This window comes from Catellatospora paridis (genome assembly GCF_009720365.1).
In the GTDB taxonomy this organism is placed as follows: Bacteria; Actinomycetota; Actinomycetes; order Mycobacteriales; family Micromonosporaceae; genus Catellatospora; species Catellatospora paridis.
Genome location: NZ_ML769316.1, coordinates 394,844 through 510,186 on the forward strand (window position 1 = coordinate 394,844; position 115,343 = coordinate 510,186).

Genomic DNA, 115,343 nt, shown 5'->3' on the forward strand with positions numbered 1-115,343 from the left:
CGGCGCACAGACTGAGGGAGCCGGCCCGGATTGCTCATCCGGGCCGGCTCCCTCACTTATGCGGGCCGGGTCAGACTGCCGGCTCCACCCAGATGTTGCGGTAGAACAGGTTCGCTCCCGGGTCGCCGTGGTCCTGGAACCGCAGCGGGCCGGGTGCCGACGTCTCGGCCGCACCGTTGCCGGTGGGGCCGTTGATCTCGGCGTTGTTGATGACGGTGACGCCGTTCCAGACGACCGTGACGCGGGCGTTCTCGGTCTTGGTGGTCCCGTTGTACCGGGCCGCGCGGAAGGTCACCTCGTAGGTCTGCCAGGTCTGCGGCGCGGTGGCCGCGTTGACCGACGGGGCGATCTTCTCGTAGATCGCGCCGCACTCGTTGTTGGCCGGGGTGGTGTCCCCGAACGAGTCCAGCACCTGCAGCTCGTAGCGGTCCTGCAGGTAGATGCCGCTGTTCGCGCGGGCCTGGCCGGTGACGTCGCCCGGCAGCAGCGGCAGCCAGAACTCGGCGTGCAGCTTGAAGTCACCGAACGCCTGCTTGGACTTGATGTCGCCGCCGAGGACCTCGACGCCGCCGTTGCCCAGCGGCCAGGTGACCGGGGCCCCGTTGGCGTGCTGGAAGTTGTCCATGTTGGCGCCGTCGAACAGCACGATCCGGGTCGGCTGGGTCGTGGTGCCGTACGCCTCGAACTCGTAGACGCGGGCGGCGCCGTTGCCGTCGCTGGCCGGAGTCGTGACGTTCAGCCTGATGTAGCGGGCCTGGGTCGCGGTGATGTTGTGCGTCGTGACGCTGGCCGTGTTGGCGGTGACGGTCGCGACAGTGGACCAGCTGGTGCCGTTGGTGGACACCTGGAGGTTGAAGTCGCGGGTGTTCCAGGCGGTGTTCTCCCCGCCTGCGCCGGCGTGCCTGACGACCAGCTGGCTGACCGTCTGCGCGGAGCCGAGGTCGACCTGCAGCCACTTGGTCGCGCCTGACGAGCACCACTTGTCGGCGTTGCCGCCCGACACGCTGCCGTTGACCGCCTTGGCGGGGCCTTCGGTCGTGCCGCAGGAGCTGTCCGCGGTCGCCACCTTGTTGAGCGCGAGGTTGCCGGTCGGCGGCGCGGTCGTGCCGTATGCCTCGAACTCGTAGATGCGGGCCGCCAGGTTGCCGGTCGTACCGCCCGCGGTGATGTTCAGCCTGATGTATCTGGCCTGCACCGCCGTGATGTTGTGGGTGGTGGTGCTGGCAGTGTTGGCGGTGACGGTCGCCGCCGTGGTCCAGCTCGTGCCGTTGGTGGACGTCTGGATGTTGAAGTCACGGGTGTTCCAGCCCGTGTCCTCCCCACCGGCGCCCGCGTGCTGGACGACGAACCGGTTGACGGTCTGCGTGGAGCCGAGGTCGACCTGCATCCACTTGCTGGTGCCGAGCGAACACCACTTGTCGGCGTTGCCGCCGTTGACGGTGCCGTTGACGGCCTGCGCCGGGCCTTCGGAGGTGGCGCAGGAGCTGTCCGCGGTGGCCGGCTTGTTCAGCGCCAGGTTGCTGGACGGGGCCTGGCCGGGGATGTTGTTGAGGGTGTACCAGACCTCGGTGTTCCACAGCGACTGGCCGTTGCTGGACCCGAACGGCTTGGGCGAGCGGATGTGCACCACCCGGCCGGCCTTGAGCCCGTTGATCACCAGGGTGACCTTCTTGCCGTCGGCGGACAGGGTCGCCGACGACACCGCCAGCGTCTCCTCGTCGATCTTCGGGCCGCCGTAGGCGGCCGTCGGGACGTAGCGCCACTGCTTGACCCGGTACTTGGTGGCCAGGCTGGTGGCCGTCGCGGCCGACAGCGGCTGGGTGTACTCGATCTCGAAGCCGTTGGACAGGGCCTTCATGTTGAGCATGTCGAAGGCGTTGTTGCCGTTGGGGATCAGCTTCTGCAGGCCGAAGTTCAGCTTGCCGGACTGGCCCCAGTTGCCGCCGCCGCCGATGCCGCCGACATAGATCGCGCCGTCGGGGCCGACGTTGACCTCGGAGATGCCGGCCTCAAGGCCCTGCGTCATGCGGAACAGGGCGCCCTGGTACTCGCCGTTGATCTTCTCCACCGCGGCGCGCTGCAGGCCGCCGTAGGTGACGTCACCGATCACGAACTGACCGGCGTACAGGCCGCTGGTCATGTACTTCGGGGTGCTCGGCGAGTTGCCGATCTCGTTCTGCGGCAACCAGATCACCGGCGGGGTGACCGGGGCGCTGTCGAACGGGCCGGCCGGGTTGAGGTAGTGGTTGAAGAAGCGGCCCTGCTTGATGTGCACCAGCTTGGAGGCCGGCTGCCAGCCGCCCTGGTTGTCGGTGACGAACAGGCCGTTCTCCGGGCCCCAGCCGATGCCGTGCGGGGTCCGCAGGCCGCCGGCGACGTACGTCCACGCACCGGTGTCCTTGTTGATTTTGATGGTGGTGCCGCGGTTGCCGACCACCTGCGGGTTGGTGGTGTTGCCGCCGTAGTCGATGCCGACCGACAGGTTGAGGTAGAAGAACGGGGCCTCGTACATCAGGCCGAACGCGAACTCGTGGAACGTGCCGCCGTAGGGCCAGGTCGCGACCTGCTGGTACTGGTCGGCGACCTCGTCGCCGTTGGTGTCGACCAGCCTGGTCAGCCGCATCTTCTCCGAGACGTAGATGACCCCGTCGACGACCTTCAGGCCCATCGGCTCTTTCAGGGCACTGCCGACCCGCTTGGTCGTGACAGTGCCCGGGGTGGCGTTGCCACCCGTGTTGCCCAGGATCCAGACCTCACCGGCCTGCGAGGTGCCGGAGTCGTTGGTGCCGCCCCAGGTGCAGATGACCAGGCGGCCGTCGGCCAGCCAGTCCATGCCGGTCACCCGCGGCTCGAAGCCGCTCGGGCGCAGGTTGGCGAGGTTGAAGTTCGGGTGCACGGTGGTCAGCGGCAGGCCGTCACCCGGCGAGTCCCCGGTGCCCTCGCACTCCTTCTTGCCGGGCGCGGTGACCCGCACGACGCCGGCATCGGTGCTGAGCACCGAGTTCGGCACGGTCACGAACGTGGTCGAGCCGGGCGTCTGCCACTGCAGGGTCAGCTGTTGGCCGCCGCCGGCCTCGAAGAAGTCGATGCGCAGCGCGTGGTAGCCGGTGGTCAGGGTGACCGCGCCGTCCTTGGCCGTCGCGCCGTGCAGGCCGTCGTGGTTGATGACGACGTTGTCATCGATGAACAGCCGGGAGCCGTCATCGCTGATCAGCCGGAAGGTGTAGCTGCCGGCCGTCGGGATGTTCACGTAGCCCAGGGCCTGGGTGTAGAAGTTGTCCTCTTGCCCGAACTGGGCGGCCGTGGTCCAGTCGATCGTCGACATGAGCTTGTCGACGTTGGGGGTCTGCGCCGGCTTGAGGTTGCACAGGTTGCTCAGCGCGAGCTGCAGGTCGAAGGTCCGCAGCGTGATGCCGGGGGTCTGCGGGGGCGGGGCGGCGGCTGCTGCGGTGGCGGGCAACCACCCAGCCGCGGCGACGACCGCTGTGGTGAGGGCGCCCGCCAAAATCAGGCGCGCCCGTCGGGACGGAGCTAACACTTTTCCTCCAGTGTGAGCGGGACTGCTGCGCACCGTCCGTCGACGTGGCAACCACCGCTCACAACGGCGTGCCGCGACATTGGACGGATGTGTTGTCTGTCCTGAAGCGACCTGGCACGCCGATGCCTGGCATAGACACCTTAGAATTCTTTTTTCTAGATGTACAGATGTACCTGAGGTTTGGGCACAACTTTTGTCGATCGTGGCAAAAGTTGTGGACGCAGCCTGATTAGCCCGCTGAGGCGCGCCGCGTTCACCCGTCGAATCGGGCAGAACACGCCCCCGGACACGGGCCCATTGCGCCACTCGCGACTGACGTTTGTCAATGCCTGGGCCCGTGTCCACCTCGCCGTGACGGCGGAACCTCGGTCAGCCGAGGCGGCCCGTGGCGATCAGCCGCCGGTACCAGTGCGCGCTCTGCTTCCAGGTGCGGACCTGCGTGTCGTAGTCGACCCGGATGATGCCGAACCTGCGGTCGTAGCCGTAGCCCCACTCGAAGTTGTCCAGCAGCGACCACAGGAAGTAGCCGCGCACGTCCGCGCCACCCGCTCGCGCCTGCGCCACCGCCCCGATGTGCCGGTGCAGGTAGTCGATGCGCCGATCGTCGCGGATCGTGCCGTCGGGCGAGACGGCGTCGTCGAACGCGGCGCCGTTCTCGGTGATCATCAGCGGCTGGTCCGGATACTCGTCGCGCAGGCGCAGCAGCAGCTCGGTGAAGGCGTCGGGGTCGATGTTCCAGCCCATCGCCGTGTACGGGCCAGGCTGCGGCAGGAACTCGACCCCGTCGGCGGCCACCCATGCCGAGGCCGCGGACTTGCCGTGTCCGTCGGCGTCCGACCGAGGCGAGACACCGTCCCACGCACGGACCAGCGTGCTCGAGTAGTAGTTGACGCCGAGCACGTCCAGCGGCACCGCGATCGTCGACTCGTCGCCGTCGCGGACGAACGACCAGTCGGTGACCTCGGCGGTGTCGGCCAGCAGGTCGGCCGGGTAGGCCCCCTGCAGCATCGGGCCGAGGAACGCCCGGTTCGCCAGCGCGTCGATCCGCCGCACCGCGTCGAGGTCCGCCGCGGAGTCCGACGCCGGGCGGATGACGTGCAGGTTCAGCGTCACCGACAGCTGCGCCGCCGGGGCCAGCTCGCGCACCACCCGCCCGGCCAGGCCGTGCGCCAGGTTCAGGTGGTGCACGGCGGCCAGCGCCGCGGCCGGTTCCGTGCGCCCCGGCGCGTGCACACCCGAGGCGTAGCCCAGGTATGCCGAGCACCACGGCTCGTTGAACGTGGTCCAGGTGTGCACCCGGTCGCCCAGCGCCTCGACGATGCCGGCCGCGTACTCCTGGAAGCGCAGCGCGGTGTCCCGCACCGCCCAGCCGCCGGCGTCCTCCAGCTCCTGCGGCAGATCCCAGTGGTACATCGTGGCCACCGGCCGTACGCCGCGCTCCAGCAGCCCGTCCACGAGCCGCGAGTAGAAGTCGAGCCCGGCCCGGTTGAACTGCCCGGAGCCGCCAGGCCGCACCCGCGGCCAGGAGATCGAGAACCGGTACGCGTCCAGGCCCAGGTCCGCGATGTGCCCGAGGTCCTCCCGCCACCGGTGGTAGTGATCGGCGGCCACGTCACCGGTGTCGCCGTTGAGCGTGCGCCCGGGGGTGTGGCTGTAGGTGTCCCAGATGGACGGTCCACGGCCGTCCTCCCTGGCCGCGCCCTCGATCTGGTACGCGGCCGTGGCCGACCCCCAGACGAAGTCACCCGGAAAGACGTACTCCGTCACTGCCCCACCTCACACTGGTAGCCCTCGGACGATCCCGCGACCAGCTCCGCGGTGACCTGCCCGCCGTCGAAGCGCACCTCGAACTCGGCGCCGGGCCCGCCACCGGGCGACGGCACCCGCACCCGGGTCCGCTGTCCGTCCGCCGGAGCGTACAGGCACAGCCGCACGCCGTCGGCCCACTCATAGTCCGGCCGGTCGTCGCGCTCGCCGAACGCGATCACCGCGCCGGGCCGCGCGAGCACCGGCACACTGTCGAACTCGTGCTTCTCGGTGACCCACGCCGGTCCGGTGAGCTGCGCGCCGGTCACCAGGTGCGTCCAGGTGCCGGCCGGCACGTAGAACGTCACCTCGCCGTCGGCGCTCATCACCGGCGCGACCAGGACATCCGGGCCGAGCATGTACTGCCGGTCCAGGTATGCCGCGGTCGGGTCGTCCGGGAACTCCAGCACCATCGGGCGCATCATCGGCAGGCCCTCGCGGTGGGCCTGCTCGGCGACCGCGGCCAGGTACGGCATCAGGCTCATCTTGAGCTTGGTGAAGTGCCGCAGCACGTCGACCGCCTCGCTGTCGAACGCCCACGGCACCCGGTACGACCCGGAGCCGTGCAACCGCGAGTGCGACGACAACAGCCCGAAGGCGATCCACCGCTTGAACACCGCCGCGTCCGGGGTGCCCTCGAAGCCGCCGATGTCGTGGCTCCAGTAGCCGAAGCCCGACGCGGCCAGGGACAGCCCGCCGCGCAGCGACTCGGCCATCGCGGTGAACGTCGACTCGCAGTCGCCGCCCCAGTGCACCGGCAACTGCTGGCCCCCGGCGGTGGCGGAGCGGGCGAAGACCACCGCCTCGCCCTCGCCGCGCTCGGCTTCCAGCAGCCCGAAGACCGCCTTGTTGTACAGGTGGGCGTAGTAGTTGTGCATCCGCTGCGGGTCCGAGCCGTCGTGCCAGACCACGTCGGTCGGGATGCGCTCGCCGAAGTCCGTCTTGAAGCTGTCCACGCCCATGTCGAGCAGCGCCTTGAGTTTGCCGGTGTACCAGGCGACGGCGTCGGGGTTGGTGAAGTCGACCAGGGCCATCCCGGCCTGCCACTTGTCCCACTGCCAGACCGAGCCGTCCGGCCGCTGGACCAGGTAGCCGTGGCGGCGGCCCTCCTCGAACAGGTATGAGCGCTGCGCGATGTACGGGTTGATCCAGACGCACACCTTGAGGCCGCGCTCGTGCAGGCGGCGCAGCATGCCCTCCGGGTCGGGGAAGGTCGCCGGGTCCCAGATGAAGTCGACCCAGTGGAACTGCCGCATCCAGAAGCAGTCGAAGTGGAACACCGACAGGGGCAGGTCACGCTCGGCCATACCGTCGATGAACTCGTTGACGGTCTTCTCGTCGTACGACGTGGTGAACGACGTGGACAGCCACAGCCCGTACGACCAGGCGGGCACCTTGGCGGGACGGCCGGTCAGCGCGGTGTAGCGGCGCAGCACGTCCTTGGGCGTGGGGCCGTCGACGAGGTAGTAGGTGAGCGACTGGCCCTCGACGCTGAACTGGGCCTGCGACACCACCTCCGAGCCGATCTCGAACGAGACGTGCTCCGGATGGTCGACGAAGACGCCGTAGCCGCCGCTGCTGAGGTAGAACGGCACGTTCTTGTACGCCTGCTCGCTGGCGGTGCCGCCGTCGGCGTTCCAGATGTCGACGGTCTGGCCGTTCTTGACGAACGCGCCGAACCGCTCCCCCAGCCCGTAGACGGTCTCGCCCACGCCGAGGGCGAGCCGGTCGTGCACGTACGTGCGGCCCTCGGCGTCGGTGGCCAGGCCGATGCTGCGCTCGGTGGACGAGGTGAGCACCCGGTCGCCGTGCAGGAAGTCCACGCGCCACCCGTCGACCAGCGCGACCCGCGCGGTCAGCTCACCCGTGGTGAGCGTGGCGGACAGGCCGGTCACGTCGACGGCGACCGGGTGGTCGTCGCCGTCGGCCAGCGCGAACCGGGGCGTCTTGGGCAGGCCGCCGAGGTGGTGGGCGACGGTGACGCCGATGACGCCTTCGGCGGGCGAGAAGAACCGCACCGTGACCAGTGGCCGGTTGAGGGTGTCGCCGCGCCTGGTGATCTGGCCGGTGGGGGCGAAGACGGTGAAACCGCGCTCGTCGAGCTCGACCGACTCGACCGTGCCGGGGCGCAGCACGCTGACGCCGGGTCGCAGTTGCCAGTACCCGTCGGTGAACTTCACTTCTCGGCTCCTGCTGTGATGCCGCGCGAAAGGGTGCGCTGGAAGATGATGAAGAAGAGGACTGCCGGCACCAGGCTGATCAGCGCGCCCGCGTTGGTGGTCGGGGCGTCCATCAGCCGGTCGCCCTGCAACGAGGCCAGCGCGACCGGGATGGTCTGCGTGCTGTTGTCGATGAGCATGACCAGCGGGATCAGGAACTCGTTCCAGGTCCAGATGAAGAAGAAGATCAGCAGCACCGCGAGGGTCGGCCGCACGTTGGGGAAGACCACCCGCCGCAGCACCGTCCACTTGCCCGCCCCGTCCAGCGCCGCCGCTTCGAGCACGGAGCGGGGGAAGGTGCCGAGCACCGAGGCGAGCAGGTAGGTGCCGAACGCGCTCTGGATGACCGTGAAGATGATGATCACTGAGAGCTGGGTGTTGTAGAGGCCGATCTGCTTGGCCGCGTAGTACAGCGGGTAGATCAGCGCCTCCTGCGGCATCATGTTCGCCAGCAGGAACAGGCCGACGATCCAGAGCCGCCCCTTGACCCGGCCGATGCCCAGCGCGTACGCGTTGAACAGCGACACGGCCACCGCGAGCACCGCCACCGAGCCCGAGATGAGCAGCGAGTTCCAGAACTTCAGCGGGAAGTTGACCTCGGTCCAGTACGTCTTCAGACCCTTGGTGTAGAACTCCGTCGGCCAGCTCAGCGGGCCGGCCGACGAGTAGTCACCGGGCGACTTGAACGCGTTGAGCAGCATGAACAAGAACGGCACCAGCATGATCACCGCGCCGAGGGTGACCAGCGCGAGCACGACCCAGCGGCTCGCGCCGCGGTGGTGCCGGTCGCGGACCTTGCGGCGCGGGGCCCGGTCCGTTACGAGCGTGACGGCCATGTCAGACCTCCCGGTCCTGGCGCTCGCCGCGGTACTGCAGCCAGATGAACAGCCCGGCCACCACGATGATGATCAGGGTGAGCACGGTGGAGATGGCTGAGCCGTAGCCGACCTGGAGCTTCTTGAAGAACGTGTAGTAGGCGAAGTACGAGGGGACGTTGGTCGCGTTCTCCGGCCCGCCGCGGGTCAGCGCGAACACCGGTCCGAACACCTTCAGCGCGGCGATCGTGCAGGTCAGCGCGACCACGAAGGTCTCCGGGCGGATCTGCGGCAGGGTGATGGAGCGGAACCGGTGGAACCAGTTGGCGCCGTCGACCTCGGCGGCCTCGTACAGCTCGGGGTCGACCCGCTGCAGCGCCGCCATGAACACGACCACCGGGTAGCCGATCTGCACCCAGATCATCACCGCCATGACGGTGGGCAGTGCGGTGTCCGGGTCGCCGAGCCAGTCGTGGCGCAGCGCGCCGAGTCCGATCACGTCGAGCAGGCTGTTGAACGCGCCGTCGGGGCGCAGGATCCAGCCCCAGACGATGCCGGCCACCACCACGGGCAGCACCTGCGGCAGGTAGAACGCGGCGCGCAGGGCGGCGGCGGTCCGGGGCTTGAACCGGCGGCCGATGACGTCGAACAGCACGGCGGCCAGCAGCAGCCCGAGCAGCGTCGGCACGACGACCATCGCGACGATCATGGCGATGGTGTTCTTGAACGACGTCCAGAACACCTCGTCCTGGAACAGGCGCGTGTAGTTGTCGAAGCCGATGAACGTGGGGTCGCCGACGCCGGACCACTTGGTCAGCGACAGGTAGAGGGTGCCGCCCAGCGGCACGCCGATGACGAGCACGAACAGAATCGCGCCGGGCAGCAGGTAGAGCCAGTATCCGGCGCCGCCTTCACGGCGCTTGCGCGGCGTCCGGACGGGTTCGGGGCGGGTGGCGGGCCGTTGCGGGCCGGCCGAGGTCTGGGTGAGTGCCATGGGAGATCCTTCCCGGGGAGGTCGGGCGCACCGGGGCGCGCCCGACCCTCGCCGTCTCACTTACCGGTGATCTCCTTGACGCCCTCGCCGTACGGCTTGGCGATCGCGTCGAGCACCTGGTCGGGCGTCTTCGAGCCGTTGATCAGGCTCTGGAACCCGGAGACCAGCACGTCGTAGTAGCCGGGCACCGGCCAGTCGGGGTAGAAGGCCAGGCCGTCCTGCTGGCTGATCGTGTTGAAGTTCTCGATCAGCTTCTGGTTCTTCGGGTCGGTGATCTGCGACGCGTCGGCGGCGACGGGGACACCGCCGTTGTTGCCGATCAGCGCCTGGATCTCCGGGCGCAGGGTGATGTCGATGAAGTCGTACGCCAGTCCCTTGGCCTTGCTGCCGGCGGGCACGACCCAGAGGTTGCCCGACGAGCCGGCGTGGAACTTGTTGCCGGGGAACAGGAACGAGTCCCAGTTGAACTTGATCTCGTTCTTGAACCGGCCGTACCACCAGCTACCGGAGACGATCATCGGGGCCTTGCCGGAGATGAACGCGGTGCCCATGTCCTCGGCCTTGAGGCTCGCCGAGGTCTTGGCGACGTAGCCCTTGGCGACGTAGTCGGCGAAGGCCTGCGCGCCGGACTTCAGCGGGTCGGCCTTGAAGTCGACCGGGTTCTTGTAGAGCTGGTAGTCGTCGACGAACTTGCGGTCGGCCTTGGCCAGCGCCAGCTGGTAGAACAGCTGCCCGGCCGGGTACTCGGCGCCGGCCTCGGCCAGCGGCGTGACGCCCTTGGCCACGAACGCGTCCATCGCCTTGGTGAACTCGTCGTACGTGGTCGGCACCGCGACGTTGTACTTGGTGAACAGGTCCTTGTTGTAATAGACCATGACGTACTCGCCGTAGTTGGGCACGCCGTACCAGTTGCCCTCGCCCATCACGCCCTTGTCGCTGTAGCGGGCGGTGGTCTGCAGGCTGGGGCTGAGCTTCTTGTCCCAGCCGCGCTTCTCGGTCTCCGCGGTCAGGTCCGTCAGCAGGCCCTGGGAGGACAGCAGGCCCGCCGTGGCGTTGCCCTTGTTGTACTCCATGATGTCCGGACCCTCGGACGAGTTGATGATCATGCCGGCGTTCTGCTGGATCTGCTCGAACGCCTTGCGCTCGAACTGGACCTCGACGCCCGGGTGCTCGTCCTTGAAGGTCTGGATCGCCTTGTCCCAGGCGATCCCCATCGCGCTGTTCGCGCTCTCGTAGTGCCAGAGCTTCAGGGTCTTGGCGTCGCCGCCGTCGCCACTGTCCCCGTCGCCACCGCACGCGGCCAGCGTGCCGGCGGCCAGCGCCGCCGTCACGACAGCCACGCCCAGCTTGCGGAATCGCGTCATTGCTATCCTCCTGGTGAGTATCTAGCCGGTACTTACCTAGGCCCGTCGTCGCGTTGCAGCGCGGCGGCGGGCCGTCTGCCTGTCATCGCGTTGCAGCGCGAGGACGGGCCGTTGCCTGTCACGTGTCCGGCGGCCCCGAGCCGGTCAGTCCAACATCGCCGCCGGTGCGCGCAGCCGGGCCGGTCGAACCGCGGACCTCCAGAGCGCACGGCAGCAGCTGCTGGTGGTGCTCTTTGGCCACGCCCTCCAGCTGGCGCAGCAGCGCCTCCATCGCGATCCGGCCCAGCGCCGCGCCCGGCGAGGTCATCGCGGTCAGCGCCGGGTGAGCCAGCTCGGCGACCTGCGGCGAGGTCACCATCGACACGACCGAGACGTCGCCGGGCACCGCGCGATGGCGGATGGCCAGTTCGCCGAGGATGCCGAAGATCGCGCTCTCGTTCATGGCCAGCACGGCGGTCAGGTCGGGGACCTGCGCAACCGCGGCGCTCAGCGCGGCCCTGCCACCGGCGGCGCTGTCCTCGGCCGCGATCATCACGGGCTCCAGCCCGTGCCGCGCCATCGCCGCGCAGAAGGCGTCCCGGGTGCGCAGCGCCGGGCCGTAGCCGGCCGCGATGGCGTCGGCCGAGTGGTTCACGTAGACGATCCGGCGGTGGCCGAGCCCGACCAGGTGGTCGACGGCCTCGTGGACGGTCTGCTCGAAGTCGATGTCGACGTATGACAGCCCCGCGGTGTCGCCGGTGCGGCCGATCAGCACCACCGGCAGGCCGGCCTCCTGGAGTGCGGCGACCCGGTCGTCCTCGACCTGCACCTCCATCAGCACGACCCCGTCGAACATGCCCTGGGTCGCCAGCCGGCGCAGGACGTCGTGGTCGGCGGCCCCGACCGGTGAGAGCACCAGGTGGTAGCCCGCCGCACTGGCGGCGGCCGCCGCCCCGGTCACGAACGCGGTCTCGGTGGCGCCGAGTCCGCGCTCGTCCATCGGCATCAGCAGGCCGACGATCCGGCTGCGCCGGGTGGCCAGGCCGCGAGCCATCGCGTTCGGCTGGTAGTCGAGCTCGGCCATGGCCGCGAGCACCCTGGTCCGGGTGGCCTCGGAGATCGGGCGGGTGCCGGTGAGCACGTATGACACCGTGCTGACCGAGACCCGGGCAAGGCGCGCGACGTCATGCATGGTGGCCATGCGCGCACCTCCTTGACCAGCGGTGGGACTACCTCGGCCCGTCGTCGAAACGCTTCGACTAAGCGGTTCGACGAACGATAGGTCGCGTGTTACGACGCCGTCAACTGTTGATGTTGAAAAGAAGTCCGGACGGTGCCACCGGCGCACCGCTCCGTCGGCCGCTTTCAGTGGTTGACGTCGATACCGACCGCACCCTCGGCCGCCCCATCGGGCGACTACCCGACGATCGGCCCGTCCAACCGGCCACACCCCTGCGGCCGGCACGCAGCCCACACCCGACCTGGGAGGACCGGGGTGCCGGACATCGACACCTCGGGTGCGACATCCGGCCCCGCAAAAGGCGACAGCCTGCCCCTCCACCGCCGAAATCCCACTGCACCGGAAAAGCCCCATGCAGGTTTGACCGCAGCCAACGGCCGATTATCCGAGTTGTGGCCCGGATCACGGCGATCCGGACGGTCAGTTCGGGTCACCGATCCATAAAGCGGCCCTTTCCGACGTTTGGTGCCATCCTGGCCAGATTTGCCATAACGTGGAGAGATCCGGTGATGACAGCTCCCGGATCGATGACCTTCGACATCCGAGGACGCACATGATCACCTTGGCTCAGTCGTCGTTCGGCAACGGCGACTTCCTGCTCTGGATGTTCGAGTTCTTCCTGTTCGTGATCTGGTTCTGGCTGCTGTTCACGGTCTTCACGGACCTCTTCCGCGATCACGAGACCTCAGGTTGGGCGAAGACCCTGTGGATCATCCTGGTCATCGTCCTGCCCTACCTGGGCGTCTTCATCTATCTCATCGCGCGTGGCCGCGGGATGGCCGAGCGCGGCCTGAAACAGCAGCAAGCCATGAAACAGCAGATGGACGCGCAGATCCGCTCCGCCGTCGGCACCGGCATGTCGCCCACCGACCAGATCGCGCAGGCCAAGTCCCTGCTCGACACCGGAGCGATCACCCAGGCCGAGTTCGACGTGCTCAAGGCCAAAGCACTGAAAGCCTGAGCCCCGAGAGATCGCCGTCAAGCAGCACACGGTCAGGCCGGTTATCACCGGCCTGACCTGCGTTCATCGGTGGGTTACGGCAACCGACCGGTCGTCGGCGGATCCCTTGTCTATCAGTTAGGAATGTTGCAAGATGTCTGTCTTCGACAACTCTCGATGCTCTGATGTCGACACCGCTCCCGGAGTCCGTCAGGGAACGGCCCTGGAGGTCGCGTGCTGCTCGTCTACTCCGGCCGCCACAAGGCGGCGTCCAGCTGGTCACGCGCCATCCTGCGGGAGGCCGCCGCCCTGCTCGGCCTGAACATGGTCACCGTCATCGCGCCGGAGCAGTGGGCGCCCTACGGCTCGCTGGCCGAACTCGTCCGCCAGGAGCGGGTCGACCTCCTGTCGCTGACCAACATCGAGCAGCGGCACTACGAGACCCTGCCGCCGCGGCGCACCGTCAACATCATCCGCGACCCGCGCGACATCGTGGTCTCGGGATACTTCAGCCACCGCAACACCCACGGCATACACGCACTGGGGGTGACCTGGCACGAGCTCATCGACCACCGCAAACGCCTGCTGGAGCTGGACGTCCCGGACGGCCTGCTGGAGGAGATCGAGTTCAGCGGCTACTTCCTCGACCACATGAGCACCTGGGACTACCACCAGCCGGAGGTGCTGGAGCTGCGGATGGAGGACCAGATCTGCGACCAGGTCGCCGTGTGGACGCAGATCTTCGAGCACTACGGGCTGCTGGTTCCCCGCCGGACGGTCGGCGAGTGGGTCCGCGCCACCGCGGTGCGGTGGCGCCTGGCCGCACTGCGGGCCGAGCCGGACGCCAGGCTGCGCCGCGCGCTACCCGCGTTCACCCTGGGCCGCCTGCCACGGTCGTATGCGCGGCTCGCGGTGGACCACTACACGTTCACCCGGCTGTCCTCCTCCGACCGCAGGCCCGGTGAGGTGGACGAGATGAACCACTACCGCAACGGCGTCCCCGGCGACTGGCGCAAGCACTTCACGGAACGGCACCGCAAGGCCTTCCGGGCGCGGCACGGCGACCTCGCGGAGCGGCTGGGCTACCCCGCCGACTGACTCACCCGAACTCGCCGACCCGCCACGGGGGATCAGTGGTGGTGGTCGTGCCGGCCGTCGCGGTGGTCATGGTCGGCCGGGAGCCGGGCCAGGGCGTGGGCACGGGCGGCGATCTCGTCGTGGGAGACGGTTCCCTGCTCGTCCAGCACGTCTTCGAGCGCGGCGAGCCAGTGCTCGTAGTAACTCCAGTGCTGGTCCTGGTCGGCGGTGTCCTCCCAGGCGCCGATGCGGGCGATGAGTGCGGCCTGGAACCGGGGCCAGGTGAAGGCGCCTGCCTCGTGGAGGGTGACGGCCATGCCGAAGGCACGGCTCTGCCAGGGTTCGGCGAAGAGCAGTTCCCCGTTGGCGCGCGGCGGGGCGGCGACCCCGTCGACGTCGAGCGGGGCGGTCAAGGCGCGGCCACCTTCGCGACGCCGACCATGGCGTCGCGGGTGATGAGCGGGACGAGTTCCTCCTCGCTCAGGTGCTCGGTGCCGGCGGGCCGCTCGGGCAGCACGAGCCAGCGGACCTCGCTCGTGGAGTCGCGGACCGTGATCTGGACGTCGTCGCCGAGTTCGAGGCCCATCTCGGCGAGGACGGTGCGGGGCTCGCGGACCATGCGGGCGCGGTAGGCGGGGTCCTTGTACCAGCTCGGCGGGAGGCCCAGCACCGGCCACGGGTAGCAGGAGCACAGGGTGCAGACCACGACGTTGTGGGTGGCGGGGGTGTTCTCGACGACGACGATGTGTTCGCCCTGGGAGCCGCCGAAGCCGAGTTCCTTGATGGCCGCGGTGCCCTCCGCCAGCAGCCGCCTGCGGTAGTCGGGGTCGGTCCAGGCCCTGGCGACGACCTTGGCGCCGTTGAGCGGACCCACGTTGGTCTCGTAGTTGGCGATGAACGCGTCCACCATCCTGGGGTCGACCAGGCCCCGTTCGACGAGGAGCTGTTCGAGTGCCGCGGTGCGCAGGGCCGCGGAGGGGGCTCGGTCTGCACCGCCGGCGGCCGTCATGAGCCGGCCTCCAGGTAGTTCTCGAACAGTTCCACGGTGACGGCGAAGGAGTCGCCGTGCTCGCCCCACAGCTCGTGCGAGTCGAAACGTACGGAGTAGACGTACTGGGGGTTCTCGCCCTGGAACTGGGCGTTGGTGTCGGGGAACACGGCGGCGGGCTGGACGACCTCGACGACGCCGACCTGTCCCCGGACGTATCCGGGCAGGCGGGTGGGCCCGGGCGGTGAGCTGTTCTTGGTGCGGACCCACTGGCCGACCGCGAAGGCGGGTGCGGCGTCGACGGTGCGCAGCGAGCCGGGTGCGGCCGGCCAGGCGGGCGCCGACGGGTCGGGTCGGGCGGGTTCGCCGGGCTGCTCGAAGTGTCCGTCGCGCAGGTCGCGGGCCCGTGCGTCGAGTTCGCCGGGGGCGAGCACGGCACCGTCGACGAGCATCAGTTCGGCGGCGTTGAGCCAGCGGCCGAAGTAGCCCTGGTCGAGGTAGGCGGCTCGGTCCAGGCGGTCCTGCGCGTACCGGAACGCGTCGATGTTCCGCCCGGACAGCCGGATGGCCAGGATGGTCAGCGCGGTGGCCCGGCCCTGCCAGGGCTCGGGAAAGACCGGTTCATCGGCCCTCGGCGGAGATACGGGACCCCATCCCGAGGTGCCTCCCAGGTCGGCGATGCCATCCACGACGCGGCTCCTCGAATCGCTGCATAGCGGATCGGATACTCAAAAGGGATTTTATCGGAGTTTTCCGTGTCCGGGCCTGTGGAGCGGGTGACCGATTCTCGGTCGATTCCCGGTCAAGAGGCGGTGAGAGTACAGTTCAGGCAGATCACCTGATCCGTTTCACGCCCATGGCGTTTCTGGCACTCACTTGCAGACCGTGCTGGTCGAACCGCTCGTCGAGCTTGTGAGGGAGCCACCGTGCCTGACAATTCCGCCCCGACCGCCAAAGCAGGGGTCAAGACAGTCGACAAGGCGAGGATCCTGGCCGCGCTGCGTGACAAGGGTCAGGACGGGCGGGCTGATTTCGTCGATCGGCAGCTACCCGAGACCATCGATGTCGCGTCGAACGCCGGCCTGCTGAGGACCCTCGGAATCGACGTCGCCGAGTTCACCTCCTGAGCCAAGGCCTGCGGAGCCGACGGCCCCGTTCCTCCTTCCGTCGGCGGGCGGCTGCCAGAACAGGGCGGCCAGGCCGGGCAGGATCGCGCTCGGCACCGCCAGGAACACCACGTACTGCATCGGCCAGGCCAGGAACATCGTCAGCGGCAGGCCCCCTGGGAGCACCGGGCCGGGGAAATGGTCGTACGCCCAGTGCCAGTGCACGGCGTTGGGCACCTCGAACGCCACCGACACGACGGCCGCCGCCAGCGCGACGGCGGCGAACGGCACCCAGTACAGGCGTGCCGCGGCCGTCACCAGCGCATCACTGAGCAGGGCCACCCCGGTGAAGGCCAGGACGGCGTAGCCGAACGGAGGGGCGGCCGGCGTCGGGCCCGTGACGTCGAACGTGAAGCCGCGCTGGGCGTACCACCGGATGGTCAGCAGGGCGAAGACCGCGAGCGCGGCCGCACCGACCGGCCAGAGCCGCACGGACCTGCGTACGGTCCGGCGGCGCGCGACGGCGTCGAGCACGGCCTTGGCCGCCAGGTAGCTCTCCACGATGAACAGCCAGTACAGCGCGAAGCCCGGCACGAGCACGAGCGCGTAGAACCAGGTCGTCCACCACGGGTAGTACCAGAGCCGGCCCAGCCACTGCGCGACGATCTCCAGCACGAGCCCGGCGACGACGCCGCAGGCGAGCAGCCGCAGCAGCAGCAACGGGTCCCGCACGACGAGGTCCCACAGGGACGTGCTGCCGAAGGCGTCGCAGATCCCTTCGGCGGCGACGATGGCCCCGCTCGCGAACAGCGCCGAGCAGAGACCCAGCACGACCACGGGCCCGGGCGGGAGCCCGAACAGGCGCTCCTGCGGCGGTGCGAACAACCACGCCGGGGCCACCACCTGCAAGCCGGACAACGCCATCAGCACCGAGCCGATGCCGATCTTCAAGGCCGCCGCCCACCGCACCGTTCCATTATCGCGGTGCCGCCGCGCGGCCGGGCAGCGTCACCGCAGGTCAGGGCCGTGTTCGAGACACGGCGTCAGGCTACGCCGAAAGCCCAGCCCGGCCCAACCACGCCTCGCCCTGGGCGACCCAGCCCGCGACGAGCACCAGGCCCGACGATCGGTGCCGGGCCACGAACCCGAACGGCCGGTCCAGCAGCAGCCGGACCTGCAGTGGCCGCCCGGAGGGCGCGCCTCCTGCACGCATGTCGAAGGCGGTGACCACCGCCGCCTCGAACCCGTCCGCGGTGAACGACGCCGTCAGGTCCTGCGCCGCCGCGCCGACGCCCAGCGGGAAGTCGCTCACGCCGGGCAGCCGCTGCGAGCTGAGGTCAGACACGGTACGCAGCCCGAACACGTCCGCGTGGGCGAGCAGATCGTGCGACGACGTCACGGTGAACCGGGGCAGGCTCGCCAGCAGTCGGGGCGTGTCGTCGTGGTCGTAGCCGGTGCCCACGGTGACGCCGGGTGCGGTGTCCGCCTCGGCGAACTGCGAGCCACGCCGCGACGGCACGGCCGACGGGGCGTCCACGCCGGCGGCGAGCACCGCGGCGGCCGGGGCGTCGGGCAGGCCGATGACCAGGTCGACGTCGATGCCGTCGGCGCCCTCGACGGTCAGCACGGTGACGGGACCGGCCGGGGTCTCGTACACGGCGAGCAGGTCCCGGTCGGCGGTGGTCCGGTGCAGGCCGGCCAGCCGCCGCCCGGACCAGGGGCCCGCCTCGGGGCGCAGCATGCCGTCGGCGAACGGTTCGATCCACCGGGTCCGGGCGACCAGCGCCGACGCCAGCACCAGCAGTGTCTCGGGGTCGATGGTCAGCGGCATCCGGTCGAGCAGGCCGTCGGTCTGCTCGCGCACCCATGCGTCCAACACCGCCTGCTCGCCGAGCACACCCACGGCACCGGGCGGCAGGCTGTCGCTCCACTGTGGGCGAAGCTTCAGCTCGGGGTGGACCCAGGCGCCGATCGCGGCACGCAGCCCGGGTGTCGACTGGAGCAGCTCGACCAGGGCAGCGGCCCCTGCGGCAGCCTCGTCGGCGCTCAGCCCGACAGCGGACGTCAGTTCGTCACGGCCGTCGCCGCCGGCGGCCGGGGCCAGATAGGCCAGCAGCGGCCACACTCCCGCCCCGGACACGGCCACCGAGCCATCGGGGTCGATCGAGGCCACCCATCGCCGCGTCAGCGCGTTCGCGCCCGCCACCGCCGTCTTGATCACGGCGCCACCCTATGTCCTGCCGGCAAGGCCCGTGGTCCCTCCACACCCGACTCGATGGGGCGCACGGTGGGCTAAACGGTCGCGGCTTGCGCAGCAGGAAGTGTCCTGGCGGGAGTGTGCTTGCCCGGGGCCGGGTCAGCGGACGCGGACCCGGCCGTCGGTGAAGCCCGCCAGCGCCTGGTCGATCGCCGAGACCGGCTGGCGCAGCACCCGCACTGCGGTCCGCAACCCTCTGACGCCCAGCACCTTGCGGTTCAGCACGCGCTGGACGTCCGGGTGCTCCAGGCCCGTCACTCCGGGCGAGCCGGGTCCGACGCCCGGGGCGAGCTCGACCACCAGGACCTGCTGGCCCAGTCGGCGCACCAGTCGCATGCCCTGCACAGCAGCCCACGGCAGGAAGATCGAGTCGGGTGCCGCGTCGATGCTGAGCCGCAACCCGGCCGCCGACAGGCGCATCGCCACGGGTGCGACGCCCTGGCCGGCCCACAGGGCGCGCAGCTCCCGGACCCTGCGCAGGCTCCGGGCGCCGGACGCGCCCAGGAGCACGGCGGGCACCGCGTTGATCAGGCCTAACGGGCCGGCGATGGCGAGCATGACCGCGGCCAGGCCGGCGATCAGACCCGCTCCTACCAGGCCCACCCACGCCGAGGACGTCAGCGCCCGCAACGTCATGGTCCTGGCGCGCAGCACGGCGTCCTGGTCGACCTCGACCGTGAACTCATCGACAGTCCTGTACTCCACCGGCCCAGTGTCCCGGAAAGGGCGGGCGCGCGGAGACCCGCGAAACGGTCACCGTGCGGCGCACGACCATGCGAAGGAGGGCAGGTCGCGGCGACGGCTGTCACGAACCGGGGCTGACCAGGCCGCTCTCGTACGCGAAGATGACCGCCTGCACCCGGTCGCGCAGCTGGAGCTTGGCCAGGATCCGCGCGACGTGCGTCTTCACCGTCGCCTCACCGAGCTGCAACTGCGCGGCGAGCTCCGCGTTGGACAGTCCGCGGGCCAGCAGCACCAGCACCTCCCGCTCGCGGGCGGTCAGCGTCGGCAGCGCGCCGTGGTCCTCGCGTACGCCGGAGGTCGAGCTGAACCGGTCGACCAGCCGGCGGGTGATCGACGGGGCGAGCAGCGCATCGCCGTCGCGGACCAGCCGCACGGCGTGCACCAGGTGGTCCGGTGTCACGTCCTTGAGCAGGAAGCCGCTGGCCCCGGCACGTAGCGCCGCGTAAACGTACTCGTCGAGGTCGAACGTCGTCAGGATGATCACGCGGGTGGGCTCGCCGGCGGTGGTCGTCGCCCCGGTCGCCAGCAGGCGGCGGGTCGCCTCCAGGCCGTCCATGCCCGGCATGCGGATGTCCATCAGCACCACGTCCGGGCGCAGCCGCCGCACCGCCGCGAGCGCGGCCTCGCCGTCGCCGGCCTCCCCCACCACGTCGAGGCCCGCCGCGGCGAGGATCATCGTGAACCCGCTGCGGACCAGCGCCTGATCGTCGGCGACGACGACTCTGACCTGCTGCTCGCTCATGACAACGCCGGGATGCGGGCGGTCAGCCGGAACCCGCCGCCCGGCGCGGCGCCGGCCTGCAGCGTGCCGTCGTGCAGGCGCAGCCGCTCGCGCAGTCCGAGCAGGCCGCGCCCGGCTCCGGGGCCGCCGGGTTCGGCAGTAGGGACCTCGTTGCTCACCTCGACGAGCAGGTCGACGCCGTCGCGGCGGATGTCCACCGCGGTGCGCGCACCGGGCGCGTGCCGCAGCGCGTTGGTCAGCCCCTCCTGCACCACCCGGTATGCGGTCAGGTCGACGCCCTCGGGCACGTCCGCGCCGTCGCGGTGCAGCGTCACCGGCTGGCCCGCGGCGCGTACCGCGTCGACCAGGGTGTCGAGTTCGCGCAGGCCGGGCTGCGGGTGCAGGCGGTCGTCGACGGGCGCCATCAGGCCCAGCAGGTGGCGCAGTTCGGCCATCGCGGCCCGGCCGCTGTCCTCGATCGCCGACAGGGCGCCCGCCGCCAGGTCGGGCCGCCGGTCGATGACCTTCCCGGCCGCACCGGCCTGCACCACCATGACGCTGACGTGGTGGCTGACCACGTCGTGCAGCTCGCGGGCGATGCGCGCCCGCTCCTCGACGATCGCGGCGCGGGCCGTCGCCGCCTGTTCCAGCTCCAGCGCGGCGGCACGGCGGGCGGCCGCGTCGGCCCGCCCCCGGGCGTTGCGCAGCGCGAACGCGAACAGGCCCGCGGGCACAAGCACCGCGAACGGGCTGGCCCAACCGGGCATCTGCGGGATCGACTGGGCGAACAGGGTCGCGGAGACGATCGCCGAGACGACCAGCAGCGCCGCCGCCCACCGCACGGAGCGGCCGTACGCGACCGCCGAGTACGCGCAGATCAGGATCGCCACGAAGCCCGGCCAGAGCAGGCCGTCCTGGATCACGAACACGGCCCCGGCCGCGACGGCGAGCGCGGTCATCGGCCATTTGCGGCGCACCGCCACCATCGCCCCGGCGATCATGTTGACGGCCAGCATGCCGACCGACGTCCCGTCACCCTCCTCGTGCGGGTGGAATCCTGGCGGCGGCATCGGCACGCGGCCCACGCCGGGCACGTCCGGGACCTCGGGGATCGGCGGGTACTGGGGCCGCAGGCCCATGCCGGGCAGATCGAGCTGCACCGGAGCGGCCGCGTCACCCCTCAGTCCACCGCTCGTCGCCGCCCAGACGATCCCGGCCACCACAAGCACCGCCGCGAGGGCGAAATCGGTCCGGGGCACTCCGAGGCGGTCGGGCAGGCGGCGCAGGTCTATCGGCACGCCGCCCATTGTGCCCAGGTCAGCCGCGGGCTGCGTCCGCCGTGATGACTACCCGCCTCATCATCGTGGTGGACGCCACCCCGCCAGGTTCGCCCCCGCGCCGGACGCGCCCGCGCACCGCCGCTTCCTACGGTCACCGGGTCCGATGTCCGACCCGGAAGGGGCCATTGACCATGACCGAACTGATCCGCCTGCGTGACGTGGCGAAAGCGTACGAAGCGGCCGGGCCGCCCGCCCTGGCGGGCGTCGACCTGACCGTGCACGCCGGGGAGGCCGTGGCGGTCATGGGCCCGTCCGGCAGCGGCAAGTCGACCCTGCTCAACGTCATCGCGGGCCTGGACCGGCCGACCGGCGGCAGCGTCGAGGTCGCCGGGGTGCGCGTGGACAAGCTGTCGGAGACCGCGCTGGCCCGCTTCCGCAGCGCCCACATCGGCATCATCTTCCAGTTCTTCCACCTGCTCGACGAGATGACCGTGCGCGACAACGTGCTGCTGCCGGCCCGGCTGGCCGGAACCCGCCCCGCCCAGGCCCGTACGCGGGCCGACGAGCTGCTCGAACGGCTCGGCATCGCGGGCAAGGCCGACGAGTATCCGGCGCGGCTGTCCGGCGGGCAGCGCCAGCGCGTCGCCATCGCCCGCGCGCTGATGAACCGGCCCCAGCTGCTGCTGGCCGACGAACCCACCGGCGCCGTCGACCAGGAGGCCGCCGCGGGTGTACGCGACCTGTTGCACGAGCTGTCCGCCGACGGCCTGACCCTGCTGCTGGTCACCCACGACCCGCAGCTGGCCACGGCCGCGGGCCGACGGCTGATCACGATGCGCGACGGCCACGCCGCCGAGGCGGTGCCCGCATGAGCGCCGAACTGACCGGCACCCGCCCCGCCCGGCCAGGCCAGGCGAGCGGGCCGGACGAACCCGGCCCCGTGCAGCTCGACGTGCCGCGCCGCGGCCGGGGCGGCCGGGCCGTGTTCGCCGCGGCCCGGTCGGCGGTCGCGCGGCGCAGGCTGCAGACCCTGATCGTCGGTGTCGTCGTGCTGCTGTCGGCGGCCACGGCCGTGCTCGGCGTCGGGCTGCTCGTCGCCTCGCACGGGCCGTTCGACGCCGCGTTCGCCGACGCGTCGGGCTCCCACGTGACCGCCACAGTCAGCGCCGACGTGCCCGCCGACCAGGTCGCCGCCACCGGCCAGGCCGCCGGGGTCGCCGCTGCCGCGGGACCGTACGACGTGGTCACCGCGCCGCTGAGCGGCATGATCGGGCCGCAGGGCATCAAGTCCGTGATCGTCGGCCGCAGCGAGCAGAACGGGCCCGTCGACCGGCTCATCCTCAGCACCGGCACGTGGCTGACCGGCCCCGGGCAGATCGTGCTGACCAAGCGCACGGCCGGACCGCGCACCGCCCCGGGCAGCGAGGTGACGGTCGGCGGGGTGAAACTGCGCGTGGCGGGCATCGCCGCGTCGGTCACCGGCACCGCCGACGCCTGGGTGTGGCCCACCCAGAGCGACGTCCTCACCGGCGACGACACCGCCCGGCAGATGCTCTACCGCTTCACCACCCCCGGCGCCGACGACACGGCGCTGCGCGCCGCCCTGGCCGACGCCACCGCGACCCTGCCCGGCGGGGCGGTCACCGGCGCGACGACGTACCTGACCGTCCGGCAGGCGCTCAACCGGTCCATCTCGGCCATCGCGCCGTTCGTCGTCGCGTTCGCGGTGCTCGGCATCGTGCTGTCCGTGCTGATCACGGTCAACGTCGTCAACGGCGCGGTCGTCTCCGGCTTCCGCACCATCGGCATCCTCAAGACCATCGGCTTCACCCCCGGCCAGGTCGTCGCCGTGTACCTCGCCCAGGTGCTGGTCCCGGCCATCGTGGGCGCTGCGCTCGGGGTCGGGCTGGGCGCGGTGCTGGCGGTGCCGCTGCTCGCCGAGACCGACGACGCGTACGGCCTGCCCGGCGACGGCACCGGCGTCCCGCTGTGGGTCGTCGGGCTCGTGCTGCTCGCCGCGCCGCTGCTGGTCGCGCTCGCCGCGCTCGGTCCGGCGACGCGGGCCGGGCGGCTGGCCGCCAACCAGGCGATCAGCGTCGGCCGCGCGCCGCGTACCGGCCGGGGCTTCCGCGCCCGCCGGGCGCTGACCGCCTCTGCGCTGCCCCGCTCGGTCGCGCTCGGCCTCGGCATGCCTCTCGCACGCCCCTCGCGGGCCGTCGCGACGCTGGTCGCGCTGCTGCTCGGCGCGGTCACCCTGGTCTTCTCCAGCGGGCTGTCCGCGTCGATGACCGAGGTGAACACCGCGTTCACCCGCATCGACGCGGTGACCGTGGAGGCACAGGTCATGATCGCGGGAGCGTTCGGTCCGATGAGGGCCCGGCCGGGCGGCGGCCCGATCGATCCACCCGACCCCGCCGAGGTCGCCGCGGCGGCCGCCGCGCTGCCGGGCAACGCCCACTCGACCCTGCTCCGCGAGGCCGAGATCCGGGTCGCGGGCATCGGCCAGGAGGTCAACCTCCACGGCTACACCGGCGACGCGAGCTGGAACGGCTACCGCATCGTCACCGGGCGCTGGTACTCGGGCACGAACGAGGTCGCGGTCTCGTCGTACTTCCTGCGCCAGACCGGGTACGCGGTCGGCGACCGGCTCACCCTGCCGGGCGGGCACGTGGTCACCATCGTCGGGGAGGTCATCGACGGCAGCGACCGGTACACGGTCATCGGCGACACGTCGCTGGTGACCGACCCGATGATGGCCCGGGTCGAGGTCGCGCTCACGCCCGGCACCGACCCCGGTGAGTACACGAAGGCGCTGCAGGCCAAGTTCCCGGAGGAGAGCTCCGGGGTGTACGTCGAGGACCGCACCGTCGGCGAGGACGGCGAGACGATGCTGATCATCCAGTCGCTGATCGCCACGCTGACGCTGCTGCTCAGTGTCGTCGCCGCGCTCGGCGTGCTCAACACGGTCGTGCTCACCACCCGCGAGCGCATCCACGAGATCGGCGTGCTCAAGGCGCTGGGTATGACACCCCGGCAGACCCGCATCATGATCATCACGTCGATGGTGGGACTGGGACTGCTCGCCGGGGTGATCGCGGTGCCGCTGGGCATCGCCCTGCACCACGCCGTCATCCCGATCATGGGCGAGGCCGCGAGCACCGCACTGCCGCAGTCCGCGATGGAGGTCTACCAGCCCGCCGTGCTGGTCCTGCTCGGCGGCGCGGGCATCGTGCTCGCAGTGCTCGGCGCACTGCTACCCGCCGGCTGGGCCGCCCGCACCCGAGTCGCCACCGCTCTCCGGGCCGAGTAGCCGCCGGAGGCAGGCGCAAGGCAGGAAGGTCGCCGTTTGGCGTCAAGATCTGGTCCAGTCGCAGGTCATGACACCAAACGGCGATCATGCGTGTCGGCTGCGTCACGGTGGAATACCACAGGGCCCCGGCCGGTTTATTTTTATGCAAACGCATGGACCCTGGCCGGTCGCCAACCGGACCGGGACGAGTGGAATGAGGGGTTCTCGTGCAGTTCGGAGTTTTCTCGGTCAGCGACATCACCCGCGATCCGGTGTCGGGGCACACGCCCAGCGAGGCGGAGCGCATCGACGCCGTCGTGCAGATCGCCAAGAAGACCGAGGAGGTCGGGCTCGACGTGTTCGCCATCGGCGAGCACCACAACCCGCCGTTCTTCTCCTCCGCGCCGACGACGCTGCTCGCGTTCATCGCGGCCGCCACCGAGCGCCTGATCCTCACCACGTCCACGACGCTGATCACCACGAACGACCCGGTGCGCATCGCCGAGGAGTACGCGATGCTGCAGCACCTGTCCAAGGGCCGGATGGACCTGATGCTCGGACGCGGCAACACCGCGCCGGTGTACCCGTGGTTCGGCCAGGACATCCGCCAGAGCCTGCCGCTGGCGCTGGAGAACTACAACCTGCTGCACCGGCTGTGGCGCGAGGACGTCATCGACTGGGAGGGCAAGTTCCGCACCCCGCTGCAGGGCTTCACGTCGACCCCGCGGCCGCTGGACGACGTGCCGCCGTTCGTGTGGCACGGCTCCATCCGCACGCCCGAGATCGCCGAGCAGGCCGCCTACTACGGCGACGGCTTCTTCGCCAACCACATCTTCTGGCCGAAGGAGCACTACATGCGGCTGATCAAGTTCTACCGCCAGCGGTACGCGCACTACGGCCACGGCACCGAGCAGCAGGCGATCGTCGGCCTCGGCGGGCAGGCCTACATCGCACGCCGGTCCCAGGACGCCGTCAAGGAGTTCCGCCCCTACTTCAACGAGGCGCCCGTCTACGGCCACGGCCCGAAGATGGAGGACTTCATGCGCTCCACGCCGCTGTCGGTCGGCAGCCCGCAGGAGGTCATCGACAAGACCCTGACCTTCCGCGAGCACTTCGGCGACTACCAGCGCCAACTGTTCCTGATCGACCACGCGGGCCTGCCGCTCAAGACGGTCCTCGACCAGCTGGAGCTGCTCGGCGGCGAGGTCGTGCCGACGCTGCGCAAGGAGCTGGCCGCCAAGCGCGACCCGCAGGTACCCGACGCGCCCACCCACGCCGCCCGGGTCAAGGCCAAGTACGGCGACCTCTTGCCGCGCCAGCCGCGCCCCAACGCCAACCGGGGCGACAACGTGACCGGCGGGTCCCCGTACCAGGACACCGACCAGGTCACCCAGGCCGCGGGCAACTGATGTCCGACCGGGGACGGCTGGCCAACCACGCCTGGGAAGGGCTGCTGACCGCCCACGCCAGGATGATGAAGCAGTTCGCCGACACCGACATCTGGCAGGACCTGTCGATGCGCGAGTACGACGTGCTCTACACCCTGTCCAAGTATCCCGAGCCGCTGCGCATCGGCGAACTGAGCCGCCATGTCCTGCTCAGCCAGCCGGCCCTGTCCAGGATGGTGGACCGGCTGGCCGAGCGGGGGCTGCTGGAACGGTGCCCCGACCCGGCCGACGGGCGAGGGGTGCGCCTGTCGCTGACCGAAACCGGCCGCGACACCCAACGCCAGATCGGACGGCGGCACGCCGCACAGGTCGCCCGTGCCGTGACCGCCGAACTGAGCCGCGACGAACTCCAGCAGCTCGCCACGATCTGCTGGAAGCTGGCCGGAGCCAGCACCCCGAACGACGACACGGAGGCTGACCGCCCATGACCGACCCGTACACCCTCGTGGTCGTCACCGCCGGGATCGGTGACCCGTCCTCGACCCGGATGCTCGCCGACCGGGCCGCCCAGCGAACCCGCGACCTGGTGACCCGGCGCGGCGGCACCGCCGACGTGCAGGTCGTCGACCTGCGGGAGCTGGCCGCCGAGGTCACCACCGCGCTGACCTCAACCCACGTGGGCCCGAAGCTGCAGCTCGCGATCGACGCCCTCGGCCGGGCCGACGGCGTCATCGCCGCCACGCCCGTCTACAAGGCCGCGCCCAGTGGGCTGTTCTCGTCGTTCTTCCAGGTCCTGGACAACGACCTGCTCATCGGCAAACCCGTCGTGCTCGCCGCGACGGCGGGCACGGCCCGGCACTCGCTCGTCGTCGACGAGCAGCTGCGGTCGCTGTTCGGTTTCCTGCGCACGCTCGTGGCGCCGACGTCGCTGTTCGCCGCGCCGGAGGACTGGGGCGACCCGGGGCTGAACAAGCGCATCGACCGGGCGGTGCTGGAACTGGTGCTGCTGATGGAGAGCGGCTTCGCCCGGCAGGTCAGGGACGAGTCCTGGCACAGCTACCAGCACGAATTCGGCAGCGCGGGCGGCACCGAGGTCTCCATCGACCTGGACTCCGACATGATGCGACTGGCCGCGGGCGGCACCGTGCCCGACTGAACCACATCGGCCGGGCCGGGCAACCGCCCGGCCCGGCCACGGCTCAGCCCACGCTCGGTGCCGTCATCGGACCGTCACAGCCGCAGCGGCAAGCTGCGCAGCCGCGGGCCGCCTGCGGCGTGGACGGCGTTGGCCACCGCGGCGGGCACCGGGCCGACCACCGGCTCGCCCATCCCGTGCGGAACGTCTCCGCCACCGGTGAACGTCACCCGCACCGGCGGCGTATCGGCCATGCCCAGGATCGGATAGCTGTCGAAGTTGTCCGACACGACCTGGCCGTCGCGGATCTGCAGGCTCTCCCGCAGCGCCGAGCTCAGTCCCATCACGATCGCCCCCTGTGCCTGCAGCTTCGCTCCGGCCGGGTTGACCACCAGGCCGCAGTCGACCGCGGCGTCGACACCGGTGACGCGAAGCCGCCCGCCGGACAGGTCGACCTCGGCGACCACGGCCACCACCGTGCCGACATCACCGGAGCACGCGATGCCCCGGCCCCGTCCGGGCGGCAGCGGCTCACCCCAGCCCGCCATCTGCGCCGCGGTCCGCAGCACGGTCCGCAGCCGCTCCCCCTGCGCGCCGCCCTTGCGCAGGTGTGCCAGCCGGTAGGTCAGCGGATCGGACCCGGCCGCCTCGGCCAGCTCGTCGAAGAAGCTCTCCAGCGCGAACGTGTTGGGCATCAGGCCCAGCCCGCGCCACGGACCGGTCGGCACCGGCAGCTGCTCGCGGCGGTTCACCAGCCGGTACGCGGGCAGGTCGTACGGCAGGAACAGGCCCAGCAGCCCGCCTGGATCGAACCCGAGCAGGCTGCGCACCGGCTCGGGCAGCCCCGCGACGGCCCAGATGATGTCCCCGGCGGCGCTGTGCTGCTCCACGCCCCGGATCATGCCGTCGGGCCCGATCGAGCCGCGCATGCTGGTGTGCGTCGGCGGCCGGTAGAAGGCCTGTCTCAGGTCGGTGTCGCGGGTCCAGCCGACGTGCACCGGACGGCCGGTGGCCGCGGACAGCCGCGCCGCCTCGACGGCCAGGTGCTGGCCGCCCTTTCGCCCGAACGAGCCGCCGAGCTGGGTGACGTGGACGACGACCGGCCGGTCCTCCCCCAGCGCGGCGTGCAGGTCCTCGATCACACTCTCCGGGCTCTGCGTCGGCACCCAGACCTCGACCTTGCCGCCCGGGCGCGGCTCCACCCGGGCCAGTGCCGCGAGCGGCTCCAGGTGGGCGTGGGCGGCCATCGGCGTACGGTATTCCGCTTCGACGATCCGGCCCTGCGACAGGGCGGCGCGAGTCGAGCCCTCCCGGCGCAGCACCACGCCGTCACCGGCGGTGACCTGCTGTTCGAGCGCCGCCGTGTCGACGCGGGTGCCCTCGCTCCAGCTCACCTTCAGGGCACGCACCGCCGCCCAGGCCCGGGTCCTGGTATCGGCGACCACCCCGGCGAACCCGGCCTCGACGTCGATGACCACCTGTCGCACGCCGGGCATACCCGCGGCGTCGCCCGCTTCGGCGCTCTCCAGCTGCGCCCCGAAGCGCGGCGGCACGGCGAACGCGCCGTAGCCCATGTCCGGCAGCCGGGCGTCGTAGCCGTAGACCGCCTCACCGAGCACCTTCGCCCGGAAGTCGACCCGGGGCACGGACCGGCCGATGCTGGTGAACTCACCGGCCGGGCGCAGCACCGGCTGCTCGGCAGGCTCCTGCCACGGCCCATGATGCGCGGCGATCACATCGCGGTAGGCCAGCCGCCGGTCCGTTCCGGAGACCTGGAACCCGCCGTCGGCCGCGGTCAGCTGCTGCACCTGCACGCCGAGTTGCCCCGCCGCGGCCAGCTCCAGCATCGACCGCACCGCGGCGGCCGCCTCGCGGATCGGGGTGTACAGCGAGGCCACGGAGGTGGAGCCGAACGTGAACAACGTCGCCGCCGGAAACCCGCGTGCCGTGTCGGCCTGCACCACTCGCAGCTGCTCTGGCCGCACCCGCAGTTCCTCGGCGGCCAGCTGCGCCAGCGCCGTGTGGATGCCCTGCCCCATCTCGATCTTCGGTACGTGCAGCGTGATGCCGTCGCGGGTCAGCTCGAACCACACCAGCGACGACTCGGGGATCTCAGTCGGGCCGGTGCCGCGTTCCAGCATCCACTGCACCAGCGACGGCCGGCCGTACTCCAGCGCGACCGGCACACCCACCAGCAATGATCCGAACGTCGCCCCCGCCCCGATCAGCAGGCGGCGGCGCGCGACGCGCCAGCGGCGGGGACGGCCGAGCGGTGCGGGCGGATCGGCGCTCGCGTCGCTCATCTGTCGCGGGCCAGCTCGGCGGCGCGGGCGACCGCCGCCTTGATCGTGTTGTAGCCGCCGCAGCGGCAGAGGTTCGGCTGCGCGGCTTCGGCGATGGCGGCCTCGTCCGGGGCGGGATCGCGGGCCAGCAGCGCGACGGCGCTCAGCACGTGGCCGGGCAGGCACCAGCCACATTGCAGCGGGTTCTCCACGAACGCCTGCTGCACCGGATGCAACGCGACGACCGCACCGTCGGCGTCGCGTTCGGCGAGGCCTTCCAGCGTCACGACGGGACGCTCGCCGACCTCCGCGGCGGTGATCTGGCAACTGCGCGCCGGGCGGCCGGCCAGCAGCACGGTGCAGCAGCCGCACATCCCAATCCCGCAGCCGTAGTGGGTACCGGTCAGGCCCAGCTCGTCACGCAGCACCCACACCAGCGGCTCGTCGCCGTGCTCGATCTCGTGGTGCCGTCCGTTGATCAGCAACTGCATCGCGACCGCTTCGGCAGGACCATGCGACGTAGTCTAGGCAGCCGCATTCGGCACCACCACTGACACATGTCTCCTCTTCGATGCGGCGAGCGCCGTCGGTGGTCACCGCTATGGTGCCGCCCATGACGATCAAAGACGGCTGGATCGCTTTCGATCTGGGCAGGTTCCGCCCCCACGAGGTCGCCTTCGCCACGTACAGCGGCAGCCCGTACGCCGCGCTGCCGGTCCTGCCCCTCGGGCACCCGGGCGGTCTGCACGGGTGGATGCGGGAGCTGGTGCCGCTGGGCGAACTCGCCGCAGGTGAGTACGGCATGGACACGGTCACCGGCGGCGCTCCCGTGTCCGGGCACGAGGCGGTGCTGCCGCAGGAGTTCGTCGCGTTCATGGCCGATCCGGTGCTGCGCGAGTCGGTGCCGACCTGCACGTCGTGTTACTGGGCCGCCGACCTTCGGGTGGCGCCGAGCCCCGTCCACGACGGGGCGCTGCTGGTGCGGTTCCTCAACGACCAGCAGGGCTGCGTGTACTGGTATCTGCACCTGCTGCCCGACGGCGGCCACGAGGTCCTGTGCGGCGGTGAGGCGTACGACGCGCAGCCGGTCCTTCGCGAGGTCGCGGTGGAGGACCTGGTGCGGGTGGCCGACGGCTTCGACCGGTTCATCGCCCGGTTCTGGATCGAGAACCTCGCCTGGTACGAGGTGGCGGGCCAGAAACGATCCGATGAGGAGCTCTCCGCACCGGTCTGGGAGTACGTGCGCCAGTATGCGAACGCGGACCGGCCTGCCGCCGAGTGAGCGGTGCCGTGGCGGCTCGGCCGGGCCGCCACGGCACCGCTCACCGCGAACCGCGCGCGGCGGCGACAATCCCGCCCACCGCCGTCGCGACCAGCGCGACCAGGATCAGCAGCACCATCGACAGGTACGCCAGCCGCCAGCTCAGCATCGTGGGCAGCAACCAGCCGAGCACCGCACCCGCCACCAGCCCGCCGAGCACGGCGAGCCCGAGCCCCAGGCGCGCCTGTGCCCGATGCGCGCCCACCTGGCCGCTCAGACCCGCGGCGGTGCCGAGCACCGCACCCGCGCCGAGACCCGTCACCACGCCCGCGGCCAGCACCATCGCCGGCGTGGCGGACAGTGCCGTCACCACCGTCCCGACGAGCAACAGCAGAAGTCCCGACGCGACCACCGACGTGGGCGCCCGCCGCCCGAGCAGGAAGCCCGGCACGGCACCCAGTGCGGCGGCGACCAGCTGTGCGACGACGGTCACCGCGAGCCACGCGGCCGAGGCACTGAGGTCGCGCTGGAGGGCACTGTGCGGCGGTCCGAAAACGATGGCGACCTGGCATGCCGCGACCATCACGGCGACTCCCGGCCCGATGAGCGTCCACAGCGGACGATCGGCCGACGGGGCGGTGGGGGTCGTCTGCTGCCGGCTGCTCGGCTCGATCATTGCGCCATAGTAGACACCGGTGGCGGGTGCAGGAACCGCGTGATCGCGGCCGATTCCCGGTCGACCTCGACCTGGACGGGTCCGGCCAGGGGCGAGAAGGGGTCCACGGCGATCGCCCGGCCGCCGGGGCCCCGCGACCACGTACCGACCACCTGCCCGTCGACCAGCACCGTAGGCCGGATCACGCCTCCGCCGGGCCACACCCGGGCCTCGAACGCGGCGTCGACCGACTCCTGCCGGGTGCGGTAGCCGGTCAGGTAGTTGTCGTAGGCGGGCAGCAGGCGCACGTCCGGCGAGGCGACCTGGTCACCGGTCTCCTCCGGGCGTCGGGCGAGGACGGTCACGTCGCCGTCGGTGACGATCGCGGCGGCCTGGGCCAGGTCCCGCCATGCCCGTCGAGCCGAGCCGACGGCGAGGCCCGACCAGGACGCGAAGTCGTCCACGGTCGCCGGGGCGTATGCGGCCAGGTACCGGCGGGCCAGTTCCGCCACCGCCGCGTCCTCGGTCGGGCCGCGCTCACCCGCCGCGGGCAGCCAGTCTTCCAGCAGCACATACGTCGGCTCACCGGCGCGTAGCGGGCCGTGGCACAGCAGCCCGCCCAGCGCGGCGTGCCGGATCAGATGGAACGGCGCCTGGCCGGTGAGGTCGACGCCGATGACGGCCAGGCGCTCGGCCAGTTCGGCCCTGGTGAGCGGGCCGTGCACCGCGAGCGCCTGGCCGATCAGCGCGTCGGCGCGGTGCCGCAGCTCGTCGGTGAGGCCGAGGTCCCGGTAGCGGTGGCGGGTCGCGGCGAGCACGCGTGGAGCGAGCAGCCGGGTGACCCAGCCGACGTCGTCCGCCGGGATCGTGTGCAGGGTGCCGCGCATGAACCAGTTGCGCACGACGGTGCGGTCCTGCTCGTACGCGGCGCGGACCGCCTGGGCGGTGAGGTCCTGCCCGCGCGCCCGGATGCCGAGGTCCGCGGCGGTGGTGTCCTGGGCCTGGATCGCGAAGACCCGCCGCACGACGTCCTCGGCGGTCTTCCCGCGCCGTCCGCCGCCCAGCAGTTGCGCGCGGGCACGCGCCCTGCTCAGAGAATCGTCGTCGGCGGGGTGGGACACGGCGTCGAAGTTACGGCACCTCGCCCGGCCGGCCTACGCAAGGATGCTGATTCCGATCATGCGGGCGCCGGTCTCGGTGCGCGGGCGGTGCGTGCTGCCGGGGGCGAAGACCACGTAGCTGCCCGGCCCGAGGCGGTGCCCGCGGTCGATGAACTCCCCGGACACCACGTAGTAGCGCTCCTCCCCCTCGTGCACGTCCACCTCCGGCCACTGCGTGCCGGGCGCGAAGTCGTACATCCAGCCACGCGCCCGGTCGGTGGCCGGCAGCCGCCGCCGCACGATGCCGGGCACGACCTCGACGGGTTCGACCTCGTCGACGTGCACGACCTGCACGTCACCGATGTGTTCTGACATCAGGTTCCCCTCCTTGACTCCCCGCCTCAGGCGGGACGAAACGATGCCCCTGCGCGGCAGGGCGTGGCCCGAAGGCCGGTTCACAGCGAACGCCACACCAGCGCGGGTCCTGGTGCCTCGACGACGCGGTCGACGACGAAATCGATCATCCGTTCCGCGCCGGGATGGTCGGCCACCCGGCCCGGGTCCCAGTCGACGGATGCCCGGCCGGTCAGCCGCAGCGCGGGCTGGGCTCCGGTCCAGTCGACGAAGGTCAGGCCGCAGCGCGGCTGCACGTGGAGGTTGCCGAGCGTCATGTACATGGCGTTGCCGCGGTATTCCGGCCACGACAGGGTCATGCCGTCGTGCGCGAGGACGAACCCCGGCTCGCCGCCGCGGTGCGAGACGTCCACACCGTGGCCCTCGGCGCCCGTCGCGATGAAGAACGTGTCCGCGCCGGCGATCAACCGCAGCTGCTCGACCGAGAGCCGGTCGGCGGCCGCCGCCGGCGAGCCGCTGCCGACCTCGCCGTGGACCTCCCGGCGGGTGATGTGCTTCGGGCAGTTCGCGAAGACCTGGTCGGCCGTGATGACCAGCCTGCCGCCCTGCTCGTGACCGGTGCCGTTGACGCGCATGCGGCGGCGGCCGGCCGGTTCGAGGACGAGGGCTCCGATGGGGTTCGGGGTCGTGAACGCCCCTTCCAGCGGGTCACCGGCGGCAGGCACGGTCTCGGCGAGCACGTCGCGCTCGCCTTCGGCGCGCAGGAATCCCGGTGGTCCGTGCAGCGGGCTCGCCCACAGGGCTCCCCCGGCGTCGGCTCCGCCGATCATCAACATGCGCTGCTCGGTGAGGAACCGACGGGCGACCTCCGGCAGCCGTACGCCCATGCCGGCTGAGCCGAGCCCGGCACGGTCGTGACCGGACCGGCGCTGCACGTATACCTCTCCTGGATGTGTCCGCATGGCGTGCTCAGAAGAAGCCGCACGCCGGGCCGTCGCCGGTGGCGGGCGCCGGCCGGGACGGCCGCTCGAGGGCATGGAACTCCAGGCGGATGCCGTCGGGATCGAAGCAGAAGAACTGCCCGGCGGCGGCCGGTTCGCCGGTCACCCCGCTGTCGTCGCGGATGGCGGCGCCGAGCGCGCGCAGCCGGGCCTCGATACCTGCCAGCGCCGCGACGTCGGGGACCTGGAACGCGAGGTGATGCAGGCCGGCCCGGTCCGTGGCGAACGGCGCGGCGCTCTGCTGCCAGAGGGTGATCATCGGTATGCCGCCGCTGCCCAGGAAGGCGTAGCGCCGGCCGTCGGCGTCGGATCCGCCGACGATCTCGACGCCGAGCGCGTCGCGGTAGAAGTCGATGGACCGGTCGAGATCGGTGACGTTCAGACCGGTGTGGCCGATGGTGATGCCTTGATCGATCATGGCGCTACCTTCTAATGGTTTTCTTCCGCCTACCCGTTAGAAGCTAGCACGGTGATCTAATGCCATCAAGAGGCGATACCATTAGGGCATGCACCTTGCGATCGAGCTCGCCAACACCGTGCACGCCCGCCAGGGCGAACTCCGCGACGAGCTCCAGACGCCCGCCGAGCTCGCCGCCTGGCTCGACCAGGTCGGGCCGCTGCTCGCCGTGCCCACCGCGGGCGGGTCACCGCGTGCCGTCAGCCGCGGTGACCTCGCGTCCGCCCGCGACCTGCGGGACGCCATCCGCGCCGTCGCGCTGGCCGCATCCACCGGGCAGGCCCCGGACCAGGAGAGCATCGAGCGCCTGAACGCGGCCGTCCGCATGGCCCCGCGCTGGCAGGAGCTGGCTCCCGACGCGAAGTCCACGGCGACCCGGCACGGTGCGGCGGCCGTGCCCGGCGCGCTCGCCCAGGTGGCCGCCGACGCGGTCGACCTGCTGTCCGCCGGCCGGGTCGGGGCATGCGCCGCGCCCGGCTGCGTCCTGCTGTTCGTGCGCGACCGGCCCAACCGCGAATGGTGCGGCAACGCCTGCGGGAACCGGGCACGCGTGGCACGTCACCACGACCGGCACAAGCAGCCGGCACCGCGGCGAGACAGGGACTAGGCGGTCAACGCGGAGTCGGCCCGGGAGCCCAGCACCGCCGCGATCGCGGCCTGCGGCCGCTGAGTGTCGTCGCCCGGCCGGTGCAGGCGCTCGACCTCCGTGAAGCCGGCCCGCGCCAGCCGTGCGGAGAACTCGTCGACGGGCCAGCGATAGGCCGTCGCGACCTTGTGGTCGAAGGCGGAGAGCTCCTCGCCGTGGACGAAGCCGACCACCAGCGTCCCGCCCGGGGCCATCATCTTCCGGAATGTGGCGAGCACGACGTCCAGGTCCGGCGGCGGCAGGTGGATCAGCGAGTACCAGGCCAGGATGCCGGCGATGGCACCGTCGCCGACGTCGAGGCTGTTCATCGACCCGAGCCGGTAGCTGCCGTCCGGGTGGGTCGCCTTCGCATGGGCGATGAAATGGGTGACCGGGTCGATCCCCGTGGCGTCGACACCGAGCGACCGGAGGTGGCCGGTGATGTGGCCGGGGCCGCAGCCCAGATCGAGCACGGCGCCGGGCCTGATCGACAGATGTCGCTCGATGAACGCGAGGTCGTCGGCAGGCACCTGCTCGATCGTGCCAAACAGGCTGATGTAGAGGTCTGCGACGGAGGCGTACGCGTCCCGAACCTGCTCCACGTTCACCACGTGACTATAGGAGTCCCCGGCATCCGTGTCGTACACCGCCCACGGCCTGCGGCGCGTGGACCGCAGCCTTCAGGGAGAACAGGCACAGCCGAATCGCGACGGCGTCATTGCTGCTCGACCTCCTTGAGGTAGTCCTCGCGCCGCCGGTCCTCCTGGGTGACCAGCTTCTCTCGGTGCAGTTTGTCGGCCCAATCGTCGGACTCCCAGGTGTCGGTGTCCGACACCGTGGCCACGAACGGCGACATCGACTCGGCTTCGTCCTGGTTGTCGAACTGCTCCCGGGTCGACCGGAGGCCGAGCAGCCACGCCATCGCGGCGGTCACGACCGCGTACGCGACGAACTGCGTGCGCATGACGGTCGGCAACGTCACCGCGGTCGCCGCGAGGATCAGCAGCATCAGGGTCAGCAGGCCTGTGCTCATGCCGAGCCGGCGGTAGGAACGGGCGTGGCCGCGGTCGGTTCTGATCGCGTAGTACACGAGGACCAGCGAGCTGAGAATGCAGATGATCTCCCGCAGCGGCTCCCACAGCAAGACGATGCGCGCGTTCGCGAGCTCGCGACCGTACGCGACGCCGAAGCCCAGGTTGACGAGCACCGCGAGATACGCCACATACTTCACCAGAGTCGTTTTCATGCGCGAGACCATAGTGCCCGAACAGCGGGCCGTGGTGCCCCTTTCCCGCGGTCGCCGCCGCGAAGGTGCCGTCGCCGAATACCCTGACCAGCCTCGACGCGTCCACCACGAACGTCGTGCAGTGCCCGCGACAGCCCCGCCACCGGCCTGGTTACGATCATGCGACCGTCCGAACTGGAGGAACTGCCGATGGCGCGGCGCAACAGCCCCTCCGGGTGCGGGTGTCTCATGCTCATCCTGCTGGGGCCGCTCCTGGTGAGCCTGGCCGTCTCCGTTCCCGGCACCGTGCTCGCCTCGCCTGCGGTCGTGGCGTTCCTGCTGGCACGGGACCCGAAGCAGATCGCGGCCTACCCCTCATGGTGGGCGGGTGTGGCGCTGGCCCCGCTCGTGGCATACCTCGTGGTCCGGTTCGCCGGGCGCGGCAGGGTGCACGCTCGGCATCGGGTCCACCTGGTCCGCGCCGGCGTCCTGACCGCGCTGTGCGCCGGTGCGGCCCTGCTGGCGATGGTGCTTCATCAGCAGCACCTCGGTGGCACGACCGGCGCGACACCGCAGGCCCCGGCCGGGCCGCAGCCTCTGTCGCTGGAGACCTCGCTGCCGCTGGTCGGCCCGGTGGCGGCCGGCACGACGGCGCTGCTCTTCTACTTCGCGCTCCGGCTGCTCGACCGCGGGCTCGCGCGCCGGGCGCAGGGCACGCCGCACACCCAGACCGCACCCGCCCGGCTCGACCCGCGGCCGCAGGAGATCTGGTGGGGGGAGATCGAGTTCCGCGACGGCGACGGCGCCAAGGACCGTCCGTTCGTCGTCCTGCGGGCGCTGCCGCATCACCTGGAAGTCCTGCAGATCACGTCGCAGGACAAGTCGCACCGCGACGACCATCTCCCGTTCTGGACCGGCAGCTCCGACCCGCACGCCGTCGACGACGGCTACCTGGAGCTCAGGGTCCGGCAGGTGAGCAGGCTCGACCTGCGCCGCAGGGATGCCGCCCGCTGCCCGGACCCGATCTGGCAACAGGTGCGGTCGATGAGAGCGACCGACGCGCCGCGAACACGGCCGTGACCACGGCGTTCACGCCGCCACCCGCGCCAGGTCGAGCCGGCGCAGGGGGCCGGATCGGCGAGAATGTCGTGACCGGGCCGGCCGCTGCGGTCAGCGGCCGCGCTTGGCGCGCAACAACGTGAGCCGTTCGTCGAGCAGCTCGTCGAGTTCGGCGATAGAGCGACGCTCCAGCAGCATGTCCCAGTGCGTACGCGGCGGCTTGCCCTTCCGCTGCTCCAGCTCGGTGCCGTCGACCAGCCGCGCCACCACGCCGTCGAACTTGCAGTCCCAGGTCGTGGGGACCTCCACGTCCATCGCGAAGGGCACCGAGAAGCGGTGACCGTTGACGCAGCGAAACTCGCGACTCTGCCGCGCCACGAACTCGGTGTTGCGGACTGATTCGTAGCTGACGGATCCGAGGCGGCTTCCTCGTAGCGTGCGGTCTGCCATGTCTGCTCCTCGCGGTTGGCGCCGGGTCAAGGTGACGCGACGACGCGTACCACCGTGTATGCACGTGAGAGCTGGGCGCCATTCAGCAGATCATGCTTGGGCGTGCCGTCATGTCCAGCCTACCCGCGGAGCACGGAGCTTGGCGGTGAGGCCGTGGAGCTGGGCCGGCCGGCGAGCGGAGTGACCGCCCCGCGCGGCGGCGATTCTCTGGCACAATCGCCGCCGTGAACGGGATCGCATCCACGAGACACCAGGTCGCGGCAGCGCTCAGCGCCGGACCGGCCCAGACCTGTTCGATGCATGCCGTCCTGACCGCCGACGCCGTGCCGTCGATGCTGACGCGGTTGCGGGCAAGGCCCTGATGGCGGAGAGGAAACCGCCGATGGCACTGCAGGCGCCGCTGTGGCGGGCCGTCACCGTCTTCCGGGTGGCGGCGCTGGTGTACGCCACCATCCTGATGCTGGCCGGCTTCCGTGACTTCACCCGGCCCTGGCTGGGCTGGGCGGTGCTCGCGGCGATGGTGGCCTGGACCGCTGTGACCGGCGTGCGCTACCAGGACCCCGCGGGCCGCAACCGCACCTGGCTTGCCGCCGACCTCGCCGTCACCCTGACCTGCCTGCTCGCATCCGCCCTGGTCGTGTCCGCCGACCGGCTGTCCTCCGGCGGGCCGACCTTGCCGATGGCCTGGGTGGCCGGAGCGGTTCTGGTGTGGGCGTTGCGCGGCGGCCGGCGGGCGGGCGGCATCGCGGCGCTGATCATCGGCGCCGCCGACCTGTTCCTGCGCGGCGAGATCACCTCCGCCACCGTGAACGGCACGGTGCTGCTGCTGCTTGCCGGCGGAGTCATGGGATACGTGTCACGGCTGACCGACGACGCCGAGACCCGACTGCAGCGGGCCGTGGAGCTGGAGGCGGCGACCCGCGAGCGCGAGCGGCTCGCCCGCGGCATCCACGACTCCGTCCTGCAGGTCCTCGCCCTGGTGCAGCGGCGCGGCACGGAGCTCGGCGGTGAGGCCGCGGAGCTGGGTCGGCTGGCCGGCGAGCAGGAGGCGGTGCTGCGCTCGCTGGTCGGGGTGCACGACACGGCGGCGGCCGCGGGCAGCACCGACCTTCGGCTGCTGCTGGGACGGTACGGCTCGCCACGGGTCACCGTGGCCACCCCCGCGACGCCGGTGCTGCTGCCGGCGGCGGTCGCGGCGGAGGTCGCCGCGGCCGCGGGCAGCGCGCTGGACAACGTGGCCGTCCACTGCGGTCCCGTGGTGCGGGCCTGGGTGCTGGTCGAACAGGAGCCGGACGCGGTCACCGTGTCGATCCGCGACGACGGGCCAGGCATCGCGCCGGGACGGCTGGCCGAGGCGTCCGCGTCGGGTCGGCTCGGGGTGGCGCAGTCGATCCAGGGCCGGATCCGCGACCTGGGCGGCACAGTCGCGATCACCAGCGCGCCAGGGCAGGGCACCGAGGTCGAGCTGCGGGTGCCGGCGCCCCGGATAGGCTGACCGTCGTGGTGGACGTGATGGTGGTCGACGACCATCCGATGTGGCGGGACGGCGTGGCACGGGACCTCACCGACGCCGGATACACGGTGGTGGCGGCGGTCGGCGAGGGCGCGCAGGCGGTGCGGATCGGCCCGTCGGTGCGCCCCGACGTCGTCGTGCTCGACCTGCAGCTGCCGGACCTGTCCGGGGTGGAGGTGATCCGCGGCCTGGTCGCGGCCCTGCCGCAGGTGCGGGTGCTGGTGCTGTCGGCCAGCGGCGAGCAGCAGGACGTGCTCGACGCGGTCAAAGCCGGTGCGGCGGGTTACCTGTTGAAGTCGGCGGCGCGGGAGGAGTTCCTGGACGCGGTGCGGCGTACGGCCGAGGGTGACGCGGTGTTCACGGCCGGGCTCGCGGGCCTGGTGCTGGGCGAATACCGGCGTCTCGCGGCCGCGCCGGGCGACGGGCCGGACGCGCCGCGGCTGAGCGAGCGGGAGACCGAGGTGCTGCGGCTGGTCGCCAAGGGCCTCACCTACCGGCAGATCGCCGAGCGGCTCACCCTGTCGCACCGCACCGTGCAGAACCATGTGCAGAACACGCTGGGCAAGTTGCAGCTGCACAACCGGGTGGAGCTGGTCCGCTACGCGATCGAGCAGGGCCTGGACGACTGAGCGGCCACTGAGTACGGCGCACATCGCGGTTGAGTGCCTGAGCGGATTCGCGTGCGCCCGGCGGCTGGCTGAATCGGAGGCATGACGGCTTTCCCGAACGTGTACCTGACCGGATTCGGCGCCTACCTGCCCGGCGAGCCGCTGGACGCCGAGCAGATCGCCCTGCGGCTGGGCGCGGGCGCGCGCGGCGCCGGGCTGCGGGCGCGGGTGCTGGCCGCCAACGGCATCCGGACCCGGCACTACGCGCTCGACGAGCACGGCGCGGTCACCATGCTCAACGAGGAGCTGGCCGCCGCGGCGGTGCAGGAGGCGTTGAAGGACCGGGACCTGCCGCTGGAGTCGGTGGGCATGCTGGCCGCCGGGACCACCCAGGGCGACCTGCTGGTGCCGGGCTTCGGTTCGATGGTGCACGGCCGGCTGGGCGGGCCGCCGATGGAGGTGCTGTCCGCGGGCGGGGTGTGCGCGTCGAGCATGGCCGCGCTGTCGGCCGCGGCGCGGGCGGTGCGGCTCGGCGAGCACGACGCGGCCGTGGTGGTCGGGTCGGAGCTGGTCAGCCGCTCGCTGCGGCAGAGCCGGTACGAGGGCGAGCGGTCGGGTTTCGACGCGGAGTTCCTGCGCTGGACGCTGTCGGACGGGGCGGGTGCGGTGGTGCTGGAGCCGCGACCACGCCCGGACGGGCTGAGCCTGCGGCTGGACTGGACGCACCTGGTGTCGTATGCCGGGGAGCGTCCGGTGTGCATGTCGGCGGGCGGCGAACCGGTCGCCGGGAAAACGTGGCTGGACGGCCCGGATGTGGCAAGCGCCGAGCGGGCGGGGCTGGTGCGGCTGCGCCAGGACGTGAAGTCGCTGCCCGCGCTGTTCCGGCTGGGACTGCGTGAGTACATGGGGCTGGTGCGGGCGGGCAGGTTCACGCCCGACAGCATCGATCATGTGCTGTGCCACTACAGCGCCGAGCACTTCCGGGGCGAGATCTTCGGGCTGCTGCGCGAGGCGGACCTGATGATCGACGAGCGGCGCTGGTTCACGAACCTGCACACGCGCGGCAACACCGGGGCCGCCAGCATCTTCGTGATGCTGGAGGAGGCGTGGCGGGCTGGCCGGTTCAGCCCCGGCGAGCGCATCCTGCTGATCGTGCCGGAGTCGGGCCGCTACTCGCTAGCGTTCGCCCAGCTGACCTGCGTGGCCGCCTCGGCGCGGGCGGTCTCGGCGGTCGCGGGCGCGGCGGACCACCCCGCTGGGACGCCGTCGCCGCTGGTGGCCCAGGACGGTGACGGTGAGGTGGTGCGGTGGACGGTGCTGGAGCTGGCCCGGGTGTGGGAGCAGTTCGAGCGGCAGGTGCGGGCGACCCCGCTGGTCCGGCGGATCGACACCGGCACGGCGACGCTCGACGACTACCGGCGGCTACTGGTGCACCTGCGCCAGCAGGTCGTCGAAGGCGGGCGCTGGATCAGCCGCGCGGCGTCGAACTTCTCCGTCGAGATGTTCGCGCTGCGCAGCGCGGCGATCACACACGCGGCCGAGGAGCACCGCGACTACCAGCTGCTCGAACGTGACTTCTGCGCGGTCGGCGGCACCATCGAGGAGATCCGGGGGGCGCGCAAGAACATCGGCTCGGAGGCGCTGTCGGCGTACGTGTTCCACCAGGCGAGCCAGCCTGACCCGGTGGACCTGCTGGGCGCGATGTTCGTCATCGAAGGGCTCGGCGCGGGCCTGGTGCTGGGCTGGGCCCGCGCGCTGCGCGAGCAGCTGAACCTGCGCGAGGACCAGGTGAGCTTCCTCGGCTACCACGGCGAGGCCGACGACGCGCACTTCGCCGAACTCGCGCACCTGCTGCGCGAGGCGGTCCCGGACCGGGCGGCCGCGGCCCGGGTGGTGCGCACGGCCGAGGTCGTCGCCCGGCTGTACGCGATGCAGCTCGCGGAGGTCGACGCGTGAAAGGCCCCACCGTGTGGACGGCGATCATGGCCGACCCGACCGTGCCCATCGACCGGGACGTGCTGGCGATGGTCGTGGCCGACCAGCGGCAGTGGACCCGCCGCTGGCTGTATCCGCCCGCGCGAGTCCTGTCCCGGGTCGCCGTGTGGCTGATCCGGGTGGTCAAGGCACTGCTGCCATGGACGTTCTCGGCGCATACCACGATGGACCGGCTGTGCGTGTGGTTCCTGCGCCGGTTCGTCTCGCCGCGGGCCGGTGAGCTGCTGATCCGGCACTTCCTCATCGAGACGAACCTGCTGGCGTTCATCGCCCGCAACAGCGGCGTGGCCGGGGTGACCGAGCCGACCCTGCGGCCCACCACGCTCGCCGGGCTCGGGGACCGGGCGGTGATCGAGCACGACGTCAGCGTGTACGACGTGCTCATCGCCCTGGGTGCGGGGCGCCGGGGGCCCCGCGGGCCGCTGGACTTCTCGATGCTGGCGCTGCCGCCGGTCGACCCCTCGCGGGGGCTGCGGCGGCTGCTGCGCCTGGACATCCAGACCGCGCTGTGCCTGATGAACATCCCGTTCGCGCTGTGTCTGACCCCGCAGGAGTACCGGCGCGCGGTGCACTCGATGCGGCTGGACGAGTCGCTGCTGACGGTGCTGGCGGAGCTGACCGGGGACGACACGTTCCTGCGCTGGCGGCCGGGCGGGGTGGTGGTGCGGGTGGACAGCGGCCTGGACGTGCCGCGCGCGGTGTACGAGCACGCGGTGATCCATGAGTACGCCCACGCCCGGCTCGTGAAACTGGCGGCAGGCGACCCGGCCGCACACTCCCGTGCCTGATGAACCGAGTCGCCTGCCCCCGTGCCGCGTAGTCTGCCGCGACGGGGTCGAACTCGGTGCGCGTGACGGCAGGGTGCCTGCTTCCGGGCACCCTGCCGCCTTCGTCTCAGCTCGCGTACGCCTCCAGTTCGTAGATCCGGGCGGCGGTGTCGGTGTCACTCGTCGGCGTGATCACGTTGACCCGGATATATCGGGCGGTCACCGGGGTGATCGTGTGGGTGGTGACGTTGGCGGTGTTGCCGCGCGGCGAGGCCACCGTCGTCCAGGTCGTGCCGTTGGTGCTGACCTGGACGTCGAAGTCGCGCGTGTTCCAGACGGCCTTCTCCCCGCCGGCGCCGGAGTGGCGCAGCACGACCCGGCCCACCTGCTGGTTGGACTGCAGGTCGACCCGGATCCACTTACCGCTGCCCAGGGCGCACCATTTGTCGGTGTTGCCACCGGTCCAGCTGCCGTTGACGGCCTTGGCCGGGGCCTCGTTCGCCGCGCACTGCCCGGAGGCGGTGGCGGGCTTGTTGAGGGCCAGGTTCGCCGGCGGCGTCGTGGTCGGCACGTACAGGTTGATGTCGGTCAGGCTGGCACTGCCCTCGTACACGTTGGTGTAGAGGTCGCCGATGACGAAGTAGTCCGGGTACTGCGAGCCGGCCGGCCACTGGTTGGGCCAGCTGGCGCTGCCGTGGTCGTCGTTCTGCGTCAGGGTGCCGTTGAACTGCCCGCCGTACTCGGCCGCCGTGGTGTTGTAGTGCCAGATCGGCGCGTTGTTGACCACGAACGGCCGGTGGAAGCGCAGCGTCTGCTGGCCCGCGCGGGCGAAGTTGCCGCTGGCCTCCAGGGTGTATCCGGTCGCGTCACGCTCGATGGCGAACGAGTAGAACTGGTTGGGCATCAGCTCGGGCTGCAGCTCGGCGGCCGAGGACAGCTGCTGCTCGGCGACGCCGCCGGAGCAGCTGGTCATGAACCACTGGGAGTTGCCGGGCAGGCCGCCCGCGCCGGGATTCCAGTTCGGCATGCCGCTGATCCACATGTTGACGGTGTTGAAGCTGCTGTCGCGGTAGTTGTAGTACTGGTTGGTGGCCGCGTTGCAGACCCGGCCGCCGGTGCCGGTGCCGACCCGGTCGGGGTGCTGGGAGAACGAGTCCATCAGCACCTTGCGGTGGTAGTGCCAGAAGTGGTTGTTGCGCGGCGCGGGGTTGGCGAAGTCGACGATCGACAGGAAGTGGAAGCCGTTGTAGCCGTACGGGCCTTCGCGCACGCTCTGCCACTGGCAGTACGGCACGGACGCGTCGCCGCTCCAGCCGGGCGTGCCCTGCCCCTCCCCCCACGGGTGCTGCGTCTTGCAGCCGGTGGCGCTGTATCCGTTGACGCGCCCGCCGTAGTTGATGGTGCCGTTGCGCTTGCCGCCGAAGTCGAGGGTCTTGAGCTTGTACTCGATGCGGTAGCGGTCGGGCAGCCGGTTCGTCGGCCGGAAGATCGCCCCGCCGGTGCTCTCGGGCACGTTGAGCACGGCCACGTTGCCGCCGCCCTGCGCCTGGGTGGTGATCGACGGCGGCGACTCGATGACGCCGTCGGAGTTGAAGTCACGGGCCGACAGTGACGCGGTCAGCCAGCCGTTCTGCCCGAGCGTGATGTCCTTGCGGTAGGTCGCGAACGAGTTCAGGGCGGTGTCCCACGCCGAGCCGTAGTCGTTGTGGTACCACACGCCCGGATCGTCGGTGATGTTGTCGAACCCGGTGGCGTAGGTGTCGCGTACCCACGCGGAGTTGTTGCTGTTGAACGAGGTGGTGAAGTTCTCCCCGTAGAGCAGCTGCCAGCCGGGCGGAGCGGCCGCGGCGGGCGCCGCGGTCACCGCCGACGCGGTCGCCGCGAACAGGACACCGGCGGTCAGGCCCGTCGCGAGCAGTCTCCTTTTCCTGATCATGGGTGCGCTCCCTGCTACTTCGGGTCGATGTACTGGGCGGCGTTGTCCTTGGTGATCTGCGGCGACGGCACGACGGTGTCCTTCTCCACGCTGGCGCCGCCCAGGATCTCCACGGTGCGGTCGAGGGCGAGGCTGCCGATGACCTTCGGGCTGTTCAGGCCGGTGACGACGTAGTTGCCGCCGGTCAGGATGGCCTGCAGCGCCTCCAGTTGGCCGTCGACGCCGGCGAAGACGATCTGCGCGGACTTGCCCGCGGTCTGCACGGCCCGCTGCGCGCCCAGGCACATGGCGTCGTTCTCGCAGAACACCGCCGACAGGTCGGGGTTGGTCGCGAGCAGGTTCTCCATGATGGTCAGGGCGCCGTCGGAGCTCCAGCCGCCGAAGCCGGGCGCTTCGACGACGGTGATGCCCGGCGCCTTGCTCAGCGACGACTTCAGTCCGTTGGTGCGCGCCAAACCGATGCTGTTGTCGGCGGGACCGCCCTTGATGATCGCGACCTTGCCCTTGCCGCCGAGCCGGGTCGCCAGGAACTCGCCGTCCTGCTTGCCGATGGCCTCATTGTCGGGGCCGATCCAGCTGGTGTACTCGCCGGTGGCGAACTTGCGGTCGACGAGCACGACCGGCTTGCCGGCGGCCTTGATGGCGTTGAGGGCGGCAGGCGCCGACTCCAGCGGTCCGCCGGAGATGATGATCGCGTCGACGTTCTTGCTGAGCAGGTCCTCGACGTCGGCGGCCAGCTTCGCCGCGTCGCCGTTGGCGTCGGTGCTGATCGTCTTGACGGTCAGGTCACCGGTCGACTTCGTCTTGGCCTGCGCGGTGATCGCGGCGTCCATGCCACTGAAGTACGGGCCGCTGAGCAGGAAGTTCGCGACCCCGATCGTGTACGTCTTCCCGCTGCTCGGTTCGTCGGCGGAGCAGGCGGCGCCGCCGGCGAGCAGGACGGTGGCGGCCAGCAGGCCGATCAACCGGTTCTTCGACATGTGGGCATCTCCACTGGTTGAGGGACGGATTTCAGCCGCGGGACCGGTTCACACGCTGCACGAGGATGACGGCGATGATGATCAGTCCCTTGAGCACCTGCTGCCAGAAGCTCTGCACGCCGTACAGGTTCAGCAGGTTGTTGATGAGCACCAGGACTGCGACCCCGCCGAGGGTCGCCCGGACCGAGCCCCGTCCACCGGACAGGCTCGCCCCGCCGATGACGCACGCGGCGATCGCGTCGAGTTCGAACGCGACACCGACGCTGGGTTGGGCGATGCCGACCCGGCTGGCCAGGATGACCCCGGCCAGTCCGGCGCACGCGCCGCTGATCGTGTACGCGGCCACGACATGGCGGCGCACGTTGATGCCCGCCAGCCGGACCGTCTCGGCGTTGCCGCCGATCGCCACGATCGACCGACCGGCGGGCGTACGGGTCAGGAACACCCCGCCGACCGCGAACACGGCCAGCATGATGACGGTGATGAGCGGGACCGGCCCGACCATCGCCGTGCCGAGGTCGAGGAACGCCGGGTCGGCCGGGGCGATCGGCACCTCCGAGTACACGAACGCCAGGCCGCGGATCGTCGTCAGCGACGCCAGCGTCACCACGAACGGCGCCAGCGCGAACCTCGCCACCAGCGTCCCGTTGACCAGACCGAACGCGATGCCGCTCGCGACGCCGACCGCCATCGCCACCGGGATGGGCAGGTCTGCGGCCAGACCGGCGGTGACGATGCCGGCGAACGCCACGATCGAGCCGACCGACAGGTCGATCCCACCGGTGAGGATCACCACCAGCATGCCCAGGGAGAGCAGTCCCACCGTCACCATCTGCTTGAGCAGGCTGGTCAGGTTCACCGGCGTGAGGAAAGAGTCCGACGTCGTCGCCGCGACCGCGACGAAGGCCACGATGAGCAGCGTGAACCCCGCCTCCACGGTGAGGTCCCGGCCGCCGACGACCAGCCGCGGCAGGCGTCGGGGTGCTCGGGCGGACTCGGCACTCATGCGGGCCTTCCCATCGATAGGGCGAGGACCTCGTCCTCGCCGGTGTCGGCGGACCTCAGCTCGCCGGTGATCCGGCCCTGGTGCATGACGAGGACCCGGTCGGTGGCGCCGATGACCTCGGTGAGGTCGGAGGAGATCAGCAGGACGGCCAGGCCCTGCCGGGCGAGCTCGTCGACCATGCGGTAGATCTCCACCCGGGTCGCCATGTCGACGCCGCGGGTCGGCTCGTCGAGCAGCAGCACGCGGGGGTCACGCAGCAGCCATTTGGCCAGCACGACCTTCTGCTGGTTGCCGCCGCTGAGGTGGACCGCGGGCATCGGCGCGCAGCCCGCCGGCCGGATCTGGAGCCGGTCGACCATCGCGGCGACGTCGCGGCGCTGCCGGGCGACGTCCAGCAGCGGCCCGCGGGACGTCGAGTGCCAGGTCGTCAGCGACATGTTGTCGCGCACGGTCATGCCCAGGACCAGGCCGGTGCGGGCGCGGTCCTCGGTGACCAGGGCCATTCCGGCCTCGATCGCCTCGGCCGGTGACCTGTGCGCGCCCTTGCCTGCCACGGCGGGCGCAGCGCCGAACACGCACCGGGCGAGTTCACTGCGGCCCGAGCCGACCAACCCGAACAGGCCGGTGATCTCACCTGCCCGCAGCTCGAACCCGATGTCGGCGAACTCGCCGGGGCGGGTCAGCCCGTCCACGCGGTGCAGCACCTGCCCGTGGCCGTCGCGGCGCGCGGGATAGATCTGCTCCAGGCGGCGGCCCGCCATCAGGCCGATCAGTTCGTCCTCGCCGGTGTCGCCGGGCGTGAGGGTCTCGATGACCCGGCCGTCCTTCATCACCACGATGGACGTCGCGAGCTGGAGCACCTCAGGCAGCCGGTGCGACACGTAGATGACCAGTACCCCGCGTTCGCGCAGCTGTCGTATCAGCGCGAACAGTGCTTCCAGGTCGGCTCCGGCGAGCACGGCCGACGGCTCGTCCAGGACCAGCACCCGCGGTTCGCTGATGAGGGCCTTGGCGATCTCGACCATCTGCTGGCGGGCCACCGACAGCCGCCCGGCGCGCTCGCGGGGGTCGATCGCGCCGAAGCCCACCCGGACGAGCAGTTCCCGGGCACGGGCGTCGGCGGCCTTCCAGTCGATCAGGCCCAGCCGCCGGGGAAAGGCGCCCAGCAGCAGGTTCTCGGTCACCGACAGCTCCGGCACCAGCGACAACTCCTGGTAGACGGTGCGGATGCCGAGGTCGTGCGCGTCGTGCGGCGAGCGCGGGTCGACGCGTTCGCCGTCCATCCACATCGCACCGGAGCTCATCGGCAGCGCACCGGACAGGATCTTGATGAGGGTGGACTTGCCGGCGCCGTTGGCCCCGACCACGCCGATGACGTCGCCCGCGTCGCCCCGCAGCCCGACGCCGTGCAACACCTCGACTCCGCTGAACTCCTTGTGCACGTCGCGCAGCTCCAGGCGGCTCACGCGAACGCCTCCATCACCACGATCGTCTTCTGCCGGGTCAGGTCGAGCGCGGTCTCGTGCAGGCCCTCGCGGTAGCCGCCGGTGTCCTTGGTGCCGCCGAACGGCAGGTTCTCGGCCCGCAGCGCGGTCGAGCCGTTGATGATGACGCCGCCGACGTCGAGCTGCCGGGCGATGGTGAACGCGCGGGAGACGTCGCGGGTGAACACGGCCGCGTGCAGCCCGTACGGGGACGCGTTGGCCATCGCGACAGCCTGCGCGGGGTCAGCGAACCGGGCCACCGGCGCCACCGGCCCGAAGATCTCCTCGGCGAACGCCGGGCTGCTCGTGGGCACGTCGACGAGCACGGCCGGCTCGACGAACGCGCCGTCGCGGGTGCCACCGGCGAGCAGCCGCGCCCCGTCGGCAACGAGCTGGTCGACCGCCGCGGTGACCCGCGCCGCGGCCTGCTCGGCGATGAGCGGCCCGACGTCGGTCTCCTCGCTCAGCTGGTCGCCGACCACCAGCGCCGCGGTCTGGGCCAGCAGCGCGTCGACGAACGCGTCGTGCACACCGTCCTGCACGTACACCCGCTTGACCGCGCAGCAGATCTGGCCGTTGCCGCGGGCCAGCCGGCCCAGCACCACCGCCTGCGCGGCGGCCTGCACGTCGGCGTCGTCGCAGACGATCAGCGCGTCGTTGCCGCCGAGCTCCAGCAGGACCTTCTTGAGGGTCTGCGCGCCGAGCCGGGCGATCTCCCGGCCCGCGGCGGTGCTGCCGGTGAGGGTCACCGCGGCCACCCCGGGATGCTCGGCGAGGGTCCGCGACACCTGCGCGTCGCCGGTGACCAGCTGATGCCCGTACTGCGGAATGCCTGCCCGCTGGACGAGTTCGGCGATGCGCACGAGGGCGAGCGGGCAGCGCGCGGGGGGCTGGACGACGACGGCGTTGCCGGCGGCGATCGCGGCGGCGGCCTTGTGGGCGTACAGCTCCACGGGGTAGTTGAAGGGCACCAGCGCGGCGACCACGCCCAGCGGTTCGCGGATCGTCACGGCGAGGTGGCGTTCCAGACCGGGCACCGCGTCCAGCGGGATCTGGCGGCCGAACAGTCGGGTGGCCTCGGCCGCGCTCCCCCGGAAGATCCGGATGGCGGCGTCCACCTCGCCGCGGGTCTGCAGGATCGGCTTGCCGTTCTCGGCGGCCAGCAGGACGGCCAGGTCGTCGCGTTCGGCCTCGATCAGGTCCGCGATCCGCTGCAGCAGTGCCGCCCGGTCGTGGGCCGCCAGTGCGGCCATCGCGCGCTGGCCCTGCTGGGCCAGGTCGACGACGGCGGCGACCCGCTCGGGCGTCATGGCCTCGATCTGGCCGAGCGGTTCGGCGGTGCCGGGATTGCGGACATGCAGAAGGGCAGCGTCGGGCACGGGAACTCCTCGGGATTCACCGGAAGGCCGACCGCGCCGACGGTCGTGACAAACTCGCATAATTCGGAGCAAGTGCATGCAAGTCACTACGATCAATGTACCCGAATCCTATAGGATGTCAACGCCTGGTTTCCGGGACGTCCCCAGGCCGTCACCGGCCGCACCGGGGCGGGTCAACGCCGGTCGAAACGGCGCAACTGATCGCGCAGCATGCGGGCGACCTGCGCCATCAGCGCCTCAGCCTCGGGCTGGACCGCCGCCGCCACCTGCGACTCGGTGAGCGCGGCGACCGCGAATGCCTGCCCGTCGGCGTGCTCGACCACACCGATCTCGTGGCGCAGGTTCAGCAGGGTGCCGGTCTTGGACGACCACAGCGAGGCATCCGAGCTGAAATCCGGGGCCAGCCGGTGGCGCATCACCGTGGCGCCCATCAGCTCCCGCACCCGCGCCGCCACCGCCGGCTCGACAACCGACGGCCGCCACAGCGCCTGCAACAGATCCACGAACGCCCGCGCCGAACCCGTGTTGGCCCGCGCGATGTCCAGCTGCGCCACCACATGCCCGCCCGTCGGCGTCGCGCCCGCGATGGCCAGCGAATGCGCGACGTGCAGGTCAGCGGGGTCCAGCAGTTCGGCGGGAGTGCTGGCCAACTCACGCATCAGGAATCGGACGCTGATGCCGCCCACGCCGAGCCGCCTCAGCTCCGCAGTCACCTGGTCGGGCGGCGTCAGCTGCAGCAGCGCGTCGGCGGCGGTGCTGTCGCTGACGGCGACGGCCAGGTAGGCCAGATCCTCGACCGCGATCGTCGCCGGGTGCCGGAACCTGCTCAACCCGGTGGGACCCGGCGTGCTCACCCGGCCCGGCTCGACCGTGACCGGCGCCGCCGCGTCGAGCTCGCCCCGGGCGGCCCGTTCCAGGGTCGCGACCGCGAGCGGGACCTTCACCAGCGACGCGACCGGCCACACCAGGTCCGCCTCGATGCCCAGCTCCGCACCGGAGTCCAGGTCGCGCACCAGGAATGAGCCCCGAAGCCCGCCGTCACGCAGGACTTCGCGGGCCTCGGCCACGACTGCCGCATCGTTCACGGCCGCCGCCGCCTCTCGTCGCCCACACCCAGGCAACGACCGATCTCGGCCGACAGCAGCTGCCCCACCTCGGTCGCGTCGTCCCGCGTACCGGCCGCCATGTCGTACCCGCGACGCAGGTCCAGCTCGCCGACGGGTCGCCAGTGCAGGCCCAGCTCGCCGGCCTGCGCCCGCGAGCACGCCAGCAGGTCGTCGGACGTCAACGTCGCCGCTACCGCGGCGACCAGCGATGGCGCGGTGACCACCTGCGAGGGCTGCAGGCCGACCGCCGCGCCCAGCCGCGCCAGCTCGTCGCCCACGTGTGCCACATCGTCCTCCGGCTGCACCCAGATCCTGCGCCGCCGCGCGTTTCGCGCCGCCCGGCCCGCCCGCAGCGTCTCGACGTGGACGGCCGTCCGTCCGGGATCGGCGACCGCGGCCAACCCCACCGGCACCTGCCAGGCGGCCCCGTCGGCCGGTGCGGCCACGATCGCGGCCCCGACCTGCAGCGCCCGCACCAGCTCCGCCCGCTCGACCGGCCCGGCGGGAGTCAGGTCCAGGTGCACCTGCTCGTCCCGGCCCGCGGCCACCAGGCGGGCGAGCACGAGCGTGCCGCAAACGGCCGGGACGGCCAGCCGCACCGGGCGCAGCCGCGCCCGCGCCGCGTCCTGGGTCATCGCGTCAGCCAGGTCGGCCAGCCGCCTGGCCCACGGCAGCATGTCCCGCCCGAACGGGGTGAGCCGGACCGTGCGCGAAGACCGCTCGAACAGCCGCCCGCCCAGGTGCTCCTCCAGCGCCGCGACCCGTCTGCTGGCCACCGACTGCGGGATCCGCGCCACCGCCGCGCCCGCGGTGAAGCTGCCCTGACCGGACACGGCCAGAAACGCCTGGCACGCCGCCACCACATCCACCTCGCGATTCTATGCTCGAACAGCATAGATCCGCCTGTTTCTGTCTTTGCTTGCATTCATCAGCCGATGGGATGCTCGCGGCCCGGACACGATACGAGGAAAGGCAAGAGATGATCAACTCTGTGCGGCGGGCCGCTGCGGCCGCCACGCTCACCGGCCTGCTCCTCAGCGGCTGTTCCAGCCATCCCGCCGAAGTGCCACCATCACCTGCAGCACAGACCTCGGCCACCGCCGCTTTCGCGGACCTCGAGACCCGGTTCGACGCCCGGCTGGGCGTGTACGCCGTGGACACCGGCACCGGCCGTTTCGTCGAGCACCGCGCCGACGAGCGCTTCGCCTACGCCTCCACCTACAAGGCCCTGGCCGCCGCCGCGGTCCTGGATGCCACGACCGCCGAGGAACTCGACCGCATCGTCCGCTACACCGCCGCCGACCTGGTCACCTACTCGCCGGTCACCGAGAAGAACGTCCAGACGGGAATGACCCTGCGCGCACTGGCCGATGCCGCCGTGCGCTACAGCGACAACACCGCCGGCAACCTGCTGCTGGACCACCTGGGCGGCCCCGACGGCTTCGAGCGGGCGCTACGCGACATCGGCGACCAGACCACCGACGCCGCCCGCCACGAGACCGAACTCAACGAGGCCACCCCGGGCGACAACCGCGACACCAGCACCCCGCGTGTCCTGGCCACCGACCTGCGGGCGTACGCCCTGGGCGGCGATCTCGCCGACGACGACCGCACCGTGCTGACCGACTGGCTGCGTGGCAACACCACCGGCGCCAAGCTCATCCGCGCCGGCGTCCCCGCCGGTTGGCAGGTGGGCGACAAGACCGGAGCAGGCAGTTACGGCACCCGCAACGACATCGCCGTCGTCTGGCCCACCGACGGCGCCCCGATCGTGCTGGCCGTCCTGTCCAGCCGCAGCCAGCAGGACGCGAAGTACGACGACGCGCTGATCGCCCAGGCCGCGGCTGCCGCGATCGGGGCGCTTCGCCCTTGAGCGGTGGTGAGACCACCGGGGCCGGGCGCTGTACGGTGCCCTGCCCCGTCCCACCGTTGTCCAGCGCACATACGCGGTCGACGAGTTCCCCGATCGCCCGGCGGCCGGGACGTCGAGAGGATGGTCCACTGTTCCCCGTTAGCCTCACGCCATGGAGCTGGAGGCTGGGGCGATCTTGGCGGGACTGCCTGACCCTGTCGACATCGGTCGGCGGGTCACCCGTGGAGGCCGGCTGGTCATTCGCCTCGATGAAGCCAGGGACATGCCGGCTGCCACGGCCGCTGCGCAGGCCCTGCGGGTTGCGCTCCAGCCCGATGTGCATGTCATTGCCTCGCCGGGGACAACGGGCCGGGGACCGACCCTCACTGTGCTCCGGCTCGTCACCGAGGCAGAGGCGGCGGCCCTGCGTCCGGCCCTTGACCACCTTGTCGCCGAATTCCGGCAAACGGCCGGCGCGCTCGTCGCCCAACTGCGGGCTGAGTCGCAAATGGGTGACGTCGACGAGTGCTGCCCGGAGACTGTCCTGGTTCGGGATGTGATCTGGCACCTGGACCCGCACGGGGAACACTGCCGGTTCGAAAACCCCGCGAGCGGCGAGGTCGTCGAGGCCGACATCAATGCTCCGGACACGGTCGATCCGTACTTTCTCCTGCTGTATGCCAAGACTTCCGGCCGCCATGGTGCGGTCCTCGATGCGTGCGTCGAGGGCTTCCACGACATGTGCCGTCTACTCGACCTCGCTGGCTCCCAGGGTGATGGCGCGTCGCATCAGTTGCTCCCTTGGTAGAGGCGGTTGTCGGTGAGGTCGGCAGAACGTCCGGCCATCCTGCGTGCCGTCGGTTCGTCGACGGTGATGCCGAGGCCGGGTGCGGTGGGCACGGTGCGGGTCATCGGCCCGTCCGGCCCGGGCAGGGGTGAGTCGAGGCTGGTACGACATCGTCAGCACGGGGCAGCGGCAGCCGATCCCGCTGGCCAAGCCCGAGCGGCGCCTGCCGGAAACCGGCGGAACGCATCGCGGTCACCTGGCAATGAAGATGCTCGAGCCGACGTGGGTTGACGGCCATCCGGAGAGCGCTCCCTGGCGGCGCGTCGGCTAAGAGCCCGCGGCTGGGAAGCCTCTCCATCCCGCGTCTGATTTGCGGAGAAAGCGATCTTTGGCAAGCGCACTTCCATCGATTTTGACCTATTGACACCGGTCGTCGAGGGGTTCAATATGCAGAGACAGAGAGCGCTCTCTGGCAAGATCATCACCCCGCGAGCCCCCGCGGGGGGTCTTGTGCACCGGTGGAACCCCGCCGCGACCGTCCCCGCAGAACCGGAGGATCCGTCATGTCCAGTAGTGCCCTCACGGGCAGAATTCGGCCGCGCACCCTTGTGCTCGGTGTTGTCATCACCACGCTGATCGGCGCGTTGCTCACCAACCAGGCGCTGCGCGCCTCCGCCGCCGAGACCCCGCTTTCACAGGGGCGCCCGGCGACGGCGTCGTCGACGGAGAACGGCGGCACGCCCGCATCCGCCGCGGTCGACGGCAACCTGGGAACACGATGGGCGAGCGCGTTCAGCGACCCGCAGTGGCTCCAGGTCGACCTGGGTGCCACGGCCACCATCACCCGCGTGGTCATCACCTGGGAGACCGCCTACGCGCGCGATTTCACCATCCAGACGTCCGCCAACGGCTCCACCTGGACGACGATCAACACCACGGTGAACGGCACCGGCGGCGTCCAGACGCTCAACGTCAGCGGCACCGGCCGATACGTGCGGCTGAACACCACCCGCCGCGCCACGCAGTACGGCGCGTCGGCATGGGAATTCCAGGTCTTCGGCACGGGCGGTGTCCAGCCCAGTCCCAGTCCCAGCGGGTCGTCCGGCACCGGCTGGGTCAGAATGGACCAAGCCGCGTGGAACGCCCAGCTCGCCGCGTTCAACGCGATGACCATCAACCCGGCGCCCCCCAACGCCGTGCGGGTCCCCGAGTTCAACGCCTCATGCGTCTACAGTCACTCCCTCAAGGACGACCCGATCATCTTCCCGGGTCTGCCCGGCGCGTCGCACATGCACAGCTTCTTCGGCAACCGTGGCGCGAACGCGAACACCACCACCGGGTCGTTGCTCGGCAACACGGCGTCGAGCTGCGGGCCGGTGGGCGACCCCTCCGCGTACTGGATTCCCACCCTGTACGAGCGGGGCGTGCCGATCGAGCCGCGCGGCGTCACCGTGTACTACAGCTCGCGCCTGCCCGACCCGACCCAGACGGTGCCTTTCCCGCAGGGCTTCCGGATGATCGCCGGCGACGCCAAGAAGCAGGTGCCGACCCCTGCCGGTGCGCCCAACCAGTTCTGGTGCGCCGGCCCCGGCGGCGAGATCGGCCGCAGCGCCGACGGCAACTGGCCCGTGTGCGCCCCGACCGCCAACCTCACCTACCAGCTGGTGTTCCAGGACTGCTGGGACGGCGTCCACCTGGACAGTCCGGACCACAAGTCGCACGTCTCCTACAACACCGTCAACGGCAGGTGCGCCGGCGCGTTCCCGGTCGCCATCCCGAACGTCTCCTTCGTCATCGATTACCCCACCCACGGCAGCGCCGACGGGTACACGCTGTCCTCGGGCCTGGCCTCGTCCATCCACGGCGACTCGTTCCTCGTCTGGGACAACGCGGCCCTGGGTCACCGGGTGAAGGACTGCATCGTCCAGAAGGCCAAGTGCAACACCGCCGGTACGTTCTGATCGGCTTCCCGACCACGGTATGAGGACGTGGCCCTGGCCGCACGCCAGGGCCACGTCCTTCGCCGTCGGGCTCATTCGGCCAGGTGGTCGTGGAGTCGCCGCATCACCTTCGGCAAGTCGGCGGTTGCCGAACCGAGCGGGCCGCCGCGCCGTCGCATCGCCTGCGCGGGCGGTCAGCCGTGTCGGCGCGGCTCGATGGCCCTACCCGGCCGGCTGAGGCGGCTGCCTACCGCATCCCCTACGCTGCGATAGATCGGCAGACATCGAAGTCATGGCCATGGGGTCCATCAGACCGACAGGGGTGCCGAGTGCCCTTTCCGGTGACCATCGACGGTGGTGACATCGTCCTACGCGAGCTGTGCGAGCAGGACCTGCCCGCGCTGACACGGCTCTACACCGATCCCGACCTGACCCAGTTCATGGGATTCGACAAGCTGGCGACCGACCAGGTGCCCGAGGCGCTGAGAGCGCACCTGGCCGCGGCCCGCCGCACGCCCCGCACCCAGTACACCCTGGCCATCACCGTCGACGGGTCACCCGACCTGGTCGGGGTGGTCCGGCTGCTGGTGGAGGAGTACGGCCGCAACGCGATGCTCGGCGGCCTCATCGTGATCCCCGAGTCCCCGGGCGTGGGCCGGGGCGTGACCGCCTCCCGCCTGCTCATGGCATACGCGTTCGGCCCGCTCGCCCTGCATCGCATCTGGGGCGGCAGGCGCACCGACTACCTGCGCATGCACGAGCGGATGACCCGCCTGGGCCTGGTCCAGGAAGGGTTCATGCGGGAACTGTTCTACACCCACGGCGTCTGGCACGACGTGGTCAGCTACTCCGTCCTTGCCCACGAGTGGAAGCCGGACGGGCCCGAGGTGTCCATCATGGAGTCGACCGTCGGGGCGGCCCTGTCGGCCTCCGGCCCGGCCGGGCTTGCGTAGAAGGAGGACAGGTGACGATCCCGGAACTGCTGGCCGAGCGGGAACGCGAAGGCGACGTGCTGGCCTGGCGCCCCGAGCTGTTCCGGCTGGGCGGCGACGGCGACCGAGAGCGGTTCGAGGCACTGCTGGTCTCGGGGCGGGTGCGCGAGGTCTGCGACACCTTCGCCGAGCAGGTGACCGACCTGGTCGCCGCGCTGCACCCGTCACTGAAAGGTGATCACGACCAGCTCGCCCGGCTCGCTGCCGAGCACCTGGCCGGCGCCGAGCCGTGGCAGGCCGGCACGTGGGTGTTCTACCCGTGGTCGGGGCGGCTGGTACACCTGCTGGACCGCGACGACTTCCGGCTGCTGCGCACCGACCGCAACCGGGGCAAGATCAGCCGGGAGCAGCAGCACAGCCTCGCGGGACGCCGCATCGGCGTCATCGGGCTGTCGGTCGGCAACAGCGCGGCGCTGACCCTGGCCACCGAAGGGATCGCGACCGCGTTCACCCTCGCGGACTTCGACACCGTGGCCCTGTCCAACCTCAACCGTCTGCGTGCCGGGGTGCACGAACTCGGCGTCAACAAGACCGTCATCGCGGCCCGGCAACTGTTCGAACTCGACCCCTACCTCGACGTGGACGTCTACCCCGACGGGCTGCACGACAACAACATCAAGCGGTTCTTCCTCGGCGGCAGCGGCCCGATCGACCTGCTGGTCGAGGAGTGCGACGAGCCGCGCATAAAGCTGGCCGCCCGCGAGTGGGCGCGCACCTGCCGCATCCCGGTCCTGATGGACACCAACGACCGGGGCATGCTCGACATCGAACGCTACGACCTGGAGCCCGACCGGCCGCTGCTGCACGGCATCCTCGGCCCGATCGCTTCGGCGGACCTGGCCGACCTCAGCCGGGCCGAGGTGGTCGAGAGCGTGCTCAAGATGATCGGCGAGATCAGCCCGAAGCTCGCCGCCTCGATCCCGCGCATCGGCGTCGAACTGAGCAGTTGGCCGCAGCTGGCCTCCGGCGTCAGCCTGGGCGGTGCGCTGGTCGCCGATGTCGCCCGGCGGGTGCTGCTGGGCGAGTTGCGCGAGTCGGGCCGCTTCTACGTCGACCTGGATCTGCTGATCCGCGACGGTGCCGGCAGCGACCCGGTGCCGGCCGAGTGATGTGGCCTGCGCCGGTGTCCGTGGGTCGCGCGCGTGCGGTGGCCGCCACGGCCCGGACTACAGCTCACCCGCACCAGGTGCGCGGACGACGTGGCGGCCTTTCCCGCAGACGATGCTCCGACCAGCGACGGATCAGACGCGGACGAACTTGACGGCGTCCGCGCGGGCACAGCCCGAGCCGCTGGAGGTCAGCTTCACCGAGCCGGCCGTGCCGGACGGGAAGTGGTACGAGCCGAGCGACACCCAGCCTGACGTGCCTGTCGTGCCGTTGATGAACGAGGTGCTGGTGACGCCGTCGTGGACGGTGTCGTAGCGGGCGTTCGGGTCACTGCCCGAATGCACGATCTTGTGCACGAAGACCTGGTAGGTCCCCGCCGCACGCAGGTTCGGTCGCCAGGTGGCGGTGTTGCCGACGCTGTGGCAGGTGGCGTACCGGGTGGGCGAGGCGTAGTTCCAGCCGGTCAGGGTGGAGTCGAGCCAGGTGCCGGTCTCGGTGTAGCCGTAGGCGGCCGGCCCGTCGTTGTCGAGGTAGTAGTCCTTCTGCCAGTACCGGATGTAGTCGAACTGCACGGCGGTCGGCAGGAAGGCCGGGTCCGGCGACGTGCCGTAGCCGATGCTGGTCAGCCAGATGCTGGTGTAGTCGTGGGTCCACTGGCTCGGCGTGTACGCGGCGGTGTATTTCAACACCCCGTCCACGTAGAACTTCACCGAGGTCTCGGCCCAGTCGATGCCGTAGGTGTGCCACTGGCGCAGGTCGAGGCCGGTGTTGTAGGTCGAGCCCGGGTGGTATGGGCCAGACGCTCCCCCGCCGTTCCAGGTGTGCACGCCGGAGTGGTTGTTGCGCAGCAGCGCGGGCGAGGACGTCGAGTCGATCTCGAAGCCGTCGATCTCGGTGCGCTGCTCGGCCGGGAACGTCGTGGACCCGTTGCCCGCCATCAGCCAGAACGAGCTGTGCCAGCCCACCCCGTCGTTGATCTTCGCGCGGGTCTCGTAGTAGCCGTACCGCATGGTCTGCTTGCTGACGAGCCCACCGCCGGTGAAGCTCTTGCCCGCGTACGCCTCCTGCTTGAGGTTGATGCTCATCAGGCCGCCGGAGACGGTCACGTTCTCGGGCCGCTGGGCGCTGTAGGCCTTGACGTCGGTGCGGTAGTTCCACTTCGCGGTGTCGACGGTGCTGCCGTCGAAGTCGTCGCTGAAGACCATGGTCCAGCCGGTGCCGGTCGGGTCGGCTTGCGCGGGTGCCGCCGCGCCCATGCCGATGACGGTCGCGAGCACGGCTCCCAGGGTGACGGCGCGTCGCATCAGTTGCTCCCTTGGTAGAGGCGGTTGTCGGTGAGGTCGGCAGAACGTCCGGCCATCCTGCGCACCGTCGGTTCGTCGACGGTGATGCCGAGGCCGGGTGCGGTGGACACGGTGCGGGTCATCGGCCCGTCCGGCCCGGGCAGGGGTGAGTCGAGGTCGGGGGCGACGGCGGCGAGCGGGTTGTCGCCCACCCAGTGCTCCATGACCTCCAGGTTCGGCATCGCGGCGGCGCACTGCAGGCTCGCTGCGAAGTGCACCGCCGAGCCGATGCTCACGTGCGGCGTGGCCTGCGCCCCGAACGCGTCGGCGAGCACGGCGATCCGCATCGTCTCGGTGATGCCGCCGGCCCGGCAGACGTCCGGTTGCAGGACGTGCAGCGCGCCGGCGCGCAGGAACTCCAGCGCCCGGTGCCGGTTGGCCAGGGAGTCCAGGGCCAGCGGCAGGTCGAGGCGGGCGGCGAGGGTGCGGTAGTCGTCGAGCTGTTCGGGGGGCACTGGCATCTCGAAGAAGCCGACGCCGAGTTCTTGCAGGCCACGGCCGACGTGCAGGGCTTGGCGGAGGTCGTACTGCCCGGCGGCGTCGGCGTAGACGGTCGGCAGGACCGCCGCGACCTCGGCGACCGAGGCCAGGTCGCGTTCGGGTGTCACGCCGATGGCGACCTTCGCGGCGGTCCAGCCGGCGTCGCGAAGCCGTTGTGCGGTCTGGCGGACCGCGGCCAGGCCCGCGTCGCCGGAGCCGGTCGGGGCGGCGGGGATGCCCGACGCGTACACGGGCACGGCCGTGCGGAACGCCCCGCCGAGCAGCCGGTGCACGGGCTGGCCGAGGGTGCGGCCCCAGGCGTCCCACAGGGCGATGTCGACTCCGGCGATCGCCTCCAGCCAGAAGCCGGAGTCGTGGCCGCGCACCCGCATCGCGGCGTACATCCGCTCCCAGGTCACCGCGATCTCGTCGACGGAGGTCCCGACGACCAGTGGCGCCAGCAGTTCCGTGACGAGGGCGGCGGTGACCCTGGCGGCAACCGGGGCTTTGCACTCGCCCCAGCCGACGACGCCGTCGGCGGTCTCGACCCTCACCAGGACGGTGTCGATGGTGGCGGAGTAGGCGTAGCGGCGGCGGGCCTGGACCGGGTAGGCGCCCAGCGCCGCGCCGCTGCTGCTCCAGGCGCGGGCGCCCCAGTAGCGTTCGCCGATCGGTTCGGCGAGCAGCGCGAAGGCCTCGACGGAGATGACCTTCATCGTCATGCCACCGGGGTGAGGCGGATCGCGTTGCTGCGCAGGAAGCCGCCGCTGAACGTCGACACGACCCGGCCCGCGCCGGCGGCCATCGCCCAGGTGCCCAGGGTCGTCCAGGCACCGGACTGGGTCACCTGGTTGACCGTGACGGTGGCGGTGCCGCCGGTGTGGGTGACGGCGTACTGGGCGGCGGTGGTGCTGCCGGTGTTGGCCGGGACCCAGATCTCGACCCGGTAGTTCGCGGCGGCGGCGAGGGTCGGCCGCCAGGTGGCGCTCGCCCCGGCGGCGTCGGTGTAGCGGCTCGGGGTGCCGTCGACGCCGGTCAGGGAGCTCGCCGACCACGTGCCGGTCTCGGTGTAGCCGACGACGCCGGAGCAGTTCGGCGCGGTGGCGGTCACGGTCAGCATGACCTGGCGCGGGCCGGGTGTGCCGGGCACCAGGTACGCGGCGGACGGCGCGCTGATCCCGGCCGGGCTGACGGCACGGACCCGGTGGGTGCGCCCGGCCGCCTCCGCGGTGGTGCCGAGCAGCAACTGGTTGACTCCCGCCACCGTGGCGAGTGGTGTCTCCGCGCCGCATTCGTCGACGGTGACGAGGTAGCCCTCGGCACCGGCGACCGCCGACCAGGTCAGCGTGGTTTGACCGGCGCTGGTGCTGCTGGTCAGCGCGGTCGGGGCGGCGGGCACGGCACCGGGCCCGGCGGGCCGGGTGCGGGCGGTGACCGTCTTCGGCGGCGACCAGCCGGTGGCTGTCTGGGTGCGTACCGCGAGCTGGTAGTCGCGGTCGGGCAGCAGCCCCGGCACGGTCAGCAGGTCGACCGCGGCGGCCTCGATGAGGTGGGTGGCGCCGCCGGTGACGGCGACCTCGTGCCGCTCGGCGTGGCGGTCGGGGGTGAGGCGCACGCCGAGGGTGTCGCCGCCGCGCAGCACGCCGTGCACGGTGGGCGCGGCCGGTGCCGTCTGGGGCACAGCGGTGCGGGGCTCGGACCAGGCGGTCAGCAGCGCGGAGGCGGTGCGGGCGCGGATCCGTACGCTGTGCGGCACTCCCCCGGCGAGACCCTCGATCCTGGTGGACGCCTTGAGCGTGGTCAGGTAGTCACGGACCACGCTGCCGCCGGTGCTCACCTCGACCTGGTAGTTGACCGCGCTGGGCACGGTCATGAAGCCCGCGACGAGGCCGCCGGGGATCGGTGCGAGGTCCTGCCAGCGCGGCGGTAGCCCGAGCGCGGCGGCGGTCGGCGTGACGGTGACGGGCGCGGACGGCGCGGAGCTGCCGGACCCGTTGCGAGCGGTGACGGTCACCTGATACGTGGTGCCGTTGACCAGCCCGGTCAGGTCGGCGAACGGGTTGGCGGTGTCGGTGGAGGTGACCACGGTGGACCCGGTGGTCGCGGTGGCCCGGTAGCCGACGGCCCCGGCGACCGGGGCGAAGGCGACCCGCAGTGCGCCGTCGGCGGCCACTGCGGCGACGCCGGTCGGGGTGGCCGGGGGCCGCAGGTCGGCGGTGGCGACGGCCATCTCGTAGCCGAGCGGGCTGAGCAGGGTCAGCCGCTGCCCGACGGCCGTGCCGGGGTCGGTCCAGCCGAAGCCGACCTGCACCGGGGCCGCTCCGGGCAGGAGGTCGGGCAGGTCGATCAGGCGGCCGTCGAGGACCGTTCCGGACGCGTCGGTGACCTGCCAGGCGAGCCGGTAGCCGCGCAGCGGGTAGGCGGGGGCGTCGGTGGCGAGGGTGCCGCGCGGGGTCAGCGTGAGCAGGCTCAGCCGGGCACCGGAGCCCGGTGAGGTGGTGACGGTCAGCGACCTGATCGGCGCGTTGGTCGCCTGCAGTTGCGGGTAGGCCCGTTTGAGCTGCCCCCACACGTTCTGAATGCCCCAGCCGCGGACCTGGTTGGCCGAGGTGCCGCCGAAGTTGCTGCGGTAGTCGTTGAAGGTCCAGTGCGACGAACCGATCAGCCAGGGCCGGCCCGTGAAGGCGCTCGCCGCCGCCGCGGAGGTCGTCGTGAAGTCCACGTCCTCGCGGCTGATCGGGAACGTGAACGTGTCGGAGCTGTACTCGCTGACGAAGATCGGCTTCGTCGGGTAGAGGCTGTGCGCGTGGTCGGCCCCGGAGGCGAAGCCGCCGTACATGTTGATGCAGGCGAAGTCCGTGTACTGCAGCGCCTCGTCGGCGCCGGTGGCCGCGGCGCCGAAGCTGTTGGAGACGTAGGTGTACAGACGGGTGCTGTCGAGCTTGGTCCGGGCGTGGGCGATGATGTCGCGCACGTAGGTCCGCCCGGCCGCGCTCGCGCCCTGGATCTCGTTCGCCACCGACCAGGCGATCACCGACGGGTGGTTGTAGTCGCGGCGGATCATGTCGGTGAGCTGCCCGACGGTCACCGGGTCCGTGGGGTCGAGATTCGCGCCGCCGCCCCACACCGGGATCTCCTCGATGATCAGCAGGCCGCGCTCGTCGGCGTAGTCGAGCAGTTCGGGGGCCTGCGGGACGTGGTGGATGCGGGTCAGGTTGGCTCCGGAGGCCTTCATCCGGTCCAGGTCCCGGCGGATCAGGTACGTCGGCTCGGTGGCCCCGACGATCCGGTCGTCACCGACCCGGTTGTAGCCGTTGAGGCGTATGGGTTCCCCGTTGAGCAGCAGTGACGTGCCCTGGACCGCCACGGTGCGCAGCCCGAACCGGTCCGCCAGCGCATGGCGCACCGTGCCGCCGGTCTTCGCCGTGGTCGTGAACGTGTACAGGTTCGGCTGGTCCAGGCCCCACAGGGCGAAGCTGCCGGCGGGCAGGTTCACGGTGAGCAGCCCCTCGGCGCTGCCGCCCGCGGGGACGCTCACCTGCACGCTGGGCACGGTGACCCCGGCGAGCGGCTGTCCGGCGGCGTCGGTGACCGTGCCGGACAGGGTCACCGTCTGCGCGGAGGTGGCTCGGTTGCTGACGGTGACCCAGTTCTTGAGCTGCGCCGACGGCCCGGCGAGTGTCACCGTGGTGATGACGTGCTGGCGTTCGATGCGGACCGCGTCGTTGACGGTGAAGCCGACGGAGCGGCTGAACCCGCCCCAGGGCCACCAGGCGCCGACGGAGTAGGTGTTGTCGACCGCAACCGCGATCGTGTTGTCGCCGGCGGCGGCGAGCAGGGCGGTCACGTCGTACTCGAAGGCCGTGTAGCCGCCCTTGTGCTCGCCCAGCAGCGTTCCGTTGAACCAGACTTTCGCCTGGTGGTAGAGGGCCTCGAAGCGCAGCCGCACCACCTGCCCGGCGGTGTGGGCGGGGCTGGGCACGCGCTCGCGATACCAGGCGAGGCCGCGGTAGTTGGCGTAGGTGTCGTGGACGTCCCAGTTGCCGGGGACGAGCTGCTCGGCCCAGGCGGCGTCGTTGAGGGCGGTTCCGGCATAGCCGTTGGCCTCGCCGGTGCGGCCGGGGTCGGTGGCGAACTTCCAGATGCCGTCGAGGGTGATGTCGGTCTGACCCGCGGTGTGGGCGTGGCCGGGGGGCAGCGCTTGCGCGTCGTCGGTGGGCAGGGACAGGGGCAGGAGTGCACCGGCGCAGCCTGCGCCGAGGAGTTTCAGTACGTCGCGGCGTGGCAGGGACATGACGCCTCCGGGGTGGGGACGGGCGGGGTGGGAGCGGGTGGGGTGGGCTGGCCGTGCCGGACTCAGCGGGGCACGGCGGCGTCGAGGAGCGCGAGCAGGAGCGGGCCCTGCCCCCACGGGAAGACGCCGGTGGTGCGGTGCAGGTAGATGTCGGGCGGGCCGGCGGGGGTGGCCGCCGAGACCGGCAGCCCGCCGTTCCCGTCGAGAGCGGCGACGGCCGCGTGCAGGCTCCGGTCGGCGAGGGCACGCCGGCTCGGATCGACCATCCCGGTACGCAGGCCGTGCTGGATCCCGACCGCCACGAGCGCGGACACGCTGTGCTCGACGGGGGCAGCCGGGTCGTCGACGATCGTGCGCCAGCGGCCGTCGGTCTCGTACCGGGCCAGCGCGTCCAGCAGGCGCGACGTGCGCTGCCGCAGGGCGCGGTGGGCGGCGTCGCGAGCGGGGTCGGCCGGTCCGAGTGGGACGAGGCCGTGCAGCGCCCAGCCCTGGCCGCGTCCCCAGTGGACGTTGTTGGCGCGGGCCGGGCCGGTGTTGAAGGAGTGGCTGAACAGCCCGGTCTCGTCCTGGAGCCGGTCGCAGGCCAGGGACATCGCGGCGGCGGCCGCGTCCGGGTGCCCGGCGAGCAGGAGCCCGGGGGCGTCGGTGTGCATGCAGTCGACCCAGACGGTGTCGCCGAGGTCGGGCAGGTCGGGCCGGTGGACCGGCAGCGGGACGCCGTCGCGCCATACCGCGGCGACGAACCTGGCGATCGCCGCGTCGACCCGGATCGCAGGGCGCAGCCGGTGCAACTCGACGAGCACCTCGACCGGGATGAGGTGATCGGTCGGCTCCGCCTGCGGACCGAGGGCGGGAGCGGTCAGGTCCGCGACGGCGTCGATCCACTGCGGACGGTCGTAGCGGGATCCGGCGCGCAGCAGCCCGAGCAGGGCCATGCCCTCGCCGAATCCCCAGATCCGGAAGTCGTGGTCGAGCGTGCGCGCTGCCACGGCTTCGATCGTGTCGCGCATCCGCCCTCCCTCAGGCCTGGCCGACGAGCTGGCGCTGGCGGCCGAGACCGTCGATCTCGACTTCGACGACCTGGCCGGCACGCAGGTAGGGCCGGTCCGGCAGCCCGATGGCGCAGCCCGGCGGGGTACCTGTGTTGATCACGTCGCCGGGTTCGAGGACCATGAACTGGCTGACGTGCCAGACCAGGTACGCCACGTCGAAGATCATGTCGGCGGTGGTGCCGTTCTGGCGCAGCTGCCCGTCGACCCACAGCCGCATGCCCAGGTCGTTCACGTCGCCGACCTCGTCGGGGGTGACCAGCCACGGGCCGAGCGGGTTGAAGGTCTCGCAGCATTTGCCCTTGTCCCAGGTGCCGCCACGCTCGTGCTGGAAGACGCGCTCGGATACGTCATGGGAGACGGCGTAGCCGCCGATCACGGCCTTCGCGTCGGCCGGGGAGTCCAGGTAGCGGGCGGTGGCGCCGATGACGACGGCGAGTTCGACCTCCCAGTCCACGGCGGTGCCGCCGCGCGGCAGCAGCACGTCGTCGTGGGGTCCGACGACGGTGTTGGACGCCTTGAGGAACAGCGCCGGCTCGTCGGGCCAGGTCTGCAGCCCCGGCTTGCGGAAGTTGGGACCGATACAGACGACCTTGCCGGGCCGGGCCACCGGCGCGCCGACCCGCTGCCCCGCGAGGTCGAGCACGGGCAGGTCCCCGGCGGCGAAGGCCCGTTCGGCACGGTTTACCCCGCCGCCGTCGAGGAATCCCCCGTCGACGTCCGGGGTGACCGACGACAGGTCGAAGGCGGTGCCGTGCTGGTCCAGCATGGCGGGCCGTTCACGGCCGGCCGGTCCGATCCGCATGAATCGCATCGCAGCGCCTCGCTTTTCCGATGTGTCAGGTGGGCCAGGCCGCCGCCGCGGCGGTGGCGAAGGCTTGAGCGCGGGTGCGCAGGGCGGGCCAGTCAGCGGCGTCGACCAGGGCCGCGCTGACCAGCGCACTGCCGACGCCCACCGCGACCGCGCCGGCTGCGGCGTAGGGCGCCACCAGGTCGGGGGTGACGCCGCCGGTGGGGGCGAGCTTCAGCTCCGGCATGGGGGCGAGCAGTTCACGTACGTAGCCGGGACCCATCGCCCCAGCGGGGAAGACCTTGACCAGCGCCGCGCCTGCCTCGGCCGCGGTCTCGATCTCGGTGGGGCTGAACGCCCCGCACATCACCGGCAGCTCGGTGGCGGCCAGGACGGGCGGCCGCAGCGTCGGGGTGACCAGGAACTGCGCCCCGGCGTCGCGTGCCGACAGCGCCTGCTCGGGACTGCGGACGCTGCCCGCACCGACCAAACACTCCGGCGGAAGCGCGGCGCGCAGTGCGGTGACCGCGTCGAGCGCGCCGGGTGTCGTCAGGGTGATCTCGACCGCGGTGAGGCCCGCGCCGGCGATGATCTCGCCGACGCGGACCGCGTCCGTGGCGGACGGCAGCCTGATGATGGCGATCACTCGGCCGAGGCCGCCGTTGACCGTCATGACGTCAGGGCGTCCATCTGGGACTTCGCGGTGGCGAGCGCCTCCTTCGGAGACGCTTTGCCGATGAGCGCGGACTGCACCCCGTTGGCCAGCGCCGTCTCGATCTGGGCGAACTTCGGGTAGATCCAGAACGGGTCGGGCGTGGTGTTGGCGCCGATGGTGCTGGTGAACGCGGTGACGTACCCGTCGGCGGTGACGTCGCCGGCGGCGAGCCCGGCCTTGGTGGTCGGCGGCAGGCCGGCGCTCTTGAACCACTTCGCGGTGTACGCCGGGTCGCTGGTGATGGTGGCGGCGAACTTCGCCGCGGCGGCGGACCCGTCGCCCTGCAGGACGGCGAGGGCGTGGCCCCAGGCGAGATGGCGCGGGGTGCCGCCGGACGCCTTGACCGGACGGGAGATCGGCATGAGCTTGGAGCCGAGTTCCTTGTCGGCGGCGGTCTTGGTGACCGCACCGCGCCCGCCGATGGCGTCCTCGTAGAAGCCGACCTTGCCCTGGGAGAACAGGGCGCGGGCGTCGAAGCGGTTGACGTCGGCCGCGATGAGCTTCTCGTCGTAGAGCTTCTTGTACCAGGTCAGCGCCTCGACGCTGGCGTCGTCGCCGACGACGATCTTCCCACCGTCGACGACCGGCGAGCCGAACGTCCACATCCAGGCGATGAAGTCCTTGAGCTGGTCGACCTTGGTCATCGCGGCCCACGGCACGACGCCGCCGCCGAGGCCCTTCAACGCCCGCAGGGCCTGCTCGAACTCGTCGACCGTCTTCGGCGCGGTCGTGATGCCGGCCTTGCCCAGCAGCTCGGAGTTGCCGATGAGGCCGATGCCGGCCGACGTCCACGGCAGGCCGTACTGCTTGCCGGCGGCCTTGCCGATGCCGACGGCCGCATCGGTGTAGCCGCCCTTGTCGACCAGGGGGCCGAGGTCGACGAGCTTGCCGGTGGCGGCCAGGGTGGTCAGCCAGGCGACGTCGAGCTGGACGACACCGCTGAGGCTGCCGCCCTGCACCTGCAGCAGGAGCTGGTTGAGGTAGTCGTTGTAGGGGTACGACGCGGTGGTGATCTTGGCACCGACCGCACCGGCGTAGGTGTCGACCAGGCCGGTGAGCGCGTCCTTGGTGGAGGCCTCGTTGAGCGACCAGGCGGTGAAGTTGAAGTCCTTGACCCCGTTGTCGGCGAGGGGGTCACCGGAGGTGGCGGCGGGGCCGCTGGAGGGAGCGCAGGCGGCGAGGGCGCCCGCCCCGGCGGCGAGGCCGAGGAGCTTGAGCGCGCCACGGCGGTTCATCGGTGACAGAGACATCGTTGTTCTCCTGGAGGTGTGGTGGGAGGGTGCTGTTCAGCCCTTGACCGCGCCGCTGGTCAGCCCGGCGACGAGGTAGCGCTGCAGTACGACGAATCCGATGACGACGGGTAGGGACACCACGAGGGAGGCGGCCATGAGGTCGGGCCAGGCCGCCTGGAATTCGCCGAGGTAGGTGTTGACCAGGCCGGGCGGCAGGGTCTGCTTGGCCGGCCCGGCGAGGGTGAGGGCGAAGATGAAGTCGTTCCAGCCCCGGATGAACGCGAACAGGCCGGTGGCGACCAGGCCCGGCAGGGACACCGGCAGCAGGATGCGGTGGATGACGGCGCCCTGTCCCGCGCCGTCGACCTTGGCCGCTTCGAGCAGCTCGTTGGGGATCGTGTCGAAGAAGCCCTTGAGCATCCACACGCACAGCGGCAGCGTGAAGGTGGTGAAGGACAGGATCAGCGCCAGATAGGAGTTGAGCAGCCCATAGGCGCTGAAGACGAGGTAGAGGGTGATGAGCAGCAGCGCCTGCGGGAACATCTGCGAGGCGAGGATCAGCGACATCAGCGACCGGCGTCCCCGGTAGCGGAACTTGCTGAAGGAGTAGGCCGTGTACGCCGACACCAGCACCGTGAGCACCGCGGTCAGCGTGGAGACGATCAGGCTGTTGACGAGGTAGCGGCCGAGGACCGCGTTGTCGGCGAGGTTGGCGAAGTGCTCCAGGGTGAAGTGCTCGGGCCACAGGCGCGGCGGGAACCGGAACACGTCGTCGTTGGGCGTGAACGCCGTGACGAGCAGCCAGTAGACGGGGCCGAAGGCGAACACGCCGATGACGGCGACGGTCGCGGCGGCGCCCAGGTTGCCGGGCTTGCGCCTGCGCGGCGCGGGTGCGGGCGCGGGCGCGGTGGCGGTCTGCGCGGGGGCGTGGACGGTGGCGGTCACGACTGCTCCTCCCGTTCGGCGAACCGGACGTAGACGACGACCAGCACGAGCAGCAGCACCAGCCAGAGCGCGCCGAGCGCGCCCGCCCGGCCCAGGTCGAAGCCCTTGAACGCGGTGTCGTAGACGGCGACGGCGAAGGTGGTGGTGGCCCCGGCCGGGCCGCCGCCGGTGAGCACGTAGATCGTGTCGAAGTGCTGGAAGTTCCAGATGATCTCCAGCAGGACCACGATGCCGATGATGCCGCGCAGGTGCGGCAGGGTGACGTGCCAGAAGCGGCGCAGCACGCCCGCGCCGTCCATGCCGGCGGCCTCGTGCAGCACGGCGGGCACAGTCTGCAGGCCCGCCAGCAGCATCACCATGATCCAGGGAAAGCTGGCCCAGGTCTTGGCGACGATGACGGCGTACATGGCGGTGTCGGGATCGCCCAGCCAGCTGACCGGCTCGGCGATCAGTCCCAACCGGACCAGGATGCCGTTGAGCAGCCCGTAGTTGGCATTGAAGATCCACAGCCAGGCGAAGGAGACGACGACGCCCGGGATGACCCACGGGAACAGGAACGCCCCGCGCAGCAGCGCCCGCCCGGGCAGCCTGGTGTTGAGCGCCAGCGCCAGCGCGAAGCCGATGAGGAACGGCGCGAGCGTGCCGAGCCCGGTGAACACGAGGGTGTTCCACAGCACGGGCCAGAACTGGTCGTCGAGCACCGCGCGGAAGTTGTCCAGCCCGACGAACTCCCGGCCCGGCTGCACCAGGCTCTGTTCGAACAGGCTCGTGGTCAGCGACCCGACGAGCGGGTAGAAGACGATCGCGCCGAACAGCACCAGAGCGGGCAGGGTCAGCAGGAAGCCGAAGGTCCGGTCGGACAGGGGACGCCGTTCGGCGGTGGGCGACGGCGTCATGACTGCCAGACCTCCGCGTGCGCCTGCTGCGACGGCGCCCGGGCCGGGCCGTGGTAGCCCAGGCCCATGCTGATGGAGTCGGCCGCTTCGATGACCGCGCTGGCGAGCATCGTCTCCCGATTCTGCAAGTCGATTGCAGACAGCGGGCCCGACACCGACAGCGCGGCGACGACGGCGCCGGACGCGTCGCGGATCGGCGCGGCGACGCAGGCGCGGCCGAGCGCCAGCTCCTCGATCTCGCTGGCGTAGCCGCGGGCCACGGCCTGCGCGATCGCCTCGTCGAGCGCCTCGTGGGTGGTCAGCGTGCGCGGGGTGTATCCGGGCAGGTCCTCCAGCAGCACCCGGCGCTCGGTCGGGCTGAGCCCGCTGAGCAGGGCCTTGCCGAGTCCGGTGCTGTGCAGCGGGTTGCGCTGGCCGGCGAGCGTGAACGGCCGCGGCGCCTGCCGGCCCTCGAAGTTGAGCAGGTAGAACAGCTCGTCGCCGCGGCGGATGGCGACGTTGGCGCCCAGTCCCAGCTCGGCGGCGAGGTTCTGGGCGACCTGGCGGGCCTCGCGGTGCACCGGGTGGCTGTTGAGCACCGCCCCGCCGAAGGAGACCATGTCCAGGCCCAGCCGGTAGAGGCCGCTCACCGGGTCGCGGTCCACGAAGCCGGCCGTCTCCAGCGTCGCCAGCAGTCGCGACGCGGTCGACAAGGTGAGCCCGACCGCACTGGCCACATCGGAGACGCGCAGCTCGGCGCGCCCGGCCGTGAAGACCCGCAGCACACCGAGCGCTCGCTCGACGCTCTGGTTGCCGCTTGTATCCGAAGCCATGTGAGAAAGCCCCTCTGGAAGTTGCTTGCGCGATACGGCAAGGTATCCCGTATGTTGCAAGGCGTCAATCAGTGAGCGGGAGCACCTTGTGAAAGTAACGGCCGTGGAGTCCTATGTCGTCAAGCTGCGCCCACCGGAGGCCTATCTGGGTGCCCGGCCGGCCGGCGCGGCACCGGGCGACGCCTACTACCTGCGGCCGCCGTGGCGCAGCCTCTACTCCGACCGGTTCGAGTCGCTGCTGGTCCGGATCACCTGCGACGACGGCACTTACGGCTGGGGCGAGGCACTCGCGCCCGTCGCCCCCGAGATCACCCAGGCCGTCGTCGACCGGCTGCTGGCGCCCGTGCTCATCGGCAGCGACCCGCGCCGCGTACGGCCGCTGTGGGCCACGCTCACCGGGCTGATGCGCGAACGCGGCCACCTCACCGGCCACCAGGCCGACGCCCTCGCGGCCGTCGACATCGCACTGTGGGACCTCGCCGGCAAGGCACACGGCGCACCCGTGCACGCGCTGCTGGGCGGAGCCTTCCGCGACGAGATCCCGACCTACGTCTCCGGGCTGGCCAAACCCACCGACCCCGAACGCGCGGCGCTGGCGCGGCAGTGGACCGACGGCGGCGTACGCGCCATCAAGCTGCACCTGGGCCACGGCGTCGCCGCCGACCTCGCCACCTTCGACGCCGTCCAGGCCGCCCACCCCGACCTGCGGGTCGCGGTCGACGCGCACTGGGCCTACTCCCTCGGCGACGCGCTGCGGCTCGGCCGCGCCCTCGACGAGCGCGGCGCGTGGTTCCTGGAGGCGCCGCTGGTCCCGGAGGACGTGACCGCGCACCGCGAACTCGCCGCCGCGCTGAGCACCCCGGTCGCCGTCGGCGAGGCGATGCGCCACCGCTACGAGTTCCGGGACTGGCTGCACGCCCGCGCCATGGACCTGTGCCAGCCCGACGTCGGGCGCACCGGCATCACCGAGGCGATGGAGATCGCCGCGCTGGCCGCCGCACACCACCTGCCCGTCGCCCCCCACCACTCCGTCGGCCTCGGCGTCGCCGTCGCCGCCGGACTGCACGTCAGCGCCGCCGTCGACGACATGCCGGCGTTCGAGTTCCAGCCCGCCACCATGGCGGTGGCCAACCGGATCCTCACCAGCCCGCTGACCGGCGGTCCGGTGGCCTTCGCACTCCCCCGGTCACCCGGCCTCGGCGTCGAGGTCGACATCAGCACCCTGCAGGAGGAAGCATGACCCGCTCGTCCGACGTACGTGGCCTGATCCCCGTCCTGGCCACCCCCTTCCAGCCCGACGGCTCGCTCGACCTGCCGTCGCTGCGGCGGCTGGTGGAGTTCCAGGTCGCCTCCGGAGTGGACGGTGTGGCCGTGTTCGGCTTCGCCAGTGAGGGGTTCGCGCTGACCACGGCCGAGCGGGCGAGCATCCTGCAGACCGTCGTCACGGCCGCACCGGCGCAGCTGCCGATCGTGGCCGGTGTCGCCGCCGTCGGCACCCGTGACGCGGTCGAGCAGACTCGCGCAGCCGCCGCGAACGGCGCCAGCGTCGCCATGGTGGTGCCGCCGTTCATGGTCAAGCCGAGCCCCGCGCAGATGGTCGACTTCTACGGCACCGTCGCCGCCGAGGGCGGACTGCCGGTCATGGTGCAGGACGCACCCGGGCCGACGGGAGTCAACATGCCGGTCTCGCTGCTCGTCGAACTGTCGAAGATCGACGGCGTGACCTCGGTCAAGGTGGAAACCCAGCCGACCACGCCGAAGGTCGCGGCCGTACACGAGGGCACCGCCGACGACTTCCTCACCCTCGGTGGACAGAACGCGCTGTTCCTGCTCGAGGAGTACGCCCGCGGCGCCGTCGGCACCATGCCCGCCTGCGAGTTTCCCGACCTGCTGGCGCCCGTGCTGCGCCAGTGGTCGGCCGGCGACGCCGCCGCCGCACGCGCATCGTTCGCCACGCTGCTGCCGCTCATCCGGTTCGGGCTGCAGCCGGGCATCGCCTGGTCGATCCACAAGCATGTGCTGGTACGCCGGGGAATCATCGCCTCGGCCACGGTGCGCCCGCCCGCCGTGGACGCCGACGCCGCCACCCTCGCCTGGCTCGACGACATCCTCACCGACCTCCGGCTGCTGCCGTGACCGGCCGCGGGGTGCTCGTCGTCGGTTCCAGTTCACCCATCGGGCAGGCCATCGGCGCGGCCTTCACCGCGAGCACGGACACCGTCGTCGGCGTGTCTCTGCACCAGCCCGCCGACCTGATCGCCGACTGCGCCGCCGCTGAAGGCGCCCAGGCGGCGGTGCGGGCCGTCATCGACCGCGCCGGATCCCTCGACGTCGTCGTCCTCGCGGCCGCGGTCATGCCGGTCGCACCGATCACCGCGACCACCGACACGCAGTGGCATGCGGCGCTGGACGCCGTGCTCGGCACGGCGTTCGCGGTGTGCCGCACCGCGCTGCCGGTCCTGCCCCGCGGCGGCACGATCGTGGCGGTGAGCTCGGTCAACGCCACGCTCGCCGCACCGGGCGTGCCCGCCTACGCGGCAGCGAAGGCAGGACTGGAAGGCCTGGTACGCCAGCTGGCCCTCGAATACGGCCCGCGCGGGATCAGCGTCAACGCCGTCGCCCCCGGGCTCATCGACGACGGCGGCTCCCCCACGGCGACGGCCGGATACCCGCTGGGCAGGACCGGGCGGCCACACGAAGTGGCCGCCGCCGTGCACTTCCTCGCCGGAGCCGGCTTCATCACCGGCGCGGTGCTCCCGGTCGACGGCGGCCTGTCCATCGCGTCCCCGGCCGCGTTCCTGCGCGAGGACCTGCGGGCACGATGGCTGTGACCCGACAGCTCGACATCGTCGGCTTCGGCGAGGCGATGGCGCTGTTCCAGCCCTTCGACGGCGCCGACCTGCGCACGACCGCGCAGGTCGGCGTGCACGTGGCGGGCGCTGAGCTGAACCTGTGCGCCGCGGCCGCCCGGGTCGGGCTGCGGACCGGGTTCTGCAGCAGGGTCGGCGCCGACCCGCTCGGGGCCCGCGTCCTCGACCACGCCAGGTCGCTGGGCGTCTCCATCGAACTCGTCGCGGTCGACGCGCGGCGACCGACCGGGCTGTTCCTCAAGGACGTCCAGCCCGACGGGGTGCGGCGGGTGCACTACTACCGGAAGGGCTCGGCGGCATCGGCGATGAACGGCGACGACGCTGCCCGCCTGCTCGCGGATCCGCCCCGGCTCGTCGCGGTCTCGGGCATCACCTCGGCGCTGGGCGACGGACCGCGGACGGCCGTACGCACGCTGCTGCAGCGCGCCCGCGCGGCCGCGACCCTGGTCGCCTTCGACCCCAATCTGCGCCCGGCGCTGGGCGACCTCGACGGGCAGATCGCCGAGGCACGCGCGCTGCTGCCGTATGTCGACGTCCTGCTGCTCGGCCTCGACGAGGCCGAGCCGCTGTTCGGCACGTCCGACCCGGAATCGATCTTCCAGACCGCGACGGCCGCCGGGGTGCGCGAGACGGTGCTGAAGGCCGGCCCCGACGGCTGCTACCACGCCACCGACGCCGGGATCGCGCACCAACCTACGGCCGCGTCCACCGTGGTGGACGCGGTCGGGGCAGGGGACGCGTTCGGCGGCGGCTACCTGGCCGCCCGGCTGCGCGGCGCGACCCCCGCGCGGGCGGCGTGGCTCGGCAGCAGACTCGCGGCCGGTGTCGTGGCCGCCCACGGCGACACCGACGGGCTGCCCGACCCCGAGACCGCGCAGGCCCTGCTGCACGACGCCCTCGCCCGATGACCGGCGACCGGCCTGCGGCCAGACAACGGAGCGGGCACGTGGACGTGATCTCAACGAAGGCCTACCAGCTCGGCGAGTGCCCGCGGATCGATCCGCGCACCGGTGAGCTGCTCTGGGTCGACGTCGCCGCGGGGCGGCTGTACCGGGGCGGGTGGCACGGCGCGACGCTGACCGTCACCGCGGATTACCAGGTAGGCGCACATATCGGCGCGGTGGCGCCGGTCGCCGGGGACGGCGCCGGGTGGGTGGTCGCGGCCGACCGGGGATTCGCGCACGTGGCCGCCGACGGCACGGTACGTCCGCTGGGCCGGACCCGGCCCGGTGACAACGCTCCCCCGACCGACGTGATCACCGCCCCCGGCACTCGGATGAACGACGGCGTTTGCGACCCCGCCGGGCGGTTCCTGGCCGGCAGCCGGATCCTGCCCGGCACCGCTGCCCGCTCCGGGGCCCTGCACCGCCTCGACCCGGACCGGACGGTCAGCACGATCATCACCGGCGTCGGGTGCTCGAACGGGATCGGCTGGAACGCCGAGGGCACGGCCATGTACTACATCGACTCCCTGGCCCGCCGCCTCGACGTCTTCGACTACGACCCGGCGACCGGGGCGGCGACCGGACGGCGGGAGCTGGCGAGCTTCGACGACGGCAGTCCGGACGGGCTGTGCGTCGACGACGAGGGCTGCGTCTGGGTGGCGGTGTGGGACGCGTGGTGCGTACGCCGGTTCACCGCCACCGGGCGGCTGCTCACCTCGGTGCGCCTGCCGGCGCCCCGGCCGACCGCGGTCTGCCTCGTCGGGACTGCACTGGTCGTGACGACCGCGTGGGCCGGGCTGGACCCGGCGGCCCTGGCCGAAGCGCCGCTCAGCGGGCGGATCTTCGCCGTCGACGTCGACGTCACCGGCCCGGTGGCCACCGCCTGGGCCGGTGACCTCGGCGAACTCCCCTGACGCCGCGCGGGTGCGGGCGGCGCAGACGGTGCGACCGCCGCGGTGCTCGTGGCGAGCACCGGGCGGCGCGGTTCGTCACAGGACCGGCGCTCCGACGTCGAGCCGGTAGACCCCCAGGCCGTAGGTGCCGGCCGTGATCAGGGTGCGGCCGCCGGAGACCGCGGTCGCCAGGTCCATCACGGACACCACCGGCAGGCCGGTGCCGGCGGCCGACCAGGTGACGCCGGCGTCGGTGGAGGTGAAGACACCGACGTCGGTGCCGACGTAGACCGCGTTGCGGTTCTGCGGATCGAGGACCAGGTCGTTGACGGGCGCGTTGGGCAGGTTGCCGGAGATCTGCTGCCAGCTGGTGCCACCGTTGGTCGAGCGGTAGACGTGCGCGGCCGAGTCGCCCACGGTGTATCCGGAGAACGTGGCGTAGACGAGGTTGGCGTCCGTGGGGTCGACGGCGAGCCGGGTGACCCAGCGCTGCGGCAGGGCGGTGCCGATCTCGGTCCAGGTGCTGCCGGTGTTGCGGGTGACCCAGATCCGACCGTCGTCGGTGCCGACATAGATGGTCGCGGCGCTGGTCTTCGCGACGGCGATCGTCGAGATGGTGTTGTAGGTGGTGCTGCCGCTGCTGCCGCGGCTCAGGTCACCGCTGATCGCGGTCCAGCTCTGCGCCGAGTTGGTGGAGCGGTTGAGTCGGTTGCCGCCGTAGTACATGATCGCCGGGTTCGACGGGTCGAACACCACGGGCGTCAGCCAGGCGCGGCGGTCCGAGGTCGTCGAGCCGAAGCTGCTCATCGAGTTGCCGCCGTTGGTGGAGCGGCCGCAGGAGCCGTTCTGCGAGCAGGCGTACACCTTCTGGTGGTTGGTGGGGTCGATGAGGTTCTGCAGGCCGTCGCCGCCGTAGTGGGAGCCCCACGCCGACCAGGACCGGACCGAGCCGTTGTCCTGCAGGCCGCCGCTGATGCGGGTGACGTCCTGCTGGGACACCGCGACGGTGTAGAACTGCATGTTGCCCAGCCGGGTGGTCTTGGTCCAGCTGCCGCTCAGCGACCCGTTCGCGGTGGAGCGGTAGATGCCGCCGTCGTTGCCGATGAAGACGCGGTTGGCGACCCGGGGATCGAACGCCACCGCGTGCTGGTCGACGTGGAAGGAGCTGGAGTTGCTGGTCCAGCTGCCGCCCGCGTTGCTGGATTCGAGCATCGGCACGCCCGGCACCCAGATGTGCTGGGGCGCGACCGGGTCTACGAAGATCCGGGAGAACCACCAGCCGAACGTGGACTGGGACGAGTTCAGCGCCGTCGTGTTGGTGATCTTCGTCCAGGTGTCGCCGCGGTTGACGGAGGTCCAGAAGCCGAGGAAGTTGCCGGTGGCGTTGGCCGCGATCGCGTACACCCGGTTGGGGTCGCTCTTGGCGACCGCGACGCCCATCCGGCCCACGTCGGTTCCTGACGCGGGCAGCGTGCTGGCGAGCCGGGTGAAGCTGGTGCCCCCGTTGGTGGACCGGAACAGCCCGGAGCCGACCCCGCCGTAGCGGCGGCTGCCGGGCATCCGCTGGTGGTCCCACATCGTGACGTAGATCCGGTTGGGGTCGACCGGGTCGATGGCGACGTCGGACGCGCCGGTGGTGGAGTTGACTCCGGCGAGGATCTGCGTCCAGGTGGAGCCGCCGTCGGTGGTGCGGTAGAGGCCGCGGTCACCCCCGGGAACGTAGAGGTTTCCGGTGGCCGCGACCAGGATCCGGTTCTCGTTGGTGGGGTCGACCGCGATCCGGCCGATCCGGTTGGTGCCGGTCAGACCGATCGACTGCCAGGTCGCGCCGTGGTCGGTCGAGCGGTAGACGCCCGTACCGGGGAAGGAGGCGCTGCCGCCGCCGGGATTGGCCTCGCCGGTCCCGGCGTAGAGGGTGCCCGCGCTGGTGACCGCGATCGCACCGATGGCCTGGGTGATGGCGGGGTCCCACGCGTAGTTGAACGTGCTGCCCGAGTCGGTGCTCTTCCAGACGCCGCCCGAGGCGGTGGCGGCGTAGACGGTGTTGGCGACCGACGGGTCGACGACCAGGTCGGTCACCCGGCCGCCGAGGTTCGTCGGGCCCATCGACTGCCATGCGGGCAGCGCGGCGAAGGTGGACGCGCCACCGCCGATGCGTTCCGCCTGGGCACGCGCTCGCCCGGACAGCGCGACCAGGTCACCGGTCTGACTGGCGCCCAAGCGCTGGGCCATGAACCACTCGTCGGCCCCGGACGGGCCGGCGGCGCCTTCCAGCGCTTCCAGCGCGGCGACGTCGGCTCCGATCACGACATCGGCAGGCAGGCCATGCGCGTCCGCGGAGGCGACGAGCGACAGACCGAACAGGACGGTAAGACCGAAACCCAGTGATGATCTCATATTCCCCACCCCCGGCTAGACATGCAATGCTACGCATCTATACATCTAAAGGTCTAGAGGTGTCCGATGTCCTGGCACGACCCGGGCCGCCGGCGGCGGGCCTACGGCGCCGTCGCGGTGACGGCGCTCTTCGGCTCGCCGCTGCTGCTGCTCCTGGCCGGTTCGCTGCGCGAACCGGGCCAGCCGCCCGTCGTCGCGCCGCCGCTCATCCCCGAGGACCCCGGCTTCGCGGCCTACCACCAGGCGATCACCCACGGCGACCTGGTACGCGCCGCCGCCAACTCGATGATCGTCGCCGCGGTCGGCGTGCCCCTGAGCCTGCTCGTGGCGTCCCTGGCGGGATTCGCCCTGACCCAGCTCCCCCGCCGCCTCGCCAGCGCGGTGATCGGCCTGTCCGTGCTGGCGATGATGGTGCCCGCCACCGCGCTGCTGCTACCGCGCTTCGTGCTGTTCCGCACGCTCCACCTGACCGACACTCTGGTGCCGCTCATCGCACCCGCACTGATCGCCACCTCACCGCTCTACCCGCTGATCTACTACCTCGCCTTCCGGGCCATCCCCGCCGACAGCTACGACCTGTGCCGGCTCGCCGACCTCACCCCGATGCAGACGTGGCGGCGCATGGCACTGCCCCAGGTCCAGCCGGTCACCGCCGGCCTCGCCGCGCTGACGTTCGCGCTGACCTGGTCCAACCTGCTCGACCCGCTGGTCTACCTCTACGACCGGGCGACCTTCACCCTGCCGCTGGCTCTCCGCGCCCTGGCGGCGATGGACCCGCACAACCAACCCGTGTTCCTCGCCGGCGCCGTCCTCACCACCCTGCCGACCCTGCTCGTGATCGGGGTCGCCCAGCGCCGGTTCATGCACTCCTACGGCCCCGAAGGAGCCCCGTGAAGCGAACCCTCGCCCTGCTGAGCCTGGTCACCGTGCTCGCCGCCACCGGAGTCACGGCCGGGTGCGGCGCCGATGCCGAACCGTCGGCCGAGGCCGTGTCCCTGCTGGTCGCCGGCACCCCCGACGAACTCGCCGCCTACCGGGCACTCGCCGCCGCATACGAGCAGGCCTACCCCGGCACCTCCGTCGACCTGATCGAAGCGAGCAGCGCCAAGGACCTGATGACCAGGGTTTCCACCTCGATCGCGGGAAACGCCGCACCCGACCTGTTCCTGATCAACTACCGCAACTTCGGCCAGTTCGCCACCAAGGGCGCCCTCGCGCCGATGACGGCCCGGCTCGCCGCCGCGGGGGGCAGCCTGCACGAGCAGGACTTCTACCCGCAGGCCATGGGCGCCTTCCGCTGGCGTGGCGAGCAGATGTGCCTGCCGCAGAACATCTCCAGCCTCGCCGTCTACTACAACCGCAGCCTGTTCACGAAATACCAGGTCGCCGAGCCGGTGGCGGGATGGCACTGGAACGACATGGTCGCCACCGCGCAGGCGCTGACCCGTGACGCCGGCGGCCAGACCGTGAAGGCCGGGGAGCCGGAGGCCGCCGGAGTGCCGGTGGCCGTGCACGGGCTGGGCGTCACGCCTGAACTGATCCGGCTCGCGCCGCTGATCTGGTCCAACGGCGGTGACATCGTCGACGACCCGGCGGCCCCGACCCGGCTGACCCTCGACACTCCCGCTGCGCGGCAGGTGATCCAGGACTTCCTGGAACTGCCCAAGATCGGCGTCGTCCCGTCGGACGTCGAGGTGGAGACCCAGGACCTCGAGGCCCGGTTCGCGGCCGGCAAGCTGGCGATGTTCGTCTCCTCCCGGCGGGTCACCACCGCCTTCCGGGCGATCACCGGATTCGAGTGGGACGTCGCCCCGCTGCCGCAGTACCGCTCCCCCGCCAACATCCTGCACAGCGACGCCTACTGCATGACCAAGGCGTCGACCCGCCAGAACGCGGCGTGGCACTTCCTCGAATACGCCCTGAGCGACCCCGGGGCCACCCTCATGGCCAAGACCGGGCGCACCGTTCCGTCGCGGACCTCCGTGGCGACCTCGTCGGCGTTCCTGTCCCCCGGCACGTCGCCGGCCCGCTCGCAGATCTTCCTGGACACGATCCCGGCGCTGCGACCGGTGCCGACGATCTCCACCTGGCCGGAGATCGAGGACGCCACCGGCAAGATCCTCGAGAACGCCTTCTACCACGGCGACCCGCTCGACAAGGTCATCGCCGACCTCGACGCGGCGACCCGCCCGATCTTTCAGCGCGGCACGGCGGCCCGGTGACCGACGGGCTGAGGCTGCGCGACGTGCACCTGTCGCGCGGGGCGATCACCGCCCTGCGCGGCATCGACCTCGTCGTGCGCCGGGGCGAGCTGCTGGTCGTCCTGGGCCCGTCCGGCGCGGGCAAGTCCTCGCTGCTGCGCGCCATCGCCGGGCTCGACCCCGTCACCGGCGGCACCGTCGCCATCGGCGGGCGTGACGTCACCGCGCTGCGACCCGGACAGCGCAACGTGTCCATGGTGTTCCAGTCCTACTCGCTGCTGCCGCACCTGTCGGTGGCCGACAACATCGCGTTCGGCCACCGGATCCGCGGCGCGGACCGCCGGGCCGCCGCGGCCCGCGCGGCACAGGCCGCGGCGACGGTGGGCTGCGCGGACCTGCTCGCCCGCCGCCCGCACCAGCTGTCGGGCGGCGAGCGCCAGCGGGTGGCGCTGGCCCGGGTGCTGGTACGCGAACCCGACGTGTTCCTGCTCGACGAGCCACTGGCCAACCTGGACGCCGCCCTGCGGACCCGCATGCGCACCGAGATCAGGGCGGTCCACGACCGGCTCGGCACGACGACGGTCTACGTGACCCACGACCAGTCGGAGGCGATGGCGCTCGGCGACCGGATCGCCGTGCTCCGCGACGGCCGCATCGAGCAGATCGGCACCCCGGACGAGGTGTGGCACCGCCCCCGCACCCGCCACGTCGCCTCCTTCGTCGGCGGCCCCGGCATGAACCTGCTCCCCGGCAACGGGCCATTGAGCCTGGCAGGTGTCGAGGCGACAGCCGTCGAGCTGGGCGTACGGCCCGAGCACGTGACACTGAGCGGGGTCGGCAGCGCACCGGCCGACCTGCTCGGCAAGGTCGAACGGGTCGAGGTGCTCGGCGAGGACGCGCTGGTCCACCTCCGCCTCGGCGGGCACCCCATGATCGCCCGGGTCGCGGCCCGGACCCGCCCCGCTCCCGGTGACCGGGTCGCTGTCGACGTCGCCGCGAAGCACCTGCACGCCTTCGACGCCGTCACCGGAGAACGGATCCCGCTGCCCGCCGGGGCGGCCGCCCGATGAATCGTGACCGCCGGCAGCTGGTGCTGATGCTGATGCCGTACCTGGTCGGGCTGGTGGTCCTGGTGCTGCTACCAGCCGCGGCCACGATGGCGATGGCGTTCACCGAGACCGACCTGATCGCCACCTCGCGGTTCCTCGGCGCGGCCAACTTCGTCGAACTCACCACAGACCCGGCGGTACAGGCCGCGGTCGGCAACTCGCTGTCCTACCTGATGTTCTCGGTGCCGCTGCGCCTGGTCATCGCGGTCGGACTGGCCCTGCTGCTGCACCGGCGCGCCCGCGGCTCCGGCACGGCCCGCGCGGCGGTGCTGCTGCCGGGCGCCGTCCCGGAACTCGCCTACGGGCTGATGTGGCTGTGGCTGCTCAACCCGATCCAGGGGCCCGTCAACCAGTTCCTCCTGCTCGGCGGGGAAGGTGGACGGACCGCGTTGGGCACCCTGCCGCCGCAGTGGCTGACCGACCCCGAAGACGCCCGCGCGGGCATCGTCCTGATGAGCCTGTTCACCATCGGCGAGACGTTCGTCATCGTGCTCACGGCCCGGCTGGCGCTGCCGCCCGAGGCGTACGAGCTCGCCGAACTGGAGGGAGCCCGCGCCGGGCAGGTGCTGCGCCGGGTGACCCTGCCACTGCTCGCGCCGGTGCTCGCCGTCCTGGTGCTGCGCGACACGCTGATGAGCCTGCAGGCGTCGTTCGTGCCGACGCTGGTCGTGACGAACGGCGGCCCTCCGCCGTACGCGACGACCTACCTGTCCCTGGTGCTCTACCAGGACGCGTTCGAGTATCTGCGGTACGGCTACGCCGCCGCGGTCGCCGCGCTGATGCTGGGCTTGACGGCGGTGGCGGTGCTGATCCAGTGGCGCCTGCTGCGCCGCTGGGCGTCGCACGGCATCGTCGGCGCGGGAGCACAGCGGCCCGGGAACTGACGGCACAGCGCGGCCGAGCCGACGCGGGTGGCTCGTGCGGTCAGGTGCCCAGTTCGGGTCCCGGTGCCGGCTCCGCCGATCGGGCACGGCGGGCGGCGATGTCGCCCAGCGCGGTGAACAGCGCCACCACGAGCCGGTCGAAGACCCGGTCCGGCAGCAGCCAGCGGGCGAAAACCGCGGCTCGTGCGCCACGCCCCACCGCGTAGCGGGCGCGCGGCCGCCGCACCGTCGCGGCCCGCCCGATCGCCTTCGCGACGACCGAGGGAGGCGAGATGTGGTCCGGTTCCGACATCAACGTCAACGCGTAGCGGCGCGCGTGCTCGTCGTACGGCCCGCCGCCGGAGGTGGCGAGCAGCCGCTCCCCCGCCACCCGCGGGAACTCGGTCGCGATGCCGCCGGGCTGGATCACGACCACGTCGATGCCCAGCGGCCTGAGCTCCACCCGCAGGCAGTCGCTCAGCCCTTCCAGCGCGTACTTGGTCGAGTGGTACCAGCTGCCCAGTGGCTGGTACAACTTCGCGCCCACCGAGGAGACGTTGATGATGCGGCCCGATCCCTGCGCCCGCAGGTGGGGCAGGACAAGCTGGCAGAGCCTGGCCGCGCCGAACACGTTGACCTCGAACTGCCGCCGCGCCTCGTCCATCGGCACGTCCTCCAACGCGCCGAACGACCCGTATCCGGCGTTGTTGACCAGCACGTCGAGGCGGCCCGACTCGGCGACGACGCGGTCTACCAGGGCCACCAGGGCCTTGTCGTCGGTGACGTCGACGGCGGCGGTGTGGATGCCCAGTGCGGCCAGCGGCGCCATCCGGTCCAGCCGGCGGGCCACCGCGTACACGGTGAAGCCGAGCTCGTGCAGGCGGCATGCGGTGGCCGCGCCGATCCCCGCGGAGGCACCGGTCACGACGGCGACCCTGCTCATGCGCTCCACCTCTTGGCATCCGGACCGGCAGCGGCGCTCACGGTACAGCGGCCCTGCGGCCGGAGGCATGGGCCGATCCGCCGGAGTCGATGGCTACTCGGTTACCGACCTTCCCCGCACCATTACCACCGGTAGGGTGACCGTCGCTGTCGGGCATCTGTCGGTTCGCTACCGGCCCGCCGAAGCCAGCGGCTGTAATCGATATATGATCCCGGCCGCTGAAAGTGCCTTCGCACAAAGGTCCAGCTCGCCCGCTGCGCTGGGGCGCAACCTCGCGGCTCTCGGGCAGCACGAGCCGATCGTCTTCGACGAGTTCATGAACGCGCCACTGGTGCTGCGGCACCGGGACGTGAGCGCCGCGCTGCGCGACACCGCCACCTTCAGCACCCGGTTCTACGGGATGGGCCCGATGAGTGCGGCGATGATCGCGCTCGACGGGCCGGCGCACCACGGGCTCAGGCGCGTGCACAACCGCTTCTTCAGCGCCGCCGCGAGCGCCAAGTACGCCCAGGCCGTGGTGCCGATCGCCCGACGCACCTTCGCGCCGCTCGCCGCGAAGACCGAGGTGGAACTCGTCGAGGAGAGCATCGCCCGATACCCGATGGAGGTCTTCCTCACCCTGCTCGGCATCCCCGACGAGCTGGGCGACCAGGGCCTGGCCTGGGTGCGCGCGATCATCACGTGGCTGGGCTCGCCGATGGACGAGTCGGTGGCCGCTGCCGGCCAGCAGGCGTACGCGCAGCTGAGCGCCTACACGTCCACGCTGGTGCAGCAGGAGCGGCGCGACCGCGGCGACAACATGCTCGGCGAGATCATCAGGGCGTTCGAGGCGGAGGACGCGTACTCCGTCGAATCCGTGACGACCGCGGTGGTGAGCCTGCTGCTGGGCGGATTCGAGACCACGATCCAGATGATGTCGGCCACCGTCTCCTCCCTGCTGTTCAACCCGGACGCGCTGGCCCGGGTGCAGGCAGACGGCAGCCTCGCCGAGGCCGCGATCGACGAGGCGTTCCGCTGGGCCAATCCGACGGCCGGGCTCTACCGCCTGGTGATGCGCGATGTCGAACTCGCGGGAACCGCGCTGGCGGCCGGCAGCATGGTCTACCTGTGCATCGCCGCCGCTCACTTCGACGAGCAGGTCTACCCCGACGCCGGGACGTTCCGGCTGGACCGGCGCGGCACCCACCTCGGCTTCGGCCTCGGCCCGCACTACTGCGTCGGCGCCCCGCTGGCCCGCATCGAGGTCGCCGCGGCCCTTACCGCGCTGCTCGACGCCTGCCCCGGCCTGCGCCTGGACCCCGACGCTCAGCCCAGGTTCCACTACGGTGCGCGCGGCTTCGTCCAGCACGGCACGGAGGCGCTACCCGTCCTGACCTGACCGCGACGGCCGCGCCCCGGGCCGCGGCGGAAACGGGATTCGCCTAGACTCCGCCCGATGATCGTGAGGAAGGCCGGCCTGGCAGACGTCGCGGCGCTCGCCGAGCTGCGTGGCATCGCATCGGACAACCTGCCGGCGTACGCCGACTGGGTCGCCGCCCACGCCGAAACGCACCTGCCTTTCGTGGCCGAGGTCGACGGGGCCGTGGTGGGCGTCGCCTGGCTGCACGTCGCGGAACGAGTGCCCGCAAACACCGCGCTCGACCGGAGGTACGGCGACGTCCAGTCCGTCGAGGTGCGCGAGGCGTACCGCAACCGCGGCATCGGCGGCGCGCTGATGGCCGCGATCCTCGACGAGGCCCGGACCCGGAACCTGCTGCACGTCTGCGTCCACTCCGGCCGCCGGGCGGTGGACTTCTACCTGCGCAACGGCTTCAGCCTCCACCGCCAGCTGCTGCTGTGGGAGCCGGCCGAGCAGGACGGCTGACGTCGGCCACCGTCTGCTCGCCGCCACTGCGTCCTCGCCGGTCCGGTTTAGTTCACGTCCGTGCGGCGGATCGTGGCCAGCCAGCCCTGCGCGGTGTCCTTCACGGAGCTCATCTCCAGCACGGCGGGTTCGATGCGCTCCACCGTCCAGCCCTGGTCGAACACCGCCCGGATCTCGGCCTGAGTGACGCGGCGGGGACCCCAGTCGCCCGGCTCCCGCTCACTGAAGCAGAGCAGATGGTAGGTGCCGCCGGGAACGACCGCGGTAAGGACGACCTGCCCGTAGGTGACGCGGTCGGCGTCGGACAGGGTGTGGAACAGCGCCGAGTCCAGCACGGTGTCCCAGCGCCCGTGCTCCGCGAGATGCATGACGTCGTCGACGATGAAGGTCGCCGCCAGGCCCCGTGCGGCGGCTTTCGCCCTGGCCAGGCCGATCGCGGTCGGTGCGGCGTCGATCCCGGTCGCCGGAAGTCCGGCCGCCGCCGCCATCAGGGCGTGCTCGCCGGTGCCGCAGCCGACGTCGAGCACCCGGCCGTGCAGTCCGCCCGCGGCGGCCACCGCGGCGAGCGCCGGTTGGGGTCGTCCGATCTCCCACGGGGGTGTGTCGGCGTACATGGCGTCGAAGTCGTGGCGGGGCTCGCCCTCTGGCGGCGGGGCGCTGGTGTGGGTCATCCGTCGATGATGGCACTGGGAACCGCGTTCGGCCGCCTGGCAGGTCGCGCCACCGACAACCGGTTCAGGGCAGTCTGAAGTGCGCTATCGCCTTCGCATGCAGGCTGCCCAGCCATACCGTGCCGGACTCCTCGCGCACCCCGGTGACCATGGAGAATCCCGGTGTGGCCGTCTGCAGGTCGTGGACCGTGCGGCCGGCGGCGTCGACGGCCTGGACCCAGACGGTGTCGGCGGGCTGCGGCAGCAACGCGTCGGGCAGCGCCCACAGCAGCCGCCGCAGGACCGGCGGCCGCGAAGCGAGCAGGTCGAGTGTGCGGTTGCGCGGCGACCCCATCGCGATCCAGATCAGACCGTCGCTGCCGCGGGCGATGTTGTCCGGGAATCCGGGCAGGTTGTCCACGAGGACGTCGCGTTGGCCGGGCTGCGGGCCGGTCAGCCAGAGCCGGGTCAGCCGGTATGCGCCGGTCTCGGCGACGGCGACGAACGACTCGTCGGCCGCGAGGGCGACGCCGTTGGCGAAGTGCAGGCCGGTGAGCACCGTGGTGACCGTGCCGTCCGGGTCGCGGCGCAGCAGGCGTCCGGTTCCGGAGTGCTCGATGAGGTCGGCCTTCCAGTGCGCGAGGTCGAACCGGGCCGTCGAGTCGCTGAACCAGATGGTGCCGTCGGCGGCGATCGCCGCGTTGTTGCACACCCGCAGCGGCACGCCGTCGATCGGTGTGCCGGCCGGGACGAGGTCTTCGATCGTCCCGTCGCCCGGCTGCACGCGGAGCAGGCCGCGAGCGGCGTCGCAGACCACGAGGGCGCCCTCGACGTCGGCCTCGATGCCGAGCGGGCGACCGCCGGTCTCGGCGACGACCTCCACAAGGCCGCCACGGACCCGGAGGATCCGGCCGTCGGCGAGGCCGGTGTAGACCGCGCCGTCGGCGGCCACCACGACGTCCTCGGGCCCGATGCCGGGCAGCGGGTGAAGGACCGGCTGCGGCATCGGGGCTGCGCTGTGCGACTGGCGCGCGCGAGCCGGTGTGGCGGGTGGCTGCCATACGATCGGCCTGATACGTGGCTTCATGGGACGCTCAGAGTAGTCCCGGCCGGGCCGGGACTCAACCGCGCTCGATCGCCGCGATCCGGTCCCACCTCGGGTGTTTCACGCTCGGTGATCTGGTCGAGAATCGCGGTGTAATGGTGCCGCTTGTCCGGGCGGGCGCGGCTGGCCGCCTGCCTGAGGGCCGGGGTCGCCGGCGGTCCGATCTGGACCAGGCCACTGGCGGCGGTTTTGCGTACCGTGGTGTGGGGGTGCACGAGCAGGCGGACGATCCCTGGGATCGCCGGTTCGTAGGCAGCGTGGCTGAGGGTGCTGATCGCCGACCGGACCACGTCGGGTTCGGGGTCGTCGAGCAATGCCGCGGTGTGCCACAGGTAGGTGGGACGGTCCAGGAGCTTGCGAGCGATTCGCTGGCTGTGCAGGCGAATTCTGGGCTCGGCGTGGTGGCGCAGGTCGGCCAGCAGGTTCTCCAGTTCGGGGTCGGCGACCGGCCCGGCACCGGTCGGGCGCCCGTCCTCGTGGACTTCGGCGAGGCGGGTGAGCGCGCGGCGGATCTGTTCGGTGTGGCCGGTGCGGATCAGCCTGAGCAGCTCCCGGCGAGATGGACCGAGTACGGCAGGGTCGGTGACCGGTCGGGGGCGCTCGCGCAGGGCCGCGAGCCGTGCGGCATCGCTTTCGGCGGCGTCGGCTCGGCGGAGCGGGCCGTCCACCAGGGTGAGCCTGTCGGCGAGGTCGTCGCGGCCTTCGGCGCGCAGCCGCCCGAGGGTGTCGGCCAGTGCCGGGGTCCGCAGTAGCGGCCGTCCGGCGATCAGGTCGAGGAACCCCCAGGCTCCGGCGTCGAGGCGGCCGCGGAGTGTCTCGGCGAGGGCGTCAGCGTGGTCGGCGGTGCGGCGCAGGGTGTGTTCGATCGACTCGCGCGTGGCGGGCCGGCCGTGCTCCCACCAGTCCACCAGCAGCGGCAGTAGGCGGTGCAGCTCCGGCGGGGCGAGTTGGCACGCGACGCGGGCGACTCGTTCGCGGACCCGCTCGGCGTCCGGGCCGCCGGTGATGGTTCGCAGCTCGGTTTCGTCGAGGTTGTCGAGGGCTCGGGCGAGGCCGGCGTCGATCACGATGTCGGCGCGTCCGTGCAGGAACGCGCGGAGCACGTCACGGGCGGTCTCCGGTTCGGGCCAGGCTCGCAGCGCCGCGGCGGCGGCACTGCGCCGACTTGCGGTGGGCGCGTCGAGCATGGCCAGCAGGCGTTCGCGTTGCGCGGCCGAGCGTGGCTGGTCGAGGTCGCCGTCGTGCGGTGTCCGTGCTGTGGGGGTGGTCCGGTGGGCGTCCTCGGTGAGGGTCCAGGGCGGTGCGCCGATGGGCTGGAGGCTCTCCATCCAGTCCAGCATCGCGCCGCGGACGTCCCGGTGTGCTGCCGGAAACGTGTCGATCAGGGCCATGAGGCGCGTGCGTGACGGGACGGTGTGATCGTCGCGGCGGCGGAAGTCGTGGAGGGCGGCCGGTGCGCCGACGGCGGCTTCGAGCCCGAGCCGCCAGTCGTGGGCCTCGGTGGCTGTGGCGGTCGCTGTGGCGGTGTCGAGCGCGGTGGTGACAGCGAAGGCGTCGCGCAGGGCCGCGGTCTCGGCGAGCCACGGGTCGGGGCCGCGCCGGGCGGTGGCGAGCGCCTGCTCGACGTCGGCGCGGGTCAGGACTGCTCCGCATCGGCGCAGCAGCGCCAGTGGTGACCGCTGCCCGGCGGCGGCGGGCGCGAGCGCGCGGAGCCGGACGGCGAGGTCGAGTGCCTGGACCGGGTGCAGGGTGGGCGCGACGGCTTCGAGCATCGCGATCAGGTCGTCGCGGTCGCTGCCTTCGGCACCGGTGAGTCCGTCGGTCAGGGTCCGGGCTGCCCGGGCAAGTTTGCTGATCTCGTCGGCCGACCATGGCGCGGGGCAGAACCGCAGGGTGAGCCGCAGGGTCGCCGGTCCGACGGTCGGCTCGGTGGCGGCCAGGTGGAGCCAGTCGGCGAGCATCGGGCGTAGCCGGGCGAGCTGGCCGGCGCTCAGGTGCTCGGGCCGTCCGTCGTGTCTGTGCACGATCCGCAGGGCGGTCTCGGTATGCCAGCCGTCGCGCTCCAGTGCGTCGACGTCCTCGCCGGACGGGCCGGCGGCGGCCGGCGGCCGGCGGGCGGGTGCGGCGATGCCATGTGCCGCCAGCTGCTGCGCCAGGTCCTCGACGGTTCCGGCGACGAGTCTGACCCGGCCCGCGACGACCAGTGCCAGCAGCGCCGGCGTCACCGGTGAGCCCTGCCGCGCCAGCGCGCTGACCGCGCGCGCCGAAAGCGTCCCGCCGAGCGCGTCGAGCAGCAGCCCGCGGGTCCGCTCGCCGTCGGCCTGTTCGGCCGCCGCGAGGACCGTCGCGGCGTACGCCGGACCGAGGATCGTCCGAAGTGCCTCGACGAGGGTGGCACGAAGACCCGGGTTGTCCTGGTGGCCGAGCCAGAACAGCAGCTTCGGCACCACCGCGGGCGTGCCGGCGTGGGTCAGGACCGCGGCGGCGGTCTTCTTGACGTTCATGGTCGGGTGGTCCAGGCATGCCGCGATCGCCGGGGCGGCCCAGTGTGCCCGGATGTGGCCGAGGGCGAGCAGCGCCTGCCGGACGGTCGGCGCGTCGCGGGCGACGGTCAACACGATCAGGCTCGCCGCCAGGGCATCGGCGTCGTCACCGGTGGCGTCGGCGGCCAGCAGCGCGATCACGTGCTTGCGGACGTGGCGGTCCCGGTGGCGCAGCAGCCGGTGCACGCGAGCGCGGGTGCCCGCATACGGGGCGCGTTCCAGCAGGGCGAGCAGGACGGCCTGCTCGCCACCGGACAGGCCGGGGCGGTCCAGCAGGTCCAGCACCATGGTCGCGACGAGCGCGTGGCCGGCCTCGTGGGCGTCGGCGGCCTCGCGCAGGCAGTACGGCCGGAGCTTGCCGCGCTCGTGGAGCCGGCCGCCGAGCGCGCGGATCGCGGACACGACCTCGTCGGGCACGGCGGGTTCACCCGCGGGCGGCCCGTCCGAGCGACGGCGGTCGGCCGGTTGTGCGGGGCTGCCCGGCTCCCACGACGCCGCAAGGTCCGACACGATCCGGAGCAGGAGGTCGGCGATGCTCGCCAGGGCGGCGGCGTCGCCGTTGCGGGCCAGCGCGCGCAGCGCTGCCGCCGGGTCGTCGGCGTCGAAGTCGGCGGCCAGCAGCGCCAGTTCACGGCGGTCGGGTGCGCCTAGGTCAGCCGCGATCCGGCGGGGAACGTCGCGGGGGTCGAGCCGGGCCAGGACCGCGGCTCGTCGGGCGGGGTCGTCGGTGAGGTGCCAGAGCAGTTCCAGGGCACGATGGCGGACCGGACGCAGGTACGGCGCGATGACACCCGCCGGGGCGGCGCCGCCCGGCGAGGTCAAGCCGAGCCCTTCCTGCAGCGCGGCCACGGTCCACTGACCGCCGACTGCCTCCAGGGCGTGCAACGCCGCCGCCGGTGCCCTCGGCAGCGCGTCGAGCACCGCCGCCTCGGCCGGGGCGTGGCGCAGCGCACGGATCGCGGCCAGGAAGGGCTCCGGACGCGACGCCACGGGCAGCAGCCCGGCGATCGCATCGCCGACCGGGAGGTCGCCGCCTCCCTGCTGGGCAAGCTCGACCAGCAGCGCCAGCCGCCGCGGCCACGTCGCGTCATCGGCGTCCTCGATCACCAGTGCGTGGAACGCCTCGCGCCGACACGTGAACATGATCGTGGCGATCTCGGCCGCGGACACGGTGTGGTCGGCGAGCGCGAGGTCCACGATGGCCGCCGCGTCCACGCCGGCCGGGAACAGGCCGCGCCGGTGCAGTGCCCGCAGGCACGCGGCCATGGGGCCGCCGAACAGCAGCGGGTCGGTGGCGGCCACCGCCGTCAGTTCGCCGATGTCGTCGCGTCCGGCCAGGTTGCCCAGTGCCTGCAGTGCGCGCTGCCGAGCCCGCGGTGGCATGGCCTCGTCCGCGACGACCTCCCGCAGGAGGTCACCGTGGCCATGCCGGGTCGCGGCCGCGAGCGCGGCATCGAGCTGCGGCGACGGCGATTCGGCGGCCAGGAACGGGCGCAGTTTCTCCGGTCGCAGCGGCCCGAGTGCGGCCCACGGCTCGGCAAGCTCACGCAGGGCGGCTGCGGCCGGGCCGGCGGAATCGAGCAGCCTGCCGATGTGCTCACGAACCCGGGCCGGGGCCAGCAACGCGGTGTGCAGCCCTTCGCGAGCCAACCGCAGCGCCGCGCCCTGGAGCACCTGGTCACCGCTTGCGGTCAGCTCACCGACCAGTTCGTCGAGCTGGTCGATGTCGGCGGCGGCGATCCCGGCGACGGCCTGGTAGAGCAATTCGCCCGCAGGTTCGTGACGGACCGTCGCCGGCTGGTGGGAGATCTCGGCTCGCAGCCAGGCGATCTGCACGCTGACCGGCAGACCGGCTGTACGCCACTGCGGGCGGCGCTGCTCGGGGATGTAACGCCACAGCTGTTGATGGAGGCGGGCCAGGACCAGCGCCGTCTCCGGCGGTCCGTCCAGGGTCACCGGCAACAGCCCGGCGAGTTCGGCCAGCTCGGATTGCTCGGTGCCAGGCCTGGCGATCCGCGCGCCCAGACGGTCCAGGCCCAGCTGCCGCAGCAGCGGATCGTCGTGACGGACCAGCAGCTTCAAGACCGCCGGCGGGCAATCGCGCGCCTCGAGGTGGCCGGTGAGCCAGCCGAGGTCGCCACGTCGCACCGCGGCCCGAATCGGCTCGCTCACTGGTGTCATGCCGCCCGATGGTAGTGCGCCGTGAGATCGCGTCCGGTCCAGCCGACCTGAAGTGCCGAAGGGCGCCGCAAGCGGCCGGGGGCACCTCGAGGGTGTGCGGTCGAGCAGAATCACGCGATGCACTATTGCCAGCGTTGTGAACCTGCGGTCACTCTCGAACCCACCGCAGATGTCGCGGTCTGCACGCGCTGCGGCTGGGCCGAACCTGCCCGCCGCGAGCCGCTGTACGTCGTCACCGGAGCGTCCGGTTCTGGAAAGTCGGCGATCTTCGCACCGCTGGCCGCCGCGTTGCCTGAATGCGTGGTCTTCGACGTGGATTGGCTGATCGACCCGATGAAAACCGATGGATCGGTCGCCTGGGACGCTTTCCGCGACGCCTGGCTCAGTGTCGCCCACGGGATCGCGCAGGGACGCCGCAGCACAGTCCTGCTGGGGCCGCTGATGCCGGAGCAATTGGCGGACCTGCCGTCGCGGCGCTGGATCGGGCCGGTCCACTTCGCCGTCCTGGATTGCACGGACGAGCAGCGCCGCGCCCGGCTTCAGGCCAGGCCGTCATGGCGCGAGCATGCCATCGGCGAGCACCTGGCCTTTGCCGCGCACTTGCGCCGCACCATCGGCACCGTCCTGCACACCGGAACCGATACACCGGATCAGACCGCTCGACAGGTCGCCGCCTGGGTCAGAAGCACCGCACCTCGCCGCGACGATCACGCAAGGCATCATCCGGTCTCCTCCAACAGGCTCTGAGCCAGCGGTGTCGACGGTGGCGTCGATGGTTCACGACTCCTGGTATCGCGCGGCACGACCCGGCCACGCCTGGGACGCCCGTGCCCTGGTCCGGGTTGCTCGTCCGAACCACGCCGGGCGGCTCACCAGGCGTCCGGTTGCCGTGCCGAGGGCGGTATCGTCCCGCAGTACATCGATCATCTGGCACCGAGCGCCTGAGGAGACCCTGCCGTGACGAGCCGCGAGGAAGAGACCGGGCACGGCCCGGGCGCACGGGACGTGGTGCGGCTCGCCGTCGTCGTGGGCGCGCTGGGTGTGGTCTTCGGCGACATCGGCACCAGCCCGATCTACACCATGCAGACCGTGTTCAGCCCCGCCGACCCGCACCCCGTGCCCGTCAGCGTGGACAACGTGTTCGGCGTCGCATCCCTGATCTTCTGGTCCGTGATGATCATCGTGACGGTCACCTACGTCCTGCTGGCGATGCGCGTCGACAACCAGGGCGAGGGCGGCATCATGGCGCTCATCACGCTGCTGCGCCGGTGGAGCACGCGCGGCGGCCGAACCGCGGGCGTGCTCGCGGCGCTGGGCATCTTCGGCGCGGCGCTGTTCTTCGGCGACAGCATGATCACCCCGGCGATCTCGGTGCTGTCGGCGATCGAAGGCCTCAAGATCGTCAACCCCGACCTGGAGGGGGTGATCATCCCGGTCACCGCCGTGATCATCGTGGCACTGTTCATGGTGCAACGCAGGGGCACCGCGGCGGTCGGCCGCGTGTTCGGCCCCATCATGATCGCCTGGTTCCTGGTCATCGCGGTGTTCGGAATCGCCGGTATCACCCACCACCCCGACATCCTCAAGGCCCTGTCCCCCACGTACGCCCTGGGCTTCCTGGCCGGCCACTTCGGTATCGCGTTCTTCGCCCTGGCCGCGATCGTGCTGTCGGTCACCGGCGCCGAGGCGCTCTACGCCGACATGGGCCACTTCGGCCGCCGTGCCATCACCCGCGGCTGGCTGGGCCTGGTCCTGCCCGCCTGCGTACTCAGCTACCTCGGCCAGGGCGCTCTGATCCTCGAGGATCCGGCCAACATCAGCAGCCCGTTCTTCCTGCTCGCGCCCGGCTGGGCACGCCTGCCGCTGGTCATCCTGGCCACCGCCGCGACCGTCATCGCCTCCCAGGCCGTGATCACCGGCGCGTACTCGGTCGCCTCCCAGGCCGCGGAACTGGGCTACCTGCCCCGGCTGCGGATCGCGCACACCTCCGAGGCGACCATGGGCCAGATCTACGTCCCGTGGATCAACTGGCTGCTGATGGTCTCCGTGCTCACCCTCGTCTTCGCGTTCCAGACCTCCGCGGCGCTGGCGTACGCGTTCGGCATGGCCGTCACCGGCACGATCACCATCACGACCCTGCTGTACTTCTACGTCGCCCATCTGAAGTGGGGCACCCCGCGCTGGCTGCTCGGCATCGGCGCATTCCTGCTGCTCGGCGTCGACCTGCTGTTCGTCGCCGCCAACCTGACCAAACTGGTCCACGGCGCCTGGCTGCCGCTGCTCATCGGCCTCACCGCCTTCACCATCATGACCACCTGGCAGCGCGGCAGGCAGATCGTCACCGCCGAACGTGAGCGCAGCGAAGGAACGCTGCCCGAGTTCGTCGAGCAACTGCGCGAGACGGCCGCGACCACTGCGACGGTGCCCGGCACGGCGGTCTTCCTCAACCGCGGCAAGCAGACCGCGCCGCTGGCCCTGCGCGCCAACCTCGAGCACAACCACGTCCGACACGAGCACGTCGTCATCATGTCGATCGAAACCGACACCGTCCCCCGCGTGCCGGCCGAGGAACGCATCACCGTCGACGACCTCGGCTACACCGACGACGGCATCACCCACGTCACCGCACGGTTCGGCTACATGGACACCCCCGACGTGCCCGCCGCACTGCACACCCTGGACCCGGCGGTCACCGAGGGACAGCTGGATCTCGACAACGCGACGTACTTCCTGTCGACGATCGAACTGCGGCGCGGCCCGGCGCCGACGATGGCGTCGTGGCGCAAGCGGCTGTTCATCGCGACCTCGTACATCACCGCCGACGCGGCCGCGCACTTCGGCCTGCCCCGCGACCGCACCATCATCATGGGCTCGCACATCGACGTATAGGACGAGCCATGCCACATACGCGACCGCGGCCGGCCGGGATCGTCTCCCCGGCCGGCCGCGGTATGCGGTGCCCGTGCTACGGGGCCGGGTACTGCGTGACGTACACCGGCCCGCCGATGCGGGTCGTGTCAGCCGGGTCGCCGAGCCCGTTGACCACGTGGTCGATCGTGCCCGCGCTGAGGTTGACCGTCATGATGTGGTGCAGCTGCACGCCCGGCCGGTTCGGCACCTCGAAGCCGTTCTCGGTGTGGATCGACGGGTTGTTCTGGTTGAACACGTAGACGCCGCCCCCGTACAGGGTGTGCGTGCGTACGTGGTCGCCGACCTTGTAACCCGCGTAGCCTTCGACGTCGCCGTTCATCCAGTCGGCCTGCGTCGGCGGGTCGTAGGGCAGCTCGTTCTGGTACAGGATCGTGCGGCCGTTCTCGCCGTTCCAGACGGTGTTGTACTTCTGGAAGTGCTCGACGAACAGCCCGTTGGCGTTGACGTTGTCACCGTTGATCACCGCGCCGTACCGGCCGGTGTTGGTGTTCCACCGCTGCGTGTCGGTGAAGCCCTCCACGCCGTGGTCGCCGCGCCACACCCAGGTGTGGTCGATGAGCACGTTGTCGCTGTTGACCTGCAGCGCGGTGTCGGTCTTGCCGATGTGCGGGCCGCCGACGCGGAAGTACACGTCCGACAGCGTGGTCGGGTTGCTCGCCTGCGACCAGCGCAGGAAGTTGTGCTTGCGGCCGACGCGCAGCAGCACCGGGGACTCCTTGAGACCCGCGTCGATGGTGACGCCCGCGATGATGACGCCGGGCACGTCGGCGACGTCGAGCGGCACGGAGCCGTTGACGGCGGTCAGCGTCGCCTGGCCCAGACCGAGCACCACGGTGTCGGGGCGCCACACCTCGATGCTGCGGGCGATGTCGTACACACCCGGGGTGAGCAGCAGGTGCTTGCCGAGCGCCAGCGCCACGTTGATCTTGGTGACGGAGTCGCCGGGCTTGGCGACGTAGAAGTCGCTCAGCGGCACGGTGCGGCCCGGGGTCAGGCCGTTCGCCCACGAGACGCCGCTGCTGTCGAACTTCGCCGACGGCACCCGCACCTGGTACTTGCCCTGCGCGTCCACGAACAGGTACGGCTTCTCCCGGCTGACCGGGGTGGTGGCCAGCGTGGTGTAGGGCGGGTTCGGGAACGCCTCGTCGGTCGGCGCTCCGACCACACCGGTGAACACCTGGTTCCACACCCCGTTGGACCAGCCGTCGACCTGGCTGTTGCGGGTCAGCCACTGCTGCTGCGACCCACTGACCACGAACGGCAGCTTCGAGTCGGCGATGAAACCGCCGCTGGCGTACTGCGGACCGGCCGTGCAGTAGTCCATCAGCGACAGGTTCGCCCCGGTGATGTTGAGCCGGCGCATCGAGACCGCCTGCGACACACCCCAGAAGTTCGCCGAACCGCGGCAGCCGTCCTGCCCAGCGGAGTTGACGTTGATGGTCAGGTTGGACAGGGTGCGCCAGAAGTTGACCAGAGCGAGGCAGTTGCTGGTGCCGCCGTCGGCCAGGCAGCGGTTGTAGACCTCGACCTTGCCGTTGATCACGACGTCGGTCGGCGACGCGCCGAGGCCGGCGATCTCGGTGTAGTAACCCACCTTCACCTGGAGGGGCTGCTCCGCGGTGCCGTAGGTGCCGGGCTTGAACAGGAACGCGTACCGGTTGGGCGCCATCTCGGCGTCGACCTGTGCCGTGTGCACCGCGTCCAGGGTGGCCTGGATCTGGCCGACGGGCATGCTCGGGTCGAAGACGGTGACGTTCGCGCCGAAGTTCGGCGCGGCGGCCGACGGCGGGGTCGCGGCGGCGGCCGGGCCGCTGGCGCCGGCGACGACGATCGCCGCGGCGAGCGTCGCCTTCAAGCCGAGCGCCACCTTCCGGCGTACGGCGCCGGTGCCCGGGGACGGTGCCGCTACGGCACTGCCGGGACTCGTGCTCATCATGGGGTGCAGGTCCTCTCTGCTGGACGGCTCGGCACGATGACAGCGCTCTCGCCCATGCGAGTGAGGCGTGACATGGAAATTCGATGTCGGAGAGAGCGCTCTCCCGTGCCAATCCTCTGGAGCGTAGCGGAGCGGACTCATTCTGGAAATCTCCGTTGTGGACGCTGATGCATCGATCCCGGTTTGCCGGAACAGCTGCCTTCCTCGCATCTCGCCCCGCTTGGCACCGACCGTCCACCCCGCCGACGGGGCCGATGACGGCCTCGTCTGCTGCGGCCGGAGATCAGGCGAGCTGCGGCACCCGAGACTCCTGGCGCGGCGCGACCGCCAGGTGGGCGGACAGCGCGTCGAGGAAGTCGGGCGCGTCGAAGATCTCCCCGGCGGAGGCGACACCGCTCGTCCGCGTCCGGCCCTCGAGAATGCGGCGGACTGCTTCGACCGCCAGCGGCGCGCTGATCGCGTAGATGTCCTGACCGACGGCGACGACGCGGCGCCGCATGTCGCCGGAGCGCACGACGACGTCCACGGTGAACGTCTGCGCGGACCGGCCCAGCTCGTCGACCGCGGCCGGTGCGGGTGTGTCCGCGGCGGCCAGGTCCTGCGCCGCGGCGGTGGTCATGTACGTGCGCACCTCGGGAATGGACAGATGGCTGGGCACGGTGACGACGTCGGCCATCGTGAACTCGCCGAAGACGGGCCGCGGGCCCATCGGTGAGGGGAAGTCCCACTCCAGGGTCGGCAGGTCGCCCTCGGCCGCGTAGTACTCCAGGCGTCCGCCGGTGTAGCGGACACGCCGGCCGTCGCGCCGCTCCCGGGAGACGGTGCCGGAGACACGGGTCCCGGCCGTGGGGTGCCAGCTGTTCAGCCCGTACGCGACGTGCGCCTCGTCGGCCGTCGTCCAGTCGCCCATCGCCGTCGTGACCAGCAGGTCGCCGAGTCCGCCGAAGAACGCCATCGCCGGGACGACCGCCACGCCCGCCGCCTTGGCCCGCTCGGCGAAGTGGGTGAACGTGTCGAGGTTGGCCTCGATCTCGGCCGCCACGTCCACGTACGGGATCCCGCTGCGCAGAGCGGCCTCGATCACCGGTGCCGCGGTCGAGGCGAACGGGCCGGCGCAGTTGACGACCGCGGCCACGCCCTGCAACGCCCGGTCGAGCGAAGCCGGGTCGTCGGCCGACGCCACCCGGTGTGCGAGCCCCGGATGCGCCCGCGCCATCGCCTGCAGCCTGCCCGCGTCACGGCCGAGCAGCACCGGGACGAAGCCCTGTGCGCGCAGCTCCGCCACCACGAACCGGCCCGTGTGCCCGTACGCGCCGAACACCGCCACGGTCTGCTTCGTACTCATCTGCATTGCCCCTTAAAGATCGACTAGAGCCATCCTCCCGGCAGCGCCCCGTCCCGACGAGTGTCTGGAACGCCAAGCCCCATACACTTTCGGACATGGCCACCATCGCGCTCGCCGCCACCGACGGGATGCTGCACTTCGAACTCGCCATGGCCTGCGAGATCTTCGTCCGCGACCCCTCCGGCCTGGCCGACCCGTGGTACGACCTCGTCGTCTGCGGCCCCGGCCCGGTCGGGATGGGCAGATTCCGCATGGAACCCGACGAGGGCCTGGACCGGCTCGCCCGCGCCGACACCGTGATCATTCCCGCCATCGCGGACATCGACGTGGACCTGCCGCCTGACCTGGTCGACGCCGTCCGTGCGGCCCACGACGCAGGCGCGCGGATGGTCTCGCTGTGCACGGGTGCGTTCGTGCTGGCCGCCGCCGGGGTGTTGGACGGGCTGCGGGCGACCACGCACTGGGCCCACACCGACGAACTGGCCGCCCGCTATCCCCGGGTGACGGTGGACCCCGACGTGCTCTACGTCGACAACGGCAACGTGCTCGCCTCCGCCGGCAAGGCCGCCGCGATCGACCTGTGCCTGCACCTCATCCGCCGCGACCACGGCTCGACGGTCGCCAACGCCGTCGCCCGCCGACTGGTCGTGCCGCCGCATCGCGCCGGCGGCCAGGCCCAGTTCGTCACCACCCCCGTGCCCGCCCGGGACGACCATCCCCTGGCCGACCTGCTCCCCTGGGCGCTGCAACGCCTGGACCGCCCGCTGACCGTGGAGGATCTGGCCCGCCAGACGAACATGAGCTCGCGCAACCTGGCCCGCCACTTCAAGTCGGCGACGGGCACCACTCCGCTGCAGTGGCTGTCCACGCAGCGCATCCGCCGCGCCCAGGAGCTGCTGGAGAACACCGACAGCAGTATCGACGCCATCGCGGAGGCGGCCGGCATGGGCACCGCCACCACGCTGCGCCGGCACTTCCACCGCACCGTCGGGGTGCCTCCGGACGCCTACCGCCGCACCTTCCGCACCGCCTCGCCTCCGCCAGAGTCGTGAACACCGTCCGGTCGGCAGCCTGACGGTCGCGGTCAGCGGAGGTGACCGGCTGACCCGATCCCGGCGTGCCGCGGAAATCGTGGTGCCCGCCCGTCCGACGCGATGGCAGACTGCCCAGGTGGACGACATGGCACAGGCGACAACCGGACCTGCGGTATGACCGGTCGATCGACGACTCCGGAAGCGGCGCGTCCGCACCGCCGGATGTCGTTCAACGCGGCCGCGAGCACCTATCAGCGCGGCCGGCCGCCGTATCCGGACGCGGTGTTCGAACTGCTGGCTCGCCGCTGCGGCCTGCGGCCGGCCGCGCGGGTTCTCGAGATCGGCGCGGGCAACGGGCTGGCGACCGGGCCGCTGCTGGCCGCCGGGGCGCACGTGGTCGCGGTCGAACCCGGCGCGAACCTCGCCGCGATCCTTACCGACACCCATGCGTGCGACCGGCTCGAGGTGACCGTCGCCGACTTCGAGACCGCGACCCTCACCGGCGGCTTCGACCTGGCGGTGGCGGCGACGGCGCTGCACTGGCTCGACCCCGCCACCTCGACGGAGAAGATCGGCGGCCTGGTCCGGCCGGGCGGGTGGCTGGCCGCCTGGTGGACCGAGTTCGGCGACGTCGACCGGCCGACACCGTTCCGCGACCGGCTCGACGAGGTGTATCGCGACCTGCTGCCCGCCGAACCCGGCTACCGGCAGAGCCGCTCGCACGTGCTCGACACGGACCGGTGGCGCCGGCAGCTGACCGCCGGGGGCTGGTTCGACGACGTCGCGGTCGAGACCATCGCGTGGCAGCAGGCGTTGACCGAGCAGTCCGCCCGCGACCTGTGGTCGACGTTCCCGAACATCGCCGAACTCGCCCCGCCTGATCGCGAGCAGTTCCTGACCAGACTCGCCGCGCTCGTGGCCGAGCAGGGCGGGCAGGTCGAGGACCCGCGGCTGACCGTCGTCTACACCGCCGCCCGCACCGCCAGGTGACCGGTCCGGTCCGGCGTGCGCCTGCCGGGTCAGTCGCCGGCGATGCGGCGGTCCCGGCGGAATCGCCGCCAGGACGCCAGGTAGGTGGCCGTCGATGCGGCGACCAGTCCGATTGTCACGGTGAGCACGACCATGTCCACGTTCACCAGGTGGCGCATTGCCACGACCGTCCCGGCCATCGCAGCGCTGGTGCCGATACCTTTGAGAGAGTTCACTTGCTTTCCTGACTCAGTGCCACGACGTCACGCGGGTGAAATAGGACTTCAGAATGGCCGACACGAGCCAATAGGTGCGGACCACCGTGTAGACCAGTTCCGGAATGAGCGTGGCCTCGACCGCCATCGCCTTCCAGCCCAGATTGCGCACCCGGAGCGCGGGGTAGACGATCCAGAAGGCGAACAGCAGCCAGAAGATCGACGACTGCGAGAACCCGTTCCGGGCCGCGATGGCCAGCTGGGTCGATCCGAAGCCGAGGATGTACGCGGCACCCAGCAGCCCGAGGATCAGGGTGGTTATCGAGTGCCAGGTGAACCTGGTCCAGCCCCGGCTGCGCAGGGTGTCGACTGTGCCGCGGACCCAGCGTTGCCGCTGCTGCAGCAGCTCACGCAGGGTGGGCATCAGGTCGGTGTACGCGATGCACAGCTGGTTGGAGGTCACCTTCCAGCCGCACTCCTTGAGGGTGAGGGTGGTCTCGTAGTCCTCGACGAGGTTGCGGTGGTCCTCCCAGAACACCGCGCCGCGCCAGTCGAGCACCGACTGCAGGGCCGCGCCGCGGTAGAACGAACCGGCTCCGGACATGGTGTGCACGTCGCTGCGGTAGCGGGCGTTGGCGGCCCGGCCGTACTCGATGATCTGCATGCCGAGCAGGTAGCGCTGCCACGGGGTGCGCCACAGGCCGGTGCGGCCCAGGCAGGCGGCGCTGACGCCGCCGACCTCGGGATCGGCGGCGACCACGTTGCGGGCCCGTTCTATGAACTTCGGGTGCAGTTCGGTGTCGGCGTCCATGACCAGCACGTGCCGGACCGCGTCGGTCAGCCGTCCCCCGGCCCTGCGCCGCAACCAGGCGATGCCGTAGTTGAGCGCACCCGCCTTCTTGTGCACGTTGTTCGGCATGAGCAGCACGTCGGTGGCCGGGGTGCGCGGGTCGGCCGCGAACTGCCGTGCGTAGTCCTCGGTGCGGTCGGTCGAGTTGTTGACCACCACGATGATGCGATCGGGGCGCCGGGTCTGCCCGGCCAGGGAGACCAGAGACGTCAGGATCCCCGCCTCCTCGTTGCGCGCGGGCACGATGACGACGGTGTCGAACATCATGGCGCGCCTGGGCTCCGCGGTCCGGTGATCTCTGCGGTGCCGGCCGCGCAGCATCCGGGACACGTCGTGACCGGCTGCGCGCATGGTGGTGTGTTGCATTGCTTCCTCGTGTTTCCCCGTGAACGACGTCCAGCGAGGTCGGTCACCGTCTGGAGCACGGGAAGGTTAGCGGATATCGCGATTCGGCAAGCGCTGGTCGGGAGCCGCGGAGCTGCGCCGTTTGCGGCTCAGTAGAATGTTTTGCCCGAATAATTCCGGCATTTTGCCCGCGTATCGACGAACAGAGTGATCCAGAACACGGCCACGTGCCATGTTTTCCCAGCTCAGGGCCACTTTCCGTCGCCTGTACGATGGCGCCACAACGTTTCAGCAGCCCCATGGGCATGTCGCAAGGAGTGCCCGTGAGCAGGTCCGATCCCCGTTCGCCCCGCCGTGGGCGCACCGCGGTCAGCCTGGCGGCCGTCGCCCTGGTGCTCGCCGGGGGCGGCACCCTCTACCGGGTGTGGCCGGCGAACTCGACCGCCGGATCCCCCACGGACAGCGCGCAGGACAACCCGCTCACCGTCCGCTACCGCACCGACGGCGCGGCCACGGTGCCGGTGGGCAGACCGTGGCTCGAAGTGATCAACAATGCCGACGCGCCGGTGTCCCTGCGCGACGTGACGCTGCGGTACTACTTCAGCGCCGACGACGGGGCGGCCTATTCGGCGAACTGCGTGCAGAGCGCGCTGCGGTGCTCCAGCATCACCCAGACCATCGCGGCGGCGCCGGCTCCGCTGCCGACCGCGAGCCACTACCTGCAGGTCGGTTTCACCGAGGCGGCCGGCTCCCTGGCCCCCGGCGAGACGAGCCAGGGCATCGGCCTGCAGCTGTACCGGCTCGACCACCGCGACCTCGACCAGAGCGACGACCACTCATTCGACGGCTCCATCACCAGCTATGCGCCGTCGCCCCTGGTCACCGCGTACCGCGACGGCGTGCTCAGCTGGGGACGGGAACCCGGCAGCCCCACGGCATCCGCGCCGCTCCCGCCCTTCCCCGCGGTGGCCGCCGAACCGGGGGTGCTGTTCGACAACTTCCACTACACCGGAGTCGACGACCCGGCACTGACCGCCAACGGCTGGCAGCCCCGCACCGACGGCGGCGGACCCGGCATCAGCGGCAGCTGGTCGACCGACGCGATCAGCTTCCCCGCCGACCCACAGGCGCAGGGCGGACAGGCCCTGCAGCTCCAGGTCGTCACGGACGGCACCAGGCAGGGCACCCGGCAGTCCGAACTGGCCGGCAACAGCTTCTTCACCGGCACGCTGGCCGCCCGGATCCACTTCACCGACCGGCCCGACCGCGGCCGCAACGGCGACCACATCAACGAATCCTTCGCCACGATCTCGCCGACGGCGTCCTCACCCCGATACAGCGAGCTCGACTTCGAGTACCAGCCCAACGGCGGCTGGGGTGTGCCGGGACCCAAACTCGACACGACCAGCTGGCGCAGCGCCAAGCCCCGCGACCGGGCGACCCACGCCCTGCACCGGCGGCTCGACGGCTGGCACATCGTCATGCTCACCGTGGCCGACGGGAAGGTCACCTACTCCGTCGACGGCCGTCAGGTGTTCCGCAGCGACGGCCGGACGTTCCCCCGCGAAGCCATGCGCATCCACCTGAGCACGTGGCTGGTCGACCTGCCCTTCGCGGGCGACCGCACCTGGAGCATGCGGGTCGACTGGGTCTACTCGCAGGCCGGCAAGGCGGTGACGGCGGCCGGGGTCAAGCAGGCGGTGAACCGCCTCAGCGCGGCCGGCGTCAACCACCTCGACACCACCGACCGGTGAGCGGCATCCGGCCCGCTGCGACCCGCTGACGACGGTGCCCGGGGCCTGCTCCGCTCGCGCGGCAGGCCCCGGGCACCGGTTGCGGTCAGGAGATGTCGCGGGAGCGCGTCAGCAGGGTGCCGACGAGGCCGGTGACGACGGCCCAGCCGACCAGCACCAGCGCGCCGACCCAGTACGCGGGCTGGCCGGGAAGGTTGGCGCCGCTGGTCATGAGGTTCGACGCCAGCGACGGCATCGCCCACTGGACGTTGGCGAGCCAGTCCCAGTCCAGCGCGGTCACCAGCAGGTTCACGATGATCGACACGGCGGCCGTGCCTACCGTGTAGACGACCATCGCGGTGATGGTGGCGCCGATCTGGCTGCGGATGAGCACCCCGATGCCGATGCCGATCAGGGCCCACAGCGCGTACGCCAGGCCGTTGAGCAGGACGGCCCGGATGACCTCACTGTCGCCCAGGACCGGGGTGATGCCCTCGGACTCGAGGAAGATCGCGGTCGCCGGCACGGTCAGCGCCGTGGTCACCAGCCACAGCACGATGCCGAAGATGCCGCCCGCCACCGCCTTGGCCACGATCACCGAGGTCCGGTGCGGGGTCGCCAGGAACGTCGTCGTCGCGGTCTGGTGGTGGAACTCGTTCGTCACGGTGATGATGCCCAGGAGCATGACGAACATCAGCCCGAAGTACTGCCCCGAGGTGACCATGTAGGAGGTCAGCGCGACGGGATCGGCCAGGGCCTTCAGCACCGCGGCCTGCTCGGGGTCCATGGTCTGGCCCGCCTCGGTGGGCGGCTGCAGCACGAAGTGCATGTTCAGCGCGTTGGCCGCGAACGCCACCACGAGCAGGCCCACCGCGCCGAGCGCGAACAGCCACCACACGTTGGTCGTACGGATCTTCAGGAATTCGCTGCGGACGAGCCTCACCGGATCGCCTCCTTGCCCGCTGTGAGGTCGAGGAAGACGCGCTCCAGGTCGGGGCGTTCGGTGACCAGTTCGTGGATGGCGACCCCGGCGCGCAGCGCGGCGTCGCCGACCTGCTCGGCGGTGACGCCGGTCAGCACCAGCGCGCCGTCGTCGCCACGGCTGCTGCCGACGCCGTCGAGCGCGCCGAGCAGCGTGTCGGGGTGCGGGGTGCGCACGCGTACCGTGCCCACATTGCCCGCGTTGCCCATCACCTCGGCGACCGGGCCCTGCGCCACCAGCCGGCCCGCCGCGATGATGACGACGTCGTCGGCGAGCAGCTCCATCTCCGACAGCAGGTGGCTGGAGACCAGGATGGTGCGGCCTTCGCCGGCGAGTTTCTGCAGCAGGTCACGCATCCAGCGGATGCCCTCGGGGTCCAGTCCGTTGGCCGGCTCGTCGAGGATGAGCACCCGCGGGTCGCCGAGCATCGCCGCGGCGATGCCGAGCCGCTGCCGCATACCCAGCGAGTAGCCCTTGAACTTGCGCTTGGCCGCGGGGGTCAGCCCGACCAGCTCCATCGCCTCGTCGGCGCGGGAGGCCGGCAGACCGGCGGCGGCGCAGATGACCCGCAGGTGGTTGCGGCCGGTGCGGCCCTTGTGCGCGCTCGACGCCTCCAGCACGGCGCCGACCGCGCGCAGCGGCTCGGCGAGGTCGGCGTAGCGGGAGCCGCCGATCGTCGCGGTGCCCGCGTTGGGCGACACCAGATTCAGGATCATTCGTAGCGTAGTGGTCTTGCCTGCGCCGTTCGGTCCGAGGAAGCCGGTCACACGTCCCGGCTTGATGGTGAACGAGAGTCCGTCGACGGCTTTGACCTGTTTGTAATGTTTGGTCAAGCCGGACACGACGATCTCACCATCGGTGATCACATTGCCCATCCGCACAGTGTGCTTGGCCGGGGCAAGTACGGCCATCGCGATTCCGTCACGATTCCACCACTGGCTGTCGTGGCCTGCCACCGGTTCCGGCTCCACCCGACGGCGATGAGAGTGCTGGGGCGCACCCTCCGCCGCCAGGACGACAGCAGGGTCCTCCCCGGGGCCGATGACCGCCTCCCTCGCCGGACTGACGGCACGCGCGCGCAGACGGGGCAGCATGGGCATCTGTCCAAAGGGGAGGAACGATGTCCAGAACGCCCATCCGTGCCGCATTCGGCGCCGCCGTCACGCTGATCCTGCTGGCCGGTGCCGCACCCGCCGGCGCCGCCATCGGCGCCACTCTGCGACCGCAACTGGAGGCGATCACCGCCGCCGGCATGCCCGGCGTGTTCGCCGAGGCCGTCGACGGCCGTCACCGGCAGTCCGCGGCCGCCGGCGTCGCCGACGTCAGCACCGGCGCACCCACCCGGCCCGGCATGCGCCACCGCGTCGGCAGCATCACGAAGACCTTCACCGCGACGGTCCTGCTCCAGCTCGCCGGACAGGGCCGGCTGCGGCTCGACGCACCGATCGGCCGCTACCTGCCGGCGTACGCCGTCGACGGGGTCACCGTCCGGATGCTGCTCAACCACACCAGCGGCATCGCCGACTACGACCACGTCATCTTCGCCACCGACGCCTCGCTGGAGCAGAACCGTCACCGCACGTTCACCCCGGCCGAGCTCGCCGCGATCGGGCTGGGCCAACCCGCCACGGGCGCACCGGGCGCGGCCTGGTCCTACTCCAACACCAACTACGTGCTCGCCGGGATGATCCTGGAGAAGATCACGGGACGGTCCGTGGCACACGAGATCACCAAGCGGATCATCCGTCCGCTGGGCCTGCGCCACACCTACCTGCCCGGCACCGGCACCCGCATCCACGGCCCGCACGCCGCCGCCTACATCCCCTGGTACGACGGCACGCTGCTCGACTTCGCCGACTACAACATGTCCTGGGCGTGGGCCGCCGGCGAGCTCGTCTCCACCACCGGCGACCTCAACACGTTCTACCGGGCGCTGCTGACCGGTAGGCTGCTGCGGCCCGCTCAGCTCGCCGAGATGCAGACGACGGTGCCGTGGGTGCCCGGCGCGCCGGAGTACGGCGGCTACGGCCTCGGCCTGTACTCGAACGCGCTGCCGTGCGGGCTGGCCTGGGGGCATGACGGCCTCGTGCTCGGCCACGCCACCATCTCCTGGCACAGCCCCGACGGCCGCCGCCAGGTCACCGTCGCGCAGAACATGACCCACTACGTCGCGCCCGGGCAGCCCGACCCGATCGCCGACGCCACCATCGCGATGCTGATCGCGCAGCTGTGCGGCGAGCAGTCGGCCGCGGCCCGCACCGCCGCGCACCCGCACTTCGCCGACCAGGCCTTCCGCCGCTGAGTCAGGCCGGCGCGGCACGGGTTCCGTGCCGCGCCGGCGTCTGCGCCGCCCGGGTAGGTCTCGCGGACCCGGTGGCGGTTCCGGCAAGGGGCGGATCAGACCGTTCTGTCGTGCTCCGCCCACGCCCGTGTCGGCTGCGGGTGCGCGTCGTGGTCGGCAGGCAAGCCCCACGCCTGTTCAAGATCGTCGACTCGCCGAGGCCGCACCCGCCGAAGCGCCGGCGCGTCGCCCGTCCCGCGGCTGACCAGGGCGGCCAGCGCGGTGGTGATCGGCACCGCGGCGATCAGGCCGATCGTGCCGACCGCCGAGCGCACGATCTCCTGCGCCAGGAACTCGTTGGTCAGCATCTGCCCCAGCGGCGCGCCGCCCGCGGTCAGCAGCAGCAGGGTGGGCAGCGACGCACCGGCGTACGCCAACACGATGGTGTTGATGACCGAGGTGATGTGCGCCCGGCCGACCCGCGACGCCGCCCGGTAGAGGCCGGTGAACCCCAGCTTCGGGTTGGCGGCCGCGAGTTCGGTGACGGTGTAGGCCTGGGTGACGGTGACGTCGTCGAGCACGCCGAGCGCGCCGATGAGGATGCCGGCCAGCAGCAGGCCCGCCATGTCGATGTCGGCGTTGACGAACGTGACGTACATCGACTCCTCGCTGGCCATGCCCGTCAGGTGCAGCAGCGACACCGACAGCGCCGACAGGCCGCCGGTCAGCGCGAGGGCGGTCAGCGTACCCAGCACCGCCATCGAGGTGGGGGCGTTGATGCCGTGGGTGAGGTAGAGCACCACCAGCATGATCACCGCCGAGCCGACGATGGCGACAAGCAGCGGCGAACTGCCCTGCAGGATCGCCGGGACCACGAACATCAGCAGCACCGCGAACGTGAACGCGAGCCCGACCAGTGCGAACACGCCCCGCCAGCGGCCGAACGCGATCACCGCGCCGACGAACGCCAGGGCCAGCGCCCACAGTCCGTCGGTGCGGTCATGGTCGACGATATCGTATTTGATCACGCCTTCCTGGTCGAACGACTCGGTCTCCATCACGATGATCTTGTCGCCGGCCTCGACCTCGGCCGCCCCCGGACCCGACGGGATCGAGGTGGTGACCACCTTGCCGTCGGCGAGCCGCACGACCACCTCTCCGCACGCCGGTGGCGCGGTCTGGTCCGGGGTCTGCGCCGGCGGCTCGGCGGCGTCGGCGCAGTCGACGACACGCACGGCCGCCACGACGCCGTCGTGGCTGACGGCCCCGGTCCAGGGCTCGGTCTTGAGGTCGCCTGGCCACAGCAGGAGCAGGCCGACGAGGGTGGCCACCGCCGCGGGGACCAGCGCGAGCACCGTCAGCCGGGTGGCCCGCCGACTCACCGGAACGCCGGAGTGGGAGTGGGAATGGGAGTGGGAGTGACCGGGGTCACCGGCGACGGTGTCCGGGTCGTGCGAGGGGGTCACCGGGGGCTCCTCGGCGGTTCGGCGGCCGCGCTGCCCGGGGGCGGGCCCATGCGGCGTCACTGTCAGCGGCCGGCCAAGTAAAGCACGCAGCTCAGGATGGCGCTCATGGCGATGAAGAGCGTCATCGCGCCGCCCGGCCGCGTGGGCGCAAACCCACCTCCCCCGCGCACGGAGTCAGGAGCACCCGCTTGTCGAGGTGCCTCGCCGACGCATCGGCCGCGAGGGCGTCCGATGTGGTCGGGTAAGAAAGTTGTCGGGCGGGCCGCGGGCCCATAGCGTTGCCGGGCAGCCTCACCACAGGGAGCCTCGTGAATCACCCGCCGCTCGCCGCAGACCCCGTCGTCGACACCCCGGCCGCTCCGGCCGCGCACCACGAGGAGCAGCGGGTCGCCTGGGCCGAGCTGTTCTTCGACCTGATCTGGGTGTTCGCGATCACCCAGATCACCACCACCCTGGCCGGCGCGCACAGCGTGGGTGAGGCGGCCCGCGCCGTGCTGCTGTTCCTGCCGCTGTGGTGGGGCTGGGTCGGCACGACACTGGTCGCGAACCTGGCCGGCAGCCGTGTCGACCGGGCCGCGGGCCGGCTCGTGCTGTTCGGCGCCGCCGGCTGCGGCCTGCTGGTGTCCGTGTCGATCGGGCAGGCCTACGGCGACCACGCGATCCTGTTCGCCGTCGCCTACGCCGTGCTGCGGCTGGTCCTGTGGGCGGTCCGCAGTGGACTGTCCGGTGCGTCCTGGCGCCCCGCGCTGGAGCCGTTCGCGGTCGCGCTGTTCGTCAGCGCCCCGCTCTACCTGGCCGGCGCCGTGCTCGGCGGCCCGTGGCAGACCGCGCTGTGGGTGAGCGCCGCGCTCATCGAGCTCAGCAGCCCGCGGCTGCTCCGCCGGAGCCTGAGCGAGCTGCGGTTCGAGACCGCGCACCTGCCCGAGCGGTTCGGCCTGGTGCTGATCATCGCGCTGGGCGAGACCGTGGTGGCCACCGGGAACCAGGCCGCCGCGGGCCGACTCGGCCCGGCGGAGCTGGTCGCGCTGCTGCTCGCGTTCACGCTGATCGTGCTGCTGTGGTGGACGTACTTCCACTACGGCGCACCGGCGGTGCGGCACAGCCTGGAGCACACCCCCGCGCAGTCGCGCATCGTCACCGACGTGTTCAGCTACGCCCACCTCGGCTACGTCGTGGCGATCGTGGCGGTCGCGGTCGGCCTGAAGAAGCTGCTCGCCCATCCCCTGGACGTGCCGCACAGCCTGCCCGAGCTGCTGCTGGCCCCCGGTGTCGCGCTGTACCTGTCGGGGTTCTGCTACGCGCGCTGGCGCATGTTCGGCGCGGCGACCCTGCAGCGCTCCGCCGCCGCGGTCAGCTGCTGCGCCATCGCCGCTGCTGCCGTCGTGCTGCCGATCGTCGCGACGGCCGCGCTGCTGGTCGCCGTCCTGCTCGCGCTCAACGGTTTCGAGGCCTGGCTCATCCGTACGCACCGGCCCCTGCCGCTGCTGCGGATGCCCGGCCGGAGGGCCTCCGCCGAGGTTTGACGCGCCTGATCGTGGCGTGACGGCGCGGCCGGCTGGGCATGAGGGTGTCGGACCGGCTTGCCGGCGGGTCACTCGGGTCCGACACCGAGTGGCCCGCGCCGCGGGAGTAGTCCAGGGTCCGTGCCGTCCGGCGCGGCGGGGTGAAAGGAGGTCACGATGGTCGCCACCGCGCACAGCGCGCAGGCGCGTGCCCTGGTCACCGACGCCGCAGACACACAGCGGACCGCCCGCACCCTGCTCGACGCCGAGCAGCGCCTCGTCACCGAGATCCGCGAACTCGCCACCGGCCACCGCCGGCAGCTGCTCGACGAGCGCCTGCACCAGGCCGACCTCACGCGGCTGCGGGAGGCGGCCGGCGGCCGGCTGCGGCTCGGACCACTGCAGGCGGCGGGGTTCACCACCGTCGGCCAGCTCATCGCCCGACGCCACCAGCTGCACCAGTACCCCGGCATCGGGCGTACGACCGTCACGCAGCTCGAGGCGGCCATCGAGACGCTGGCCGAGACCGTCGAGGCCGACACCGTGCTGCGCCCCGACCCCGACCGCCGCTCGCCGGCCGACACCCACCTGCTGCGCTCACTGCACCGGCTGGCCGTCGTGCGCCGGCGGGTGCGGCCCGTCCTCAGCCGCGCCGGCGAGCTGCACGACGCCATCGCCGGCAGCATCGACGGCGCGCGGCGCGCCAACAGCCGCTGGCGCGGCCTGTTCCGCGGCCGCCAGGGCCGCCAGGCCGATCGCGAGGCACTCGCCGCGCTCGACGCGGCCCTGCGCTCGCCGCGGCTCGAGACCGCCCGCACCAGGGTGGTCGCGGCCACGACGGCCCTCTCCCGCGAACCGACCGACAAGCAGCTGTGGCAGAAGTACCAGGCCGACGCCGCGACCTACCTGACCCTGCTGGCCGAGGTGACCGGCCGGGAGACCGGCGGGCGCGGCCCGGCCGAGCACCTGCCGCCCGACGACGCCGCCCGCATCGACGAGTTGCGCCTGGACACCAGCCTGCTGAACTCCACCCTACGCGGCTACCAGTCCTTCGGCGCCAGGTTCATGCTCGTACAGCGGCGGGTGATCCTCGGCGACGAGATGGGCCTGGGCAAGACCGTCGAGACGCTCGCGGCCATGTGCCACCTGGCCGCGCGGGGCGAGCGGCACTTCCTGGTGATCTGCCCGCCGAGCCTGGCCGGCAACTGGATGCACGAGATAAAACGGCACTGCAAGCTGACCCCTCGCCTGCTCTACGGCGGCGACGTCGCCAAGGCGAACGCGGTCTGGCGCGCGCAGGGCGGCATCGGCGTGACCACGTACACGGCCCTGGACCGGCTGGACCTCACCGGTGTGGAGGTCGCCATGGCCGCGTTCGACGAGGCCCACTACATCAAGAACCCGGAGGCCAGGCGCACCCGGCAGAGCCGCCGGCTCATCGAGCGGGTCGAGCGGGTCGCGCTGCTGACCGGAACCCCGCTGGAGAACCGGGTGACCGAGTTCGCCGTGCTCACCGAGCATGTGAACCCCGCCGTCGCCAGGCAGGCCGCGGCGGCGCCGTCGGCCGAGGCGTTCCGCCACGCCATCGCCCCGGCATACCTGCGCCGCAACCAGTCCGACGTGCTCGCCGAGCTGCCCGCCCGGATCGAGAACGTGCTGCCGGTGACGTTGACGGCCGACGAACTCGGCGCGTACCGCAAGGCCGTCTGGGAAGGACATTTCATGACCATGCGCCGGGCCACCTTCGGCGACCCGGCGAAGACCTCGTCCAAACTCGACCACATCCGTGAGATCACCGCTGAGGCGCTGGCCGAGGGACACAAGGTCGTCGTGTTCTCGTACTTCCGCGACGTGCTCACCGCGGTCGCGGAGGCGCTGGGCGCACGGGCGCACGGGCCACTCACCGGCTCGACTCCCCCGCTGCAGCGTCAGCAGGTCATCGACGCGTTCACCGCCAGCCGGAAACCGGCCGTGCTGGTCAGCCAGATCGAGGTGGGCGGGGTCGGCCTGAACCTGCAGACGGCCTCGGTGGTGATCCTGGTCGAGCCGCAGTGGAAGCCGAGCACCGAGGAGCAGGCCATCGCCCGCTGCCACCGGATGGGCCAGGTCCGGCCCGTGCAGGTGTTCCGGCTGATCGCCGAGGACACCGTGGACACCAGCGTGCGCGAACTGGTGGCGACCAAAGCCGCGATCTTCGACGAGTACGCCCGGCGCAGCGCGTTCAAGGACGCGAACGCGCAGGCGATCGACGTAAGCGACAACGACAGCAAGCGCGCCGCCGCCGAGCGCCTGATCATCGAGAAGGAGCGGGCCCGCCTGCGGGACCGGGGCGACGAGTGACCTGGCGCAGTCAGCACCGCTGACCGCACACCGACCGGTCGGACAGCGTTGCCCGTCTCGGCTACGTTGTGCCGATGCGTCGCCCCGGCACCCGCCTGCTCGCCCTGCTCACGCTCTGGCTCGTGCCGCTTTTCCTGCTGCGGACGGGCTGGCATCTCGCGACCGACGACAAGACGAGGATCGTCGACGCGAACCTGACGTTCGGAGGCGACGACCCGGTTCTGGTGCTCGTCACGGTGGTCTGGTGGACCTGGGCCGTGCTCGCCGCCATCGCCGCCGTCGCGGGTCGGCCGGAGCCGATGCGACGGGCGCTGCGGTCCCTGCCGGTCGCGCTGGCTGCCTTGCTCGGCGCCCTGCTGGTGTTCGTGGTCGGCTTCCTCGCCTTCGGCCTGGTGATTCCCGGCGGACTCGTGGTCGGCGGCCTGGCTCTGCTCATCGTGATCATCGTGCTCGCGCCGGTCATCGCACGGCTGGCCGTCACCGGCCCGGTCGCCGTCCTCGCGCAAGCTCGTGGGCTCGCGGCCTTCTCCCAGGCATCCGGCCTGGTCCGCGGGCAGGTCCCGGTGACCACCGTGATCACCGTATTCGGCGTGGTGGCTCCTGTGCCGGCCATCGGATGGCTGATCGAGAACACTCGGCCCGCGGGCTTTGTGCCGGGTGTCCTGCATTGGCTCGCGACCGATGCCGCCCTCGTCGTGGTCGCCGCCGTGCAGGCGCGGTCGTTGCTCGCGGCGTATCAGGACTGCCTGCCGGGACCCGGACCCGTCGCCACGACGCCGTCGGCGGGGCCGTCGCCGCGGCTGCTGGCCGGGGCCGGGGCCATGCTCGCCATGTCCGGCCTGCTGGCCGGAGGCACGGTCGCGCTCGACCGGCTGCCGCAGGTCACGACGCTCACCCCGTCGGACATGAACCAGCACCTGATCAAGGTGGGTTGGCCTGCCGGGCGCCATCCCATCTTCATCGGGCAGCACTTCGTCAACGACTGCCTCGACGAACAGTGCAGCGACGTCAAGACCACCGACCTGTCGGTCACCATGTTCGACCCGACGGGATCGGCGGCGATCGCTGCCGACGGTGCGGTGTTCGCGCTGGGCCAGAAGCAACTCGAACACTGCGACGCGCAACGCCGATGCCGGCACACGGACGGCCTCCTCGAGATCCTCGCGGACTCGGACGCCGATGCGGTCGCACTGTCGGCAGAGGGTGACCTGCTGATCGCGACCGCCACCGCGGTCGGTGAGCGCGCGAAGGCCACCCAGGTCGAGCTGGGTCTGGTGCACTGTCGTGACGTGCTGTGCGCGGATTCGCGTACCACCAGGCTCGGCGTCGTCCAGGCCGGTATGAAACATTCCGGCGGCTGGCGGCAACAGGTGGTGGCGCTGGCGCTCGACAGCGCCGGCCGTCCGGTCGTGGCGCTGCGGTCCTACCACGCAGGAGCGCGCGACGGCTGGCCTGCCATGGCGGGGTTCACCGAAACGCCGCCGGCGGGCCCACCGGGCGAACTGTGGGTGGCCCGATGTGACACTGCGGACTGCCGGCACGCCCGCGTGGACCAGCCGTCCGCGGACGACATCGACGATCTGGCGCTGCTCCAGTTCGATGCCATGCTCGGCTGTCTGCGCAGCGACTGCGGCCCCGACGTGCCGGTCGCGACGATCGCGCGGCCGCAGGGCGGCGCCTACGCGGTCCTCGTCGAACCACGCGAACGGGACGGATTCTGGATCCGGGTCGGCGAGCGGTCGGACGAGATTCAGGCCACGCTGCTCGTCTGCGCCGATGCCACCTGCCGGCAGGCACGGCGGATCCCTCTCGAATTCGGCCAGCTGGGCAGCAGCAACCTACCGAGGCCACTGCCGAGCGAGATATGGATCATGGCGGTCAACCCGGACGGGCGGGTGCTGCTCACCCGTCCGAGACACAACCCCACCGACATCCATGTCGTCCAGCCGTGATTCTCATCCCGTGACGGATCCCGTCCGTGCAGCGCGGGGCGCATTCCGCCGTCGGGGTGAGACACCCGGGCACCCGCTCCAAAGTCCACAGTCGGGGGACGTACCCTACTGCGAGTCGGGAATGGCTCTGCGGTTCTGGCCTGCGAAGGTGGTCGCGTTGGTCCGTGCGGGAACGGTGCTCGCCGAACGGTATCGGCTCGAGCAGCGCGTCGGCAGCGGCGGCATGGGTGAGGTGTGGCGGGCCTTCGACGAGGTGCTGGGCCGCACCGTCGCCGTCAAATGCCTGCTGGACAGCCACCCGGACGACCCCAGCTTCGTCGCCCGGTTCCGTACCGAGGCACGCGTCATGGCCACGATCAGCCACCCCGGCGTGGTGGAGGTGCACGACTTCGGCGACGACCCCGCAGCGGGCGTCTACCTGGTCATGAAATACATCGACGGCGAGTCCCTGGCACATACCCTGGCCCGGGTCGGACGGCTGAGCGCCGAGGCGACGATGCGGCTGGTCGCCGACGCCGCCGAGGCGCTGCACGCGGCCCACGAGAAGGGCGTGACCCACCGCGACATCAAGCCCGGAAACCTGCTGCTGCGGGCGGACGGCAGCACGCTGGTCACCGACTTCGGCATCGCCCGATCGGCCGGCGCGACCGGTTTCACCACCACCGGCTCGCTGGTCGGCACCGCCGGATACCTCGCGCCCGAGCGGGCGATGGGCCGTCCGGCCACGCCCGCCTCGGACATCTACGCGCTCGGCATCGTGGCATACCGGTGCCTGGCCGGCCACATGCCGTTCACCGGCGACAGCGTGGTGGAGATCGCGATGCGCCACGTCCACGACGATCCCCTGCCACTGCCGCCGGACGTGCCCCCCGGCGTGCGCGCGGTGGTGGCGCGGGCGATGGCGAAGGACCCGGAGCTGCGCTGGCCCACCGGTGCCGCGCTCGCCGAGCAGGCGCGGCTCGCGGCGGTGGCGGACACGTCGGAGCCCCTGTCCCCCACGGCCGCGACGCCGTCCGGGCCGACCCGGCCCCAGGCCGTGGTGGCGGTGCCTACCCGTGACCAGTCGGTTGCCGGCGTGCGTCGCGGCAGGCGGCCGCTCGGTTACGCGGTCGCGGGGCTGGCCCTCGCGGTCATCGCGACGGCCGCGATCGTCCTGCGCCCGGCCGACGACCCGCAGCCCCAGAGCCTCGCGGCGAGCCCGGAGCCCAGCACGTCCGGTTCCGCCGCAGCCGGTGACGCCACGACTCCGGCGGCCAGCCCGAGCGCCACGAATCTCGCGCCGAGTTCGGGGGCGGCGAGCCCCGCGCCGAGGTCCGGCGCAAGCCCGAAGCCGAGCGCCCGAACCGCGTCGCTCGCGACGCCGAGCAACCTGACGGCGACACCGATCAGCGCGAGCACGATCCGCCTGCGCTGGAAGGACACCTCATCCGGCGAAGGCGGCTTCACCGTCATCAACGGCAACACGTCGCGCGACGTCGCCGCCGACACCACCACGTACGACTGGACCGGCCTGTCGCCCGCGACCCGCATGTGCTTCAAGGTCCGCGCGTTCGACTCCGCCGGAGTCTCGGACTATCACCCGACCGCGAACGATTGGGTCTGCGTCATCAGCCTGTCCGGCTCGGGACCCGTGGCACCCGGCAATCTGACCGCGACGGCGGTCGGCACCGGAACGATCCGCCTGCAATGGACCGACCGCTCGTCGGACGAGGACGGTTTCACCGTCACGACCAGCGACACGTCCAGGAACGTCGGAGCCGGCACGACGGAGTTGAACTGGGACGGCCTGGCCCCCGGCACCTACATGTGCTTCAAGGTCCGCTCGTACCACTCCGCCGGCGTCTCGGCCTACGCCCCGACCGCGGAGAACGACTGGGTCTGCCTCACCACACCGACCACCTAGGCTCGCGCGCGGCTGCGATGGAGGACCCGACGACCACGCGGGTGCCCTGCTCCAGATCGCGCGCCTCAGGCCGGCGGGCTCTCCGGTTCCGCGGGGGCGCCGACCCGGTCCCGGATCAGCGCGATCACGGTGTCGGCGGTCCGGTCGAGGTGGCTGCGGCCGTCGGGCAGCTTGGCCTGCGGGCTGATGTAGCTGCGCGGACCGACGTGGGTGGCCGGGTCGAGCCAGTGCACGGTGATCTTCCCGTCACGGACGGCCCGGTTCCACCCGCTCCAGCGGAACAGCGGCCAGCGCTGCGGAAAGATCCACATGCCGGTGCGCTCGATCCAGTCACTGGCCGCGGTGAGCCGGTCGAGGTGCTGGGCGTGGCTGATGTCGTTGGCGCCGTTGTAGAACCCGCCGAGAGTGATCAGCCACAGCGGGCAGCGCAGCTCGGACCACAGCTCCTCCACCGCGCCGGTGGCGACCTGGGCGCCGCCGCTGTAACTGAGCAGCACCACCGGGATGCCGCTGTCGGGGGTGTAACCGGCGAGCCGGAGCTGGGCGGCGATCTGCGATCCGACGGCGCGGTTGTACAGCGGACGGTACCGGCGGTCGGCGGCGACGAAGATCTGCATCACGTTGTGCAGGAACAGCACCAGCCCCATACGGCGGCGCAGCCAGATCCACACCGGCCGGTTGGCGAGCGGGTAGGCCAGCGGGGAGTAGGGCTGCACCTGGCCCAGCACCCTGAGCTCCGGCGCCCTGCCGAGCAGGGATTTGACGAGCTGGCCGCCGTCGCGGGTGTCCTGGAAGCGGCGTTTGCCGATGCCGTCGAGGTAAACGAGGTAGGCGGCCGGAGGGCGGTCCGCGTCCGCGCCCCGCGCGTAGGGCACGCGCGGGGGAAGCGCGGTGTCGGGAGTACGCCAGCCCGCGGTGTAGGCCAGCAGCTCATACCGGGAGAGCAGGGCTTCGGCGAGCAGCACCGGTCCGATTCCGAAAAGCAGCAGCAGAAGCGCGAACTCGATCACCGGAGCGGCTCCGGCACCGTGGTCCTGTTCAGCCTCGCGACCAGGCGGCGGACGCCCTCGACGGCGATGCCGAGCCCGGCTCCCGCCACAGCCACGCACCCGGCGGCCGCCCACCAGCCGATCCCCGCCACCGGCACGAGCGCGGTGGCGAGGCCCGCCCCCACGCCCACCATGAGCAGCAGGTGCAGTAGCGGCCCGAGCAGCGGAAACGCCAGGATTGCGGCGAGCAGCAGCGGGGCGACCAGACCCGGTGTCCAGACCAGCACGCCCTGGTCGGTCGTCGAGGTGGGCAGCACCAGCTCGGCGAGGGTCCATGCGGACAGTGGCCAGAGTGCGAACACCGCGGCGTCGACGAAGGCACCGGCGACCACCAGCCAGATCGCCCGGGTGTGCGAAACGCCGGACAGGCGCGCCACCAGGGGCAGCAGCCGCCCGATGGCCTCGGACAGGCCGGCGAGCAGCAGCAGTACGGCGACGAAGAGGGTCACCGTTCAGCCCTGCGCGGCAGCTCGACGGGCCCCGGCTCGGTGACGCCGGCCTGCCGCAGGTAGCGCTCGAGTTCGTCGGCGGCGAGGGGGAATCCGCTCGCCTGACGCTGGGCGGCCTGCAGGGCGCGCACGCCGTCGCGG

98 protein-coding genes (1 of these 98 cut by a window edge) are annotated in these 115,343 nt (G+C 71.6%); 40 read left to right on the forward strand and 58 right to left on the reverse strand.

The window, feature by feature from the left end; genetic code table 11:
• Nucleotides 1-70: 70 nt before the first annotated feature.
• The 7 genes from F9C41_RS17365 to F9C41_RS17395 form a co-directional block, all read right to left on the reverse strand.
• Nucleotides 71-3,460 carry a discoidin domain-containing protein gene (locus tag F9C41_RS17365; protein ID WP_230689687.1) on the reverse strand — a complete coding sequence of 1,130 codons (3,390 nt, stop codon included), beginning with the start codon at nt 3,458-3,460 and terminating at the stop codon, nt 71-73.
• Nucleotides 3,461-3,907: 447 nt separating this feature from the next.
• Nucleotides 3,908-5,305, reverse strand: a complete 1,398-nt coding sequence (locus F9C41_RS17370) for a GH1 family beta-glucosidase (protein ID WP_155387840.1) — start codon at nt 5,303-5,305, stop codon at nt 3,908-3,910.
• The gene (yicI, locus tag F9C41_RS17375; protein ID WP_155387841.1) at nt 5,302-7,524 is read right to left on the reverse strand and encodes an alpha-xylosidase; all 2,223 of its coding nucleotides are present in this window, start codon (nt 7,522-7,524) and stop codon (nt 5,302-5,304) included. The genes F9C41_RS17370 and yicI overlap by 4 nt, the downstream gene beginning before the upstream one ends.
• Nucleotides 7,521-8,399, reverse strand: a complete 879-nt coding sequence (locus F9C41_RS17380; RefSeq protein WP_155387842.1) for a carbohydrate ABC transporter permease — start codon at nt 8,397-8,399, stop codon at nt 7,521-7,523. Before F9C41_RS17380 ends, yicI begins: the two co-directional genes overlap by 4 nt.
• A gap of 1 nt (nt 8,400) precedes the next feature.
• Nucleotides 8,401-9,372, reverse strand: coding sequence for a carbohydrate ABC transporter permease (locus F9C41_RS17385; RefSeq protein WP_155387843.1), 972 nt, complete (start codon nt 9,370-9,372; stop codon nt 8,401-8,403).
• A gap of 56 nt (nt 9,373-9,428) precedes the next feature.
• A complete protein-coding gene (locus F9C41_RS17390; RefSeq protein ID WP_155387844.1) occupies nt 9,429-10,736 on the reverse strand; it encodes an ABC transporter substrate-binding protein in 1,308 nt (435 codons plus the stop codon).
• 118 nt (nt 10,737-10,854) lie between these two features.
• A complete protein-coding gene (locus F9C41_RS17395; RefSeq protein WP_155387845.1) occupies nt 10,855-11,916 on the reverse strand; it encodes a LacI family DNA-binding transcriptional regulator in 1,062 nt (353 codons plus the stop codon).
• A gap of 592 nt (nt 11,917-12,508) precedes the next feature.
• Between F9C41_RS17395 and F9C41_RS17400 the strand changes: the two genes are divergently transcribed.
• Together F9C41_RS17400 and F9C41_RS17405 are read left to right on the forward strand one after the other, a co-directional pair.
• On the forward strand, nt 12,509-12,916 hold the full coding sequence (locus F9C41_RS17400) for an SHOCT domain-containing protein (RefSeq protein WP_155387846.1): 408 nt from the start codon (nt 12,509-12,511) through the stop codon (nt 12,914-12,916).
• A 213-nt stretch (nt 12,917-13,129) separates the two neighbouring features.
• Nucleotides 13,130-13,993, forward strand: coding sequence for a sulfotransferase domain-containing protein (locus F9C41_RS17405; RefSeq protein ID WP_155387847.1), 864 nt, complete (start codon nt 13,130-13,132; stop codon nt 13,991-13,993).
• Nucleotides 13,994-14,025: 32 nt separating this feature from the next.
• On the opposite strand, the gene F9C41_RS17410 is transcribed toward F9C41_RS17405, so the two are convergent.
• The 8 genes from F9C41_RS17410 to F9C41_RS17445 form a co-directional block, all read right to left on the reverse strand.
• A complete protein-coding gene (locus F9C41_RS17410; protein ID WP_155387848.1) occupies nt 14,026-14,385 on the reverse strand; it encodes a nitrile hydratase accessory protein in 360 nt (119 codons plus the stop codon).
• Nucleotides 14,382-14,981: a nitrile hydratase subunit alpha gene (gene nthA, locus F9C41_RS17415; RefSeq protein ID WP_155387849.1), complete on the reverse strand. Its 600-nt coding sequence runs from the start codon at nt 14,979-14,981 to the stop codon at nt 14,382-14,384. The genes F9C41_RS17410 and nthA overlap by 4 nt, the downstream gene beginning before the upstream one ends.
• Nucleotides 14,978-15,649, reverse strand: a complete 672-nt coding sequence (gene nthB, locus F9C41_RS17420) for a nitrile hydratase subunit beta (protein WP_155387850.1) — start codon at nt 15,647-15,649, stop codon at nt 14,978-14,980. The genes nthA and nthB overlap by 4 nt, the downstream gene beginning before the upstream one ends.
• A gap of 357 nt (nt 15,650-16,006) precedes the next feature.
• Complete coding sequence (locus F9C41_RS17425; RefSeq protein ID WP_155387851.1) at nt 16,007-17,035, reverse strand: hypothetical protein; 1,029 nt, start codon at nt 17,033-17,035, stop codon at nt 16,007-16,009.
• A gap of 79 nt (nt 17,036-17,114) precedes the next feature.
• Nucleotides 17,115-18,287, reverse strand: a complete 1,173-nt coding sequence (locus tag F9C41_RS17430; RefSeq protein ID WP_155387852.1) for a serpin family protein — start codon at nt 18,285-18,287, stop codon at nt 17,115-17,117.
• Between the two features lie 135 nt (nt 18,288-18,422).
• Nucleotides 18,423-19,028, reverse strand: coding sequence for a hypothetical protein (locus tag F9C41_RS17435; protein ID WP_155387853.1), 606 nt, complete (start codon nt 19,026-19,028; stop codon nt 18,423-18,425).
• A gap of 100 nt (nt 19,029-19,128) precedes the next feature.
• Nucleotides 19,129-19,809: a response regulator gene (locus F9C41_RS17440; protein WP_155387854.1), complete on the reverse strand. Its 681-nt coding sequence runs from the start codon at nt 19,807-19,809 to the stop codon at nt 19,129-19,131.
• Nucleotides 19,806-21,086 carry a sensor histidine kinase gene (locus F9C41_RS17445; protein WP_155387855.1) on the reverse strand — a complete coding sequence of 427 codons (1,281 nt, stop codon included), beginning with the start codon at nt 21,084-21,086 and terminating at the stop codon, nt 19,806-19,808. The genes F9C41_RS17440 and F9C41_RS17445 overlap by 4 nt, the downstream gene beginning before the upstream one ends.
• A 173-nt stretch (nt 21,087-21,259) precedes the next feature.
• Here F9C41_RS17445 and F9C41_RS17450 point away from each other — a divergent pair, with 173 nt between their 5' ends.
• The 5 genes from F9C41_RS17450 to F9C41_RS17470 all read left to right on the forward strand — a co-directional run bounded on the left by F9C41_RS17450 (nt 21,260) and on the right by F9C41_RS17470 (nt 26,901).
• Nucleotides 21,260-21,940 carry an ABC transporter ATP-binding protein gene (locus F9C41_RS17450; RefSeq protein WP_155387856.1) on the forward strand — a complete coding sequence of 227 codons (681 nt, stop codon included), beginning with the start codon at nt 21,260-21,262 and terminating at the stop codon, nt 21,938-21,940.
• Nucleotides 21,937-24,378, forward strand: coding sequence for an ABC transporter permease (locus tag F9C41_RS17455; RefSeq protein ID WP_155387857.1), 2,442 nt, complete (start codon nt 21,937-21,939; stop codon nt 24,376-24,378). Before F9C41_RS17450 ends, F9C41_RS17455 begins: the two co-directional genes overlap by 4 nt.
• A gap of 206 nt (nt 24,379-24,584) precedes the next feature.
• Complete coding sequence (locus F9C41_RS17460; RefSeq protein ID WP_155387858.1) at nt 24,585-25,766, forward strand: LLM class flavin-dependent oxidoreductase; 1,182 nt, start codon at nt 24,585-24,587, stop codon at nt 25,764-25,766.
• Entirely contained in the window at nt 25,766-26,233 is a 468-nt protein-coding gene (locus F9C41_RS17465; protein ID WP_155387859.1) for a MarR family winged helix-turn-helix transcriptional regulator, read from the forward strand. The genes F9C41_RS17460 and F9C41_RS17465 overlap by 1 nt, the downstream gene beginning before the upstream one ends.
• Nucleotides 26,230-26,901, forward strand: coding sequence for a CE1759 family FMN reductase (locus F9C41_RS17470; RefSeq protein WP_155387860.1), 672 nt, complete (start codon nt 26,230-26,232; stop codon nt 26,899-26,901). The genes F9C41_RS17465 and F9C41_RS17470 overlap by 4 nt, the downstream gene beginning before the upstream one ends.
• Before the next feature lie 74 nt (nt 26,902-26,975).
• Here F9C41_RS17470 and F9C41_RS17475 read toward each other — a convergent pair whose 3' ends face one another.
• Nucleotides 26,976-29,183, reverse strand: a complete 2,208-nt coding sequence (locus F9C41_RS17475; RefSeq protein WP_155387861.1) for a xanthine dehydrogenase family protein molybdopterin-binding subunit — start codon at nt 29,181-29,183, stop codon at nt 26,976-26,978.
• The gene (locus F9C41_RS17480) at nt 29,180-29,653 is read right to left on the reverse strand and encodes a (2Fe-2S)-binding protein (RefSeq protein ID WP_120314981.1); all 474 of its coding nucleotides are present in this window, start codon (nt 29,651-29,653) and stop codon (nt 29,180-29,182) included. The genes F9C41_RS17475 and F9C41_RS17480 overlap by 4 nt, the downstream gene beginning before the upstream one ends.
• Before the next feature lie 122 nt (nt 29,654-29,775).
• On the opposite strand from F9C41_RS17480, the gene F9C41_RS17485 reads away from it, so the two are divergent.
• The gene (locus tag F9C41_RS17485; RefSeq protein ID WP_155387862.1) at nt 29,776-30,444 is read left to right on the forward strand and encodes a hypothetical protein; all 669 of its coding nucleotides are present in this window, start codon (nt 29,776-29,778) and stop codon (nt 30,442-30,444) included.
• A 40-nt stretch (nt 30,445-30,484) separates the two neighbouring features.
• Here F9C41_RS17485 and F9C41_RS17490 read toward each other — a convergent pair whose 3' ends face one another.
• The 5 genes from F9C41_RS17490 to F9C41_RS17510 form a co-directional block, all read right to left on the reverse strand.
• Nucleotides 30,485-31,099, reverse strand: coding sequence for an MFS transporter (locus F9C41_RS17490; protein ID WP_155387863.1), 615 nt, complete (start codon nt 31,097-31,099; stop codon nt 30,485-30,487).
• Complete coding sequence (locus F9C41_RS17495; protein ID WP_155387864.1) at nt 31,096-32,199, reverse strand: winged helix DNA-binding domain-containing protein; 1,104 nt, start codon at nt 32,197-32,199, stop codon at nt 31,096-31,098. Before F9C41_RS17495 ends, F9C41_RS17490 begins: the two co-directional genes overlap by 4 nt.
• 33 nt (nt 32,200-32,232) lie before the next feature.
• Complete coding sequence (locus tag F9C41_RS17500) at nt 32,233-32,553, reverse strand: cupin domain-containing protein (protein ID WP_155387865.1); 321 nt, start codon at nt 32,551-32,553, stop codon at nt 32,233-32,235.
• Between the two features lie 80 nt (nt 32,554-32,633).
• Nucleotides 32,634-33,467, reverse strand: a complete 834-nt coding sequence (locus F9C41_RS17505; RefSeq protein WP_196279815.1) for a PNPOx family protein — start codon at nt 33,465-33,467, stop codon at nt 32,634-32,636.
• A gap of 34 nt (nt 33,468-33,501) precedes the next feature.
• Nucleotides 33,502-33,951 carry a VOC family protein gene (locus F9C41_RS17510; RefSeq protein ID WP_155387867.1) on the reverse strand — a complete coding sequence of 150 codons (450 nt, stop codon included), beginning with the start codon at nt 33,949-33,951 and terminating at the stop codon, nt 33,502-33,504.
• An 88-nt stretch (nt 33,952-34,039) separates the two neighbouring features.
• Here F9C41_RS17510 and F9C41_RS17515 point away from each other — a divergent pair, with 88 nt between their 5' ends.
• Nucleotides 34,040-34,597 (forward strand): CGNR zinc finger domain-containing protein, encoded by a 558-nt coding sequence (locus tag F9C41_RS17515; RefSeq protein WP_155387868.1) that lies wholly within the window; start codon nt 34,040-34,042, stop codon nt 34,595-34,597.
• Here the strand turns inward: F9C41_RS17515 and F9C41_RS17520 are convergent.
• Both F9C41_RS17520 and F9C41_RS17525 read right to left on the reverse strand, forming a co-directional pair.
• Nucleotides 34,594-35,223, reverse strand: coding sequence for a class I SAM-dependent methyltransferase (locus tag F9C41_RS17520; RefSeq protein ID WP_155387997.1), 630 nt, complete (start codon nt 35,221-35,223; stop codon nt 34,594-34,596). The genes F9C41_RS17515 and F9C41_RS17520 overlap by 4 nt on opposite strands.
• 107 nt (nt 35,224-35,330) lie before the next feature.
• A complete protein-coding gene (locus F9C41_RS17525) occupies nt 35,331-35,861 on the reverse strand; it encodes a hypothetical protein (protein ID WP_155387869.1) in 531 nt (176 codons plus the stop codon).
• A 159-nt stretch (nt 35,862-36,020) separates the two neighbouring features.
• On the opposite strand from F9C41_RS17525, the gene F9C41_RS17530 reads away from it, so the two are divergent.
• Complete coding sequence (locus tag F9C41_RS17530; protein WP_155387870.1) at nt 36,021-36,920, forward strand: hypothetical protein; 900 nt, start codon at nt 36,021-36,023, stop codon at nt 36,918-36,920.
• A 90-nt stretch (nt 36,921-37,010) separates the two neighbouring features.
• Here F9C41_RS17530 and F9C41_RS17535 read toward each other — a convergent pair whose 3' ends face one another.
• On the reverse strand, nt 37,011-37,349 hold the full coding sequence (locus tag F9C41_RS17535) for an RNA polymerase-binding protein RbpA (protein ID WP_155387871.1): 339 nt from the start codon (nt 37,347-37,349) through the stop codon (nt 37,011-37,013).
• Nucleotides 37,350-37,731: 382 nt separating this feature from the next.
• Here F9C41_RS17535 and macS point away from each other — a divergent pair, with 382 nt between their 5' ends.
• From macS to F9C41_RS17555, 4 genes are all read left to right on the forward strand, one after another.
• Nucleotides 37,732-38,844, forward strand: a complete 1,113-nt coding sequence (gene macS / locus F9C41_RS17540; protein WP_155387872.1) for a MacS family sensor histidine kinase — start codon at nt 37,732-37,734, stop codon at nt 38,842-38,844.
• A 17-nt stretch (nt 38,845-38,861) separates the two neighbouring features.
• Nucleotides 38,862-39,491 carry a response regulator gene (locus tag F9C41_RS17545; protein WP_120321200.1) on the forward strand — a complete coding sequence of 210 codons (630 nt, stop codon included), beginning with the start codon at nt 38,862-38,864 and terminating at the stop codon, nt 39,489-39,491.
• Nucleotides 39,492-39,572: 81 nt separating this feature from the next.
• Nucleotides 39,573-41,426 carry a 3-oxoacyl-[acyl-carrier-protein] synthase III C-terminal domain-containing protein gene (locus F9C41_RS17550; protein WP_155387873.1) on the forward strand — a complete coding sequence of 618 codons (1,854 nt, stop codon included), beginning with the start codon at nt 39,573-39,575 and terminating at the stop codon, nt 41,424-41,426.
• Entirely contained in the window at nt 41,423-42,253 is an 831-nt protein-coding gene (locus tag F9C41_RS17555; RefSeq protein WP_230689688.1) for a DUF6999 family protein, read from the forward strand. Before F9C41_RS17550 ends, F9C41_RS17555 begins: the two co-directional genes overlap by 4 nt.
• A 106-nt stretch (nt 42,254-42,359) precedes the next feature.
• On the opposite strand, the gene F9C41_RS17560 is transcribed toward F9C41_RS17555, so the two are convergent.
• From F9C41_RS17560 to F9C41_RS41805, 7 genes are all read right to left on the reverse strand, one after another.
• Nucleotides 42,360-44,168: a discoidin domain-containing protein gene (locus F9C41_RS17560; protein WP_230689689.1), complete on the reverse strand. Its 1,809-nt coding sequence runs from the start codon at nt 44,166-44,168 to the stop codon at nt 42,360-42,362.
• A 14-nt stretch (nt 44,169-44,182) separates the two neighbouring features.
• On the reverse strand, nt 44,183-45,148 hold the full coding sequence (locus F9C41_RS17565; protein ID WP_155387874.1) for a substrate-binding domain-containing protein: 966 nt from the start codon (nt 45,146-45,148) through the stop codon (nt 44,183-44,185).
• A gap of 31 nt (nt 45,149-45,179) precedes the next feature.
• Entirely contained in the window at nt 45,180-46,154 is a 975-nt protein-coding gene (locus F9C41_RS17570; RefSeq protein ID WP_155387875.1) for an ABC transporter permease, read from the reverse strand.
• Nucleotides 46,151-47,620, reverse strand: a complete 1,470-nt coding sequence (locus tag F9C41_RS17575) for a sugar ABC transporter ATP-binding protein (protein ID WP_155387876.1) — start codon at nt 47,618-47,620, stop codon at nt 46,151-46,153. The genes F9C41_RS17570 and F9C41_RS17575 overlap by 4 nt, the downstream gene beginning before the upstream one ends.
• Nucleotides 47,617-49,017 (reverse strand): aldehyde dehydrogenase family protein, encoded by a 1,401-nt coding sequence (locus F9C41_RS17580; RefSeq protein WP_230689690.1) that lies wholly within the window; start codon nt 49,015-49,017, stop codon nt 47,617-47,619. Before F9C41_RS17580 ends, F9C41_RS17575 begins: the two co-directional genes overlap by 4 nt.
• Nucleotides 49,018-49,190: 173 nt before the next feature.
• On the reverse strand, nt 49,191-50,102 hold the full coding sequence (locus F9C41_RS17585) for a serine hydrolase (RefSeq protein ID WP_155387878.1): 912 nt from the start codon (nt 50,100-50,102) through the stop codon (nt 49,191-49,193).
• Nucleotides 50,099-50,992 (reverse strand): LysR family transcriptional regulator, encoded by an 894-nt coding sequence (locus F9C41_RS41805; RefSeq protein ID WP_155387879.1) that lies wholly within the window; start codon nt 50,990-50,992, stop codon nt 50,099-50,101. The genes F9C41_RS17585 and F9C41_RS41805 overlap by 4 nt, the downstream gene beginning before the upstream one ends.
• 110 nt (nt 50,993-51,102) lie before the next feature.
• Here F9C41_RS41805 and bla point away from each other — a divergent pair, with 110 nt between their 5' ends.
• Both bla and F9C41_RS17600 read left to right on the forward strand, forming a co-directional pair.
• Complete coding sequence (bla, locus tag F9C41_RS17595) at nt 51,103-51,996, forward strand: class A beta-lactamase (protein WP_155387880.1); 894 nt, start codon at nt 51,103-51,105, stop codon at nt 51,994-51,996.
• A 151-nt stretch (nt 51,997-52,147) separates the two neighbouring features.
• Nucleotides 52,148-52,783, forward strand: a complete 636-nt coding sequence (locus F9C41_RS17600) for a hypothetical protein (protein WP_155387881.1) — start codon at nt 52,148-52,150, stop codon at nt 52,781-52,783.
• Here the strand turns inward: F9C41_RS17600 and F9C41_RS41810 are convergent.
• A complete protein-coding gene (locus F9C41_RS41810; RefSeq protein WP_269058930.1) occupies nt 52,765-52,887 on the reverse strand; it encodes a hypothetical protein in 123 nt (40 codons plus the stop codon). The genes F9C41_RS17600 and F9C41_RS41810 overlap by 19 nt on opposite strands.
• A 438-nt stretch (nt 52,888-53,325) precedes the next feature.
• Between F9C41_RS41810 and F9C41_RS17605 the strand changes: the two genes are divergently transcribed.
• From F9C41_RS17605 to F9C41_RS17615, 3 genes are all read left to right on the forward strand, one after another.
• The gene (locus F9C41_RS17605) at nt 53,326-54,723 is read left to right on the forward strand and encodes a DUF1996 domain-containing protein (RefSeq protein ID WP_155387882.1); all 1,398 of its coding nucleotides are present in this window, start codon (nt 53,326-53,328) and stop codon (nt 54,721-54,723) included.
• Between the two features lie 308 nt (nt 54,724-55,031).
• Nucleotides 55,032-55,655, forward strand: a complete 624-nt coding sequence (locus F9C41_RS41320) for a GNAT family N-acetyltransferase (protein WP_230689691.1) — start codon at nt 55,032-55,034, stop codon at nt 55,653-55,655.
• 11 nt (nt 55,656-55,666) lie between these two features.
• Nucleotides 55,667-56,803, forward strand: coding sequence for a ThiF family adenylyltransferase (locus F9C41_RS17615; RefSeq protein ID WP_230689692.1), 1,137 nt, complete (start codon nt 55,667-55,669; stop codon nt 56,801-56,803).
• A gap of 132 nt (nt 56,804-56,935) precedes the next feature.
• Here F9C41_RS17615 and F9C41_RS17620 read toward each other — a convergent pair whose 3' ends face one another.
• The 10 genes from F9C41_RS17620 to F9C41_RS17665 form a co-directional block, all read right to left on the reverse strand.
• Nucleotides 56,936-58,105 carry a glycoside hydrolase family 16 protein gene (locus F9C41_RS17620; protein WP_155387884.1) on the reverse strand — a complete coding sequence of 390 codons (1,170 nt, stop codon included), beginning with the start codon at nt 58,103-58,105 and terminating at the stop codon, nt 56,936-56,938.
• Entirely contained in the window at nt 58,105-59,346 is a 1,242-nt protein-coding gene (locus F9C41_RS17625; RefSeq protein WP_196279816.1) for a mandelate racemase/muconate lactonizing enzyme family protein, read from the reverse strand. The genes F9C41_RS17620 and F9C41_RS17625 overlap by 1 nt, the downstream gene beginning before the upstream one ends.
• A complete protein-coding gene (locus F9C41_RS17630; RefSeq protein ID WP_155387886.1) occupies nt 59,343-62,918 on the reverse strand; it encodes a glycoside hydrolase family 2 TIM barrel-domain containing protein in 3,576 nt (1,191 codons plus the stop codon). Before F9C41_RS17630 ends, F9C41_RS17625 begins: the two co-directional genes overlap by 4 nt.
• Nucleotides 62,919-62,980: 62 nt before the next feature.
• Entirely contained in the window at nt 62,981-63,928 is a 948-nt protein-coding gene (locus F9C41_RS17635; protein WP_155387887.1) for a glycoside hydrolase family 88 protein, read from the reverse strand.
• A gap of 10 nt (nt 63,929-63,938) precedes the next feature.
• Nucleotides 63,939-64,781: a fumarylacetoacetate hydrolase family protein gene (locus F9C41_RS17640; protein ID WP_155387888.1), complete on the reverse strand. Its 843-nt coding sequence runs from the start codon at nt 64,779-64,781 to the stop codon at nt 63,939-63,941.
• Between the two features lie 25 nt (nt 64,782-64,806).
• Entirely contained in the window at nt 64,807-65,430 is a 624-nt protein-coding gene (locus F9C41_RS17645; RefSeq protein ID WP_155387889.1) for a bifunctional 4-hydroxy-2-oxoglutarate aldolase/2-dehydro-3-deoxy-phosphogluconate aldolase, read from the reverse strand.
• A complete protein-coding gene (locus tag F9C41_RS17650; protein ID WP_155387890.1) occupies nt 65,427-66,722 on the reverse strand; it encodes an extracellular solute-binding protein in 1,296 nt (431 codons plus the stop codon). Before F9C41_RS17650 ends, F9C41_RS17645 begins: the two co-directional genes overlap by 4 nt.
• A gap of 36 nt (nt 66,723-66,758) precedes the next feature.
• Entirely contained in the window at nt 66,759-67,649 is an 891-nt protein-coding gene (locus F9C41_RS17655) for a carbohydrate ABC transporter permease (RefSeq protein ID WP_155387891.1), read from the reverse strand.
• Nucleotides 67,646-68,545, reverse strand: coding sequence for a carbohydrate ABC transporter permease (locus tag F9C41_RS17660; protein ID WP_155387892.1), 900 nt, complete (start codon nt 68,543-68,545; stop codon nt 67,646-67,648). Before F9C41_RS17660 ends, F9C41_RS17655 begins: the two co-directional genes overlap by 4 nt.
• Nucleotides 68,542-69,357, reverse strand: a complete 816-nt coding sequence (locus F9C41_RS17665) for an IclR family transcriptional regulator (protein WP_155387893.1) — start codon at nt 69,355-69,357, stop codon at nt 68,542-68,544. The genes F9C41_RS17660 and F9C41_RS17665 overlap by 4 nt, the downstream gene beginning before the upstream one ends.
• Nucleotides 69,358-69,460: 103 nt before the next feature.
• Here F9C41_RS17665 and F9C41_RS17670 point away from each other — a divergent pair, with 103 nt between their 5' ends.
• From F9C41_RS17670 to F9C41_RS17690, 5 genes are read left to right on the forward strand one after another with little or no spacing between them, the layout of a single operon-like run.
• Nucleotides 69,461-70,597, forward strand: coding sequence for a mandelate racemase/muconate lactonizing enzyme family protein (locus tag F9C41_RS17670; RefSeq protein ID WP_230689693.1), 1,137 nt, complete (start codon nt 69,461-69,463; stop codon nt 70,595-70,597).
• Nucleotides 70,594-71,493: a dihydrodipicolinate synthase family protein gene (locus F9C41_RS17675; RefSeq protein WP_155387895.1), complete on the forward strand. Its 900-nt coding sequence runs from the start codon at nt 70,594-70,596 to the stop codon at nt 71,491-71,493. Before F9C41_RS17670 ends, F9C41_RS17675 begins: the two co-directional genes overlap by 4 nt.
• Nucleotides 71,490-72,188 carry an SDR family NAD(P)-dependent oxidoreductase gene (locus F9C41_RS17680; RefSeq protein ID WP_155387896.1) on the forward strand — a complete coding sequence of 233 codons (699 nt, stop codon included), beginning with the start codon at nt 71,490-71,492 and terminating at the stop codon, nt 72,186-72,188. The genes F9C41_RS17675 and F9C41_RS17680 overlap by 4 nt, the downstream gene beginning before the upstream one ends.
• Nucleotides 72,179-73,135, forward strand: a complete 957-nt coding sequence (locus tag F9C41_RS17685) for a sugar kinase (protein WP_155387897.1) — start codon at nt 72,179-72,181, stop codon at nt 73,133-73,135. Before F9C41_RS17680 ends, F9C41_RS17685 begins: the two co-directional genes overlap by 10 nt.
• A gap of 38 nt (nt 73,136-73,173) precedes the next feature.
• Nucleotides 73,174-74,085 carry an SMP-30/gluconolactonase/LRE family protein gene (locus F9C41_RS17690; RefSeq protein ID WP_196279817.1) on the forward strand — a complete coding sequence of 304 codons (912 nt, stop codon included), beginning with the start codon at nt 73,174-73,176 and terminating at the stop codon, nt 74,083-74,085.
• Between the two features lie 75 nt (nt 74,086-74,160).
• Here F9C41_RS17690 and F9C41_RS17695 read toward each other — a convergent pair whose 3' ends face one another.
• The gene (locus F9C41_RS17695) at nt 74,161-76,461 is read right to left on the reverse strand and encodes a WD40/YVTN/BNR-like repeat-containing protein (protein ID WP_155387899.1); all 2,301 of its coding nucleotides are present in this window, start codon (nt 76,459-76,461) and stop codon (nt 74,161-74,163) included.
• 66 nt (nt 76,462-76,527) lie between these two features.
• Here F9C41_RS17695 and F9C41_RS17700 point away from each other — a divergent pair, with 66 nt between their 5' ends.
• From F9C41_RS17700 to F9C41_RS17715, 4 genes are read left to right on the forward strand one after another with little or no spacing between them, the layout of a single operon-like run.
• Entirely contained in the window at nt 76,528-77,355 is an 828-nt protein-coding gene (locus F9C41_RS17700) for a carbohydrate ABC transporter permease (RefSeq protein ID WP_155387900.1), read from the forward strand.
• Entirely contained in the window at nt 77,352-78,683 is a 1,332-nt protein-coding gene (locus F9C41_RS17705; protein ID WP_155387901.1) for an ABC transporter substrate-binding protein, read from the forward strand. Before F9C41_RS17700 ends, F9C41_RS17705 begins: the two co-directional genes overlap by 4 nt.
• Nucleotides 78,680-79,732 carry an ABC transporter ATP-binding protein gene (locus F9C41_RS17710; protein ID WP_155387902.1) on the forward strand — a complete coding sequence of 351 codons (1,053 nt, stop codon included), beginning with the start codon at nt 78,680-78,682 and terminating at the stop codon, nt 79,730-79,732. Before F9C41_RS17705 ends, F9C41_RS17710 begins: the two co-directional genes overlap by 4 nt.
• 26 nt (nt 79,733-79,758) lie before the next feature.
• Complete coding sequence (locus tag F9C41_RS17715) at nt 79,759-80,655, forward strand: carbohydrate ABC transporter permease (RefSeq protein WP_155388000.1); 897 nt, start codon at nt 79,759-79,761, stop codon at nt 80,653-80,655.
• A gap of 40 nt (nt 80,656-80,695) precedes the next feature.
• On the opposite strand, the gene F9C41_RS17720 is transcribed toward F9C41_RS17715, so the two are convergent.
• Entirely contained in the window at nt 80,696-81,577 is an 882-nt protein-coding gene (locus F9C41_RS17720; RefSeq protein WP_155387903.1) for an oxidoreductase, read from the reverse strand.
• 205 nt (nt 81,578-81,782) lie between these two features.
• Here F9C41_RS17720 and F9C41_RS17725 point away from each other — a divergent pair, with 205 nt between their 5' ends.
• Both F9C41_RS17725 and F9C41_RS17730 read left to right on the forward strand, forming a co-directional pair.
• A complete protein-coding gene (locus tag F9C41_RS17725) occupies nt 81,783-82,955 on the forward strand; it encodes a cytochrome P450 (protein WP_196279818.1) in 1,173 nt (390 codons plus the stop codon).
• A 57-nt stretch (nt 82,956-83,012) separates the two neighbouring features.
• The gene (locus tag F9C41_RS17730; RefSeq protein ID WP_155387905.1) at nt 83,013-83,441 is read left to right on the forward strand and encodes a GNAT family N-acetyltransferase; all 429 of its coding nucleotides are present in this window, start codon (nt 83,013-83,015) and stop codon (nt 83,439-83,441) included.
• A gap of 47 nt (nt 83,442-83,488) precedes the next feature.
• Here the strand turns inward: F9C41_RS17730 and F9C41_RS17735 are convergent, their stop codons facing one another.
• The 3 genes from F9C41_RS17735 to F9C41_RS17745 all read right to left on the reverse strand — a co-directional run bounded on the left by F9C41_RS17735 (nt 83,489) and on the right by F9C41_RS17745 (nt 89,920).
• Entirely contained in the window at nt 83,489-84,112 is a 624-nt protein-coding gene (locus tag F9C41_RS17735; protein WP_155387906.1) for a class I SAM-dependent methyltransferase, read from the reverse strand.
• Nucleotides 84,113-84,176: 64 nt separating this feature from the next.
• Complete coding sequence (locus tag F9C41_RS17740; RefSeq protein ID WP_230689694.1) at nt 84,177-85,097, reverse strand: SMP-30/gluconolactonase/LRE family protein; 921 nt, start codon at nt 85,095-85,097, stop codon at nt 84,177-84,179.
• Between the two features lie 77 nt (nt 85,098-85,174).
• Nucleotides 85,175-89,920, reverse strand: coding sequence for a HEAT repeat domain-containing protein (locus F9C41_RS17745; RefSeq protein WP_155387908.1), 4,746 nt, complete (start codon nt 89,918-89,920; stop codon nt 85,175-85,177).
• A 117-nt stretch (nt 89,921-90,037) separates the two neighbouring features.
• Here F9C41_RS17745 and F9C41_RS17750 point away from each other — a divergent pair, with 117 nt between their 5' ends.
• Both F9C41_RS17750 and F9C41_RS17755 read left to right on the forward strand, forming a co-directional pair.
• Nucleotides 90,038-90,667: a P-loop nucleotide/nucleoside kinase family protein gene (locus F9C41_RS17750; protein WP_155387909.1), complete on the forward strand. Its 630-nt coding sequence runs from the start codon at nt 90,038-90,040 to the stop codon at nt 90,665-90,667.
• Nucleotides 90,668-90,877: 210 nt separating this feature from the next.
• Nucleotides 90,878-92,809, forward strand: coding sequence for a potassium transporter Kup (locus tag F9C41_RS17755; RefSeq protein ID WP_155387910.1), 1,932 nt, complete (start codon nt 90,878-90,880; stop codon nt 92,807-92,809).
• Between the two features lie 76 nt (nt 92,810-92,885).
• On the opposite strand, the gene F9C41_RS17760 is transcribed toward F9C41_RS17755, so the two are convergent.
• Nucleotides 92,886-94,784, reverse strand: a complete 1,899-nt coding sequence (locus F9C41_RS17760) for an adenylyl cyclase (protein ID WP_155388001.1) — start codon at nt 94,782-94,784, stop codon at nt 92,886-92,888.
• 286 nt (nt 94,785-95,070) lie between these two features.
• A complete protein-coding gene (locus F9C41_RS17765; RefSeq protein WP_155387911.1) occupies nt 95,071-96,132 on the reverse strand; it encodes a saccharopine dehydrogenase family protein in 1,062 nt (353 codons plus the stop codon).
• A gap of 95 nt (nt 96,133-96,227) precedes the next feature.
• Here F9C41_RS17765 and F9C41_RS17770 point away from each other — a divergent pair, with 95 nt between their 5' ends.
• Both F9C41_RS17770 and F9C41_RS17775 read left to right on the forward strand, forming a co-directional pair.
• Complete coding sequence (locus F9C41_RS17770; RefSeq protein WP_155387912.1) at nt 96,228-97,184, forward strand: helix-turn-helix domain-containing protein; 957 nt, start codon at nt 96,228-96,230, stop codon at nt 97,182-97,184.
• A 204-nt stretch (nt 97,185-97,388) separates the two neighbouring features.
• On the forward strand, nt 97,389-98,156 hold the full coding sequence (locus F9C41_RS17775) for a class I SAM-dependent methyltransferase (protein ID WP_196279819.1): 768 nt from the start codon (nt 97,389-97,391) through the stop codon (nt 98,154-98,156).
• A 29-nt stretch (nt 98,157-98,185) separates the two neighbouring features.
• On the opposite strand, the gene F9C41_RS17780 is transcribed toward F9C41_RS17775, so the two are convergent.
• Both F9C41_RS17780 and F9C41_RS17785 read right to left on the reverse strand, forming a co-directional pair.
• Nucleotides 98,186-98,371 carry a hypothetical protein gene (locus F9C41_RS17780; RefSeq protein ID WP_155387914.1) on the reverse strand — a complete coding sequence of 62 codons (186 nt, stop codon included), beginning with the start codon at nt 98,369-98,371 and terminating at the stop codon, nt 98,186-98,188.
• A 13-nt stretch (nt 98,372-98,384) separates the two neighbouring features.
• Complete coding sequence (locus F9C41_RS17785; protein WP_155387915.1) at nt 98,385-99,566, reverse strand: glycosyltransferase family 2 protein; 1,182 nt, start codon at nt 99,564-99,566, stop codon at nt 98,385-98,387.
• Between the two features lie 302 nt (nt 99,567-99,868).
• Between F9C41_RS17785 and F9C41_RS17790 the strand changes: the two genes are divergently transcribed.
• Nucleotides 99,869-101,299 carry a cellulose binding domain-containing protein gene (locus tag F9C41_RS17790; RefSeq protein WP_230689696.1) on the forward strand — a complete coding sequence of 477 codons (1,431 nt, stop codon included), beginning with the start codon at nt 99,869-99,871 and terminating at the stop codon, nt 101,297-101,299.
• A gap of 85 nt (nt 101,300-101,384) precedes the next feature.
• Here the strand turns inward: F9C41_RS17790 and F9C41_RS17795 are convergent, their stop codons facing one another.
• Nucleotides 101,385-102,221, reverse strand: a complete 837-nt coding sequence (locus F9C41_RS17795) for an ABC transporter permease subunit (protein WP_155387917.1) — start codon at nt 102,219-102,221, stop codon at nt 101,385-101,387.
• A complete protein-coding gene (locus F9C41_RS17800; protein WP_155387918.1) occupies nt 102,218-103,135 on the reverse strand; it encodes an ABC transporter ATP-binding protein in 918 nt (305 codons plus the stop codon). The genes F9C41_RS17795 and F9C41_RS17800 overlap by 4 nt, the downstream gene beginning before the upstream one ends.
• 245 nt (nt 103,136-103,380) lie before the next feature.
• Here F9C41_RS17800 and F9C41_RS17805 point away from each other — a divergent pair, with 245 nt between their 5' ends.
• Nucleotides 103,381-104,562 carry a serine hydrolase domain-containing protein gene (locus F9C41_RS17805; RefSeq protein WP_155387919.1) on the forward strand — a complete coding sequence of 394 codons (1,182 nt, stop codon included), beginning with the start codon at nt 103,381-103,383 and terminating at the stop codon, nt 104,560-104,562.
• A gap of 95 nt (nt 104,563-104,657) precedes the next feature.
• Here the strand turns inward: F9C41_RS17805 and F9C41_RS17810 are convergent, their stop codons facing one another.
• Complete coding sequence (locus tag F9C41_RS17810) at nt 104,658-106,007, reverse strand: YibE/F family protein (RefSeq protein ID WP_230689697.1); 1,350 nt, start codon at nt 106,005-106,007, stop codon at nt 104,658-104,660.
• A gap of 308 nt (nt 106,008-106,315) precedes the next feature.
• On the opposite strand from F9C41_RS17810, the gene F9C41_RS17815 reads away from it, so the two are divergent.
• The 4 genes from F9C41_RS17815 (at nt 106,316) to F9C41_RS41325 (ending at nt 113,704) form a co-directional block, all read left to right on the forward strand.
• Nucleotides 106,316-107,530, forward strand: a complete 1,215-nt coding sequence (locus F9C41_RS17815) for a low temperature requirement protein A (protein ID WP_196279820.1) — start codon at nt 106,316-106,318, stop codon at nt 107,528-107,530.
• 156 nt (nt 107,531-107,686) lie between these two features.
• Nucleotides 107,687-109,849, forward strand: coding sequence for a DEAD/DEAH box helicase (locus F9C41_RS17820; protein ID WP_155387921.1), 2,163 nt, complete (start codon nt 107,687-107,689; stop codon nt 109,847-109,849).
• A 74-nt stretch (nt 109,850-109,923) separates the two neighbouring features.
• The gene (locus F9C41_RS17825; RefSeq protein ID WP_155387922.1) at nt 109,924-111,801 is read left to right on the forward strand and encodes a hypothetical protein; all 1,878 of its coding nucleotides are present in this window, start codon (nt 109,924-109,926) and stop codon (nt 111,799-111,801) included.
• A 157-nt stretch (nt 111,802-111,958) separates the two neighbouring features.
• Complete coding sequence (locus F9C41_RS41325; protein ID WP_230689698.1) at nt 111,959-113,704, forward strand: protein kinase domain-containing protein; 1,746 nt, start codon at nt 111,959-111,961, stop codon at nt 113,702-113,704.
• Nucleotides 113,705-113,769: 65 nt separating this feature from the next.
• On the opposite strand, the gene F9C41_RS17835 is transcribed toward F9C41_RS41325, so the two are convergent.
• The 3 genes in view from F9C41_RS17835 to F9C41_RS17845 are tightly spaced (each overlapping or abutting the next) and all read right to left on the reverse strand, a layout consistent with a single transcriptional unit that may run on beyond the window.
• Nucleotides 113,770-114,714, reverse strand: a complete 945-nt coding sequence (locus tag F9C41_RS17835) for a hypothetical protein (RefSeq protein WP_196279821.1) — start codon at nt 114,712-114,714, stop codon at nt 113,770-113,772.
• On the reverse strand, nt 114,711-115,202 hold the full coding sequence (locus tag F9C41_RS17840; protein WP_155387923.1) for a hypothetical protein: 492 nt from the start codon (nt 115,200-115,202) through the stop codon (nt 114,711-114,713). Before F9C41_RS17840 ends, F9C41_RS17835 begins: the two co-directional genes overlap by 4 nt.
• A protein-coding gene (locus F9C41_RS17845; protein ID WP_230689699.1) for a macrolide family glycosyltransferase crosses the window boundary here: on the reverse strand, nt 115,199-115,343 show its end. The gene runs 1,124 nt beyond the window's last position; the window shows 145 of its 1,269 coding nt (coding positions 1,125-1,269); the start codon falls outside the window, past its right edge; the stop codon is at nt 115,199-115,201. Before F9C41_RS17845 ends, F9C41_RS17840 begins: the two co-directional genes overlap by 4 nt.

Excerpts from the sequence above, each read along its gene's own strand:
- F9C41_RS17380 (WP_155387842.1), bottom strand. The coding sequence starts at position 8,399 with ATGGCCGTCACGCTCGTAACGGACCGGGCCCCGCGCCGCAAGGTCCGC.
- F9C41_RS17385 (WP_155387843.1), bottom strand. The coding sequence starts at position 9,372 with ATGGCACTCACCCAGACCTCGGCCGGCCCGCAACGGCCCGCCACCCGC.
- F9C41_RS17390 (WP_155387844.1), bottom strand. The coding sequence starts at position 10,736 with ATGACGCGATTCCGCAAGCTGGGCGTGGCTGTCGTGACGGCGGCGCTG.
- F9C41_RS17395 (WP_155387845.1), bottom strand. The coding sequence starts at position 11,916 with ATGGCCACCATGCATGACGTCGCGCGCCTTGCCCGGGTCTCGGTCAGC.
- F9C41_RS17400 (WP_155387846.1), top strand. The coding sequence starts at position 12,509 with ATGATCACCTTGGCTCAGTCGTCGTTCGGCAACGGCGACTTCCTGCTC.
- nthA (WP_155387849.1), bottom strand. The coding sequence starts at position 14,981 with ATGACGGCCGCCGGCGGTGCAGACCGAGCCCCCTCCGCGGCCCTGCGC.
- F9C41_RS17440 (WP_155387854.1), bottom strand. The coding sequence starts at position 19,809 with ATGAGCGAGCAGCAGGTCAGAGTCGTCGTCGCCGACGATCAGGCGCTG.
- F9C41_RS17450 (WP_155387856.1), top strand. The coding sequence starts at position 21,260 with ATGACCGAACTGATCCGCCTGCGTGACGTGGCGAAAGCGTACGAAGCG.
- F9C41_RS17455 (WP_155387857.1), top strand. The coding sequence starts at position 21,937 with ATGAGCGCCGAACTGACCGGCACCCGCCCCGCCCGGCCAGGCCAGGCG.
- F9C41_RS17465 (WP_155387859.1), top strand. The coding sequence starts at position 25,766 with ATGTCCGACCGGGGACGGCTGGCCAACCACGCCTGGGAAGGGCTGCTG.
- F9C41_RS17470 (WP_155387860.1), top strand. The coding sequence starts at position 26,230 with ATGACCGACCCGTACACCCTCGTGGTCGTCACCGCCGGGATCGGTGAC.
- F9C41_RS17475 (WP_155387861.1), bottom strand. The coding sequence starts at position 29,183 with ATGAGCGACGCGAGCGCCGATCCGCCCGCACCGCTCGGCCGTCCCCGC.
- F9C41_RS17480 (WP_120314981.1), bottom strand. The coding sequence starts at position 29,653 with ATGCAGTTGCTGATCAACGGACGGCACCACGAGATCGAGCACGGCGAC.
- F9C41_RS17485 (WP_155387862.1), top strand. The coding sequence starts at position 29,776 with ATGACGATCAAAGACGGCTGGATCGCTTTCGATCTGGGCAGGTTCCGC.
- F9C41_RS17490 (WP_155387863.1), bottom strand. The coding sequence starts at position 31,099 with ATGATCGAGCCGAGCAGCCGGCAGCAGACGACCCCCACCGCCCCGTCG.
- F9C41_RS17500 (WP_155387865.1), bottom strand. The coding sequence starts at position 32,553 with ATGTCAGAACACATCGGTGACGTGCAGGTCGTGCACGTCGACGAGGTC.
- F9C41_RS17510 (WP_155387867.1), bottom strand. The coding sequence starts at position 33,951 with ATGATCGATCAAGGCATCACCATCGGCCACACCGGTCTGAACGTCACC.
- F9C41_RS17515 (WP_155387868.1), top strand. The coding sequence starts at position 34,040 with ATGCACCTTGCGATCGAGCTCGCCAACACCGTGCACGCCCGCCAGGGC.
- F9C41_RS17525 (WP_155387869.1), bottom strand. The coding sequence starts at position 35,861 with ATGAAAACGACTCTGGTGAAGTATGTGGCGTATCTCGCGGTGCTCGTC.
- F9C41_RS17530 (WP_155387870.1), top strand. The coding sequence starts at position 36,021 with ATGCGACCGTCCGAACTGGAGGAACTGCCGATGGCGCGGCGCAACAGC.
- F9C41_RS17535 (WP_155387871.1), bottom strand. The coding sequence starts at position 37,349 with ATGGCAGACCGCACGCTACGAGGAAGCCGCCTCGGATCCGTCAGCTAC.
- macS (WP_155387872.1), top strand. The coding sequence starts at position 37,732 with ATGGCACTGCAGGCGCCGCTGTGGCGGGCCGTCACCGTCTTCCGGGTG.
- F9C41_RS17545 (WP_120321200.1), top strand. The coding sequence starts at position 38,862 with ATGGTGGTCGACGACCATCCGATGTGGCGGGACGGCGTGGCACGGGAC.
- F9C41_RS17550 (WP_155387873.1), top strand. The coding sequence starts at position 39,573 with ATGACGGCTTTCCCGAACGTGTACCTGACCGGATTCGGCGCCTACCTG.
- F9C41_RS17560 (WP_230689689.1), bottom strand. The coding sequence starts at position 44,168 with ATGATCAGGAAAAGGAGACTGCTCGCGACGGGCCTGACCGCCGGTGTC.
- F9C41_RS17565 (WP_155387874.1), bottom strand. The coding sequence starts at position 45,148 with ATGTCGAAGAACCGGTTGATCGGCCTGCTGGCCGCCACCGTCCTGCTC.
- F9C41_RS17570 (WP_155387875.1), bottom strand. The coding sequence starts at position 46,154 with ATGAGTGCCGAGTCCGCCCGAGCACCCCGACGCCTGCCGCGGCTGGTC.
- bla (WP_155387880.1), top strand. The coding sequence starts at position 51,103 with ATGATCAACTCTGTGCGGCGGGCCGCTGCGGCCGCCACGCTCACCGGC.
- F9C41_RS17600 (WP_155387881.1), top strand. The coding sequence starts at position 52,148 with ATGGAGCTGGAGGCTGGGGCGATCTTGGCGGGACTGCCTGACCCTGTC.
- F9C41_RS41810 (WP_269058930.1), bottom strand. The coding sequence starts at position 52,887 with ATGACCCGCACCGTGCCCACCGCACCCGGCCTCGGCATCACCGTCGAC.
- F9C41_RS17605 (WP_155387882.1), top strand. The coding sequence starts at position 53,326 with ATGTCCAGTAGTGCCCTCACGGGCAGAATTCGGCCGCGCACCCTTGTG.
- F9C41_RS17620 (WP_155387884.1), bottom strand. The coding sequence starts at position 58,105 with ATGCGACGCGCCGTCACCCTGGGAGCCGTGCTCGCGACCGTCATCGGC.
- F9C41_RS17625 (WP_196279816.1), bottom strand. The coding sequence starts at position 59,346 with ATGACGATGAAGGTCATCTCCGTCGAGGCCTTCGCGCTGCTCGCCGAA.
- F9C41_RS17630 (WP_155387886.1), bottom strand. The coding sequence starts at position 62,918 with ATGTCCCTGCCACGCCGCGACGTACTGAAACTCCTCGGCGCAGGCTGC.
- F9C41_RS17635 (WP_155387887.1), bottom strand. The coding sequence starts at position 63,928 with ATGCGCGACACGATCGAAGCCGTGGCAGCGCGCACGCTCGACCACGAC.
- F9C41_RS17640 (WP_155387888.1), bottom strand. The coding sequence starts at position 64,781 with ATGCGATTCATGCGGATCGGACCGGCCGGCCGTGAACGGCCCGCCATG.
- F9C41_RS17645 (WP_155387889.1), bottom strand. The coding sequence starts at position 65,430 with ATGACGGTCAACGGCGGCCTCGGCCGAGTGATCGCCATCATCAGGCTG.
- F9C41_RS17650 (WP_155387890.1), bottom strand. The coding sequence starts at position 66,722 with ATGTCTCTGTCACCGATGAACCGCCGTGGCGCGCTCAAGCTCCTCGGC.
- F9C41_RS17660 (WP_155387892.1), bottom strand. The coding sequence starts at position 68,545 with ATGACGCCGTCGCCCACCGCCGAACGGCGTCCCCTGTCCGACCGGACC.
- F9C41_RS17665 (WP_155387893.1), bottom strand. The coding sequence starts at position 69,357 with ATGGCTTCGGATACAAGCGGCAACCAGAGCGTCGAGCGAGCGCTCGGT.
- F9C41_RS17675 (WP_155387895.1), top strand. The coding sequence starts at position 70,594 with ATGACCCGCTCGTCCGACGTACGTGGCCTGATCCCCGTCCTGGCCACC.
- F9C41_RS17685 (WP_155387897.1), top strand. The coding sequence starts at position 72,179 with ATGGCTGTGACCCGACAGCTCGACATCGTCGGCTTCGGCGAGGCGATG.
- F9C41_RS17695 (WP_155387899.1), bottom strand. The coding sequence starts at position 76,461 with ATGAGATCATCACTGGGTTTCGGTCTTACCGTCCTGTTCGGTCTGTCG.
- F9C41_RS17700 (WP_155387900.1), top strand. The coding sequence starts at position 76,528 with ATGTCCTGGCACGACCCGGGCCGCCGGCGGCGGGCCTACGGCGCCGTC.
- F9C41_RS17715 (WP_155388000.1), top strand. The coding sequence starts at position 79,759 with ATGCTGATGCCGTACCTGGTCGGGCTGGTGGTCCTGGTGCTGCTACCA.
- F9C41_RS17720 (WP_155387903.1), bottom strand. The coding sequence starts at position 81,577 with ATGAGCAGGGTCGCCGTCGTGACCGGTGCCTCCGCGGGGATCGGCGCG.
- F9C41_RS17725 (WP_196279818.1), top strand. The coding sequence starts at position 81,783 with ATGATCCCGGCCGCTGAAAGTGCCTTCGCACAAAGGTCCAGCTCGCCC.
- F9C41_RS17730 (WP_155387905.1), top strand. The coding sequence starts at position 83,013 with ATGATCGTGAGGAAGGCCGGCCTGGCAGACGTCGCGGCGCTCGCCGAG.
- F9C41_RS17735 (WP_155387906.1), bottom strand. The coding sequence starts at position 84,112 with ATGACCCACACCAGCGCCCCGCCGCCAGAGGGCGAGCCCCGCCACGAC.
- F9C41_RS17740 (WP_230689694.1), bottom strand. The coding sequence starts at position 85,097 with ATGCCGCAGCCGGTCCTTCACCCGCTGCCCGGCATCGGGCCCGAGGAC.
- F9C41_RS17745 (WP_155387908.1), bottom strand. The coding sequence starts at position 89,920 with ATGACACCAGTGAGCGAGCCGATTCGGGCCGCGGTGCGACGTGGCGAC.
- F9C41_RS17750 (WP_155387909.1), top strand. The coding sequence starts at position 90,038 with ATGCACTATTGCCAGCGTTGTGAACCTGCGGTCACTCTCGAACCCACC.
- F9C41_RS17760 (WP_155388001.1), bottom strand. The coding sequence starts at position 94,784 with ATGAGCACGAGTCCCGGCAGTGCCGTAGCGGCACCGTCCCCGGGCACC.
- F9C41_RS17765 (WP_155387911.1), bottom strand. The coding sequence starts at position 96,132 with ATGAGTACGAAGCAGACCGTGGCGGTGTTCGGCGCGTACGGGCACACG.
- F9C41_RS17770 (WP_155387912.1), top strand. The coding sequence starts at position 96,228 with ATGGCCACCATCGCGCTCGCCGCCACCGACGGGATGCTGCACTTCGAA.
- F9C41_RS17775 (WP_196279819.1), top strand. The coding sequence starts at position 97,389 with ATGTCGTTCAACGCGGCCGCGAGCACCTATCAGCGCGGCCGGCCGCCG.
- F9C41_RS17785 (WP_155387915.1), bottom strand. The coding sequence starts at position 99,566 with ATGCAACACACCACCATGCGCGCAGCCGGTCACGACGTGTCCCGGATG.
- F9C41_RS17800 (WP_155387918.1), bottom strand. The coding sequence starts at position 103,135 with ATGGGCAATGTGATCACCGATGGTGAGATCGTCGTGTCCGGCTTGACC.
- F9C41_RS17805 (WP_155387919.1), top strand. The coding sequence starts at position 103,381 with ATGTCCAGAACGCCCATCCGTGCCGCATTCGGCGCCGCCGTCACGCTG.
- F9C41_RS17820 (WP_155387921.1), top strand. The coding sequence starts at position 107,687 with ATGGTCGCCACCGCGCACAGCGCGCAGGCGCGTGCCCTGGTCACCGAC.
- F9C41_RS17825 (WP_155387922.1), top strand. The coding sequence starts at position 109,924 with ATGCGTCGCCCCGGCACCCGCCTGCTCGCCCTGCTCACGCTCTGGCTC.